Raw genomic sequence first — 115,343 nt, 5'->3', positions numbered from 1 at the left:
ACCTGATGCGGTTGCTTAAACTGATTGGTGGTATCTTTCAGCCAGCCATGCAATATATAGCTTAAAATTGAAAAGCTAAAAAAGAAAAGATTGATCAATACCAAGATTAAATTGAGCAGTTCATTCCATACTGAAAAATAGGCTAAAACTGCAATAATCAGGCTGGCAGGTGCATAGAGCAGACTGCTTCTATGCGCAATATCGACATAATAATGCGCGCGTGCCTGTGCTGACTGCCTGATTTGATAATATTTCCATATTCCGGTCAGCATCCCCACCCAAAGAAAAATACCGCTAAATAGCACTGCCCAAGCTACGGCCTGCGTTAAATTTTCCGCTTCCATTGATTTATATCCTTATTTTTAGACCGTTATTTTGACTTTAAAGTCATTCATTTTACAAGTTTCTTTTTAGAACTTAGCTACAGTAGTCATCATACCCACTTATCCTATATTCCCTCATATGAACACTTTTGAAGCATTAACAATTACCTGTAAAGATGGATATTCACTCAGCGCTCGCTTTTATACGGCCAGCGCTATGCAAAAAAAGAATTGTCCCGTCCTCATCTGTCCAGCAACCGGGATTACCCAAAATTTTTATCAAGCTTTTGCAGAATGGTTAACCACGCAAGGCTATGATGTTTTGATTTTCGACTTCCGCGGAATTGGCCGTTCTTTACATGGTCCGGTTAGCCAATCTGAAGCCAGTATTGTAGATTGGGGGCAACTGGATATTCCTGCTGCAATAGAAACCTTGTTATATAAAACTCAAGCAGATCAGGTCATTTTAGTGGGTCACAGTGCTGGCGGTCAGCTTTTGGGTATTGTGCCCAACCATGAAAAAGTAGCCAAAGTCGTCGCGGTTTCAGGTTCAACAGGACATGTTAAAGGCTTAAAAGGCCGCACCAGATTGCTCGCTCCTGTCATGTTTAATGTCATTTTTCCATTGGCACGTATCGCCAAAGGATATGGCCCAACCCAGGCTATCGGCATGGGCGAAAACTTGCCTAAAGATGTGGCACGTGAATGGGCACAGTTCTGTAGTAAACCAGGTTATATCATCAACGCGATTGGTAAAAAAATGGCATCCGCACATGATTATCATGCCCAGATCACCTGTCCGATTACTTCCATCTGGGCAACGGATGATGAGATCGCGACTCAAGCCAATGTGAAAGACCTGCTGCGTTTATATCCCAAAGCACAAACAGAAATGGTTGAACTGCAACCCGAGGAATACGGGCACAAAGGCATAGGTCATATGCTGATGTTTAGGAAGTCTCATCAAAACTTGTGGCCGGTGATTGAACAGCACCTGTCTGTCTAGTTTCCTTTTTCATTCTTCACCATGTGATCCGTCATCTGCTGCAATATTTTCTATTTTCGTCATTCAAAATGCATACGGCACCTGATGTATTGCTACACAGGTGCCGTATGCACACTCAAGGTTATTGACCCAAACAACCCTGAGTTGATGTGCTTATATTAGCAACCTTTGCACCAATAATTTTGCCTAATTTTCCAGGATTTTTCTTTTAAACAGCATACTCATGCTATAAATAACATTTATTCAGAAGAATCTTTTGCAGTTTGTGTTATGAAGGAAAATAATTACAGTTTGGACAAGGTTGACCGCCGTATTCTTGCTGAACTCCACCGTGATGGCCGTTTAACGGTGACGCAACTGGCTGAAAAAGTCGGTTTGTCTTCCTCTCCTTGCTGGACGCGTCTTAAGCGTCTGGAAAACCTGAAAGTCATTGATAGCTATACCGCCAATATCAATCCCAAGGCGATTGGTATTAATGAGCTGTTTTTTATTGAAATTACCCTGGAACGTCATGATGATGAAATTCTGGAACAGTTTAGTGATGCCCTAGCCAATATGCCGGAAGTGGTGGAAGCCCATTTGGTCACGGGGGATTATGATTATCTGGTCAAAGTTGCAGTAAAAAATTCGGAACACTATGAGCGTTTTCTGCGTAAAAATTTATATTGTATGAATGGAATCCGCCACACCCGTTCAATTTTTGCCTTAAGGCCTTTAAAACTGGCCAATACGGCCGATTTAATGATGATTGAATAATCTGAAAGATTAAGAATTTCAATCACACAAGCGGATGTATTTATGTTTTAATACGCGCAGTATGAGATGACCCTCTTACAGTATGTGCCTTGGATGTGCATACGACTAGCCCCTAACCATGGGGCTTTTTCATATCTAAAATAAAATATTTTAACTGCCTTTGCTTAAACTGCTTTCGTCTTTAAGGCATGCCATGAGCAATATCATTCCATCAAAGGATTCATTGCCATATCAACCACTGGCTCAAACATAACAGCGTTTACAAGGATATATTCTGAAGTAATCAAATTCAATTTATTTGACACATTTGAAATACCGCCACCCAATCTGTTTTATACATAATTGATATGGTTGACTATTTTCAAAATCATCAATTAATGACATTCCATCACCCACTTGTTGAATTGTGCAAGCTTTAAGGAACAATTGGAAGGAACAATGAGATAGCCAACTCACTGAGATTATTCAGCAGCTTTTTCAAAATTATTCAATAATCATCTCTACATTGAAATAAATTTAACTATAATCATCATGATAATAAAAAAGGATATACCTTGTGCGCCATTCATATCATCTTGAAAAACATTATATCGAACGTGCCGGATGGTTACGTGCAGCTGTGCTGGGGGCAAATGACGGCATTATCTCCGTCACCAGTCTGGTGGTCGGAATCGCGGCCAGTGGCGCATCTACCCATACTTTACTTGTGACCTGTGTCGCCGGATTAATCTCTGGGGCGGCATCAATGGCTGCCGGTGAATATATCTCGGTTAAATCACAACAGGACATAGAAAAGAATGATCTGGAGATGGAACAGCGCGAACTGCAACGCCATCCTGAGCCAGAATTGCAAGAGTTAAAGAACATTTATATACAACGCGGATTGCAACCCGCTTTAGCTGAAGAAGTTGCCCGCCAGCTGACTGTACACAATGCCTTAGATGCACATGCGCGTGATGAAATTGGTATTTCAGATCATACTTCTGCCCAGCCCTTTCGCGCGGCCTTCTCTTCAGCTGCTGCATTTACCATCGGCTCACTCTTTCCTTTAGTTTCAATTCTGCTGCTGCCCGAGCAATATTTAGAGAAAGGCGTGATGGTAATTGGGGTATTAAGTCTCGGCATTATGGGGGCATTAGCGAGTTATGCTGGTGGGGTCAGCATCTGGAGAGGCTCAATCCGGGTCATGCTTTGGGGGATTATCGCCATGTTATTCAGCGCCTGGATCGGATCATTATTTAATGTGAGTGTCGCATAAGACCGCTTTTGATATGTTTCCCAGTCTCTGCCCATGATGGACATAAATCCTCAGTCTATAGATAGAAATATGTGACATGCTTTATATTGATCAAGCATGTCATTTTTAGTTAAAAAACATCTTTATTTTAATGCATTCAGCTCCTGTGAAATCTTGCTCGCATCCCATCAGCATGATGCTTGCCCAAGCAAAGCTATCTTTACGGGTCACTTAGCGCTATTTAAAAATACTGATATTTACCTGCCGCCGGTTTTTTCTTGCATAATCATATAAATGCTCAGGTCATGGTATGAATCGTGTCTTTAAAGCGTTTCCAGGCCACATAGAAAAACAGCACTGCAATGCCAACCAGCCACAGAAACGACGGCCAAACGATATTCAGTCCGGCATTTCGATACAGAATGGCCTGGGCCAGTTCAACAAAATGCGTGGTCGGGGCAATCAGCATCAGATACTGCAATACCTCCGGCATACTTTCACGCGGTGTCATCCCGCCTGAGAGCATTTCCATCGGGATCAGAATCAGCATCATCAGCAAACCAAACTGCGGCATCGATTTCGACATGGTAGCCAGATAAATGCCCATCGAGGTGGTGGCAAACAGGGTCAATAATGCCCCAAAGAAGAACAGCAGCAGGTTCCCTTCAACCGGAACCTGCAAGGCTAGCTGTACCACCAGTTTCAGCCCGGTAAAAGCTGCAATCAATACCACCAGGCTCATGGACCAGACCTTAGACATCATAATTTCAAACACCGTAACCGGCATCACCATCAGGTGTTCTACCGTACCGTGCTCACGCTCGCGGATTAACGCTGCTCCGGTCAGAATGATGGACAGCATCGCCACGTTATTGATGATTTCCATGACACTGCCGAACCATTTCTGGTCCAGCAACGGGTTAAAGCGGGCACGCATCTCCAGTTCAACCGGCATGCTGCTCACTTCCCTGTTGTGCAACACATATTCACTGACTTCGGACTGAATAATCTGCTGAATATAGCCAGCCCCGGTCATCGCCTGAGACATGCGCGTGGCATCGACATTCACCTGAACCGCCGCTTCTTTTCCTGCAAGCACATCTTCCTGAAAATTCACCGGAATATTCAGGGCAAAGGTAAACTCACCGGCATCCATTCCCGCATCCATATAATTCAGCTCAGTGCTTTGTGGAATAAAATAAGGCGGATAAAATGCTGAAGTGATTCGCTCGGACAAGGTTGAATGATCTTCATCCACAATCGCAATCGGTGCCATGTTCAGGCTGTCGGTCATGGCTGTGGCTGCCGTATAAATCGCCACGGTAAAGGTGTAGATGATCAGGATCAGCATGACCGGGTCACGCCATAGACTCCACAATTCCTTGCAACCGAGCTGGTAGATATTCTGTATTTTCTGGCTGAACATCCTAGGACTCCTGTTTTTTTAGCGCAAGAATTGCCGCACACATAATGACCGGCACCGACAGCAGGATGACCCAAAGAGACTGATGCAAGTCCTGAAAACCTAAAGCCTTGTTAAACACGCCACGGCTGATGTTCACCATATGTGTAGCAGGATAAATCCCGCCAAACCAGCGACCAAAGCCTTCCAGTGAGGAAACCGGATTAATAATACCGGCAAACTGCATCACTGGAATCAGCGTGCCAAGCATGACCAGAAACATCGAGGCAATCTGGCTTTTGGTCAGAGCGGAGGCCAGTAAACCCGTACCCGTAGAAAAAATAATAAACAGGAATGAAGCCAAGGTCAGGGTCAGGAAACTGCCTTTGATCGGTACATCAAACATCAGCACAATAATCAGGCACATCAGGACATAGTTCAGCATGGCCAGCACCACGTAGGGAATCTGCTTGCCTATCAGGAATTCACTGCGGGTAACCGGAGTAACATACAGATTGACAATCGAACCTAGCTCTTTTTCCCGCACTACAGACAACGCCGTCAGCATGGCCGGAATCAGCAGGATGAGCAGCGGAAATAAGGCCGGTGCCATTGCCGGCAAGCTCTTGATATCCGGGTTATAGCGGAACCGGGTTTCCACATTGACCGTACTTGATATTTTATAGCCGCTTTGCTCCAGTGCCTGCTGCATCAACCAGTGTGCATGAATGCCCTGTACATAGCCCTGGACCGTTTCGGCACGCTGGGGCATGGCACCGTCAATCCAGGCGCCAATTTTGACATCTTCGCCCCGGGCCACATCCCGGGCAAAACCCGGCGGAATCTCGATAGCTAAAGCAATATCGCCGCTGCGCATACGCTGGTCCAGATCATCATAACTTTGCAAAGGTTCCTTTTCGACGAAATAAGGTGAACCGGCTATACTCATGTTGTAATTCTGGCTTAGCCCGGTCTGATCCCGATCCAGCACCGCAAAAGTCAGATCATCCACATCCATGGTGATGCCATAGCCCATCACGAACAGTAAGATAATGGATCCGACCAAAGCCATGGTGGCGCGAATCGGATCACGGGCCAGTTCCAGTGATTCCCGCCAGGCATAGCTGAGCAAACGTTGCAGGCTAAATCGGCTAGATTTTCTCTGCTGTGTCCCGGCTGGCTGAAGATCAGCTGAACTACTCCCCACCTCTTCTTCAGCAGGGGGCTGGCTGCCTGCACCGGCATCCAGCAGATAGCCAATAAATGCCTCTTCCAAAGACGCAGCCTGCCGATTCTGCATCAGTTGTGCCGGTGCAGCACTGTCCAGCACCCGACCGGCATGCATCAGCGACATACGGTCACAGCGCTCGGCTTCATTCATAAAGTGGGTAGAAATAAAGATGGTAACCCCATCTTTGCGCGACAGGGTGATCAGATCATGCCAGAATTTATCCCGGGCAATCGGGTCTACACCGGAGGTTGGTTCATCCAAAATCAAGATTTCCGGATTATGCACCAGTGCTACCGCCAGTGACAGACGCTGCCTGATCCCGAGCGGCAAATCGTCAGGCAATTTGTCTTTCAGTTCCATCAAATCGAAACGCTGTAGCATCTGCTCAACACGCGCATCAATCTGTTCTGCCGGCACATGAAACAGTTTGGCATGCAGTACCAGGTTCTGGATAATCGTCAGTTCACTGTAAAGTGAAAAGGATTGCGACATATACCCAACACGCCGACGGGTAGCAATATCACTCCCTTCCACCGGTTGCCCGAACAACCAGGCCTGCCCTTCCGAAGCCTCCAGCAATCCAGTCAAGACCTTCATCGTGGTCGATTTACCACAACCATTCGAGCCTAAGAATCCAAATATTTCCCCACGCCGGATTTGAAAATTGACATGATCCACTGCGGTAAAGTCACCAAATTTGACTGTCAGGTCTTTGGCTTCCAGCGCATAGCCATCCGAACCATCATCCGCTAAAGGCGGAATCACCACCGGCTCATAACCCTGTTTCTTTTCCACGGGCAAAAGCTTGATGTAGGCTTCTTCCAGACTGCGTCTGTCGGTCTGTGCCAACAGTTCCTCGGGACTACCAGTTTGCAGGATGCGACCTTCATCCATCATCGCCAGCCAGTCAAAACCCTGTGCTTCATCCATATAGGCAGTCGCCACAATCACACTCATCTGTGGGCGGACGCTACGGATACGGTTAATCAATTCCCAAAATTGTGCACGCGCCAAGGGGTCAACCCCGGTGGTGGGCTCATCTAGGATCAGAAAGTCGGGATCATGAATCAGGGAACAGCACAGGCCAAGTTTCTGCTTCATCCCGCCGGACAGTTTTCCGGCCGGACGATCGAGAAATTCATACAGTCCCGTACTTTTGGTCAGTGCATCAATACGTTTTCGGCTTTCAGCAGCATTATGTCCAAACAAACGGGCGACGAACTGCAGGTTTTCTTCAACCGAAAGGGTTTTAGACAAGTTCTTGCCCAAGCCCTGCGGCATATAGGCAATATGCGGACAGACTTTTCTGCGGTGCTTTCGGTCGGCAATATCTCCACCAAGCACCATCAAGCGGCCTTGCTGGACCACCTTGGCACCGGCCAGTAATGCCAGCAGGCTGGATTTTCCCACGCCATCCGGGCCGATCAGACCAATCATGCAACCCGCAGGCAATGCCAGGGAAATCTCCTTTAAGGCTTGGGTTTTGCCGTATTTGAGACTAACCTGCTGAATGTCGGCAACAATGGCGCCCTGTGCAGATGCTGCTGTCATGATTTAACCAGATTGCTTAGGAATGCAGGCCAAGGCGCATTCTCGTCAATTTTGATATAGGCCACACCCGGAAGACCAGTTTTGACTTGCTGGATGTATTTCTGCAACAACACTGGATCAATTTTTGCCTTAATACGGAACATCAGTTTCTGACGTTCACTTTCAGTTTCCACCGTCTTCGGCGTGAATTGCGCAGTATCCGCGACAAACGATACCTTGGCAGGAATCACCACATTTTTGGCCGCATCCAGCACGATACGGACTTCAGTACCTATCGCGATACGTCCAGCCACGGTTTCCGGCAGGAAGAAAGTCATATACACATCAGACAGATCGATCAGGTTCATGACCCGTCCACCTGCCGCAATCATTTCACCCGGCTGTGCGACCAGAAACTGGACACGTGCCTTCAAGGGTGCCTTGAGCTGGGCATCTTCAATATCGAAATTGATCCGCTCGATTGTGGCCTTAATGGCATCGACTTGCGAGTGTGCACTCGACACCTGGCTGCGCGCGGCTACAATCGCACTTTGTGCACTGTCCACTTGTGCTCTTGCCGCACTCAGCACGGCTGCAACACTTTTGACATCAGCACGCTCATCATCCAGCTGCTGTTTAGAGACTGCCCCATCTTTGGCCAAAATTTCGGTTCGTGCCAGACGATTTTTAGCAGCGACCAGTTCGGTTTCACGCTGCTCGACCATGGCTGCAGCTGCCGCTTTTTCACTGATACGCATAGCCACCTGGGCTTCTGCGGTCGCAATGCCATCCTGTGCCTGACGCTGCTGGGCCTGAATTTCACGCAGCTGTGCTTCCAGGGTAGAAACTTTAATCCGTGCCAAAACCTGACCAGCTTCGACAAAGTCACCTTCCTGCACAAGGATTTCTTCCAGCTGGCCAGACAATTTACTGGAGATATTGATTTCAGTCGCTTCAATCCGCCCATTGCCACTGACTAAAGCCTGTGTATCCGGCTGGTTCATGTTTTTCCAGACCAGATAGGCCACCAACCCCAGCATCACAATTGCACCGACAACAGAGAGTTTCTTTATATTCATGTGCCTGCTTACCCAAATTTTATTCTAAAGACATCTTTCAAAATTATTTTATAGGAATCATGTCACCCTCAATATGCAGCACAAGGTGACAGTTGAGCGGATAAAGCGACTTTTCGCTGTCAATCCACTGTGGTTTAATGCCCAGTCGCTTAAGTTGTGTATCAAATACCTTCAAGATAAATTAAACAGGGTCCATATGAGTGATGACATCAATCACCTGATGCTTCTTCATCACCCGATTTCTGGCATTCACTGAAATATCATGTCCTTGACGCACACTCAAATTACCATCGACCTCAATATGTGCATCCACAATAATCATATCGCCCATTTTGCGGGTCCGAATATTATGCACCCCCAGAATACCTTCAGTAGAGAGAAATGTCTGTTCGATTGCATTGATTTCATGTTCATCTGCCGCCCGGTCCATGAGATCACTTAATGCTTGCCAGGCAAATTCCCAACCCATTTTTATAATCATCAAACCAACCACCAAGGCAGCAATCGGATCAAGAATGGGATAGCCCAACAGGTTGCCGGCAATGCCGACCAGCACCACCAGAGATGAAGCAGCATCAGAACGGGCATGCCAGGCATTCGCGACCAGCATACTGGATTTGACTTTTTTGGCCACTTTCAGCATGTAACGGAACAATAATTCCTTCCCTACCAGCGCCAGCATTGCGATATACAAGGCCACTACCTGCACTTTTGGAATGTCTTCAGGGTTAAGAATTTTGTTCGTTGCCATAATCAGCATGCCGATACCGACTCCCAATAACAGCAGGCCGAGAATAAAAGAGGCTGCTGTCTCGAAACGGTGATGGCCAAAAGGATGATCTTCATCGGCTTCTTTTTTGCTGTGATGGTTCGCAAACAGGACAATAAAGTCCGCCACCAAATCGCTGAGGGTATGAATACCGTCCGCAATCAGGCCCTGGGACTTGGCAAAAATGCCGACCACAATCTGAAAGATGGATAAAAACAGGTTAACAAATACACTCACCCAAGTGGTTTTACTTGCTGCCTGTGCCCGGTGTTCTGGATGAATTAAATCATCTTCATGGGTATCATCATCGAAATGCTGTACAGACATCGCTGCTCCAGTCGCTCAGTTCACTTGATTGTAATCAATTATATATCAATATGATGGATTCTAAATTTTTTCGAGTGCCTATTCTTCTTTAATGAGACATTCCATAATATTTTCGGGTGTAAAAATATGAGTAAGCCCATTTGCCTCAACAACCGGAGTGGCCAATTCATTTGAATAATCAATCAAAATGTTTTAAATGTTGCTATATGGAGCCTCAAATAAGCTGGATTAGATAAGCTCAAAAAACTCAGTGTTCCTTACGGGTATGCCTTTCACAGGTCGCTTTTTGCTCAGTTCTATAGCATAAATCCCGAAAATTGCACCGATTCTCAGCTCCAATCTTTGACCTCTGCTTCAATACCCTACAAGTCTATTCAATATTTTGAGTGTATTGAATGCCTGCTTAATCATTCTATTTCTATTATTGATGGTTCGATTACAGGTTCTACTCCGCCGGATACAATTTACAGCGTGTTTTGACTGTGAAGGACAATATACTGTTGCAATGCAACTGCGTGAATACACTGTTTAGCCTTAAAGACAAAATTCTACTTTCAGCCCCAATGATGGTTAGGATTAAATTAGCATCGTTTAGGCGAGTGGTTTAAATTAAAGCCTGATTATCTATAAGACTTTCTGATAATTATGTGTGAAGGTTATCGTATTTTTGTTATATTATTTATGTGAGATTAATAATCAAACTTTAGCTCTGGTTTTACGTAATTTCGCTTGAGAATCTATCAAAAATGCGCCATACAACTCAAGGACGGTATGCTATATGAGTCAAACAGCGAGTTATTTAGATACTCAATCTATCTTTAATTTAATTGGGCAACATGCAGACTTAGCAATCATCTTTCAGACCGTCAGTGAATGGTTAGAGGCCCGGATACCTGATTCAATGGTCTCTATCATGTTGTACTCAGAAACAGAACAAACTTTAAAGTTAATTAGTGGTAGCCAGCATTTTTCCAACCGATATATAGAAACCGTTTCTGATTTAAAAATAGGTCCACATGTGGGAGCATGTGGTGCGGCAGCTTTTCACCGAAAACTGGTGATTTGTGAAAATTTAGCCACTGACCCCAACTGGGAAGCTTTCCATAGCCTGATTCAAGAAGAAAATCTGAACGCCTGCTGGTCAACACCTATTATCAATGCGCAGGGAACCCTCTATGGAACCTTTGCAACCTATTATCGTTCTCCTAAATGCCCCACCTCTACTCATATTAAGTTAATTTCTCATGCCGCATCTCTGGTTGCCCTGAGTATGGACCTGCATGCAGAACGGCAACAAAGACTGGCGCTCAATGATAAATACCGTTCGTTCTTCACCTACCATCCCGATGCGATTTTTGAACATAATCCTGAAGGCATCATTATTGATGTCAATCTCGCCTCTGAAGAGATCACTAAATTTAATCTTGAACAGACTCGGGGCTCACATTTCTCAAAATTTATTTGTGCTGACTTTCAGTCAGTAGCTCAAACTGCATTTGAACAGGCCTTGCAAGGCCACAGTCAACACCTGGAAATCCAGGCACAGAATGCCTTGGGGAAATGTTACTGGCTAGACCTCACTTATTTACCTATTCAACAAGCCCAACAGGTGGTCGGTGTATTTGGGATTGCCCATGATATTACCGAACGGCATGAAACCGAAGAAATGTTACGGCTACTGAAACGTAGTGTCGATGCCAATCCTCATGGCATCGTGTTGACTAAGGCCACCGCGGACCAGGCCATTGAATATGTGAATCCTGCTTTTGAAAGCCTGACGGGTTATAAAAAAGAAGAAATCACCGGTAAAAATTGTCGCTTTCTGCAAGGTCCCGAAACAGATCCAGAGGCAGTGTATAAAATCCACAATGCACTTCAAGAACAGCAAGAAATCCAGGTGACCTTAAAAAACTATCGTAAAGATGGCAGCTGGTTCTGGAACCAGCTCATATTAGGACCCGTTTTTGATGATAAAAATTTTTGCACGCACTTTATCGCGATTCAGCAAGATATTACCCAACAGCGGGCGAATAGCGAATATATTGCCCGTCAGCAAACCCATGACAGTTTAACCGGATTAATTAACCATCATACTTTTGAAAAAATACTGGATGTTGCCTTCCACCTTCAGCATGACAATCCTCGCTCCCTGATTGTGATGTATGTTGATTTAGATGGATTCCAGCCTTTAAATCAAAGTTTGGGGCACATCATTGGTGATCAACTTCTGATTGCTGTAGCAAATCGCCTGCGTCAGGTCATTCAAGAAGAAGATATCATTTCCCATTTTTCAGCAGATGAATTTGGCATACTTCTGAATAAATGCCATGATTTAAAACAGGTCGCTGTTATTGCAGAGCAAATATTAAAAAGCCTGTCAGCTCCATTTGAGCTTGATGGCCATAAAATTCATATGAGTGCGAGTATTGGCATTGCAGATGATGACCCTCAAATAGAAAAATCGACTCAATTACTTCATCATGCGATACATGCCATGAATGAAGCGAAAAAAGAAGGCGGAAATGCCTGGCATTGGTATGCGTTTAATTCTATCGGCACACCGAAAATCGATTACGTGCTGATGCGCCACGAATTAATGGTTGCCATGCAAGAAAAGCAGTTCAGGTTAGTCTATCAACCCGTTATTGATGCTCGCTCAGGCCAATTAAAAAGTGTCGAAGCCTTAATCCGTTGGCAGCATCCACAAAGAGGCTTTATCTCTCCGGTAGAATTCATTCCGTTTGCTGAAAAAACCGGCCAGATTGTCGTCATTGGCCAATGGGTGTTACAGCAAGCCTGTCAGGATATTGTAGCGTGGAACAAGAAAAACGGAGCTAACCTGAGTGTAGCTGTCAATCTTTCCCCTTTACAATTTAAGCGCACAGGCTTTTTGCATGAATTGCAGGAAACGCTTGCAGATACCCAGTTACAGCCCGAGTTATTAAAAATTGAAGTCACCGAGACCATGTTAATTGCGGGTGCTGACCGTTCTTTAGAAATTCTAAAAGCTGTTCGTGATTTGGGCATCAAGGTTTCTGTCGATGACTTTGGCACAGGATACTCGAGTCTGAGTTATTTACGGACTTTACCTGTGGATGAGATAAAACTTGATCGCAGTTTTATTGAACATTTACCTCAAAATGAAAAAGATGGCGCGATTGTCGCAGCCATTATTGTTATGGCTCATCAACTCGGATTGCACGTGGTTGCTGAAGGAATAGAAAATCAGGATCAAGCCCAGTTTCTAAAAAAATATGAATGTGATGATTTTCAGGGCTACTATTTTGCCAAACCAGCTGCTCTTAGGGAGCTTAAACTTAATTATAAGTAGATAGGATGAGTATGAAAATAAATACTGTTCCACTCTAATAACGAATACAGTTACGTCCGCTATTTTTAGCCTGATAAAGTTTATTATCCGCCATTTTAAAAACTTCGCTCACATCGGTTGAGCTTTTAGGCCAAAATGCGATTCCAATAGACAGGGTAATTGGGCCGATAGTATTGCTGTTGCTTGATTCCATTGTTTTTCTTAAGCGTTCCGCAGCATTGTAAGCAACCTTAGGGTCTGAAGTGGTCATTAATACAATAAACTCTTCGCCTCCTGTCCGACAACAGATGTCTTCGTCCCTGAAGTTATTTTTCATCAAACTGGCCAGGGTTTTTAAAACGGCATCGCCTTGATCATGACCATAGCTATCATTCACATTCTTAAAAAAATCGATATCAATTGCCAGCACAGCAAAACTTCTTCCTAAACTCACCAATTCTTTCAAGAAAATCTGCATACCGCGCCGATTATATAAACCCGTCAGTGGGTCAGTATTCACATGATGACGTAATTCAGTAATCTTTTCACTGAACGTTTGCGAGCTGAGTAACAATGACGTTCTAAACTTTAAAACTTCAAAATACCAGGGATCGACTTGTTTGATTTTATCTTGAATGTCTGGTTGATTAAGCATGCTGGCCATTTTTGCCAAACTGTTTAAAGGTGAAGAAATAAAGCGTGACATTCGCCAGACAATAAAAAAGATAAACAAATAAAAAATTAAAATTCCAACTGAAACTTTTAAAAGAATATCATTCGCCTGTTTGAACAACTCTTCCGTCGGTTGCTGGGAAACGATAATCCAGTTCACACTGGGAATATCTGCAAAACCTGCCAAATTTTCGACACCCCGACTATTGATTAACCGGACACTTCCCATTCGTGTACGTGTCATATAATCCAGGCCAGTATTATTAATAATTTTTTCTCCAATTCTGCTCGGATCAGGATGAAAAATAATTCGATTCTCCTGATCAATGACATACATATAACTTTTTTTAAAGTCATACTCGGTTGAAAGCATTTTCTGAATCAGATTATTTTTTTGTAAATAAATTGTGCCCCCCACCATACCCAGATAATTTTTATTCTGGTCATAAATAGGTTGAGACAGCAGCACAACAAGATTATGTCTAATTGACCAATAGGGAGGAGAAATATACGTGCTTTTATGCTTTAAAGATTCAACAATTCCCACTGATTTATATGAAATATGGGGGCTCAAATTTAAACTTTGCGGTGCAAAAGAGATGACTCTTCCCTGTTTATCAACAATTAATAAGCTATTAAATTTGTTGGACTGATTTTTAAGACGCTTTGCTTCTTGTTGTATTAATTGAGGATTAGAAAAATCCTGTCCTAACAGGTCAGCACTATACTTTAACTCTTTGAGCATATCATCGAAATGCTGATCTGCGCTGTTGGCAACTTTTGAAGCATATTTGACATTCACTAAAAGTGAATTCTGAATTAATTGGTCTTTAATGACATAATTGAGAATAAATACAGAAACAATAAACAAGCACGAAACACTGATAATAATTGAAATCAGGATCAGTTTGCGAAGATTTAATTTAAGTGCCAAGAGAATCTGTTTCAAAAACCTGATCCCGAACGAGTGTGACTTTATTTACATTCTATAACATATTTAATGATTAATTTAACAAATTTATTTGAAATAAACTAGATCATTTATGCTTTTAAGCTCTGGTCTTGAGTAACTGGAACCAGAGCTTAATGCGTAAATCACAGTATAAATTTAAAGCTGAAAAATTGAAAAACTAAATTATAAATTGGCTCAAAATTTACTATCAGCAGTCCATTTTACATTCGCATCAGCCCAAGGCTGCTATGAAAAAGCCATACCTAAAATCTCTGCATACGTTTGTTGTGGTGGATTGATATTTGACTTGGCTGTCGATGAATTCTGACTGTCGAAGTTTCCACCACATGTGGACAATAAAAATTCTGAAAGTACGGCTAATACCGCTTAGGATTCAAGGCTCAAATCATTTTTACGATATGAACATTTGTTTTAAAAAATATATTTACCGAATAATCTATTAGCTTGATTCGATGTCATACACCCAGTTTTTGGCTTGCTGGTCAGTGATACTTTCACAGACATAGTAGTCATGATCCCATGCATCTTGATGGAAGATTTCTTTTTTGCTGTAAGCCACCTGTTTACCATTTTCGACACAGACAAATCTGTCGCCTTGGTCTTTGACTTGGGTTCCGTTAAGGAAACCACCAATACAGAGGAAGCGGGATTGTTTGGGCATGTGCTTAGATCAACTTTTTAAATCACTACAACTTGCGTGATTAAACGATGTATTGCTACAACTGTAAAGTGTATCCAACAACATGAATATAGAAACTTTTAATCAGACCAAGTACATCTTGATCTGATAATTTAAAATCATATTCAATACATATGAATCCGAGTAAAAAATAATAGAAGATGTTGATTTTCTAGCTATCCTAAAAATTCATCCGCTGTTAAAGCATGCTTTTCAATAAATTGTGTGTATTCTCTTAGTCTTGCAATTGTCTGGTCAATATTAACTAAGCCTGTTTCCTTATTCTTCACAAGATATTTTGTAGTGAGGATAGTCATTGTTTCTCCCTTCCCAAATCTTGCTGGTTTTTCGAAACTTAAACCTTCCTGCTTAGCTTTATTTAAATAGTGTTTATAACAAATATCTCTAAATTTTTTATCATTTTCAGCTTTATTACTATTAATTTTTAAAACCAAATCATCTTGTTGGATTTGTAAATATTGTAGACAAAATTCATTTCTTTGAAATGCCCACCAATAACCCATAAATCCACCATTAGGGTTAGATACATACCCCCAATCTCCACGCTTTAAGTCTTGTTGAAGATATTTGAAAAATCCAATCCAATTTTTATTATTCCACTTTTCTTTAACCGCAAATGCATTTACTTCATTTTCAATAGATTTAATATAATCTTTGAAGTCATTAAAAATGTCGCTTGATACATCTTCAAAGTTATCTAAAACTGCAATCAGCTTATTTCTAGAAAAGATTTTAAATCCATCATTGATTTCTTTTTTATAATTTGATTGATCATGGGTTTTAAAGAAGATAGCTAATACATTTTCCTCTCCAACTTCAGAGGCTATTATATTTTTATATCTAGTTAATTGATCACCATGTGCTTTTGTACCAGTCTTATCCTCAATAATGATAGAAAATTCATTTATTTTAAGTAGGATATCAATATTTTTATATTGTTTAGAAAGACTGAAGTTTTCAAATTTCTCAGGCATTTCTTTATTTTCTAATTTAAAAAATTCTGAGATTAAACTTAAAGCACAATTTTTTAGATCTTGATTAACATGCATATATTTAGGATTTGCATGATCTAATAACCAAAAAATAAAAGCATCTTGCGATAATTCTTTTGTTGCATATTTAAAAATATTTGGCTTATCCATTTTTATACTCAAAAAATAAGGGCTGATAAATCAGCCCTTATTTTTAACTCATTTTATCTTAATTTTCAATCAATTAAGACAATTGAGCAGCAGCAATTTTCTTGGTATCGATGTCTTTAGCAGCATCTGTATACTCGCCCATCTTGTCGAAGTTCAAGTATTGGTAGATGTCAGCAGACATGCTGTCGATTTGAGCTGCATATTGTTGGTATTCTTCTGGAGTTGGTAATTTACCAAGTACAGCAGCAACAGATGCAAGTTCAGCAGAAGCCAAGTAAACGTTAGCGCCTTGACCTAAACGGTTCGGGAAGTTACGAGTAGAAGTCGATACACAAGTCGTGTTCGGAGCTACACGTGCCTGGTTACCCATACATAATGAACAGCCTGGCATTTCAGTACGCGCGCCAGCTTTACCATAAATGTTATAGAAACCTTCTTCCATCAATTGGTGCTCGTCCATACGAGTTGGAGGAGCCAACCATAAACGAGTAGACAATGAACCACCAGGTACTTTATCAAGTAATTTACCAGCAGCACGGAAGTGACCGATGTTTGTCATACATGAACCAACGAATACTTCGTCAATTTTCACGCCTTGAACGTCAGAAAGAAGTTTAGCGTCATCTGGGTCGTTCGGGCAGCAAAGGATAGGTTCTTTGATGTCTGCAAGGTCAATTTCATACACTTTAGTGTATTCAGCATCAGCATCAGCTTTAAGAAGTGATGGGTTCGCTAACCATTTTTCCATGTTCTCAACACGGCGAGCCATAGTACGCGCATCGCCATAACCTTCAGAAATCATCCACTTAAGCATGGTGATGTTTGAACGAAGGTATTCAGCAACTTTCTCTTCAGAAAGCGTGATTGAACAGCCAGCAGCAGAACGTTCAGCAGAAGCATCAGAAAGTTCGAACGCTTGCTCTACAGTGAGGTCAGTTTCCATTTCTGTTAAGTCGATTTCTAAGATACGACCAGAGAAGATGTTTTTCTTACCTTTCTTCTCTACAGTTAAGTCACCTTCTTTAATTGCGTAGTAAGGAATCGCATGTACAAGGTCACGTAAAGTGATACCAGGCTGCATTTTACCTTTGAACTTCACAAGTACAGACTCAGGCATGTCAAGTGGCATAACACCAGTTGCTGCAGCGAACGCTACAAGACCAGAACCCGCTGGGAATGAAATACCGATTGGGAAACGAGTATGCGAGTCACCACCAGTACCAACTGTATCTGGAAGAAGCATACGGTTTAACCAAGAGTGGATAATACCGTCACCTGGACGTAAAGACACACCGCCACGGTTCATGATGAAATCAGGAAGCGTGTGTTGCATTTGTACGTCAACTGGTTTTGGATACGCAGCTGTGTGACAGAAAGATTGCATAACGAGGTCAGCAGAGAAACCTAGGCAAGCCAAGTCTTTCAATTCGTCACGAGTCATTGGACCAGTTGTATCTTGAGAACCAACAGTCGTCATCTTAGGTTCGCAGTAAGTACCTGGACGAACACCTTGACCTTCTGGAAGACCACAAGCGCGACCTACCATTTTTTGAGCTTGAGTGAAGCCTTTACCAGTATTCTCAGGTTGAACCGGAGTACGGAATAAAGTTGAAGGTGCAAGACCTAAAGCTTCACGTGCTTTAGCTGTTAGACCACGACCAACGATCAGGTTGATACGGCCACCAGCACGCACTTCGTCTAGAAGCACTGGAGTTTTAAGTTCAGCTTCAGCGATTTGCTCGCCATTTTTAGAAGCAGTCACTTTTGCAGCGGCATGATCGATGTTAAGAACGATTTCGTCGCCCATGTTCATGTTAGCAACGTCGATCTCGATCGGTAATGCACCAGCATCTTCCATCGTGTTGAAGAAAATCGGAGCGATCTTAGAACCTAAGCAGTAACCACCGTCTTTTTTGTTCGGGATGTGAGCGATTTCATCACCGAAGAACCAAAGTACAGAGTTAGTTGCAGATTTACGAGAAGAACCTGTACCAACAACGTCACCTACATAAGCAACCTGGTTGCCTTTCGCGATGAGTTCTTTGATTTGGTTTAACGGACCAACTTCACCAGGAACTTCCGGGTTGATACCGTCACGTACGTTTTTCAACATCGCATTTGCATGTAATGGGATGTCTGGACGGCTCCAAGCGTCTTGAGCTGGAGACAAGTCATCAGTGTTGGTTTCACCAGTAACTTTGAATACTGTTAATTTGATTTCTTCTGGAACATCTTTACGGCTTGTGAACCATTCAGCATCAGCCCAAGATTGAAGCACAGCTTTTGCATTTGCGTTACCCGCTTTCGCTTTATCAGCTACGTCGTGGAATGCATCAAATACAAGAAGAGTTTTTTTCAGCGCTTCAGCAGCAAGCTCACCAAGAACAGCGTCATCAAGTAAAGCAACTAAAGGCGCAACGTTATAACCACCAAGCATAGTACCTAGTAAGTAAACCGCACGTTCTTTAGAAACTAATGGAGAAGTTGTTTCACCTTTTGCCACGGCAGCCAAGAAAGCAGCTTTAACATAAGCAGCTTGGTCAACACCTGCTGGAACACGGTTTTCAAGCAAGTCAACTAAAAATGCTTCTTCTCCAGCTGGGGGATTTTTTAATAGTTCAACCAAGTCAGCTGTTTGAGCATCGTCAAGTGGCTTCGGTGGGACTCCGAGTGCAGCACGTTCTGCAACGTGTTGGCGGTAAGCTTCTAGCACGGTGTTATTCCTCTTTTTTAAAAAATTATTTACGAATTCCAGCTTATTCAAAGCTTCGCAAATAATATGGACTGCTAAATTTTACTAAAATTCCAGTTAAAAGTTAATGCAAGTACAGTGTTTCTTTGTGATGCCCATTATTTTGTAGCTAAATGATGCGCATATCGATTACACAATAAGCAAATCCTTCACTTTTAAAGCTTTTTAATGATGAAAATTCACTTTTAATGGAACATTAAACATAAAAAAGACAACCCTATGTTGCCTTTTTTGCTTTTATAAAAATATTCAACCTTAGTGGACAGTGGTTGCTGTTAAATATTGAGCTAATTCCGCGCGATTCCCGGTAAATTTAACGGCACATTCATCTTCAAATAAGCCCTGATACTGATTACTGGCAAATGAAATATCAACCAGATAGCGTGGATAATGCTGATCTGCCAATTTTTTGCGCAGAAACACTTTATCTCCCACACTCAGGACATAATTTGCCCCACCAATAATCGCTACACCATGCTCATCTTCCAAGAGCAAATCTTCATGATGCAAGTAGCCAATCACATCCATATTTCTACTCCAGTCGTTATAATTCTTTATCTCATTATTCAATAACAAGATAAGCTTTTCTATATTTTTACTTAAGCAAATGTCACAATTTATTTTTTAATTTTGCTTAGGCTATTTTATAGATAGATATAAAAAAACCGTTCATTAGAACGGTTTGTAATTTGGCATCTTGTCATGCGGCGTGGCGATACATTTTTCGGTAATTTTCTGCTTGAATTGATTACGGCTGGCTTCCGGATCTTGAGTGATTTCCTGCAATGGAAATGCATAAACCTGTTCAATAATATCCAGAATAAAGGTTTTGGTGATTTGATCTTCAATCTTGTTGGCGTGTTCTATAGCTGCCTCTTTGGTAATGGTATTTTGACGGTCATACATAATATTGTTTGCCGCATTACCCATACTCGTACAATAGCCTTTCCACTGCTCTTCAGGTGTTAATGGCTTCTTTTCAGTACAGCCCACCAAAGCAACCAATGCCATCAAAGTGAATAACTTTTTCATCAATGTCTCTCCTGTTGCCTCCTATCATAATCAAAGTTAGGCAAAATACGAAATCATGGGAACCGGATATCCAGAAACATCATGAGCGAAATAAGATGAATGATACAAATAAGATAAACCCTATTTTAGGTTAAGGTATTCAATAAATACGTGGAATGGAACCTGCATATGTTTTAACTCACCCGCTTTAAATGATGCACTCCATTTCAAATAATCAGTCAGTTACAAATTTCAGTTATAAAAAAACAGCGATAGGTAGTCTATTCATTTGCATAAGCTCAAACATAGCTGTATGCTTAAGGATAACTAGAAAAATAGTTTGTTCTGGTAAATCTTCTTGTATTTCGCAGTTTTAGTCATAATCCTTCGTTTTTCAGATTTAAAGTTCCATTCTTCTTTTCAAGTTAAATTATCTGGCTTTTCAATAAGCTAAAAGCTAAAAACATTTTTATAGGATTGTATTATGTCTAACACTGTAAAAGGCACTGTTAAATGGTTTAACGAAACTAAAGGTTTCGGTTTTATTCAACAAGAAAATGGCCCGGACGTTTTCGCTCATTTCAGCGAAATCACAGGTTCTGGCTTCAAAACTTTAGCTGAAGGCCAACAAGTTGAATTCAGCATCGCTCAAGGTCAAAAAGGCCCGAATGCTGTAAACATCGTAGCACTATAATTTTAAAATCACGCTTGCCTGCTGCGAGCATGATTTTAAGAAGCGAGAGTCAAACTCTCGCTTTTTTTGTGCTCTATAAAACGCTTATGCGCTACATCATGGCGTTTTATTTAACAATTGATCTACCAGTTCATTAATTTTAGTTTCGGTACTCCGCCATTTATTTAATGCAAATCCCCCATTGCCTTTTAATCTGAAGGATGCTTCAGACACCTGGCGGCCATTCTGAATCAAGTTAAACCGTGCAGACACCATATATGGCGCAAGATCCCATGCTCTTAAAGCCGTATAATGCAGTGTAGTCTGACAGAAACTTAAATTATCGGTTTCTTTGTAGGTTTGTGCCTGAATGTTGTAGCGTGCAAAACTCTTCACAACCAATTGATCAAAATTATTAATGATGACTTTTGGATTATGAACAATACATACCTGCTTAATCGACTCCGGATGAAATCCAGTGCTGTTATTCACCTGAATAGCCGTACAACCGGTCAAGCCACTCGCCACCATTCCCACAATCAATAATTTTTTCATTCTAACCCTTCTTATAATTAATAATAAAACAGTAAAAACAATATTTTATATCATAAAAAACCGCCCGAAGGCGGTTAATGATGAAAAGAAGATCACAACGCTAAATTTAGAAACGCCAGTTATAGAACACGTCGATCGCACGTTCCAGCGATTGGCTCGCTTCCAGATATAAACGCTTGTTCATTTGATAACGCAGGGTCAATTTGTTGACCGGTGTAAATACCCCTACACCATAACGGATAAACAGGTCCGGCGTAATATAGCCTGTCACGCTGACCTGAGTATCATCTCCCGTTCCCTGTGCATCCAGCGCCAGACCGCTCAGACCAAAAGTACGTCCAATCTGGTTGGTGAGAGCACGTGTACCACCTAAGCCCATACTGATTCCGGCAGCCGCAATGGTATTGTTGACATCGGACCTAAAGCCCGCCTCCTGACTGATACCACTAGCCCCCTCATTAATACGGCCGGTAATAATGGCATTTAAGGCTTCCTGTTCAGACAATCCGGCATCGTTATAGACCTGAATATTCGGACTGGTTGCAGTACCTGTTACGCGCACCCCAACCAGGCTGCCCTGTACGGTCTTATTGGCATCGATATCCAAAGTCGGGTTATATAAAGGACCGTTAAAACGTGCAATCGCACGATTCAAATCCAGGCTTTGCCCATACGCTTCAATTTTTACCCGTTGGCTGACCCCTATTGCACCATTGGCACGCATAGCGGTTTCAAGTCCACGTTGTGACAGATACAAACGCCCTGCCAGTGGAATACGGCTATCAAAGCCCTGGAAAATCACCTGATTACCTAAGTTAACCATAACATCGGCACGGATATCCCAAGGTCGGGCTGCTCTTAATATGGCCAGCTGATCTTGTCCTTCACGCACGATTCGTACATCTGAAGAGACATTGATTACCGGTGCAGAAGCTTCAGGCATCGAGATTAAGGCACGTGGCACATCCACCTTACCGCTTAAGCTTAATTTCTTCTTAAACGGCAGCACATCTAAAGACAAATCCGGAGTAACCACAGCGGTGATTAACGGCGCCTGACGCATAAGCAGGTTTTCACCTTTTAAATGCAACTGAATGCGGGGATCATCTTTCCAGTTTACACTGCCGGTTAATGCGCCTGCACCTTGACCACTGTTAAATGCCCCGTTAATGGTGGCATGATCCTGGCGAATGGAAGAATAGACCTGAATATTGGTTAAATTCACCGGCAAGGAAATCATGCTGATGGCACCATCTTTCAGGCGCATTTCACCATTAAATAAAGGCTGCGTTAAGGTACCTCCAATCTTTCCGGCAAAAGACAGGTTGCCAGCCATTGAACGAACATCTTGAATAAAAGGCTTAAAGACTTTCAGTTGTACCTGATCGAAGGCGATCTCACCGCGCATCGGCATACTTTTTGTATAAGGATCTATAATGACATTGGCATAACCGGTACCGATTTCAGGGGTTTTTACATCTAAACGAAGCTGTAAACCCTCAGCGACACTTTTTGCCACCACTGCAATTTCATTATACTTCAGTGTAGAACCCACATCTTGGGGATCTTCAGCTGCCAGCCCGATCACGCCACTACGTGTCACCAGTCGTGCATCAATTTTTGGTTTAGCGCCTTTTACCCAGGCGGCTTTGGCATAGCCATTAACCTTACCGGTAATTTCCAGACCTTCCGGCATAAAGGCAGCAAAATCATTTAAATCGACATTTTGGGTAATGAATGAAACATTACCTCTGGTTTTACTGACCCGAATCGGTTGGTCAAAACACAACTGGCTTTGCTGACTCGACCAGCAATGTGCACCGACAAACAATTCGCTTTTGGCAGAACTATAAATCACAGAAGCATTTTGACGTTGGACCAAACGTGCACGTAAAGAATCAAAATCACCGTTCTGGATTTGCCCCAGCCAGTCATTTTTCGCATTAAAACCACCAGCCAATTGCACATAGAATTTGGAAATCCGGTTTTGCGCCTGTATTTTCAGAATGTGGGCTTTACGTGTGCCCGCCAGTGAAATTTCACCATGCTGAATCTCACGCGCACCGCTACGTAAGTTATCCATTTTCGCAGTCATCAACGTCGGGGTGAGCTCTGAAGTCGGCAATTCACCTTGTATCCGTAACTTTTTAACACTGAATAACTGGTTAAACCCAAAATCATCAACGGCCAGATTGGCCGTCGCCTGCAAGCGTGGCTGGGATTGCACATTCAAATAGCCATAGGCACGACCACGCAGACCGCTGTAAATTTCATACAAGGCCGGTGCATTGATTTTCAGTCTTAAGTTCTGTGCATTGCCTGTGGCCTGAACCTGATTTTTTGCGTAAGAAAGATATAAGTTATTGGCTTCAAACTGTTGTGGCAAAAAGCCTTTTTGATTTGAATTAATCACCATTGCCAAATTTCCTGTTCCGCGAACAGGTTTATTGTTGATAATACCGGCGATATTCAGTTTCTGGATATTAATACGTTTTAAGCTGTCCGACCAAACCCCTTCAGTTTTCACATTACCGGACAATTCACCGCGCACAGACGAGACAAAATAATGCGGTTTAAAACGTACCAGGGATGCATTGATATTCCAGCCCAAACCATTTTTAAGATGGAGCAGACCACTGGCATAAATTTTCCCAGCAATACCTGAATGTTTCAATTCATCGACTTTAACAAGTTCGGGCGTACCGGAGATTTTGAACTTGAGCATGCCTTCGCTGGCCGGAATCTGACTGGCATTGAGTGCACCATCATAATTGACGGCAAAACTTTTAAATGCGCCACCTGCCTTCTGATCCTTAAACAGAATCGCGACCGTACTACGTCCGGTTAAACGTACCGTTTCGTTATTATTTTGCTGCGCCAGACGCCCGGTTAAATTAATTCCGTTCAGATGGATAATCTGCTGATTCGGTTTGGCAAAACCATTGGCTTTGACCTGCCCATTGAGCAGATTCACCGGTGCAGCCGCTGCAACCGTTTGCGGATTAAAATCTTTGGCATTGAGAATGGCATTCCATTTCAATTGACGTTTTTTGGTCGGCAAATCTACTTTGGCACTGCCGCTTAAACTGCCTTTACCCGCCACATAACTAAAAGTCGGGATATTTAAATCATTATTTTTGAAATTGAGCTGTGCGGTATACAAGCCTTCAGGCAACCAGCCCTTATCATTTTTGCTCACCGCAGTGGCAACATGAATATTCTGCCTGCCTTCAACCAGCGCCAATTTTGCGTCGCCCGATTTACTGCTTAACCAGCCCACATAAGGCACGGCGCGATCAATATTTTGCCAAGCCACATTCAGCAGCATCGGATTGGGTTTTTTATCTTTTTGCTCGTCCTGATCGAGCTTTAAGTTCCAGGTTTCATAACGGTCAAAATCAACCAGTGCGGTTAAATGCAGGCCATTTTCCAGACGGCCTTTAGAGGCAATTTTGGCATCCAGACTAGGCGGAAAGAAATCCTGGATGATTTGCGGAATCAATTTGTCTTTGGGATTAATTTTATCGACACGGCCATTCATATCCCAGGTGACACGGTCTTTCCAGCTTACCACACCTGCAACATTCACCGCCCCATTCATCAGCTGGCCATTTATATTGCTAATGTCGAGCTGATGCACCAGGTCGGTATGCATGCTGCCGTTATATTGGCCTTGCGGAATGTTCTTGCCACTTAAGTCCGTAATCGCGTCGATATTTAAACGCTTAATGCCCCCATTAAATTTAGCCACGCCTTTCTTGGTATACAGTTTTTGTTCCGTCAGCAAAGGCCAATGGTAATTTTTAAACTTTAACTCGCCAAACATCGGCACATGTTTACGTACCGGATGCAGCACCACCCAACCGGTCAATAAATCTGGGGTATTGGTCGCCACGCCTGCCTGAATCGTATCTAAGGAACCTGTTGCCACCACCTTGATATCATGAATATTCAGGCTTTTATGCAGTGCAGGTATGTTCAGATCCCCTACGGCATCTAAAGGATATTTCCCTTCAAATTTCATGTTTCCGCTGGCATTTTTGACCGAAAGATAGCCCATATCCATCCGGGAATCTTCAAACTTCAATTCGGTACCGGACCATAGCGCATTATTCAGGTGGATATCGTGGAACTTTACACTGGAACTAGCAGTTTTAATCAACAGATGATCGACATCTGCCGTATCTAAACGCAAAACAAAGGGCAAACGGATTTCATTAAATTTAAATGGTTTATCACTCGGTGGATGTTTGCTGATAATTTGCAGATTGCGCACATCGGCACGATTCAGATGAATTTCTTTTTTCAGGATGGCACGCCAGCCCAGGGTGACATCTGCGCGGTCAATTTTAACGTCGACAGGTTTGAGCGTGACTAAAATATTTTTTAAGATGATGCCACTGAGCAGATTACCGCCTTCATATTCATAATGAATAATCTGCTGACGCTCTAAAACACGGTTCAGCAGGAATTTGCTGCCTTTATCGGTACTAAACATGACGGCGAAAGAAGCAATCAGCAACACAAACACGATAAGCAGCGTAAACAGTACACTCCTTAAAATACGACGCTTTTTCGGTCTAGGTGTTTCCGTTTCCGGTTGCTGTTCTACTTCAGCCATAATACTCTCTAAAAACTAAAATTTATAAAAACCAGCATTTATAATTGTGAACCAATAAAGAAATGCAGACGTATTGGATGATTGTCATCAGAAATACCTGAAGCCACATCTATACGGATAGGGCCAATTGGCGATGCCCAACGCAGCCCCAAGCCCACACTGTAGGCAGTTGGCGTATTAAAATCTTTATCGTAAGCATTGCCGACATCACTAAAAATGGCTGCACGCCAGCCTTCTTTAAATTGATAGTTATATTCAAGTGATCCCACAGCCAGGGCCTGACCACCGATTTTAAATCCATTTTCTTCCGGCGATAGACTTTTATAGTCAAAACCGCGTACTGTCTGGTCACCCCCGGTAAAATAACGCAGGTTATATGGCACCTTGCTAAAATCCTGGGTCAAGATATAACCTAAATCGCCACGCCCGACAAACTGGTGACTATCATTTTCACCCAATGAATAAATAAAACGCCAGCCTGCGTTGAGAATGGCCATATCGGCATCGGACAATAATGACTCGCTGCCAAGTTCCACTTTATAGGTCTGTTTAAAGCCCTTACCCGGGTTTACGCGTTTATCACTCGTGGTCAGTGATGCTTCATAACCCAACAATAAGGATTGCTGCTGGTCATTGGCATTGGCAATAAATGCATCCGGAATTTCATTGGCATTAATGGTTCCTTGCTGGGAAATCTGGTCCAAACGATAGCGAAGACCAAAAGTATGTTGCCAGCTACCACGCGGTCTTTTAATAATTCTGTCAGCACCTGCCACAGCAGATTCAATCATCAAGCCATTGCCCTGTGCCACGTCATCACGTTCTTCACGTTCATAACCACCCACGATACTGATATAGTCATTGATAGGATGGTGATAGGGAATATTATAACGTCCGTCTATAGACTGGCGAATTTGCGAAATTTCCATGTTGGCATCAAAAGAATGCCCACGACGGTTGACTATGGCACGGCGGTACTGAGCACGCAATCGTGCTCCGGTATCGGAACCATAACCCGCCCCCAGTTCTGCACTATTTAAACGGTCCGCATTCAAGGTCACGATTACCGGAATCTTTTTCTCTTCACGTGCCTGAACTTTTAAACGTTCTTCTTCAGATTGTTTGGTTTCCTGCTCTGCACGCATTTGACGCAGATTCTCGTCACCTTCAGTTTCATCTCTACCCGCAAACTGGGTTTCATCGGCTACAGATTGGGTCACTTCTCTGGCAGAAGCGACCTGTTTTTTATCCTGAACCGCAGCTTCACTTTCAGAGATTTTCTGCTGATCGACCAGAGCCTGAATATCGGGTGGCAGTTCCAGCGGTTTTTCAACTGGATCTGGCCGTATTGCATCCACCAAGGTGTAATTAAAATAACGCGAGTTGGTGAGGTTATTGGCTAAGCCATTGACACGCCAAAAGGTATAATCGGCACCATCTTCCCAGGAAACCATGCTTTGCAGAACATCCATGTCAATCGGAAATGGCTGTGACGGATCACTCATGCGGAATTCAACTGGACCTAACTTGTAGCGGTCTCCCGTTTCATAGCGCAGGTTCACATCGGCCGTATTTTGCGGCTGGGCTACTTTGACATCATGCAGGCGCCAATAGCTGTCAAAGTAACCATTATTGGTGGCAGCATCGCCAATGCGGGTTTTGGTTTCTTCATATAGACCATGATTGAAAATATCACCTACATCCTGATCGGGCAAAAGCCTAATCACCTGAAACTGGGGCTGATTTTGTCCTGCACCGCTAAATTCAATATTCTGTGCTTTAATTTGTACCGGTGCATTTGCCGTCACTCTGACCCGGACACGACTCTCACTGAGTTTCTCGAATTTAAATTCGGCATTGTAAAAGCCGACTGCTTGTGCAGCCTGATTCGACAGCGTTCTCAGCTGCGGCAATGCTGAAGGAAAATCACTGAAGGATTCCCGGGTAAAGCTGGAAAGTTTGGCCCTGATATTTTCTTTCAGATTTTCCATAGCCTGCGCATAAGCTTTGGCGGACACATCGCTACTATTGGGTGTAGGAACAATAATCACATCGGCACTGATACGATCCAGCTTGGCGGTGTTGAGTTGTCGCGGCGGACGTATTTTATACAACCAGCGTTTAAAGAAATTCGGTTCTTCAATTTCATCAGTGGGTGCCAGTTCAGGCAAGGTTTTACCGGCTGCATTGGCTTCAACCACAATCTGGCTATCGGCCTGAATATTCGACATCAGCTGATCAATATTTACCGGTGCCTGATTGATTTCAACCAGTTCCTGTTGCGTGGCATCTGAAACCACCGCTTCGGTGCCCTGACCTGCACGGTATTGCTGAGCTTCCTGTTTCGCCTCTTCAGCCACCCGAAAAATTTCATTTGCCATTTCTGCACTGACAGGAGTAATCGGCAGCTCTTCCAGATCCTCAAATTCAATCGGCTTGAATTCTTCCAGCGGCTGTGTTGCCTGCTCTTGCTGCTCCAGCATTTGCAGGCTGTCAGGTTCAGGCGGGTTTTGTTGAAGGTTTTCCAGTTTTTCCAGTTCTGCACTGCTGCTCATACCCTGCTGAACAGCTTCATTCTTGAGCTGTTGCTGAAATTCTGCTTCAGTGAGAGGAGGATTTGGCTGATTGACTTGTGCAAAACTGTGCTGAGCCAGTAACATGAATACCAGACTGAGTCCGAATCGTTTATGCTCATTGTTCCACTGTAAAATGGAATTGACACTTAAAGTAAGTGCCGACTTTTTAAAATTCGGTTTTGAAAGCATAAAAAACTCTAAACTCATATAATATTTGTAATGGAAACGTCCGATGAAAGCTTGCTAACAAACTCAAATCTATTGGAATTTTCCCAAAAGTATAGGTTGAAAACATCATACATGATTTTTATTGTGTTTTACCAAATGCTCACATTTCTTAATAAAACTTAATGAAGCCCAGAAACCATGGAAAAAAATGAACATCTCTTAGGCACACGTCGATTTTTACCGATGTTTGTTACTCAATTTTTCGGGGCCCTGAATGACAACGTCTATAAACAAGCCTTGTTACTGGTCATTACCTATGGTTGGATCAATCAGCAAGCGGCCAGTGTCAGTACCCTGAATAACCTCGCAGCCTTGTTGTTTATTTTACCCTATTTCATTTTCTCTGCCACAGCGGGACAGATTGCCGATAAATACGAACGCTCACAACTGGTACGGGGCATCAAGATTCTTGAAATCGTGATTATGCTGATTGGCTCTGCGGGCTTTCTACTGGGACATTTGTGGCTGTTATTGGTGGCTTTATTTTTAATGGGCACTCACTCGACCTTCTTCGGTCCAATCAAATATGCCATTTTGCCGGAGATTTTAAAGCCCAATGAACTGATGTCGGGCAATGCCTTATTTCAGTCGGGAACCTCGATTGCTATTTTGGTCGGGATGATTTTAGGCGGTGCAGTCATTTCCGCATCTGACGGTAATCTGATCTGGATTAGCCTCACCATCGTAACCATTGCCGTTTTAGGTTATCTCTCCAGCCGTTTTGTATTAAAGCAAAAAGTGACTGCACCCGATGTCCAGATAGACTGGAACTTTTTTAGAACCAGTTTTCAGACCCTGGGCTATGCCAAAAGTTTACCGGTGGTGTTTCTGATTTTATTGGGCAATTCCTGGTACTGGTTTTATGGCGCGACCTATCTCACCCAGATTCCGCAGCTGACTCAACAAAACCTGCATGCCTCTGAAAATGTGGTCAGCCTGCTATTAACCTTCTTTTCTGTCGGGATTGGCGTGGGTTCGTTATTGTGCCGCAGAATTGGCGGTACGGAAATCAATTTGAAGATGGTTCCCATTGGGGCAATTGGCCTGACTGTGTTTGCTTTTTATCTGGCAGCAAGTTTGGCTTTTGTTCCTGAACGTACAGGCGAGATGCTCGGCTTAAAAGATGTCTTTACCCAAGGCTGGAGTTATTATCATGTCATGCTTGCTGTGACATTGCTCGGCATCAGTGGCGGTTTTTATATCGTACCGCTTTATGCCATGATGCAGGCCTTTTCGCCACAATCACACCGTGCCCGGGTGGTTGCTGCAAACAACATTCTCAATGCCGTATTCATGGTATCCTCTGCAATATTCTCCATTATCATCTTAAGTATATTTAAGATTGATATTAAAATACTTTTTAGTATCACAGCGATTCTAAGCGCCATTTTCACTACATGGCTCCTGTTCAAGCTCAAGCCCATGCTTGCTGCACAGCAACAAGATGCTTTAGAGGATTAATTTTATGCGCCAATATACCGGTATCGACAAATTTATTCATTCGTTTGACCAGGCGCTACGCAGTCTGGTTCCCGGAACAACCTCTGCACATCGTGAAAATCCAGGCCATGATGCAGAAACCAAATTAGGGGTTAGCGAAGCACGCCATGTCGCAGGTTTAATGCGAGTCAATCATAGTGGTGAAGTGTGTGCCCAGGCGCTTTATCATGGTCAGGCACTCACTGCAAAACTTCCCAATGTACGCCGTGAAATGGAACAGGCAGCAATTGAAGAACAGGATCATCTGGCCTGGTGTGAAGACCGTTTAAAAGAACTGGATAGCCATACCAGTTTGCTCAATCCGGTTTGGTATGGTCTGTCTTTTGGCATGGGTGCAATTGCCGGTATTGCCGGTGACAAATACAGCCTGGGTTTTGTGGCAGAAACCGAACGTCAGGTCAGCTTGCATTTACAGCATCACATCAGCCAGTTGCCTGAACAGGATGAACGTTCACGTAAAATACTGGTGCAAATGAATGAAGATGAACTGCACCACAGAGATACGGCATTGAATGCTGGCGGTGTAGATTTGCCAGTACCGGTCCGGATTACCATGACAGCCATTTCCAAACTGATGACCAAGACCAGTTATTATATTTAATCTGTTTTGGCATGATTGAGCTCACTTGAATGTGGGCTTTTTTATGCCTATTTAATTGAATGTTTATGCTGAATGAGCAACGTATAAATCATCCGCGCCAGTAAAATACAGCCCACCACAGCCAGCACAATATAAATATCCTGATGATAAGGCAGTATTTTTGCCCAAAATGCATGTAACCAGTGACTGATCTGCAAACCTACACTCACAACAACAAAATCCCAGATAAAACAGGCCAGCAGGTTAACTAGGATATATTTCCCTAGCGGATAAGCTTTAATTCCAATAGAGATGGGTAAAATGGTTCTAAGTCCCCACGCGAATCGCATCAATAAAATAGTCAGCACGGGATAATTGTCGATGACACTGCTGGCCTGAGCAAATTTTTGCCCCAGTTGCGGCTTGCTTTGTATGATTTTCTGGCCATAACGCGCACCAATCTGATAGTAAAATTGATCGCCAACAAAACTACCCGCCATCGCGACCATTATAAGCAGCCAAAAATGGAAAATATGCTGATGCACCGCATAGGCACCGAGTATCAGGACGGTTTCACCTTCAAATAGGGTGCCAATAAAAATGGCGAGATAACCATAATGTTGCAGCAGATCAGCCCAGTTCATTTTTTTAATGTGCCTGATAACAATTTTACTATCATCGCCAGATCACTCTTCATTACAAAGATCAGTCTGGTTGCTTTATTAGGCATTTATATTTCATCAGTAAAATAAAGTGATTTCTTGATCGATCTCATCAAGATATGTTGCTTGTAGCTTAGTCATGGGCATGACATTACTTATAGATCTTATTTATCTTTAATAAACTGTTTTTAAAAAGCTTTTTCACCCAAAAAAAATGAATCTAAAAATATCCCCAATAGACCTGTTTTCTTGTAAGTTTTAACTTACAGCGCGTGTCTAAAATCTAAGTGGGATAAACAGGCTTTTATAGCGCCATTTAAAGCTTTTATTTTTGTAAAATTTATACAATACGATGACCAAAACATATAAAAAAATTCATCCGTATACTTTATAAAAATAAATACAAGCTGCACAAATAACAAAAAAACCAACAACAAAAATAATTTAAGGAGCAAGGTATGTCTACCCAGTTCAATTTTGTCTCTGTCAAAAAAAAATCTAACATCCATTTTGATGGTTGTTCTATCAGTCATGTGATTGAGTTGAAAGATGGAACCCAAAAGACCTTAGGTGTGATTCTTCCCACAGAACACCCTCTGGTTTTTGAAACGCTGGTTGCTGAACGCATAGAAATAGTTTCAGGCAAGTGCTTAGTTCAGATTGGCAACAATCAACAGAGCCAAACCTATTATGCGGGTGAATCTTTTTATGTGCCTAAAAAAACCCAATTTAAAATTATCACGGATGACATTATTGATTATGTTTGCCATCTGGAAGATCGTTAAATTTGGCCATGAATCAACCATAAAAAAGCCCGACATCCTGTCGGGCTTTTTCGTATGGGTTCGCTCGGTATAACTCCTGTCGTACCTTACAGTCCTTGTGCGTATCGTTATTCTTATTATTGTGTGGAACTTCCTGTTCCTGATGAATCCATCATAGGAAATTGCAGCCAGGTCGTATAGGCGCAAAGGACCGTAATTGTTGTGAGCATATGCGTACAAAGCCGATTAAAAACTGTCCCAGGTTTATCCGCAGAAATTGGGGATATTTTTCGCCCTGGAAGGGCTGAGGACATTGGAAAAATTCCGAAATTGAGCGTTTTTTAGCCGATTTTATTGGCTAAATATTACAGATTTGCTTAAAAAACACACGAGTTGTTAAAACGTGTGTTTTTTGATCTTTTTGGTTTTGATTTTATTTATATAAGTTTTTGATAAATAATAATATTTAAAAAATAATTTCGTATAACGGCCATTATATTAAATAACATGTGTTAGTCATATTTACATCTAGGTTATAAGAGATATTTTATAAAGGGAATAAGCGGTCAGAAATCACGCTTTTCATGATCATGGTGGTAGTAAGTTTTTTAACCCCGGGAAGAGCAGAAAGCTTCTCATCATATAATTTTTGAAAAGTACTAAGATCACTGGAAACTACATGTAATAGATAGTCAGGATCTCCAAATAAACGCTGTGCTTGAGTGATATTGGGGATATCAAGAATAGTTTCTTCAAACTTAGCAACGGTATTTTTATCACCATCTTTCATAGTCACAAATACAATAGTCGAAAAATTAAGTCCTATGCGACTAGGTTCGAGTTGAGCACAATAACCTTTTATTATTCCTGAGTCTTCTAAAGCCCGAAGTCTTCGATGACATGGTGAGAGACTTAAGCCTACTTTTTCTGCCAAATCTGTAATCGATAAACGCCCATCGGATTGTAATTCAGCAAGAATCTTTCTATCAATATTATCCATTTGGAAGAATCTTCTATTTTTGTTGAGTACTGAGCAAATATTTAGAAGCACATTTTAAATCTTAAGCTTTATTCTTTCCAGCACTATGTAATGCCTGACTTGTGAACTTATGGAATTTAATACGCTTATCGCCTTTTGGAGTATATCCATTCTTTTTGTTATCACTCCTGGTGCAGATTGGGGATATGCCATTTCAGCAGGTATTAAAGAAAAGGTATTACCTGCGATATTTGGCTTATTACTTGGTCATTTTATCGCAACACTCATTGTTGCTGCGGGAGTAGGAACACTTATTGCGAGACAACCCATAGCGCTGATGGTACTCACGATCATTGGATCACTTTATTTGTTATGGATCGGGATTAATTTATCACTTCATCCAGCAATTATCGCGAGTGAAAATGACTTCAATATAGATGCCAAGCAAGCATGGTGGTTCTGGGTGCTAAAGGGGTTTGGGGTCAGTGGGCTCAATCCTAAAGTCTTTTTGTTGTTTTTAGCATTATTACCTCAGTTTATTCATTCATCAGCATCTTGGTCTATTACTACGCAAATCATCTTCTTGGGATTAATCCATGTTCTGAGTTGTGCGGTTGTTTATCTATTTGTTGGTTTTGGCGCCCAAATCTTACTCAAAACCCGTCCACGTGCAGCAAAGACCATTAGTCGAATTTCAGGAGGACTAATGGTTTTAATCGCTATTATTTTACTTATAGATCAAGTTAAAAATTACCATTTTTAAAACTGCTAATTTTATTCAATCGATTGCATTCAAATCATATTTTTATAGTTAAATCTTTTATAAAAGGATCGATAAATGGAATTATATTTTGTTCCTCTTGCGACGATCGCCACCTTATTCTTTTTCGCTTGTGCCAGTCCCGGACCTGATTTTATTAATATTACAAGTTATTCTTTAGTCAGTAGAAAAGCTGGGTTTTCAGCTGCGGTAGGTGCTGTATTAGGTGTGCTTATTTTATCAAGTGTAATCGCAGTAGGACTATTAATAGCCTCAAATGGTTTTAGTTCATTCTATTACGTCTTAAGAATTGTAGGCGCAGCTTACTTAGCCTATTTAGGTTGTAGAGTAATTATAGGTGCTATGCGCGGAGGAGAGCCTCCATTACAAGCAACGAAGGCAATACCAATAAGCATTATTTTTATACGTGGTATAGCAACTAATTTATCAAACCCCAAAGCCGCATTCTTTATTGCGAGTATTTTCACAACTGCATTACCACATGGTGCGCCTACAATAGTTTATATTCTGGCTATTTTGACCGTTACATTAGTGTCAAGTGGTGTCTATACAGTTGTTGCAGTTACGTTCTCTCTAAATAAAGTCCAAAAACTTTACCGTCATATATGGAGGTGTGTAGATACGTTGTTAGGGGCTTGTTTTATAGGACTTGCAGCAAAGCTCATTTCTAATCAGTAAATTTTGAAACAAGGAAGTCGATGTAATACAAATTAATAATTTGAAGTTTTCCTAAAATTAACATAATACACCTTATACGAAACTGCTCTGTTAGAAACCATTTAAAATGTCTGTATTCTCACCAATAAAAATGTCTGGTTTATGATGGTTTTCACCATCATGGACTGGATATAAATATAGATGCTGATCACTATGTCTGATAAAGAAATTCAACGTCTTGCAGTTCTGCAAGACGTTCGAGATCATCGTATTACCCAAGTCCGTGCTGCTGAAATCCTGAATCTTTCCACCCGTCAAATTACCCGGTTATTGCAGAAGCTCAATCAAGATGGTGTTTCAGGCATGACGCATGCCAGTCGTGGTCAACCTGGCCATCATCGCCATGATGATTTATTAAAATCGCAATGTCTTTCCATTATTTCTGAACATCTGCTGGGCTTTGGACCCACCTTGGCCCATGAGAAGCTCAGTAGCATGTTTGACCTGAATATACCGGTAGAAACGGTTCGTCGCTGGATGATGGCCAATGAGCTCTGGATTCCGCGATCCAAACGCCTGAAACGTCCATATCAACCACGCTATAACCGTGATTGCTTCGGTGAACTGATTCAGATTGATGGCTCATATCACGACTGGTTTGAAGGACGAGCAGCCAAATGCTGCTTGTTGGTTTATATCGATGATGCCACTGGAAAGCTGTTGCATCTGCGCTTTTGTGAGGCTGAAACCACCTTTGACTATATGCTTTCCACCCGAGCCTACATTGAGCAATACGGTAAGCCGCTGGCCTTTTACAGCGACAAACATTCGGTATTCAGAGTGAACCAGAAATCCAGGCAGGACAGCCAGATCACGCAATTTGGCCGGATTCTGAATGAGTTAAACATTGATATTATCTTTGCCAACTCACCACACGCCAAAGGTCGTGTGGAACGTGCCAACAGGACACTTCAGGATCGTCTGATCAAGGAGATGCGTCTGGAAGGCATCAGTTCGATTGCCGAAGCCAATGCTTGGCTACCCTGCTTTATTGAACACTTCAATCAAAAGTTCGCCAAATGTGCGAGAAATACAAAGAATTTACATCGGCCATTAACGGAATCTCATCTTGAACTGGATGATATTTTTACCTGGCAAGAACCCCGTAAGGTCACCAAGAATCTGACCATCACTTATGACAAGTGTATTTATATGCTTGAGCCAACAGCACTGAATCATAAGCTGGTTGGGCAATACATTTCATTTCTGGAGTACCCAGATGGCACTGTGGCCATCTTACATGAAGGACGGAAGATCAACTATAGTGTCTTCAATAAACTGGCTGGACTACAGCAGAATGAAGTAGTTGAGAATAAACGATTAGGCTCGGTTCTAGCCCATATCCAGCAGCAACATGAGGAATTGGAGAAACAGAATAAACGTTCCCGTCTCAAGAAAAGTATGCCGAGTCGTAAAGCTCAGAAAGCCATCATTGAACAAAGGAATTTAAATCCTGTTCTTGACTCTTGCAGTTAAAAACTGGACATTTTAAATGGTTTATTACATAGACATTTTAATTGGTGAATAACATAAAATTTATTTTATATAAATCATTAATTTAATTCCAATCAAAAAGCTCAANATCATTGAACAAAGGAATTTAAATCCTGTTCTTGACTCTTGCAGTTAAAAACTGGACATTTTAAATGGTTTATTACATAGACATTTTAATTGGTGAATAACATAAAATTTATTTTATATAAATCATTAATTTAATTCCAATCAAAAAGCTCAATCCTTGCATATTAGGCTTTTTGATTGATTTTTCATGTTCCACGCCTAATATTTGATCATTTTTATAATCGCAATAACTCAAACCACAAGCATTCACCTTTCACTCAATTTTTATGGTCTGATTAAAAGAATTAAATAAACAGGTTAAGTCATATAGCTTAGGCTATTTTTAATGACTTAAATTCTCTTATATGTGAAAGATTGAATTTTAATTTTTCCACTTTACAACGGGAAACTGGTGTTCATCATGCTGAAAATCTGTACTTTGCCAAATATCTAGCATTGGAATTTTGACATCTAGAGCCAAAGGTAATTTTTTTGGATTAAACTGCATATGTTCTAAATCCTCTCCCCATGCAATTAAATCCACATCCAAAGAAATTTGATGTGAAGGGCGTACCCGCCCCGAATCTGTTTCCATTTTTTTTAAAATCGCGATGATGTCATCTGCCGACATGGCGGCTTTTAACAAACACGCTGCATTCCAGTAATCCGCTCCTACAGCATCGCGGCATGGAATCACATAAATTTTAGAAAATTGAACCTCTCCCAAACCGGAGATCTTTTTCATAGCGTTTTGAAAATGCTGTTGGGGATGACAATTACTCGCCAGAGCTAAGGCGAATATCGTTTCGGTGGCGTTCAAGACGAATTCCTACAGAATTTGCTTGCGCGATAATGGCAGGCTTACGGATGGTAATCATAATCGATTCTACTGCAGGAAAGGTAGTAAAAAGCGCATTGAGCACAAGTTTTGCTGCATGTTCGATCAGTTCTGGCTTGGCATCCTGAATAACTTTGGCAGAAATCTCGCAAATTTCAGCATAATTTAAAGTATGTTCCAGTTTGTCCGAATTGGAAGCCTGTTCCAGACTGGTCTGAATGGTCATATCCAGCATTAAAGGCTGCATGATTTGGCGTTCCCAGTTGAAACATCCCACTACGGTTTCAACCTTTAAACCTTCAATGATAATTGCATCCATTTGATCACTCGAGCATATGATATTTATAAATAATCTCCCTAAATCCCTCTTTATAAAAGAGGGACTTTTCATCGCTTATANTTGGCGTTCCCAGTTGAAACATCCCACTACGGTTTCAACCTTTAAACCTTCAATGATAATTGCATCCATTTGATCACTCGAGCATATGATATTTATAAATAATCTCCCTAAATCCCTCTTTATAAAAGAGGGACTTTTCATCGCTTATATTTTTCCAGCAATGAGACACTCCTCCCTTTATGAAAGCGAGTTAAGGAGGGATTAAATTAATGTTTTAACAACACATTTGGATCCAGAGTTTGCACCATTTGCAGGCGCTGGTCTGCATAAATATCGGTATATGGCGCGAGGATGCGCATAAAGCGATCGAAATACAGCATTTGCTTAAACAGCAAGGCAAAGTCACGCGGGAAACGAATGCCATGACGCTCGCCCACGCCCACCATATCCATCATGATGTCGTTTAAATCGGCCGGATTGGAAGTCAGTAATTCCTGAGGATCGGCCAAAAGTACCCCACTGAACAGACGTTCCAAATCGGCAGCAAGGACTTTGGTGTCAATTGCAACAGCAGTCATGCCCATTTTCAGCATGTTTTCTGCCATCAAGTTGTAGTCGGTTTTTTGCAGGGCATCCATAAAGGCGATACAGGCCGTCCAGACTTCAGGTTTCAGCTGACCAACGATGCCAAAATCGATAAAACCGACTCGGCCATCTTCAAGCAGCATCAGGTTTCCGGCATGCAGGTCTGCATGGAAGCTGTTACACATCATCAAGCTGCCAAACCAGGTATTCATGGCGGTAATGAGCACCTGAGACGGGTCTTTCGCCACCTTTTTCACTACATCAAAATCAGTCAATGGCACGCCATATAAGCGCTGCATGGTCAATACACGGCGGGTTGAATATTGATGATAAACCTTTGGTGCAGTGGCTTTCTGATTTTGCGTTATATTCAGGTAATTAACAAAATCATCGAGGTTTTGTGCTTCTTCAATAAAGTCGACTTCGCGGACCATACGGGTTTTAATTTCATCGACTATGTCAGCAAGTGAGGCAAATTTCACTTTCGGTACGGCTTTTTCTAAAACCTTGGTGGCCCAGTGCAAGACATTCAAGTCGGTATACAGGATGGTTTCCACACCCGGTTTTTGCACTTTAATCACCACATCTTCACCGCTCACCAGTTTGGCTGCGTGAACCTGTGCAATAGAGGCTGAAGCTAAAGGCTTTTCATCAATGGACGCAAAGATTTCATCTAGATTTCGGCCTGCAAATTCAGAGGCCAATACGCCTTGTACATAACTAAAAGGCAAAGATGGGGTCTGATCTAAACAGCCCTGAAATTCTTCAACATATTCACGTGGAAATAATGAAGGTGTGCTGGCAATAAACTGTCCGAGCTTGATATAAGTTGAACCGAGTGATTCAAAAGTTTCACGCATGAGCTTGGCGTTACTTGGTTTTTCTGTGGCGTATTTAATGCCGGCTTTAGCTGCAATTACAGCCGTTTCCCCAACACGGGCAACTGAACGCAGACCATCTAACCAGATATTGTTTTTCATAATGTCAGCTTAGAATTAAGTTGTAGTGAGTGTAGCAAAAAAATATGCGCTTGCAGGTTTATCTTGCCTGACAGATTGGACAATCTGTATCTTTTTCGAAAGCAAGCAAGCGCTGTTTCATGCTTAAGCCATCCCAAAGCATCAGTTTCTGCTTCAGTGGTGTTTTGCCCAGTCCCAAATAGAGTAAAGCATGATGGGCTTGCAAGCTGGCCATCACATTCGGGGTTGTGGCTAATACGCCAGAATCGGCGCAGCGCAGGTTTTCATTGGCATGCTGTTCTTTGGGAAACAGACATTCATAGCAGGCAGATTCGCCTTCTACCATAAACAGCTGTCCCTGAAAACCAATTGCGGAAGCACTGATTAAAGGTACATTGAATTGCTTGCAAACTTGGTTAACCAGGTAACGCGTGGTGAAATTATCGCAGCCATCCAAAACCAGATCTTGCGCTGCAATCAATTCTTCTGCATTGCCCTCATCCAGTTTTACTGTTTGAGATTCCACACGGATATGCGGATTGATCTGCTGTAATCGCTTAGCCAGTATTTCAGCTTTATAGAAACCAATATTTTCTTCTACATAGGCGATTTGCCGTTGCAGATTACTCATTTCAATAGTGTCGGCATCAACTAAAGTGATTTTCCCTACACCTGCCCGAGCAAGCAGTTCAGCTGTGGTACAGCCAATTCCACCACAACCCACAATCAGGACATTGGCAAGTTTCAGTTTTTCCTGTGCTTCAATATCCCAGCCCTCCAGCAAAATTTGACGGCTATAGAGATGCATTTCTTCATCAGTTAACTCTAGGTCCATATCTACATCAGTCACTTGCCAATCCCTATCCGCACAATCGCTTTATCTAAATTCAGCATGAATTATAGTTCAAAATAATGACTAAAAAAGACTAAATAAAAAAAGCACCCTTTCGGGTGCAAGAGCATGAAACTTTAAAAAACGAAAAAAGGTTTAACTGACTTTCTGAATTCCCTGCATGTTGGCAATTTCCTGCTGCTTGAGTAAATTGCGCTGAATTTTACCACTCGAGGTTTTAGGCAAGCCTTCGACAAATTCGATTTCTTTAGGATAGGCATGCTTCGATAAACGCGAACGGACATATTCCTGCAGTTTATGGCTTAACTCATCCGAAGCCGAAAATTGCGGTTTCAGCACCACAAAAGCTTTCACCACCTCGGTACGCTCCGGGTCTGGTTTGCCAATGACTGCAGACTCCAAGACCTCGGCACATTCCAGCAACGTGCTTTCCACATCGAAAGGACCCACACGATAGCCTGACGTTGTAATGACATCATCAGCACGCCCAATGAAATCTACACCTCCGAGTTCATTTAATTTTACCGTATCACCAGTTAAATAATAATGCCCAACGAATGATTTACGGTTATTGCCGCCATAACCTTTAAACCAGGTTAAAGGCGATTGGGAAAAGTCGATCGCCAAGGTGCCAATGCCGCCTTTTTCGACTTCTTCATGGTTTTGATTCAATACTGCAAAACGATGTCCCGGGTTGGCAAAACCTGCGGAACCGACTTTCTTTTCATGTTGCAAAGCATGATGGTTGGCAATCACCATGCCCAGCTCAGTCTGTCCATACTGATCATAAATATTGACATTCAGGTCATGATTGAACCAGTGAATCACTTCCGGGGTTAATGGCTCGCCGGCACTGCTGACCGCACGTAAATGCTCTTTAATGGAAGGATCAAATTTTTCCTTGAATCCAAAGAACATCCGGAAAGCAGTTGGTGAACCGGTCAAATTGCTGACTTTATATTTCTTAATGATCTGCACGGCGCTGTCTACACTAAAGGCACGTTCATCCATAATGATGCTGTGCCCCAGACTTAAAGGTCCGGTAATGCCGTAATACAAGCCATACGCCCAACCCGGATCGGCCAGATTCCAGAAAGAATCCTGTTCACGTAAATCCACCGCGTGGATCATATAGCCTTTAAATGCCAGCAGCGCCTTTAAAGGAACCTGCACCGATTTTGCCAAACCTGTGGTACCTGAAGTGAACATCATCAGGAAATCATCTGCAAAAGTCTGCATCACCGGTTCAAAAGATTCTGACTGCCCAGCCAGTTCTGTCCAGAAATCGGCGTCAAGATGGCTTGAAACATCGCGTGGATGGACTGTTAAAATATGCGGTACGGTCACACCGTTCAGTTTTGAGCGTTGTTCTGCATTGGTCACAATCAATTGGGTTTTGGCGGTATTGATCCGGTGCTCAATGGCTTTGGACTCAAAAGCAGTAAACAATGGCTGGTAAATTGCACCCATGCGCCAGGTGGCTAAAATGGTAATCAGCAGTTCAGGCGTACGCGGCAATAAACCGGCAATGCAATCCCCTGACTTTAAGCCAATCGAGCTGAAATAATTAGCCAGTTTTCCAGAGGCTTCTGCCAGCTGTTCAAATGTCCATTCCGCAGATTCGCCATTTTTGCCTTCCCAGATTAAAGCCGTTTTATTTAAACCGAGATAACGATCACAGCATTCCACATAGGCATTGACTGACTCGGCAGTACCGACCAGTTGCTCTGCAAGAAAATCATCAAAATTAAACTCTTGATATGCTTGTTGTAGTGTCTTCATGACGACAACCTCTCATCCGTTATTTTATAAGCAAAGCTCCTGCTTTGCTGATCCATTTTGCTTATTGTTCTCACTCTAAACATGCCGAACCTGATTCAGCATCTTTAAGCTTTTTTACTTCACATTTGACTTAGATAAACATGATTTCCAGGCTCCTGCAATTTCCTTATCCATCAGAAAATGTGCAGGATTTGAACACCGACTAAAGTCTAAAATTTAGCCATTTGAAGCTTTAGCCGGTTTAGATTTTAGTCACCTCGCGTGCAATGACCAGGCGTTGAATATCCGAAGCCCCTTCATAAATCTGGCTGACCCGTACATCGCGGTAAATCCGCTCTACCGGGAAATCCGACACATAGCCATAACCGCCATGAATCTGAATGGCATCGGAGCACACCCGCTCTGCTATGGTGGATGCGAACAGCTTGGCCATAGAGGCTTCTTTTAAACAAGGCAGCCCTGCATCTTTTAAGGTTGCCGCATGGAAAATCAGTTGCCGTGCCGCTTCAATCTGGGTGGCCATATCTGCCAGACGGAATGCGACCGCCTGATGCTGCACAATCTCTACCCCAAAAGCTTTGCGTTCATTGGCATATTCCACCGCAGCATCCAGTGCAGCACGCGCCATGCCGACGGATTGTGCTGCAATGCCGATACGACCGGATTCTAGGTTAGATAAAGCGATCTTGTAGCCTTCTCCTTCCTTGCCAAGTAGGTTTTCAGCAGGAATACGGCAATTTTCAAAAATGATGGTGGCGGTATCTGAGCAATGCTGTCCCATTTTTTCTTCCAGACGAGACACGATATAGCCTTCTGTGTCTGTAGGAACCAGGAAACAGGAAATGCCTTTTTTCCCGGCAACTTTATCGGTCACGGCAAAGACAATTGCCACTTGGGCATGTTTACCTGTGGTAATGAACTGTTTGGTACCATTCAATACCCATTCATCTCCGTCACGTTCTGCCTTGCATTCCAGTGCACCGGCATCGGAACCGGCTTGCGGTTCGGTTAAACAGAAGCAACCGAGCCATTCACCGGTGGCGAGTTTGCTGAGATATTTCTGTTTCTGCTCTTCTGTACCATAACGCTGGGTAATGCCACACGGCAATGAATTTTGTACGCTGACAATGGTTGAAATCGCGCCATCACCTGCGGCAATTTCTTCCAAGGCAACGACTAAGGACACATAATCCAGACCTGCACCGCCCCATTGTTCAGACACAGTCATGCCCAAAGCACCCAGCTCACCCAGTTCTTTCAGTTCTTGTGCGGGAAATTGCGCAGTTTTATCACGTTCTGCCGCAGTTAGTTTCAGTTTGTTTTGCGAATAATTGCGCAACATGTCCTGAACCATCTTTTGTTCGTCATTTAAAATCATTGAGCTTCCCTCTCATGTTTCACATTCAGTTTTTAAAATTCTTTATTTATAAAAATTTAAGAAATATTTGATACACGACAATCCCATTCGCAACCTGACATACATCTAAAAGATAATGTTTCTGCGAGACAAGGGACTGTAATTTTGATTAAACAGGTTTTGCGAATGGGGATGGTTTTGCCTACTTTTCCCGAAAGAAAAGTAGGTCGAACCGAAGGTTAAACAGAGTTTTATTACATATTGAAAAGACTCCATCATGCCGCCGCAATTATCAATAATTACTTAGGCTGCATACGAATCGCGCCATCCAGACGAATCACTTCACCATTCAAATACGTATTTTCAAAAATATGCCCAACCAGATGTGCAAACTCTTCCGGTTTCGCCAAACGCGATGGAAACGGCACCATTTGTCCCAAAGCATCCTGCACATTCTGCGGCATGGCTTTCAGCATCGGCGTTTCCATAATGCCTGGTGCAATAGTCATCACACGAATCGCCTCACGTGCCAGCTCACGTGCCAACGGTAAAGTCATAGATACCACAGCACCTTTAGAAGCAGCATAAGCCGCTTGCCCGAGCTGTCCTTCAAATGCAGCCACTGAAGCGGTATTAACAATGACACCGCGCTCTTCTTCACCTGCCTGCAATTGATATTTCGCCATCAAACTTGCCGCAAAACGGATCATGTTAAAGGTGCCACTGACATTAATATTCAGTACTTTCTGGAACATGCCCAAATCATGAATGCCATCACGACCCAGTACTTTGGCAGACGGTGCAATTCCTGCGCAGTTCACCAGGCCATTTAACTGACCATACTGCTGTTCAATATTTTCAAAGAAGACTTTGACTGCATGCTCATCGGTCACATCCAGTTTTACAAAGACCGAATGTTCGCCCAAACGCTGCTGCATTTCCTGACCCAGTTCCTGGTTCATATCCACCATAATCACCTGAGCACCCTGACCCACCAGATAAGTGGCTGTGGCTGCACCCAAACCCGATGCACCGCCTGTCACGACAAATACTTTTCCTTGAATTTTCATTTTCTGTTCCTGTTAATTCTTTGAATAAACACTCGACTTAAGATGCAGAGTAAATGCAGTTCAGCTAGAGTACAATTTCCAAACCTTGCATCCTTTATGATGGATTTGGACAATCCAGATCACGGCAGCAAAAATACGGAATACGGATATCTGTACATGAATGAACAAGAGCTAAATTACAGTAAAGGTACAATCTCGATCAGTCTGGTGCATGAAGCGCTTTTATCTGCCCAACATCAGGGATTAAACACACAAAACATCCTGATCAAATCCGGTATTCCTGTTGAGCTGCTGCACTCCAGTAAAGCCCGTGTATCTGTTTCTCAATATGCCCAGCTCTGGACCGAACTGGCCGATGCCATGAACGACGAATTTTTTGGGATGGACAGCCACCCCATGCGTCGCGGCAGTTTTAAACTGTTATCCCAATCGGTCATGCATGCCGAAACCCTGGAAAAAGCCCTACAGCAAATTTTGCAGTTTTTAAACCTGGTTCTGGATGATTTTATCAGTCAATTATTTGTGCAGGAAAACTATGCCTATATTGTGATTTATGAACAGAAACAGACCAAAAGAATGTTCAGCTATGCCACCTATTTAATGCTGATTCACGCTTTGATGTGCTGGCTTAGTGGACAAAGGGTCTTACTCAACCAGATTCAGCTCAAATGTGATGCACCACTGGATGATCAGGACTATAAAGTCCGGTTTTGTGAAAACATTCAATACAATAGCCATGAAAACTATATCCAGTTCGATGCCAACTATTTAAATATTCAGATCAAACGGGACAAATACTCATGGCATCAGTTTATTAAACAGACACCGCATAACCTGCTGGTACGCTTTAAAAATCCACATGCTATCAGCTCGCAAATCCGTAAACATTTAATGAATGTTCCACCTGCTGAATGGCTAGAACTGAATGAAATTGCCCAGCGATTAAATATGTCGGATGCCACCATGCAAAGACGTCTAAAAAGCGAAGGTGTCAGTTATCAGCAACTCAAAAATGATATCCGTCGAGATACGGCCATTGAATTTCTGACCAAAACAGAAAAAACCTTGCAGCAAATTAGCGATGAACTCAGCTTTCACGATCCCAGCGCCTTTCATCGCGCCTTCAAAAAATGGACCGGCGTCAGCCCTGGGGCTTATCGGCAAAATAAAGATCAATAAATTAAATGTCATCCATAAAAAATATGCTCTTTTCTAACAATAGAATAATTCTTTGCTTTTCATTAGCTTAAAAAAATGATGCATTTTTCGTCGGAATTTATTTGCAAAAAGTGACAAAATAGATTATTTTTCAACCAATTTAAAGGCATATCTTTATGCCATCTCTGCTGTACTCTCCCTGTTAAATCACCTTATATTAAAGGTTCTGACATGCTTAAGATGATTGATGTACTAGAGCAAAGCCTGGTGCAAAACTTTACTCATTCTCTCAACTCTCACACCAGTCAATTTGATGAGTTATTCAAGCAAGGCATTTTAAATACTTCTGATTCTGCACTTCAAAATGTAGTGGTCAATTTCTTCAATCGTGCAGATGCGATTGAAGCGGCGAAAGCACTGGATATCAGTGCTGAACGCATTGCCGCGCTGCAATCCGCTACAGCATTAAAGGATGATCAATATCTTGCAGATACGGCAAAAATTGTGGCGCTTTGTTTAGCCCTTGAAACCGATGCGCTGGCACAGGTGGAAGTTTCAGACTGCTTACAAGATTATCCGATGTAATCTTGCAGAATACAAAAAACGGCTTTTAGGAGCCGTTTTTTAATGCCTATTATTCCTCAATCTTTAACCCGAATGAATATTCATGCTTCAAGCTTAAACAACTTGCTGCGGTCCTGGGACTAATTCTGATCTTTTTTGTTTGTGCACCTGTTTAAGCTTTCCGGTGGAATATCTTCTTGAAAAAACAGAGCTCCATCATCGTTCAACCGCATTAAAATGTCAGGATCATTCACATCTCCAACGAGTCATCAATTTATCGGTATTTTATTATTTCAGATGTCTCCGCCTAGAACTATTTGTCATTACATTGAAATGACCATGCAATAACAAAAAGCTTTTGCACAGTTAAATTTTCTTTATTTCCTTTTATTCATGTTGATGTATGTTTTTTATATAAAATGAAAAAATAGAAACATTAAAAATAAATTTAATTAAATTTCAAAAACTTAATACGAATTCATCAGCATATCTGGAATTAAGATAATTTTATAAAAATTACTTTTTTGTCTTCTGTCTTCACTCACTGGCACTATTCGCCGCATCTCATTCAAATCATTTAATTGGGGCGTTTATGCAAAATTCCGGCTTTAAAACCAAAATACTCACAGCGATCGCATTCGGCTTGGTCAGTCAATATAGCCTGGCAGCCCTCCCGGATACACTGAAGCTCGATTATGCCTATTACGCTCCGACCAGTTTGGTCGTTAAAGAGCAGAAGTTATTGGAAAAGGCTTTACCCAATACCCAGATTAAATGGGTATTTAGCCAAGGCAGTAACCGTTCACTCGAGTATTTAAATAGCGGCAGTGTGGATTTTTCCTCTACGGCAGGTTTGGCTGCTGTCCTGAGCCGTGCCAATGGCAGTCCAATTAAAACCGTTTATATCCAGAGTCAGCCTGAATGGACAGCCTTATTGGTTGCAAAAAATTCTCCAATTAAAAGCCTAAAAGATTTAAAAGGGAAAAAAATTGCCGCCACCAAAGGTACAGACCCTTTCCTGTTCACTCTGCAAGCACTGGAAACTGCGGGTTTGAATAAAAAGGATGTTCAGCTTGTCCATCTGCAACATCCAGATGGTAAAACCGCACTTGAACGTGGACAAGTCGATGCTTGGGCCGGTTTAGATCCGCTGATGGCTTCTGCTCAAGTGCAGTCAGGTGCAAAATTGCTGTATCGAAATGTCGGTTTTAATAGTTACAGTGTATTAAGCACCAAGGAACAATTTGCCAGCCAAAGTCCGGAAGCGATTGAAGCGGTGATTAAAGCCTACGAACAGGCACGTAAATGGGCCAAAGCCAATCCGGCTAAACTAGCCGAATTGTTGGCACGTGAATCGAAACTGCCTATTGCTGTAGCCAAACTGCAACTCAGCCGTACCAATTTTGAGCAAAACATCCCGACTGTAAAACATATCAATGCCTTGAAAAAATCTGGAACCATTTTGACTGAAGAGGATTTGGTACGCAAAGGAACCAATGTCAATCAGGTGATTGATCAGCTGTTTGATGCCAAATATGCGAACAAGGTTGTGAAAAAATAATGCGTTCGTCTCTAACAACGAATAAATCACCGATTCAACCTGAAGTTGATAAAGTTCCAGCGCTTGGCTTGCTTAAGTTATTAAGCAAGCTGAAGGGCTTGGTCATCCCGGTTATTGCGTTAATTCTGTGTGAAGTATTGGTGAGAAACGGGGTGATTGAACCTTACCTGCTTCCTGCCCCAAGCAGCTTATGGCAGTCACTCCTGGAGCTGTCTTCAGGCGATTTGTGGCTACATATCTGGACCAGTACCTGGCGGGTATTTCTTGGTTTCTTTATCGGTAGCGGACTTGCACTGATTTTCGCAATTTTTGTAGGTTTAAATAAACAGGCGGAAGAATTCCTAGAACCTTCTTTTTCAGCAATTAAGTCGATTCCAAGCCTGGCCTGGATTCCCCTGTTACTGCTGTGGTTAGGCATTGATGAAGCCTCCAAAATTACCCTGATTGCCATCGGTGCATTTTTCCCGACCTATACCAATACCGTTGCTGCAATTCACGGCGTAGACCGCAAGCTGATTGAAGTGGCGCAAGTCTATCGTTTGAAATACTTTCAACAGATTAAGGAGATTGTACTTCCTGCGGCATCCCCGGGTATTTTAACCGGTCTACGCAACAGCCTGAGCTTGTCCTGGATGTTTATGATTGCGGCTGAACTGATTGCCGCAACCCAAGGGATCGGTTATTTGCTCAGTGATGGCCGGGAAACCTCCCGACCCGACATTGTGATTATTGCCATTATCTTACTGGCCATTTTAGGCAAAATGACCGATAGCTTAATGAAAATTGCTGAAAGCTGGCTGTTACGCTGGCGTGATGTAGTCAAAAAATAAAGCGCATGCTGCGCTTTATTTTTTTATCTTTTTTAAGATTAATGTGGCCATTGCCCCAAAGTCACACGGTCATTACCGCCATAGTCTTTTACGGTACGCACCTGCTTATAACCGGCTTGAGTAAAGATATGCCGTACCGCATCCCCCTGATCATAACCATGTTCCAGCACCACCCAGCCATTGACGGTTAAATGCTTTTTGCCTTGTACGATAATCTGCTCCAAATCTGCCAGACCTTGTTTGTCTGCCACCAAAGCACGCTCCGGTTCAGTCGCCAGATCCTGCATATGGATATCCTCCGCATCGATATACGGCGGATTGGAAACAATGACATCAAAGAACTCACGTCCCAAAGGTTTAAACCAGGAACCACAGACAAAGCGCACATGTTCAAGGTCATGCTTTTCGGCATTAAACTGAGCAACTTCTAGAGTCGGTGCATAAATATCGGTTGCCGTAATAGACCAATCTGGACGTTCGCTGGCAAGAGATAAAGCAATGGCTCCGGTTCCGGTGCCTAAATCGACAATTCGGGCATCTTCAGGCAAGTCGAGTTTCAGCACGGTTTCCACCAGGACTTCTGTGTCTGGACGGGGCACTAAAGTGTCTTTAGTGACTTTTAAATCCAGTGTCCAGAATGGCTGTGACCCCGTGACATAAGCCAGAGGTTCACCGGCTGCAATACGTGCCAGGCCATTACGATATGCCTGTTCTTGCTCTGCTGTTAATTCCAGAGTTTTTTTCAACGGCAAATCAAAAGCATCTATTTGGGTAATGTGCTCAAGCAACCAGGCATTTTCCTGGCGTTCATAACTTTCTGCATCACCACGTAAGGCCAAGGCCTGTGCAATATTCATTAGCCACCATTCTGCTGTGCAAGAAGTGCCAGCTGGTCAGCCTGATATTCACGATGCAAGCTGTCCAGCAATTCGGTCAGATCACCTTCCATAACGGCATCCAGCTTATATAAAGTCAGGTTGATACGATGATCGGTCATACGGCCTTGCGGATAGTTATAAGTACGGATACGTTCCGAACGGTCGCCTGAACCCACCAGGTCACGGCGCATTTCCGAGGTTGCCGCATCGGCTGCCGCACGTTTGGCATTTTCCAGGCGTGAAACCAGAAGTGCCATGGCTTTGGCCTTGTTCTTATGCTGTGAACGTTCATCCTGACATTCAACCACCGTACCGGTTGGAATGTGGGTAATACGGACTGCCGAATCGGTTTTGTTAATGTGCTGACCACCGGCACCGGATGCACGGTAAGTATCAATACGCAAGTCTGCGGGGTTAATCTCTACCGAAGTATCGACATCGACTTCAGGCAAAATGGCTACCGTACAGGCAGAAGTATGTACCCGACCTTGAGATTCGGTTGCAGGAACGCGCTGTACGCGGTGAGCACCACTTTCAAATTTCAGGCGACCATATACCCCTTCACCATTAATCAGGCAGATGACTTCTTTATAACCGCCATGCTCCCCTTCATTTTCAGACAGGATTTCTATGCGCCAGCCTTGGCTTTCTGCATATTTGCTATACATGCGGAATAAGTCACCCGAGAAAATTGCAGCTTCATCGCCACCGGTTCCGGCACGAATTTCCAGATAGGCAGAGTTGGCATCATTTGGATCTTTCGGAATCATCAGGATATTTAAGTCTGCTTCCAGTTGCTCCAGCAGTGCCTTATTGTCTTTTATTTCTTCCTGCGCCATTTCCTTAAAGTCAGGATCGCTCAACATGGCTTCAGCAGTTTGTATATCTTCTTCTGCCTGACGGAATTTGCTCCAGACTTCAGTAATTTCGGATAAATCACTATGCTCACGAGACAATTGGCGGAAGCGTTTGTTATCTGAAATCACTTCAACGTCGGCAAGTAATGCGTTTAATTCTTCGTGACGGTCAGAAAGTTGATCTAATCGTAAACGTAACGATTCTTTCATTTTGCTAAATATCTCAATACAAAGGCTATCTCCATGCCTTATAGGACATAGAGCAGCTCAAAAAAATTGTGCCTAGTGTAACGATTCTAAGGGTTAAATGACATAGATATTGTGGGGACAAAACCACATATAAAAAGGGATTGGTTCAAGATGAAGCATCAAATCACGTCGGTTTTACGCAGATTTGCCTAATAAACGTGCGTTTTATGAGCACTTTCCAACTTTGTTAAAGAAACTTTACAAAGCAGACACTAAACGCCACAACTCTAGTTGATCCTCTCCACATTGTTGGGAAAAATTTTTGTTACATTTGCCGACATCGAAAGAACTTACTTACAACGTTCACTTTTGGACATGGAGTTAACTATGAAACTTAATGCATTATTACTCAGCGCAACAATGGCAACTGCATCAATGTTTACCGTTTCTGCTCATGCCGACAACTCTACTCGTATTGCGGCAACCTCTGCATTAGGTAGCGTAGCAGGTACCGCAATTGGCAAACAAATGGGCGGCAATACCGGTGCAATGATTGGCTCTGCTATTGGTGGTGCGGGTGGTGCGGCAGTTTCTGCAGACCGACGCAATCGTACCGGTGCTGCCATCGGTGGCGGCTTAGGTGGTGTAGGCGGTTATACAGTCGGTAAAAACATGGGTGGAACGACGGGTGGTTATATCGGTTCTGCACTGGGTGCTGCAGGTGGTTCGGTACTGGGTAAAAAAGTATCGGAAGACCGTCGTGCTGACCAACGTAAATACAAAAAACATTCTAAAAAATATTATCGCAGCCATCGTTAATACACGAACTGCACATAGTAAAAAAGCGCCTTCGGGTGCTTTTTTACTTTTATTTGCCTTATCCGCTGTTAATTATGGATAAATTTGGCAGAAAAAAACACACACCTTTAAACACGCCATTCATCTTCAATGCCAGGCCTTGTTCTATTCTTATTTCAAGAGATAACAAAAGCTTTCCACTGGAGTCTACCATGAAATTCAATTCAGTTTTATTTGCTACAGTCATTGCCACTTCTGCTATTGCGACTACAAGCACTTATGCAGGCAATACGACCAATGTTGCTTTAACTTCCGCACTTGGTAGTGTTGTAGGAACAGCGGTAGGTAAACAAATGGGCGGTAACACTGGTGCAATGATTGGTTCTGTCATTGGTGGTGCGGGCGGTGCTGCGGTTTCAGCAAATAAACGTGACCGTACTGGCGCTGCAATTGGGGCTGGTTTAGGTGGTGTAGGCGGTTATACCCTCGGTAAAAACATGGGTGGTTCTACGGGTGGCTATATCGGTTCTGCCTTAGGTGCTGCAGGTGGCTCGGTACTGGGTAAAAAAGTTTCAGAAGACCGCCGTTATGATGACCGTTATGACCGCCGTTATAATAGCTATGACAACCGTCGTTACAGTCGCCGTTAATTTGCCATGAATGATCGGACTCTTTAAAGCACCTTCGGGTGCTTTTTATTATTCATCATGGTAATTCATATTAATTATGAACAAATCTGGAAGATGAAAAATACAAATAATCAACAACTCATCCATTTTCATTTCTAAATCTTTGCTTACATTTAACTCAAGAAATAACAAAAGCCTCCAAAAGGAGTTTTGCCATGAAATTTAATTCCATCATTCTTGCTGCTGTAGTGACTTCATCTGCTTTAACCATGACTACAGCCTATGCAGGCAATACAACAAATACAGCCTTAACTTCTGCCCTAGGCGGTGTCGTAGGTGCCGCAGTGGGTAAACAAATGGGTGGCACCACTGGCGCAATGATCGGTTCTGCAATCGGTGGTGGTGCAGGTGCAGGTGTTGCTGCCAACAAACGTGACCGTACGGGTGCCGTAATTGGCGGAGCTTTGGGCGGTGCTGGCGGTTATACCGTAGGTAAAAATATGGGTGGTACCAACGGCGGCTATATCGGTGCCGGATTAGGTTCTGCCGGTGGTGCAGTACTGGGTAAAAAAGTAAGCGAAGACCGTCGCTACGATGACCGTTATGATCGTGATGAGCGTCGTTATAATGATCGCTATGATCGCCGTTATGACAGCTACCGTTATGGTGACCGCCATGACAATGGCCGTCACTTAGGTTGGTACAAAAACGGTAAACGTTAATTCATCTCGATATCAAATGACATTAAAGCACCTTCGGGTGCTTTTTTCATACTTGTACTTCACCTAAACATATTTACGCAACATTTATATCGAAAAAAAACGATATACAAATCCGGTCAGGCAACGTATGCTTTTCTTTGCCTTGATATCAGAGAAAACAAATGCGTTCTTTAAAAGATACCCAATTTTCAATTCTCGAACTTGCTCCTGTTCGGGATGATAAAAGCATTCAATTTTCACTCCATCATGCATTGGCACTGGCACAGAAGGCGGAACAGTTAGGTTATCGCCGCTTGTGGCTGGCAGAACATCATAATATGGATGGTATTGCCAGTTCAGCCACAGCCGTATTACTGGGTTATATTCTCGCCAATACCCACACTTTAACGGTGGGTTCAGGCGGCATCATGTTACCGAACCACGCACCTCTGGTGGTTGCAGAACAATTTGGTACCTTGGCTACCCTTTATCCGAATCGTGTTGAACTCGGTCTGGGACGTGCGCCAGGTACCGACCAGGTCACCATGCGTGCCTTGCGTCGTGGTCGCCAGGAAACTGAAGACCAGTTTCCGCAAGATGTGCTGGAAATTCTGCAATATTTTAAAGCGCCTGTTCCACATCAACGTATCGTTGCCACGCCTGGACAGAATACGCATGTTCCGGTCTGGTTACTCGGTTCAAGCTTATTCAGTGCACAGCTGGCTGCAAAATTGGGACTTCCCTATTCTTTTGCGTCACATTTTGCACCGCGTATGCTGGATCAGGCCATCAAGCTTTATCGGGAAAACTTTGAACCCTCTGAATATCTGGATCGGCCTTATGTTTCAATGGGTGTTCCTACGGTGGTGGCCCAAACAGATGAAGAAGCTGAATATCTGGCAACCAGTGCCTACCAGCGTGTTTTGGGCTTAATGCGCGGCCAAAGCTTGAAACTGAAAGCACCGGTTAAAACCATGGAAGGACTTTGGTCACCCGCAGAAAAAATGTCGGTCGATAATTTCTATGCCATGGCACAAATTGGCTCTCCTGAAACGGTCAAAGCCGGTTTAGAAAAGCTGTTAGAGAAATATAATGTAGATGAATTTATCTTTACCTGTGACATCTATGACACAGATAAACGAATTGAAAACTTTGAATTATTGATGAATATTAAAAATTCTTAATACTTTCTTAGATGAGCATTTAAAATAGCATCTTATTGAGGTGCTATTTTTATCTCCACTGCCCATTCTGTTTATCATTTACTCGGCTTTTGCCGACAAGATAAAACTGCACTTACGCGCTTGGTTCGCATAGACATCATTATATAAAGACAATACATTTTAATGATAAGATCTGGCCCCTAATGATACGTCTTTATTTTTATTATCAAATAGTTGAACAAATTAACTCAATAAATCAGCAGCGTAAATAATTAACAAAAATGCTCATATTATTTTAAGCACTTAGGCAAATTACATTGCCAGTCTTTCTCATACACTTGTAGCGAAATAATGATTTTACAGGTGTGCAGGATGGCTTCAATCGACTTGGAAAAAATGCTGGATAAAGTCAAAAATACCCAATGGACTTTATCTGATATTGACTGGGATGCCCCAGGAAAGGAATTGATCACCGCTGAACAATGGCCAAATCTTAAAGAATTTATGGCCGATTTAATGTGGATTGAGCATGTCGGTGCACGCGCATTTGCAGCAATGTCAAAAAAGGCGCCCAATCTTGTATTGGCAGAAATGTATGCCATTTTTCATGCTGAAGAACAACGGCATGCCAACGCAGAAATGGCACTCATGAAACGCCGGGACATGCTCGAACATGACATACCCAAGCCCAATAAAAATCTGCGTCTGATTATTCAATGGCTAGATCGCTATGCAGATGATATGCCCTTCTATATCTTGGGTGCCGTCATTCCAATGCTGGAAGTTGCCCTGGATGGCGCTTTATGTACTTTTTTGCTGGACAGCGTCGATGATCCGGTTTGTCACCAGGCATTTAAATTGATCAATGGCGATGAAGCACGTCATCTTGGTGTGGGTTTTAGTGTCATGGAAGCCCAAGGCTATAATAAAACCTTGATTCAACTTGCCCAGATGGCTGCCCGAGCCATAGACCCTCGCATACTGCTCGGTATTTTGGCTTATTTACCGCTCATCAATAAAATGCGTGACAATGTGATCAAACTCGGGCTTGCAGAAGAAAAACTCTATGCCGCAATGAGCAAATTTTCCAGAATTGGCGGCCGAACTGCTGCGGGTCGCCGTAATCCCTGGTATCAGATTATCCAGTTCCATGCCTACAAGGTAATCGACCGCAAACAGAAATGGTTTCATATTCCTGTTGATGCCATGGTGACGATGACTGACAAGATTCCAGAAAAATCTTTACCTAAAGTTCCATCTTGGATATACCAGTTAACTACAGAACCAACTGCAACAAAGTAAAAAATAAGAAAGGATATAAAAATGGTTAACAAGAAAAAGAATCCACAGGATGGGTTCTTTCAGAATTCACCCGATTTTTTCCAGAAATTTCAGGGAAAAATCGTTGCTTCTGAAGATATTAAAAACTTTGATTTTACAGATTTAAATGTGGCTGTGGTTGGGGGCAATCAAATGACAGTCATGCACCTGGAACAGATCTGTAATACTGCAAAATTTGTAAAAGTATTTCAAATTACCCCGCTTTTTATCTTGCCTCAAACTGAAAAAGGCATTCACAAACTACTTTCGCATCCTTTGATTATCAAGAATCGTCGTTTATTTAATACCCGCATAAAATCATTACTGGCTATTCGCTATCTGGATTCCCAAGTTCAAGATACCTGGTTAAAACGCCAGCTAATGCCCAATTCGGCATCTGGAAACAAGGTTTTTCTCAAATCGGATCGTTATTACACTGCGCTGCAACGGGAAAATTGCAAGCTGATTACCTGGCCTGTGGTAAAAATCACTGAACATGCTGTACAAAGCATGGAAGGTGTTGAACATCTAGTGGATGTCATCATTACTACCTATTGAGGGTGGCAATATAAAAAGAGGCATATCAGCCACTGCTGTCCCATAGTTGAATTCCAGGTATTAGATTTGTGAGTGTGGCAAGGATGCCACACATTCCCCATCCTTGCGCTGCGTTTTAAAGCAGTGCTTAAAAATGGCTCAGGATGTCGTGTATGGGAAAAAAAGGTTTTTGTCTACTTTTGACCTTTCAAAAGTAGAGAGATTGCCTACGAGAAGGTAAAAAATTAAATCAATTAAATATGAGGCCGTGCTGATTTAAAATATCTAATATTGAACATTTTTTGACTTATGAAAGAGATCTAATATAAAAAGAAGTATATCAGCCTCTTTTCATTCTGTTTATTTTACTATGCCGATATATTGATAATGATTTTTAGTCTTTTGATAACGTAAATAACTGGATGTTAATTCACCAGATGGCTTGATGACTAAAATATCAATATTTTTAAGATCATTCGCAACACGAATATAGTGCCGATTCATATCGAAAGGCTGAATATGCTTCGGATAATAATTGCAGTCATAATCGACATCGATATGGTTCATGGTTTGAGTTCTGGTTTTAAACACATCGGCAGCTTGATATTTCGCATTTCTAATTTGTGCCGCCTGAATATCGTATGCGCCTACACAACTGCTGCCAATATAGGTACTTGATATAAAATAAGTGGGGACTTTATTCAGCTCGGTTTGCTGAATGAATCGTATAAATCCCCCATCATTCACCGCCTGAGTAACGACTTTATTGCCCTGTTTAAACTGCACATAGGATTCAAATTCACGCATCGTACCGCCAGATGAAATATCAAATGTATAAAATTTCAGCTTTCGGTCAGGGCTATAATTCACAAAAACCATGTTTTTGCTGGTTAATTTTTTAAAATCATAAGCAAAACTTTGCGGATTCTGTTCAATAAATGCAGCAATTTTCGAAGCCACTTCCTGATTCACAGCCTCCATTTCATAGCGATCAGTTAAACGGATTTGAGCATATCGCTTGACCATTTGAGTTTCAAAATCAGTCAGCGGTTCTGCCAAAGCATGCGTACCTATCAGACTAAATCCAACAAAACCAAGAGCAATTTCATTTATTTTTAATAGTTTATTCATATAATTAAGCTCTTTATTTTCGATTATAAAAAATGGAGTTAAATTGGTATTTAACTCCATTTTCAAATTAGCCAATACGACGTTTTAAACCTGTCATCTGTAAGACACGGGTTGAAATTTCTTCAATCGACATTTCAGAAACGTTCAGATATTTAATCCCTTCTGAAATATAAATGCCTTCTACGGCACGCAGTTCCATCTGGCATTGATTAAAACTTGCATAACGGCTATTGGCTTTACGTTCGCTCCGAATCGCTACAAGTCGGTCTGCATCAATCATCAAGCCAAACAGCTTATGCTTGTGTGCCTTTAATACTGCAGGTAAACGGTTATCATCCAGGTCTTCTTCGGTCAGCGGATAATTTGCCACACGAATTCCAAACTGTAATGACAGATAAATTGAAGTCGGTGTTTTACCAGAACGGGAAACCCCAATCAGGATCAGATCGGCCTTGTCATAATGACGCGTGCGTGCGCCATCATCGTTATCCAAGGCAAAATGTACCGCATCAATACGTGCTTTATAAGACTCAGAATCGGTCACGGCATGGGTTTGTCCGACTAAAGTCGTAGGCGCAGTACCCAAAACTTCCGACAATTTACCAATAAGACCTTCAAAAACATCAAGATTTACTGCATTTGCGGTATTAATAATATCACGCACATACGGGTCTACTAGGGTATCAAACACCAAAGGTTGTTGCCCGTCCTGATCGGCACGCTGGTTGATTTCAGCCACCACATTCATCGCAGCTTCTTCTGAGGTGATATAAGGAATAATATGAATGTCAAAATCTACATGAGGAAACTGTGCTAACAGTGAATGTCCAAGGGTTTCAGCAGTAATTGCAGTCCCATCGGAGATAAAAAACACACTGCGCTTAATCTGTTTACCTTCTGACATTAAAATTCTCCTTAAATATTTGTCTAAGTGCTGTAAAATCTTTATAGTAAACCGATCTTACATGAGTGTCGCCGAGTAAATCAAAAAGCTGGGCGATTTGTTATAATTTCATGCCAAGATAGTGATTAATACTGCATAAGTGGAGTAACAACTTTGGAAGCGCGCGTAATTGGTCTAGAAAAATTAGGGAAACACGACGTTGAACTCGTTGGTGGGAAAAACTCATCACTGGGTGAAATGATCAGCCATTTGTCTAATGCTGGTGTATCAGTACCGGGTGGTTTTGCAACCACAGCTGCTGCGTATCGTGAATTCCTCGAGCAAAGTGGCCTAAACGCTAAAATCAACGCCGAGCTTGCAGCGCTTAATGTTGATGACGTAAAAGCTCTGGCAGAAACAGGCGCAAAAATCCGTCAATGGATTGTCGAAACTCCGCTTACAGCAGAACTTGAAAAGGAAATTCGCGAATCTTTCGCTGCTCTTTCAAACGGCAACCCTGACATCGCGGTTGCCGTTCGTTCATCTGCAACAGCAGAAGACTTGCCAGATGCATCATTTGCAGGACAACAAGAAACCTTCCTGAACATCCGTGGCATCGACAACGTTCTTGTAGCCATTAAGGAAGTATTTGCTTCACTTTATAACGATCGCGCAATTTCTTACCGTGTACACCAAAACTTTGCTCACGACATCGTAGCGTTGTCGGCTGGCGTGCAACGTATGGTCCGCTCTGAAACTGGTGCTGCTGGTGTAATGTTCACACTGGATACAGAATCTGGTTTCCGTGATGCAGTATTTATTACCGCTTCTTATGGCTTGGGTGAAATGGTCGTTCAAGGTGCAGTTAACCCTGACGAATTTTATATTTCTAAACCACTTCTTAAAAATGGCAAGCATTCTATCCTGCGTCGTAACCTGGGCTCTAAACACCAAAAAATGATTTATGGTGAAGAAGGTGCAGCAGGTAAATCTGTCGTTGTCGTCGACGTTGAGAAACAAGAGCGTCAACAATTTTCCTTAAATGATCATGAGCTGCAAGAACTTGCAAAACAAGCCTTGATCATTGAAGAACATTACGGCGCCCCAATGGACATCGAATGGGCCAAAGATGGTGATGACGGTCAGCTTTATATCGTTCAGGCACGTCCAGAAACCGTAAAAAGCCGTGAAAATGTCGGCACCATGGAACGCTACCTGCTTAAACAAAAAGGTACTGTGGTTTGTGAAGGCCGTTCAATTGGTCAACGTATCGGTTCTGGTAAAGTCCGCATCGTCACTTCGATTAAAGAGATGGATAAAGTACAAGACGGTGACGTACTCGTATCTGACATGACTGACCCGGATTGGGAACCAGTGATGAAACGTGCTGCTGCTATTGTCACCAACCGTGGTGGCCGTACTTGTCACGCTGCCATCATTGCACGTGAACTTGGTGTTCCAGCGATTGTAGGTTGTGGTAACGCAACTGAAGTTCTGACCGATGGTCAAGAAGTAACTGTTTCTTGTGCTGAAGGTGACACAGGCTTTATCTATGAAGGTGCTTTAGATTTCGAAGTTCAACGTAACTCTATCGAATCTATGCCTGCGCTTCCATTTAAAGTCATGATGAACGTAGGTAACCCTGACCGTGCATTTGACTTCGCACAAATTCCAAACGCAGGTATTGGTCTGGCACGTCTTGAATTCATCATCAACCGTATGATTGGCGTGCATCCTAAAGCATTGCTCAACATTGACAGCCTTCCACGCGAAACTCGCGCTGCTGTAATGGCACGTACTGCAGGTTACGCTTCTCCAATCGAGTTCTATGTAGAGAAACTGGTTGAAGGTATTTCTACCCTTGCTGCTGCATTCGCTGACAAACCAGTGATCGTGCGTATGTCTGACTTTAAGTCAAACGAATATGCCAACCTGATCGGTGGTAAGTTATACGAACCAGAAGAAGAAAACCCAATGCTTGGTTTCCGTGGTGCAAGCCGCTACGTTTCTGACAACTTCCGTGATTGCTTCGAACTTGAATGCCGTGCATTGAAAAAAGTTCGTGACGAAATGGGCTTAACCAACATTCAAATCATGATTCCATTCGTACGTACAGTAAACGAAGCGAAACGTGTCATTGAATTATTGGCATTGAATGGTCTGAAACGTGGCGAGAATGGTCTGAAAGTGATCATGATGTGTGAATTACCAACCAACGCATTGTTAGCTGAACAGTTCCTTGAGCACTTCGATGGTTTCTCTATCGGTTCTAACGACCTGACTCAGTTAACGCTTGGTTTAGACCGTGACTCTGGTATCGTTTCTCACCTGTTTGATGAACGTGACCCAGCGGTTAAAGCACTTCTCTCTATGGCAATCCATGCATGCCGTAAAGCAGGCAAATATGTAGGTATTTGTGGTCAAGGCCCTTCTGATCACCCTGACCTGGCTAAATGGTTGATGGAACAAGGTATTGAGTCTGTTTCTTTAAACCCGGACTCCGTTTTAGACACTTGGTTCTTCCTTGCAGAAGAAAAAGCTCAACAAGCGTAATAAAACATGTTAAAAAAGACCCATTCGTGGGTCTTTTTTTTCTTCTGCGATTTTTTGTATTTTAGATTTATTTTGAGAATTGAGTTTTATGCAAATTTACTTGGCGAGAAATAATCAACAAGCCGGTCCTTACACCTTAGAGCAGCTTAATCAAATGCTCGCTAGCCAACAAGTGCTGCTAACAGATTTGGCCTGGCATCAAGGTATGACCGAATGGAAGGCTTTAGGTGAATTAACCCAAGGTAAACTTGTATATACACCTGAAGGCTATATCGCACCTGCGGCTTTTCCAGAACCTAGCCCTGTACAGAATTCAGCTATTCGTAAAGTTCAGGTGGAAAAAAAAGCAACTGCCCGACAGGAGTTGGCTGCAATTCCAACCCGTATTTTGGCAAAAATCATTGACTTGCTACTCTGGCTACCTGCAGCCGCAATTCCGTCATTTTTCCTAAAACCGGAGCAATTTAACCAGTTATCCGAGATTCAGCAAAAAATGCAATCGGCCGAGACTTCCACTCAAGCCATGCAATTGCAACAGGAATTATTTACCCTTATACCTTCTGAAGCCTGGCAGACCATGTTTATTTACCTCATTATTATGCTAGGTATACAGGCATTTATGTTGGCAAAATCCGGGCAAAGCATCGGTAAAAAACTGACCAAAATTAAAATTGTAGATGCCGATAATGGTGAAAAAGTCAGCCTGATGCGTGCTTTCACTTTACGCAGCTTTATTTTTATCGTTTTAAATTTGCTCTTTATGCCATTTATTACAATTATTGATCATGTTTTTGCACTTGGCGAAAAGCGCCAAACCCTGCATGATAAATTAGCTAAAACCAAAGTGGTCAAACAGTAACCACTCAATTCAACAGGGATTGTTTTATATCCCTGTTTTTCCCCATAATATTGATATTAAAATAAAATTCATATAATTAAAGTTCAATTCCGACTAAAAAAATCAGTTTTTATAACAGGTATTTAAAGCCACTTTACATATAGCTTAGTTTCTCGATATCAGGCATAATGCCCTACAACGTAGCGGTGTCTCATGATTGGGAAGGATTTTCTATGTTTAGAATGTCTAAGCGAAAATAAAACATTTCCAATCATGCGACACTTTAATCGCTATCCCATATTAAATTAGGGAATGGGACTCTTCACCGAGGTTGTAAAATGAGACAAACAATTTTAGCTGTATTGTCTTTATCTGCGATGACTGCACTCTTGACTGGGTGTGGTGGTGATATGGTACTTCTGAACTCTAAAGGTCCAGTTGCTGAAGGTCAATCAAACCTCATGTTGACTGCGATTTACTTAATGCTATTGGTGGTTATTCCATCAGCGATTATGGCATTATGGTTCGGATGGAAATATCGCGCGTCGAATAAAGATGCAGACTATAAACCTACATGGGCACACTCTACTGCAATTGAAATTGTAGTCTGGGGTATTCCTGTTATTATTATTGGTATTTTAGCTTGGTTAACTTGGTGGGGTTCCCACAAGTATGACCCATACCGTCCGCTAGAATCAGATAAAGCACCTTTAACTGTTCAGGTTATTGCTGAACAATTCAAATGGATTTTTATCTATCCAGAACAAAACATTGCGACTGTTAACGAAATTCGTTTCCCAGAAAAAACTCCGGTTAGCCTGCGTTTAACTTCTAACTTCACAATGAACTCGTTCTTTATCCCTGCATTGTCTGGTCAGATTTATGCTATGGCGGGTATGCAAACTCACCTGAACTTCTTGGCAAATGAAACCAGTCCTGCTGAAGGCTACCGCGGTTTCTCTTCTAACTATTCAGGTTATGGTTTCTCGCAAATGCGTTTCCGTGCACACTCTGTGACTGATGCTCAGTTTGCTGAATGGGTGGCTGCAGTTAAAGCTGGTAATGGTAATACCATTAATCCTCAAGCTGTTCAAAAAACAGTTTTAGACCAGGCTGAATTTGCAACCCTACGTGACGGTAACCGTTCTAAGTACCAAATCGAAGCAATCGTTGCGAATGCCCAAACTCCTGAAGAGAAGGCTGCTGCTGAAGCGTTGAAGCCTTATCCGACTAAGCCACATCCAGTGACTTATTATTCTTCAGTAGAACCTAAACTGTTCGAATCTGTGATTAACAAATACATGAGTAATTACCACGGTGCTGATCACTCGGCAACTGCTGGTCATGAAGCTGCTGCTTCTGAAGCTCATGCAAATGTTGAACATGCGACTGCTTCTGTAGAGGAATAAGACATGAGCTTCTTAGGTAAGTTAGGTCCGGATGCAATCCCTCACGATCCAATCGTGTTGGTGACAGTTGCCATGATGGTCCTAGGCGGTCTTGCAATGGTTGCAGGTATCACCTATTTCAAAAAATGGGGCTATTTGTGGAACGAATGGTTCACATCTGTAGACCATAAAAAAATTGGTATCATGTATATCCTCGTGTCGATTGTCATGCTTGTGCGTGGCTTTGCCGATGCGATCATGATGCGTCTTCAGCAGTTCCTTGCAAAAGGTGGTGGTGAAGGTTACTTGCACCCTGAACATTACGATCAGATCTTTACTGCGCATGGCGTAATCATGATCTTCTTCGTAGCGATGGGTCTTGTCGTTGGCTTAATGAACATTTCTGTACCACTTCAAATTGGTGCACGTGACGTTGCCTTCCCGTTATTAAACTCTTTAAGTTTCTGGCTGTTTGCCGGTGCTGCGGGTCTAATGATGGTATCTCTTGCTTTAGGTGAGTTCGCTGCAACAGGCTGGATGGCTTATCCTCCTCTTTCAGGTATCGAATATTCTCCTGGCGTAGGTGTAGACTACTACATTTGGGCACTTCAGGTTTCAGGTCTGGGTACGCTTTTAACAGGTGTTAACTTCTTCGTTACCATCATTAAAATGCGTGCGCCTGGCATGACCCTTATGGATATGCCTATTTTCACCTGGACATCTTTGGTCACTGTTGTACTTATCATTGCGACTTTCCCAGTATTGACTGCGACTCTTGCAATGTTGACACTTGACCGTTACTTCGACTTCCACTTCTTTACAAATGACTTGGGTGGTAGCCCAATGTTATATGTAAACTTGATCTGGACTTGGGGTCACCCGGAAGTATACATCCTGGTATTACCAGCTTTTGGTATTTACTCGGAAGTTACTGCCGTATTCTGCCGCAAAGCTTTGTTCGGTTACAAATCAATGGTGTACGCTACTGTAGCAATTGGTGTTTTATCACTTGTTGTTTGGGTTCACCACTTCTTTACCATGGGTGCAGGTGCCAACGTTAACGCGTTCTTCGGTATCATGACCATGATTATTGCGATCCCGACTGGTGTGAAAATCTTCTCTTGGTTATTCACCATGTACAAGGGCCGCATTACCTATACAACCCCAATGCTTTGGACACTTGGCTTCCTTGTGACTTTCGGTATCGGTGGTTTGACAGGCGTATTAATGGCAGTTCCACCAGCGGACTTCCTGGTACACAACTCTTTATTCCTTATCGCTCACTTCCATAACGTAATTATTGGTGGTGTAGTATTTGCGATGTTCGCAGGTATCATTTTCTACTGGCCTAAAATGTTTGGCTGGCAGTTAAATGAAGCTTGGGGTAAAGCAGCGTTCTGGTTCTGGTTCATCGGTTTCTATTTTGCGTTCATGCCACTTTATATCCTTGGTTTCATGGGTATGACTCGTCGTTTGAATACATTTGACAACCCTGAATGGGATCCATATGTAAATATTGCTATGTTCGGTGCGGTTCTGATTGCACTTGGTATTGCATGTTTCGTTATGCAAATCGTAGTTGGTTTCTTGCAACGCGAGAAAAACATGGACGTTACTGGCGATATCTGGGATGGCCGTACGCTTGAATGGTCTACTTCATCTCCTGCTCCGTTCTATAACTTTGCTTATATTCCAAAGATCAATGGTATTGATACTTTCTGGACTGACAAAGAAAACGGTATTGCATACGCTAAACCAACCAAGTATGAAGACATTCATATGCCAACCAACCGTGCGGCTGGTTTTGTTATCGCAATGTTCATTACTACCATGGGCTTTGCTTTAATCTGGCACATCTGGTGGTTAGTAGCGATTACATTCGTTTCTGCGATCATTAGCTTCATCGTGTCTTCTTTCACGAAGAAAGTGGACTACTATGTCCCTGCTGCTGAAGTTGAACGCATCGAAAACGAACGTTATGCACAACTTGAAAAACACTTGAAGAAGGACTAAGACTATGGCTGAAGTACTTCATCACGATAACCACGGACACGATGAACATCATCATCACGATGATACTGACATCACGGTCTTTGGTTTCTGGTCTTACTTGATGAGTGACTTGATCCTATTCGGTACACTCTTCATCGCGTTTGCTGTATTAAGCAGTCACGTTCCAGTTGGTACTCCAAGTGCACGAGATCTTTTTGGTGAATCTCTCGGTTTCGTATTAACTGAAACATTCGCTCTCTTGATTTCGTCTGTAACGTTCGGCTTTGCTGTTCTTGCTGCCTACAAGAAAGACGTATCTAAAGTTCTGACTTGGCTTGCAATTACTTGGGTATTTGGTGCTGCCTTCATCGGCATGGAATTATATGAGTTCAATCATTTAGTTCATGCTGGTCACGGTCCTAGCACAAGTGCATTCTTATCTGCGTTCTTTACGCTGGTAGGTACACACGGTATTCACGTAACTTCTGGTTTGGTATGGATGATCGTGTTAATGGTTCAAATCAAGAAATATGGTTTGACACTTCCAAACACTCGTCGTCTTGCATGCTTAAGCTTGTTCTGGCACTTCCTTGACATCGTTTGGATCTGTGTATTCAGCGTAGTTTACTTGATGGGAGTTCTCTAATGAGTCACGATCACAATTCAGCTGGTGCAGCACACGGTAACGTTAAGCAATATACTGTTGGCTTTATCCTATCTATCATCCTGACCATCATTCCTTTCGGAATGGTGATGGCTGGTGGTTTTGGCCGCGGTATCTTGATTACCGTGATTGCGATTACTGCAGTTGCTCAGATTCTTGTACAGTTAATTTATTTCCTGCACATGAACTCTTCTTCAGAGCAACGCTGGAACGTTATTGCATTCGTTTATACGATTCTGACCATTGCCATCCTTCTGGTTGGTTCTGTATGGATCATGAACTACCTTCACTACAACATGATGATCTAAACTGGTTGTCATGCTGAAAAAGTATTTATTCCTGACTAAACCAGGAATTCTCTTTGGTAACTTCGTTACCACTTTGGGTGGCTACTTTGTAGCTGCCCAAGGTTCTGTAGATTTCCTTCTTCTTCTCATTACCCTTCTCGGTACCACTTTAGTAGTGGCATCAGGTTGTGTGGTCAATAACGTCATTGACCAGGACATCGACCAAAAGATGCAACGTACGCAAAATCGTGCGATGGTAAAAAAATCAGTTTCCGTTCCTGTTGCCTTGGTTTATTCCCTGGTACTCGGAGTCACCGGTTTTAGCATCTTGTGGTTTTGGGTCAATGCGTACGCTTTTTTATTCGCTGTCATTGGTTTTGTCGTATACGTTGGTTTCTACAGCTTATGGACAAAACGGACAACCATTCACCAAACCATTGTCGGTAGTATTTCTGGTGCGGCTCCACCTGTGATTGGTTATACCGCTGTTGCAAACCAGTTTGACATGGGTGCCTTACTTATTTTTCTTGGGTATGCACTTTGGCAAATGCCTCACTCTTGGGGAATTGCAGTTTACCGCTTTGAAGATTACAAAAATGCAGGGATTCCAATTTTACCTGTAGCACGTTCAATTCATCGTACCAAGATCGAGTCGCTCATCTACGTTGTATTGTTCTGTATCACCATGAATGGATTATTTGTTTATGGTTATACAAATTGGATTTATGTGGTCGTACTGAACCTTTTGTGTCTGTACTGGATGTATTTGAGTATTCAAGGCTTTAAAGCTGAAAATGATCAGTTATGGGCAAAGCAATATTTCATGTTCTCTGTCAAATTAATCACCGTCATCAGCCTGTTATTTAGTTTCACTTCAACAGCACCACAACTACCCATCATATTTTTTTAAAAGATAGAGTCCTGCTCTATCTTTTAATTAGATATGCCATCCGCTTTTTCATTTTCCTTGTTATGCTTCGCTTACTTCCTTATTTTCATAAACAAACTTTAGTAAGTGAATGTCTTTTAGTTCTTCATGACCAGCAAAATCTAGTCCAGCACTATTTTCAGTATTTTTGCTTTTTGCTCTTCCCAAACCTTGTATTTAACATGCAAAGGCTCTAAAATTCACGCTTCGCAATTTATGCGACACAACTTTGGTTGTGACTCCTTGCCTCTGCTTTTATTGGCAGAGGCTGTATAAACCGTAAGGAGCTGACAATGCGTCACTACGAAATCGTACTTTTGGTACATCCAGACCAAAGCGATCAAGTTGTGGGTATGGTAGAACGTTACCTAACTCACATCAAAGAAGCTGAAGGTCAAATTCACCGTTTAGAAGATTGGGGCCGTCGTCAATTGGCTTACCCAATTAACAAAATTCACAAAGCTCACTACATTTTAATGAACGTTGAATGTGGTCAAGCTACGCTTAATGAATTAGAAGAATTGTTCCGTTATAACGACGCAATCCTTCGTAATGTTATTATTCGTCGTGAAAACGCAATCACTGAAGAGTCTTTACTTGCTAAGAGTGCTGAAGAAAAACGTGCGCGTAAAGCTCAACGTGAAGAAGCACAACAAGCTCAAGACTCTGCTGAAGCATAAGGAGAACATCAATGGCACGTTTTTACCGTCGTCGCAAGTTCTGCCGCTTTACAGCTGAGAACGTTACGTACATCGACTACAAAGATATCGATACTTTGAAACAGTACATCACTGAAAACGGCAAGATTGTTCCTAGCCGTATTACAGGTACTAAAGCTCGTTACCAACGTCAATTGGCGCTTGCTATCAAACAAGCTCGCTACTTAGCGTTGATCCCTTACACTGACAATCATAAGTGAGGTTGAGCTGTGGATATTATCTTATTACAACGCATTAAAAACCTTGGTAAATTAGGCGATAAAGTATCAGTTAAAGCTGGTTACGGCCGTAACTTCCTTATCCCTCAAGGTAAAGCAGTTGCAGCAACCGAAGCAAACACTGCTGCTTTTGAAGCTCGTCGTGCTGAACTTGAGAAAGCTGAAGCTGACGTTTTAGCTGCTGCTCAAGCACGTGCTGACCAATTGAACGAAGTGAATATCGTAATCACTGCGAAAGCTGGTGACGAAGGTAAACTATTCGGTTCTATCGGTACTCGTGACATCGCTGACGCTTTAACCAATGCTGGTCTTACTGTTGACCGTGCAGAAGTTCGTTTACCAAATGGTGCGCTTCGTAACACTGGTGAATTCAACATCGCAATCCAATTGCATCATGATGTTGTTGCTGAAGTTCTCGTTACTATCGTATCTGAGTAATTTTCTGCAAGAAAAAGGGCATGCTTTTGCATGCTCTTTTTTTATCTCTAAAAACAGTCAAAATAGTTGAATTTACGTATATAGACCTTGTTCAGTTCATTTATTTTGACTGTTTTTAATGACTTAAATAAATGAAATTTTCGATTCGCATTTTTTTTAAGAGCGCGTATCATCTGCTTATACGAAGATAATACCTTTTTTATTCTTCGGCACTTTTTTCAAATTACTCATTTATTGCATTTAAAATTAGGGTTTTATATGTCACAGGCGAATGCCAGCGCTATGCTTAACTCAGCGAAAGTAGATAATAAAGCAAATGAGTCAGGCCAACTTAAAGAGTTTCGTACTCCTCCGCACAACTTGGCAATTGAACAAGCCGTTCTTGCCGCGCTGATGACGGTCGCCGAATCTTTTGAGCAAGTCGGTGATGTATTAAATGAAAATGATTTCTATGCCACACGTCATAAATATATTTTCCGTGCCATTGAAAAACTAGCCCAGGAAAACTCGCCTTATGATGCAGTTTTGGTCAATGACTGGCTGATCAAACAGAATCTGCTCGAGGCTGTGGGTGGCGAAGAATATTTGATGCAGCTGATGGCAGACTCCCCTTCCAGTTTTTATAACCTGGAAACCTACGGCAATAAAATTAAAGAATTTTCAACCTTACGCAGCATGATCAAGGTGAGTTCTGAAATTCTACAGAACGCGTATGACACCAAGGGCCGTACGGTCAGTGAAATTCTGGATTTAGCTGAAACCAATATCTTCTCCATTGCTGAACAGCATAACAACAATGCCAAAGCGCAAGGTCCAAAACCAATCAATGCGGTAGTCGCCGATGTTTTTGACAAGTTGAATGAACTTTCCCAAATGGAAGGCAACATTACCGGTTTAACATCAGGTTTCGTGGAACTGGATAACAAAACTTCAGGCATGCAAGCCGGAGATTTGATTATTGTGGCTGCACGTCCATCCATGGGTAAAACCACCTTCGCCATGAACCTGGTCGAAAGTGTGCTGTTTAACTGTGACTTGCCTGCCCTGGTTTTCTCTATGGAGATGCCCGCAGATTCGATTGCCATGCGTCTGATTTCTGCTTACGGTAAAGTCCATCAGGGTCATCTGCGTGCCGGCAAACTGGATGGTGATGAATGGTCCAAAGTCACTGGCACCATTTTACAGCTGCAGGAAAAGCATCTGTACATTGATGACTCTTCCGCTCTTCCACCAACCGAAGTCCGGGCACGGGCACGTCGTATTGCCAAACAGCATGGAGGGAAAATTGGCTGTATCATGGTCGACTATTTGCAGCTGATGAAAGTACCGGGCATGGGCGATAACCGTGTTGGCGAGATTTCGGAAATTTCCCGCAGCTTAAAAGCCTTGGCTAAAGAGATGAACTGCCCTGTGATTGCACTTTCCCAGCTGAACCGCTCGCTGGAAAACCGTCCAAACAAGCGTCCGGTGATGTCCGATTTGCGTGAATCCGGTGCGATCGAGCAGGATGCCGATTTGATTATGTTTATTTACCGTGATGAGGTTTATAACAAGGAATCAAAAGAAGCCGGTACTGCCGAGATTATTATCGGCAAGCAGCGTAACGGGCCAATCGGTACCGTGCGTCTGGCTTTCGAAGGCCAATACACGCGCTTTAGCAATCTCTCGCCTGAGTTCTATGCCCAGTACGATGATGAAGAATAAGCCATAAAAAACGAGGTGCTGACCTCGTTTTTTACTCTTTGCCCTGTACTCCCACCGCATTTTTTAAAGTTCACTTAATCGCGCTATTGCTTTAATTCATCACCGCTCAATATTACATAAATTTTTTCTGTTTAATATTTGGTGAAAAATACACTTTAACTTAGTGTTTATTTTCAGTCAGAGGACTACAATATCACTCTCCATTTTGCTTAAGTTCCTCATTTTCAAGTCTGAGAAAATAAGCATATCTATAATATTCTTACGTAGCTTATAAGCAATTTGATCTCATAAATTGCTGTAATGTTTTATTGTAACCCCAAGGAGTAACGAGGGTGCGCCAAGCAACAGTTTATATTGATAGAGAAGCCCTTCAATATAATTTAAACCGTGTCAAACAACTTGCACCGACTGCCCAAATTGTCAGTATGGTTAAAGCCAATGCTTATGGACATGGAGTCAAAGACTGTTTAGCAGCCTTAGGTGAAACGGACGCTTTTGGTGTCGCCTGCCTGGAAGAAGCCTTAGAAATTCGTGAACTTGGCTATCAACAACCGATTACCCTGATTGAAGGCATTTTTTCGGAAGATGAAATGCAAGTGGTAATAGAGAACAATATTGAATGTGTAGTCCATCATCAGCAACAGTTAGACTGGTTACGTGCACACAAAGCAGCATACATTGGCAAAAACTTAAAAGTTTGGGTCAAACTCAACAGCGGCATGAACCGCTTGGGTTTTAAGGTACCTGAAATCATTGAAGTGATTAATTCGCTTAAAGCTGAAGGTTTTAGCTGTGTACTGGCCATGCACTTTGCCAATGCCGATGCCGAACATCCTTTAAATGAACAGCAAAAAAATCAGTTCCTGCAAGTAAAACAAGCCTGCGCCCCCGTGATGGGTTCTTGCTGCAATTCGGCTGCCATTTATAAATGGCCTGAATTGAATTTTGATTTTGTCCGTCCAGGAATCATGCTTTATGGTGCGTCGCCATTTGCAGATCAATCTGTCCATGATTTAGACCTTAAACCTGTGATGACTTTTACGGCCGAGATTATTGCCCTAAACCATATTCAGGCAGGCGAACATGTCGGTTATGGATCAACCTTTACCGCTGAACAAGACATGGACCTCGCTATCGTTTCAATTGGTTATGGAGATGGCTACCCTCGCGCCTTCCCTAAACAAAATTATGTGGCAATTAACGGTCAAGCGACCCGTGTGATTGGCCGCGTCGCCATGGACATGATTGCCATTGATGTGACCGGTATCGATGCGCCACTTGGAACTGAAGTTGAGCTATGGGGTAAAAACCGCCTGGTGGATGACGTTGCCGAAGCCAATGGCACCATTGGCTATGAACTACTATGTCGTTTAAGTGCACGTCCTATAAGAAAGTAAGATTTAAAATCCGAATAAAAAAACCCAAGCTTGTGCTTGGGTTTTTACAATCTCATAACTGTTTATTACTCTAGATAATCATCAGTCGGGATGGGCAATTCTTGCAAGCCACGGCGCAAAGTATCTGACCACTGTTTACTGAGCTTCCAGAAATAGGGATCTTCTTCATAAATTCGTTTGCCATTTGGAATATGTAAAGAATCTTTTTTATACACCACCGTATCAAGCGGCATCCCCACAGAAACATTGGAACGCAAAGTAGAATCAAAAGAAATTAAACAGCAGCGCACAGCTTCATCCAGAGGCATTTCATAAATTAAGGCCCGGTCGAGTATGGGTTTGCCATATTTACTTTCGCCAATCTGAAAATAAGGGGTATCTTCTGTAGCACAAATAAAATTACCTTGCGGATAAATATTATACAGTTGCATTTCTGCCCCCTGAATTTGCCCGCCCAGCAAAATGCTGCAGTAATAATTACTTTGTTCATGCGTGTGAGCATCTTCCACTACATCGGCAATCACTTTTTTCAGGGTATGCCCCACCAGTTCGGCCATTTCAAACATGGTGTTGACACTATATAGGTTCGGTTCCTGCTTAAGTTCCAGATGGTTGTTTAAATGACCAATGACTGCTTGGGTTGTGGCTAAATTCCCTGATGTCTGGATCGTTAAAAACCGTTCGCCTTCTATACCAAAAATATAAAGCTTGCGAAATACCGATATGTGATCCACCCCGGCATTGGTACGGGTATCACTGACAAAAACCAGGCCGTCTTTTAACCGTAGCGCACAACAATAAGTCATGAGAAACTCCTTATGACTTTAAAATTTTCAGCAAGCGAGCACTTGAACGATAGAATTCATGGATTCAACACCTCCACGCTCCCGTATCCCTCGCACTGGCGCAACATCCCAGTAATCACGTCCTATGGCGACATATATATGTGTATTAGGCGTAAATAACTGGTTGCTGGTATCAAAACAATACCACGAATTTTCAAAAAAAACCTCTGCCCAAGCGTGACTGGCAAGATGAGAGGTATGGGGTACAAATAAATACCCGGATACATAACGTGCCGGCAGGCCTAAATATTTACACATGGCAATGAAGACATGGCTATGGTCCTGGCATACCCCTTGCCGGCATTGAAAAGCCTCCATTGCAGAGGTGTGTACCGAAGTACGGTCAGGTGTATAGGGAATATAATTCAGGATGGCCTCGGACAGTACTATCAGGTTAGCCCGATTGATACGGGGAACATAGCAATCTGCAAAACTTTTCATCTCTGCATTGCACAGCGTACTTGATGTCGGTTGCAAAAATATTTGTGGATTGAGCTCCGTACCAATTCCAAATTGCGTATCAGGGTTAATCTCGACAATGCCCTGCGCCATGATGGTCATTTGGCTGTAGGGCTGTCGCTGCGAACTGGTAATCCAGATGTTGTTAAAGGCATCGTTTTTTGTTTGCTTAAGCCCGGGCACACTGACATCCCAACAATGCACATGCTGATGAGCATTGCTGCCTGGCGTCATTTTAATGTACTGGATACTGTTGCAAGCCGGATCACTATATTGATAATGCGTTTGGTGATTGATCATCAACTTCATACATCCACCTCAAACAGGTTTTGAATATGATCACTAAAGTGATAAAAATTCATACTATCCGGGCTTAATTTAAGCTGCTGCCAAGCTTTATCCAGCTTATCCCAGCCAATCTGCGCCAGCAGGTCAACAATTTGATCCATATTGTCCAAAGTCGTGCGCTGGTCCTGTTTTAGACGGATTTGCCGGTCCAGCTGCTCAATATTCTGTCCCAGGCTAAAAAACAGGAACACATCTTCCGATTCAGCCTCGAAAACATCATGACAATCTGCCGCCACATCACAAATATAACTCGCATTCGCATGGGCATTTTTAATCAGCTGATTTAATTCTGCATAGGCTTTTGCTGAAAGTACGCCACGCAAGTCCTGTATGTTGTCTTTGGCATGTTGAAATTGTTGATGAAAAGACGACGGTTGTTCAATATCCAGCAATAATGCATTGAGTGAGCTTGCATCAAAAGCAGGCAAGCAAAAAGCATGGGCATATTGCAATGCATCCTGATCTTCCACAAATGGAAACTGGCTACAGGTATATTGAATCCGGGTTAAATACCGACCTAACCAAAAAATATGCTGAGCATTGCTATTTAATAAAATCATAATTTCCTTCCCATGGTTAGATATTTATGAATGCAGGTTATCGACAACCCAGGTGTCTTTAACGCCACCCCCTTGTGAAGAATTCACTACCAGCGACCCGGCCTGCATGGCGACCCGTGTCAAACCACCCGGAACAATCTCGGTGCGGGATGGTGAGCTGAGGACAAAAGGCCGTAAATCGATATGACGCTCTGCCACGCCAAAATCAGTCAAGGTCGGGCAAACCGATAAATCCAGCGTCGGCTGTGCAATATACAAATGCGGAGCCGCACTAATTTTGTCTCTAAAAGCTTCAATCTGGCGGCTTGAGGCCTGCGGACCAATCAACATGCCATAACCGCCTGAGCCTTGGGCTTCTTTCACCACCAGTTGTTCCAGATTGGCCAGGACGTATTCCAGATCTTCACTTTCCCGGCACAGATAAGTCGGCACATTTTTTAAGATGGCCTGCTCGCCCAGATAAAAATGAATCATTTTATCCACATACGGATAGATTGATTTATCATCAGCCACTCCGGTGCCCGGCGCGTTGGCAATCACCACATTGTGATTTAAATAAGCTGACATTAAGCCGGGTACACCCAAGGTGCTATCCGGCAAAAAGCATAAAGGATCGAGATATGCATCATCGACTCGACGATAAATTACATCAACCCGCTGTCTGCCACGAATCGTTTTGACATAAACCTTATCGTTCTCTACAAAAAGGTCACGTGATGTCACTAAAGGCACATCCATCTCCCTTGCCAGGAAGGAATGTTCATAATATGCGCTGTTGTAGCGACCTGGCGTCAGAACCACAATAAAAGGCTTATCGACATAGGCATTTTCAGCCAGAATCTCTTTGAGTAACTGAGGATATTGCTCGATACCCAAAACGTTATTTTGCTGGAACAGCTGTGGCATTAATTTCTGGCTAATTTTCCGGCTTTCCAGCATATAAGACACACCGGATGGTGTTCTTAAATTATCTTCCAGCACATAAAATTCACCATGACGGTCACGGATAATATCGATCCCACTGATTTGGCTGTAAATTTTTCCTTTCAGGTCATGTGCATACATATGTGGCTGATAAGCTTCATGCGCCAATACCTGCAACTCAGGCACAATATTGGCCTTCAAAATGTCCTGTTGATGATAAATATCGTGTAAAAATAAATTCAGTGCACGCACCCTTTGCGCACAGCCAAGCGACACCTTGTTCCATTGCTTTTTCTCCATCACCCGTGGAATCAGGTCATAGGGAATGGTTCGCTCAATTCCTTCAGACTCACCATAAACAGCAAAGGTAATACCGTCATATAAAAAATGTTCCTTGGCCGTCTGGTTGAGCGACTTCAACTCTTCCAAAGTATGTTGTGATAACCAGTGTTCTAGCTTTTGGCAGGTTTCACCCGTCATCCCCTGTTCATCAACCAATTCATTAAAAAAATGTGATTTAAATTGTTGAAATAAAGAATTCAATTTAGTTTGAGGTCTAAATGAGGTTGTTAAAGACTCATTGCCCTTCTCTGCCACTTCATTGTGGGAAAACGTCTCCATTGACGCTATCGAATTTGTATCTTGATTTTCTTTAAGCATACAAACCTCGTAAGTATTTTCTATTGTCAACAGACTAAAGCAACAAGCATGCCAATTATTCTTTAGGTTCCTGATTTATTGTGATTTTATTCATTTTAAGGAATTTCCGGATAAATCCAGGTCAAAATATGCACAGTTTTGAGCAACCATGCTTGCGAAAATAATTCAGTTTTTTTATTGTGTTCATCATTTAATGGATATATAAACACTCTACCCGATCTTTAATTTTAGTTATGTCTTCACAAGAAAAAGAAACGTCAAATAGCCTGTATCGTCAGTGGCAAATTTTATCTCGTCTTTCTACCGGGAAATGGATGGGTACCCGTGAATTGCAGGAAATTTTGCAGCGTGAAGGGATTGATATCAGCCTGCGTACCATTCAACGTGATTTAAATCAGATCTCGCTACGTTTTCCGATTGAAAGCAGTAAAACCGTGCCTCAGGGCTGGCGCTGGCGTTTAGATGCACCTATTCAAAGTTTGCCGCATATGACCAGCTCACAGGCGGTCACCTTTATGATGGTCGAGGAACATTTAAAACACCTGTTGCCGCCTAGCCTGATTGAAGAGATGAATCCGTGGTTCGATCTGGCGCGTCGCAGCTTGTCGACCCAAAACAATGTACGCCAATGGATTAACCGCGTGCGGATTGTCCCGGCGACTCAACCGCTGATTCCCCCTGTCGTCGACAAACTGGCGCAGCAGTCCATTTATGAAGGTTTGCTGCAAGACAAACAGCTGGAATGTGTCTATCAGGGACGCAGCTATTCTGGTGAAGAAAAAACCTATATTTTGAATCCCTTAGCATTGGTACAAAAAGGTGCAATTATTTATCTCATTTGTACCCGCCATGATAAAACCGATATTCAGACCTTTGCCCTGCATCGTTTTAAATCGGCTGTGGTGCTCAATTCGCGCGCAATGCACCCGGTGAACTTTGATATTGATGCCTATATTGAATCCGGTGCCTTAGGCTTTAGGGTCGACTACAACAAACCGACCCATAATGTGGCCTTAAAACTGACTATGACAGAAGAAGATGCACATTATTTTGATGAAAGCCAGCTCAGCACTGACCAGGTGATTGAAAAATTAGAAAACGGTTTGGCCCAAGTCACTGCAAGCGTGCCTTTTACTTCACAACTAGCATGGTGGCTAAGGAGTTTTGGCAACAAGATTCAGCACATCGAACCGCTTGAAGTTTCCAATGCAGTTCGCCAAATCGCAGATGAATAAAAGCCCTGAAAATAAACAATAAAAAAGTCCCAATCTTTGGGACTATAGAATATTTCTGCTTGGATCTATTTTTAGTATGGTCTGGTGGGCTTCTAGAACATCAAGCTTTATTTTCTCACCCCGACACAAAGCTTGATAGTGACTGATTTTACACATGGAGAAAAACCTATTGTGCTTTAGCACGCCAGTTCTCCACTATTATAGCGAATGGATTTCATGGTCATATCAATTACCTCTTGTGGCTTGGATAAAACCAATCTAATCTATAATCTCTGCTTTGTGAAAGCATAAGATCTGAAGTTTTAAGCTGATTATTTATTAAGCATTTATTCTGAATTTCTATTTCCCTGTGTTTATATGCCGCTCATCTGTAGTGCGCATTCCAACTTTGATTAAATTCAAGGATCATTAAAATCAATAATGCCTGCACTCAACCTTAAGCCGAGATTTACCCTTACTTCCCCTTAGCGGTTTTACAAATCAGAACTTGTACCGTGTATATAAAATAGGCAAATTCATGTTATGAACCATTTGATGGAAAACATGAAAATGCCAGTTCCAGCCCAAGCCATCAGACATAGATTTTTAAATACTTTTTTCTCACGATATTCGGTCTGGTTTAGCTGTATTTTCATTACCTTAACTATTAGCTGGTTTCGGATTATCTATGAACCCCAATCTATTCATTATTTTCTTTCCGATCCCTTTCTGAATTCTTTATGGCTGATCTCAGGAATCCTGACGCTGGTTGGCGTATATGATATCTTGCAAAATCAGCATTCAATCCTGAAAAATTATCCCCTCATTGGACATTTTCGCTTTATTTTTGAAGAGTTTCGTCCTGAAGTCCGGCAATATTTTATTGAAAATGATCAGGATGCCCTGCCATTTTCACGGATGCAACGCAGTCTGGTTTACCGACGTGCCAAGAATAAAAATGCCGATAAACCGTTTGGTTCCCTGATTGATGTCTACCAGCAAGATTACCGTTTTATCACCCATTCCATTACGCCATGCAAACCTGCCGATCCTGAAAGCTTCCGTATTCAAATCGGCAATGTTCAATGCAGGCACCCTTATAGCGCCTCCATTATGAATATCTCCGCCCTGAGTTTTGGCAGCCTGAGCGCCAATGCGATTCGGGCGTTGAATCTGGGGGCGAAAATGGGCAATTTTTATCATGATACCGGTGAAGGCAGTATCAGTCCTTACCATTTGGAAAATGGCGGAGATATTGTCTGGGAACTCGGCAGCGCCTACTTTGGCTGCCGCACCCTGGAAGGTCAGTTCGATCCGGAAAAATTTTCCCGGCAAGCCCGATTACCGCAAATCAAGATGATAGAAATCAAGCTGTCTCAAGGCGCAAAACCCGGTCATGGCGGAATTTTGCCTAAAAGCAAAATTTCAGAAGAGATTGCTCAGATACGCGGAGTGAGCCGCGAACATGATTGTGTTTCTCCGGCCCAACACTCTACATTTAGCACCCCAATTGAAATGATGCATTTCATCCAGCAACTACGTGAACTGTCTGACGGTAAACCGGTGGGCTTTAAACTCTGTATTGGTCAGCCCTGGCAATTCATGAGTATTGTCAAAGCCATGCTTGAAACTCACATTGTGCCGGACTTTATTGTAGTGGATGGTTCTGAAGGCGGTAGTGGTGCTGCCCCGATTGAACTGATTGACCACGTAGGTACACCTTTACGGGAAGGTCTACTGTTTGTCCATAACACCCTGGTCGGTGCAGGTTTAAGAGATCAAATCAAGATCGGAGCAAGCGGCAAAATTATCAGTGCTTTTGACATTGCCAGCACCATGGCGATTGGGGCGGACTGGGTCAATTCGGCGCGTGGCTTTATGTTTGCCATCGGCTGTATTCAGGCGCAAAGTTGTCATACCAACCAATGTCCGGTGGGTGTTACCACTCAAGATCAGGAACGGCAAAAAGCCCTGCATGTTCCCAGCAAGGCCGTTCGTGTCTTGAATTTTCAAAAAAATACCCTGCGTGCCTTATCTGAAATGATTGCAGTCGCAGGCTTGAAACATCCGGCAGATATCAAGCCACATCATTTAGCCCAGCGCATTAATGATCGGGAAATCAAGAATTATGCCCAGTTACACTTCTGGTTAAAAGAAGGTGAATTACTCAACTGCAAAGCGGGAGATGATGAAAACTTCTATTATCGCATCTGGAATTTAGCCCATGCGGATAGATTTTAATCGCGGCACAAATTCAGAGTAAAATACATTAAAAAGAATCAAAAAAGAGGCTACATGGGCCAGCACTGTCTCATAATTTGAATTTTATTTTCAGCACCGAATCAATATGGTGATATTTTATGTTTAATTAACTGATATTTATTTATATTTAACTTTTCACAGCCTTGTCTTTTCTTTAAAAGTTTAAGTTGCTTTGTGTAGGCTGAACCCTACTTTTGACAGACCAAAAGTAGGCAAAAGTCTTTATTCCCCATACATGACGTCCTGTCATGATGGGGAATGTGTGGCATCCTTGCCACACTCACAAATCTAACACCTGGAATTCAACTATGGGACAGCAGTACCATATGGCCTCTTTTAAGTGTGGATGCAATAGAGAATATCAATAATAACCAGACGAGCTTTGGGCATGTAAAAAAGCCGGAATCAAACCAGTTAAGGCTGCACGGATATCGGCACGTTCGTTAATCAACTGGTGTGATCCTTCTTCCAGCATCAATAATGTCTGCAAACGGAACTTGCGACGAATAAACTCGATATTATAACGCCAGTCCACAGTCTGATCCTGCGCTCCCTGTGCCAGCCAGACAGGAATGCGGCAAGCAGGACGCGCTTCCATTTCCTGCATCCATTTTGACATGGCCAGAATCCAGTCCATTCCCATCATACGGGGCTGTAACGGATCTTTTAAACGAACAAAACGCAGAAATTCAGGATTGTGGTTATTGCGTCTAAAATGCCGTGGTACCTGACGCTTAATACGCCGGATAATACCCAGACCGACCGAATTATGCCACCACGCCGTCTTGGCCGGTCGAATCAGGGGTGAAAGCAATAAAACACGGTCTACATAGGGATTTTCACGACGTTGGGCAAATTCCAGCAAATGATGCATCCAGATGGCACCACCCGTACTCTGCCCGATGCCTAACCAAGGTTTCGGCAATTGTTCAGCATTTTTAATGTAGTGATAAACCGCATGCAATACCTGCTGGTAATGGTCAAAATTCTTGATGTTTGCCGGAGAACCATCACTGAGGCCATGACCGGGCAAATCATAAGTAATGACACTAAACCCCTGTTCCAGCAATTCACGAATAATCGGCTGGTAAATTCCGCTATGTTCCAGATAGCCATGCAGTAAAAATACCGTACCGCGTATTTTCGGCAAGGCAATTTTTTCCAGATGTGGTTGAAACACCTGTACATGCAATTTAAACAAAGGCATTTGTACATAGCCTTGCCAATGCTCACAATCCAGCAGATGCAAACCATATAACTGACGATAAGCCTGAATTTCGACTGAAGGCTGATAAGGCTTGTTCAGATTTAATGCTTCAAGTAACTGAGGTGTGGTTTCACGGCTTGGAACGGGTAAATCCAGCTGTTTTAAAATGGCAGGATTTAAGAATGGAATATCGGGCATTAAGGTACCTCTCGGCAATCACTGGAACCAAACCAGATATCACGAATAGTGGCTAACATTTCATAATTGGCACGGCGACTATGGTCATAATTCTGTTCACTTGGACGCCACTTGGTCAATTGAGTCGGCATGGGTGCTTCTACGGGTACAGTTTCAATACCATTCAAGGCAAATAAACGACGGGTACGCGGCATATGATAACGGTCAGTAATCAAAATCACCCGTGGAGCTCCACCTTTTTTCTGCAATAATAATGAGCTAAAACGCGAATTTTCACAGGTATTCATACTGCGGTCTTCCAGCAGTTTCGCATCGACATTATATGCCTTTAACCAGCGCTGCATATAAGGTGCTTCTACACCACTCAGCACAATCGGTAAGCGATACTGCTGTTCTATGGCTAAGGTTTTTTCCAGGCGCAGACGGGTATATTTGTTTACTACTATATCCTTTCTGTTTTTATCCAGTGTTAGCCCGCCACCCAGAACCACAATCGCATAGGGTTTAGAACTTTGTGGCTGTGATTGTTCATTTTGCTCCTGAATCAGGGCAATATCCTGATAGATGGTTTCATCGACAGCTTCGCTGGCCACCTTTTCCTTTTCTATTTCATGCTTGCGCAGAAAATCCAGATATTTTTCCATTAAGGCCTGATTTTCAGTACTGTTTAAATCCAGCAAGTCTTTAACCGTTTGAGCTGGATCTTCTGCTTCAGATGCAGCCTCGACCGGCTTTGCCAGCAGCGGAACCTGCGGTTTGTCCTGTTGTTGTTCTTCCTGAATCTGGGCATCTTCAATGGTTTGCTGCAAGGCCTTGTAACGCGCCTGAATCAGAATTAAATCCTGTGAATTTTGCGACTGGATCGCCTCTTCCATCAATTTCAGGTAGGCTTGACGGGCAATCCAGACTCTGGAACCTGGCTCCAGATTTTCATGTTCACTCAAGGCTGCCATTTGCTGGCTTTTTGCTGCCACCTGATTCACTTCTACAGGCACAAAACTGTTCAGCGCACTCACGACCCAACCAGAATAAAAGGGTGAATAAAGCAAAACCATGAAACAGCCGAACAGTACAAATAGCACTGAAGCTATTTGTACCAGTCGTACCATCCAATGCGATTTCGCCATCATTTTTATTCCATGTGTGAACGAATTAAACCGGTTTCATCAAACAGCACCGGTTCAGGCTCTAACAAAATATCAAATTTTTGCTGTACATCATGCTGTACAGCCTGGTAGGTGGCTTGAACATCTGCCAGATTGGCCTGATCATAATTCACCAGCACCAAGGCTTGCTTATGAAACATGCCCACCATGCCCAGTTTTTTACCCTTCCAGCCCGATTGATCGATCAACCAGCCTGCTGCAATTTTAACGCCACCTTTGGCCTGAGGATAATGGGGTAATTGTGGAAATGTCTGTGCTAAATGGTCAAAAAGCTGTTCAGAAATAATCGGATTTTTAAAGAAACTTCCCACATTAGGATATTCTTTTGGATCTGGCAATTTGCTTTGACGAATCTGAATCACTTGTTTTTGCAGGTTTTCAGCCGTCTGATCTTCACCTACCGCCTGCTTAAGATCACCATAATTCAGCATTAAATGTGCTTGCTTAAGCAATTTAAAAGTCACATGAGTAATCACAAAACGATTTGGATCGTCTTTAAAAATACTATACCGATAGGAAAAGTGACAATCTTGAGCCAGAATGGTGCTGAATTGTTCCAGCTGACGATCATAGACTTGAACCGACTCGATAAACTCGCCCACTTCTACTCCATAAGCACCAATATTCTGTACCGGAGACGCACCCACCAGACCTGGAATGAGCGCCAGATTTTGCAGGCCATATAAATGATTTTCTGTGGTCCATAGCACAAAGTCATGCCAGACTTGCCCAGCCCCGACACGAATGGTCTTGCTGTCATCATCTTCGGCAATATCTTCAATACCCTGAATGTCCATATGCATCACAAGCGCATGGATTTTTTCAGGCAATAGCATGTTGCTGCCACCCGACAAAATCAAAACATTTAACTGCTGTTGCTTGGCATAATTTAAGGCATCTACCAATTCAGCGGTAGATTGTACTTTGCAGTAATGCGATGCGGTTGCATCAAGACTCAAGGTATTAAAAGGCTTAAGTTGAATTTGAGTTTGAATATTCATGTGCTTAAACCTTTATTTCACATCAATCTGTTGTTTGAACTGCTGTTCAAAAATAGCCACCCACGCCAAGCTGCTCGATTCACACTGATCGAGTACACGCTCAAAGCCATCCGCCCCGCCATAATATGGATCCGGCAAGGCCTGTTTGGGATAATTCTGATCGTATTCACTCATCAATGCAATTTTTGCCCGAATTTGACTGGCAGCATAGGCCTTTTCAGCCTGTTGTAGAAGCGCTTGAATATTGAATAAATTTTCATGATCCATCGCCAGAATAAGATCAAATTCAAGAAAATCTTGCGCTTTTAACTGGCGCGCCCGTAACGATGATAAATCATAACCGCGCTTTAAGGCATGTTTCTGGCTACGCTCATCTGGTGCTTTTCCAGGATGGTAATTACTGGTTCCTGCGGAGTCGATCATAATATTCAGTTGCTGTTTATCACAAAAATGCCTAAGAACAACTTCTGCCGTGGGAGAGCGGCAAATATTTCCTAAACATACACATAACACCTTATAGGGCGTTTTGGATGACATAACAACCTCAATTACTGCTTTATTTTCAGGTGTCTTATGTTAAGTTATTTAGAGGATGAATCCTATAGAACACTAAAACAATAATCTTGAATTTGATATCAAAAAGGAAGCAATAGATGAGCCATTTTCAATTTCAAACCGTCTCGAATATTATTTCTGGACTGGGCTCGATCTATGAGTTAAAGCCATTATTACAACAACACGCTTATAAAAAACTGCTGCTGGTCACCGATGCTGGCATCATTCAGCAGCAACTGCATATGCCGATTATAGAAATTTTAGAATCGATTCGACTGCCCTATGCGATTTATTCCAACGTTCAGGCCGATCCCCCTGAACAGATTGTATTGGACGCTGTAAACTTCGCTAAAAATGAACAAGCGGACATCATATTGGGGTTCGGGGGTGGCAGTTCACTGGATGTTGCCAAAGTAATTGCAGTTTTGGCTCATCCGCAGCAACAACAGCGCTTGCAGGATTTATATGGCATCAATAATGCCAAACACCCCAGATTACCGCTGTTTCTGGTTCCGACCACGGCAGGTACAGGTTCCGAAGTTACCCCCATCTCGATTGTCACTACAGGTGAAACCAGCAAAACCGGTATTGTTGCTCCAGTTTTATTTGCCGATGTCGCCATTTTAGATGCAACCTTTACACAGAACCTGCCTGCGCATATTACAGCGGCAACCGGCATCGATGCGATGGTGCATGCGATTGAAGCCTATACTTCAAAAATCAAAAAGAATCCCTATGCCGACATGTTAGCCAAACAGGCGTTAAGATTACTCAATAAAAATCTAAGTTTGGTCCTGGCAGATGGGCAGAATTTAGAAGCACGGCAAAATATGCTGGTCGGCTCCATGCTCGCCGGACAGGCCTTTGCCAATGCTCCAGTGGCAGCAGTCCATGCGCTGGCTTATCCCTTAGGCGGACATTTTCATATTTCACATGGGCATAGCAATGCTCTGGTGTTGACCGAAGTGTTAAAGTTCAACGCCCCGAATGCTAAACAGTACTATGCCGAGCTGATGTGCTGGCTTGACCCGAAAAGCAACGGCAGTACAGACGGTCTATGTGATTTATTTATTGACCACATGCAGAATCATCTGGACAAAAGCGGCCTGATTTTAAGGTTGAAAGATTTGAATGTGCCTGAAAATATGCTGGAACAACTGGCCAATGATGCGATGCTACAAACCCGGCTGTTGCAAAATAACCCGCGTGATCTCAACCAACATGACGCACGGGAAATTTATCAAGCTATTTATGCTTAAATCAAACTTATACTGCTAATAAAAATAAAGATTTAAGTAATATCCAAATTGCTTTTACAGTTATTACAGGTCATCCAGTTTTATTGAGATGAGCTATTTTTAACTTGTATTTTCATAGGCTTCCCAGAAAAAAATGAAATCATTAAAGTGACTATAGCAATGAAACAGATTCCTAAACATCGTGCCGATTTTTCATACTTTTTACCGATTCAAACCCGCTGGTCGGATAATGATATTTATGGACACGTCAACAATGTGACTTATTACAGTTATTTTGATACCGCTGCCAATGCCCTGCTGATCGAAAAAGCAGACTTTGACATTCGCTATTCGCCAGTCATTGGCCTGGTGGTCGATTCGTCATGCAGTTTTTTTCAGGAACTGTCTTATCCTGAAATCATTGATGTCGGCGTAGCAATTTCGAAACTGGGCAATTCATCCGTACAATACGATTTGGCCATTTTTAAACAGGGTCATGAGGTGGCTTCTGCACAAGGTCATTTCGTGCATGTATTTGTAGACCGGCAAACACGAAAAAGCACCCCGATTCCAATTAAAATACGGGATGCGCTATACCAATATAGTGTGAATGAATAAGCTTATTTGAGCTGAATATTCTGTATTTCACCGTCAAAGTTTTGCAGAAGCTCCTTGACTGCTGGTTCTGCATGCAGCAGCTCTGCCGCACGTGCATAGGCTTTTTCTTTACGCTCACTTTGCATGCTATACGGCGTTGTGGTTTCTACATCTGCATAATGAACCTGAAAATGTGTACCCGGCCATTCGGTTTTTAATGCCTGCTCCAAGGCATGCTGCAACTGGGTCAACAACGCTTCATATTGCTTTGGAATATGGAAAATCGTTTCACCATTGATTTGCCCCGTCATTACACCCTGTTGTGCCAATTCTTGAACTGCCGGTGACAGATGACTGTTACGGAACCAGTACTCCCACTTATCCACCGTCCATTCGCCTTCAAGAACCTGAGGCTTTAGTTTTAAAATATCTTGTGGCATCAATTTCGATGAAGCATCGGTCAGATTGCCTTGTAGATCTTCAGGTGCCGGAACAGCCGGCTCAGCTGCCAAATCAAATAATGAATCTTGGGCTGTTTCCTCTACTGCTTGCTGAGCTTGCTCCGGAACTTCAGCTTGAGATTCGGTCGGTGTGGCTTCACCGGTTGCTAAAGGTGCTATTTCATCAAACAGGAAATCATCGCTGCTGCCTTCATCAGCTGTAGTGCTTACTGCTTCAGGCTCATCGTCAAAGCCAAATAATGCATCGTCACTGGAGGGATCAAAGACAATTTTTTCCGACTGTGCTTGAGCCGGATTCAATGGCGTATTTGATGCTGGAGATACAACTTCATCTTCTACCGTGTCCTGTTCCAGGAAATCATCCGAACTGGGTTCATCTATAGAAGATTGAGCTGCAACTTCATTAAATGGGTCATCATCATACTGAGACTCATCAAAATCATCATATACAGCTGTTGATTCAACAGGGTCCGGCTCTACCGCTACATGCTGCGATGCTTGCTGCTGTAAAATTTCTGAATGAACCGGCTGTGGTACGACGGACTGAACGTTTTCTGTAACGACCGATGCTTGTGATAGCGGAATTTCATTGGGCTGTAATGGACGGAACGCCAATAAGCGCAATACGCACATTTCAAAGCCCTGCTCTTGCGTCACGGCAAGTTGCAGGTCAGCACGGCCTTTACAAGCCACCTGATAATACAACTGTAAATCTTGTGCTGAAATGCGTTGCGACAACTGCATAATCTTTTGATTGATTTCAGCACTGTATTTCAAGCTCAGCTCAGGCAGATATTGCAACAATGCCAGCTCATGCAGGGTTGAAATCAACTGATCCAGAACCAGTGAAACATCCAGCGCCTGCTGGCGGAATTGCATCAGCAATTCACTGACACGGGCTTTCTGGTTTTGGTGAATAGCTAAAATCAGATCATAAATGATGGTGCGGTCAATCAGGCCCAACATGTCTTTGACATCTTGATACTGAATTTCACCCTGACCATAGGCAATGGCCTGATCGGTTAATGATAGCGCATCACGAAGTGAACCCTGGGCAGATTCGGCAATTTGCCAGATCGCATCCTGTTCGGCCTGAATCTGTTCCTGCTTGAGAATATTGCTCAGATGTTCGGTAATTTCATCAACTGCCAGCGGACGCAAAGTAAATTGCAGGCAGCGTGAAATCACGGTAATCGGTAATTTTTGTGGATCGGTTGTAGCGAACAGGAATTTCACATGTTCTGGCGGTTCTTCTAATGTTTTGAGTAAGGCATTGAAGGAATGCGTCGAGAGCATATGCACTTCATCGATCAGATAAACCTTAAAACGACCTTGTGTAGGTGCATAGGGAACATTATCCAACAATTCACGTGTATCTTCTACTTTTGTACGTGATGCTGCATCAATTTCGATTAAATCGATAAAACGACCTTCATTCACTGCCTTACAGGTTGGGCATACTTCACACGGTGTTGAGGTCACACCAGTTTCACAGTTCAGACATTTTGCCAAAATACGGGCAATGGTGGTTTTACCTACTCCGCGAGTCCCGGTAAACAAATACGCATGATGTAACCGACCACGTTCCAAGGCACTCGTTAATGCGCGTGACACATGGTTTTGCCCCACCAATTCCTTAAAATTACGTGGACGGTATTTTCGTGCAAGTACTTGATACATGTATGCTCCTTTTTACAGGTCTAAGCATACTGTTTTTTTATAAAATAGTGAAATAAATGGCAGCATTTGCGCAATAAAAATCCTGTATTTATCCGGCTTAAGTACAGGATTTAAAATTGTCTGAATAAGCGAATTAAGCCAACTTACCTAAAAGAAAATCACTTTGCATCTGATAAGGTTTTGCCGTCTTGTCTACACGAATTTCGAGGACTTTTTCATCCAAATCCACATAAAGCAAATTACGTGTAGGCACATTGATCAGCTCAATTTTGTTCTCATCTTTGGCATCGAAACGCAGCTGACCAGTCAGGGTTTCCAATTCGTTATGGCCACTCAAACTTTCACGGGTTAAGGTATAGGTTTGATCCTCATGCAATGCCAAACTCACAGCCATGCCCGGACAATCATCACAACGTGAAAGACAGCCCATGCATGGCGTTGTCCCTTCATATTTTCCTGCCCATGCTGCCTGTTGCTTTTGCGATTCTATCGATGCCTTGGCTTGCGTATCCGATTGGTTAGCATCCTGACATCCCAATAACGCAGCACTTGCCAATAAAGGAATTAACACGACATTTTTCATAAAATATCAACAGCAGCTAGAATCGCTGGCAAAGTAGCATATTTTCCCGTTATTTTCCCAAGCAAAATGTTGCAAATTAAAACCAGCCTTTACGACCATATAAAATCCGATCTGTACAGCGCAATGCTTCCTGCGTTAAGCCCCATAATCGGTAATCTCCTGTAATCGAGGCGACAGGGAAATTATGGGTATAGGCAAAACTTAAACCACGCTCCGGATCGCACCACGCACCAGAGCCATTAAAGCCCATATGACCAAATCCTGAGGATGATTTTCCTAAGGTTAAAACCCGGTGATAACCCAAACGCCAATGCATCGGTAATGGCATGATCCGGTCACGCCGGGTATATTGTATTTGACTTAATTGCTGAAAGACTTCAGGCTGAATCAACTGCTGCCCTTGCCACTCCCCAGCATTGGCAAGCATTGCGTAAATACGTGCCAGGCTGTTGGCGCTAAACACACCCGTTGCCGCAGGAATAATGGCCTGTAGTCCTGCATCGCTAAAGAAGCTGAAATTTTTCATCCCTTTGGGAATCATGGCATCCTGAAAATCTTGAGGGTTTTGACCGGAAAGTTCTAACAGTTTATCCAAGGGAGATGCTTTGCGTGCCTGTTGATGTTTGACTTTAGCCTTGGCCTTTTGCGGTTTATCTGTTGAATTTTTTTGCTGAGGCACAATCCGGGCAACGTCAGCCAGTTTCTCTTCCGGTACACCAAAATAGGCAGCATCTAATTGCAATGGATCAATCAGATAGTGTTGCATCAGTTCTGCCAATGTCTTCCCTGTAGCATTTTCCAATACCCCGCCCACTTGCCAGCCAAAAGTTAAGGGCTGATATGCGGCATCTGTCGCGACTTCAAAGCGTGGCTTCGCCTGGGCAATAACGTCCAGCATGTGCGGCCAATCCGCCATTTCCGAAGCATCAGCAACAAGATGGCGAATATCATATAAACCGCTTTGGTGACTCAGCATATGCCTTAAGCTAATTTTATCTTTACCCTGTTGGGCAAATTCAGGCCAGTACCGTGCTACTGGAATGTCATAGTCAAGAAAACCTTCACTGACCAAAATATGCGCCAAGGTAGATAAAACCCCTTTACCGGTGGAATAGCAGAGCGACAAGGTATCCGCTTGCCAGCTTTCGGTTTCAGACTTTTTCCCGGTCCAGATATCAACAACCTTGCGTCCCTGAAAATAAACCACCAGAGCAGCGCCACCTAAATTCGTCCGCGCATCCTGCATCCGGCTGAATTGTGTAGCAAGGTCCATAAATCGTTCATCGACATGACCTTGATAATTTGCTGTATTGGCGAAGAGATATGCTTTGATTTCTTTCATTCAACTGTGCTTTCCATAGACCAGTAAGACATTCTATCGAGCTTAAAACAAAAAAGCCTAAATCTACAGTGACTTAGGCTTTGGTCTTAAAGTTCTTTCACACTTCCCGTAACATGTGGCTTTTTATTTTTACTGTTCCGGATGACAAACTCGGTATCCTTTCCTTCCTGAGCAGTCAAGAACTCCACTTTTGAAGGGAGATACATCGGCAGTTTAAACCACACGTCAGCGTCATAAGCATCTGGCAAAGTTAAGCTGGCCAATGCTTTCGCCTTGCTCCACATCCCATGGGCAATCGCCTGTTTAAAACCGAAGGCTTTTGCCGTGATGGCATGGATATGAATCAGGTTAAAGTCACCAGACGTTAAAGCATAACGACGCCCGATATTTTCAGAGACATTCCATTCTGCATTCAATTCATAGGCTGGCGTTTTATTGTCGACCAGTTTAGGCGCAGCCTTGACACTGGTTTTTTGACGGGCCAAATAGGTAGTTGTCCCTTCCATTACCACTTCATTGCCCACTTTCGCCGTGGTAATGAAATCAAATTGCACGCCCTTGTCATGCGGTTGCAACTCACCAAACTTGCAGGACAAGGTTAATGGCTCATTGGTCCCCACTTTGCGGCTTTGTTTAATCTGGTTGCGAATATGTACCAGACCTAAAATTGCAAACGGGAAAGCTTCCGTCGTCATCATATGCATTTGCAGGCTTTGCGATAGCACCGCCAGATAAATGGCAGGAATATAACCATTATTCTTGAAGCCACAGACTTCGTTATAAGCTTTAAGATGCTTTTGATCAACCTTGAATGAATCCACCACATATTCCACTTGCGGCAGCACTTTTTCACCTTTAGGCTTTTTAAAAATCAAGCCTTGAATCACTTTAGGATAGGCTAAATAAGGTTTTGGAAGTTGGCTAAAATGGCGAGTATTCATACAGAACCTTTGAGAAGTTTTTCTAATTTATTTAATGGAGTTCTCTCTCCCTTTGGGAGAGAGCTAGAGAGAGGGTTAATAATATATCCCCTTATCTCCCTCTCCTAAATCCTCTCCCCAAGGGAGAGGACTTTAATGTGTTAAGCCCCTAGCAAGCTTTGACCACACACACGAACCACGTTGCCATTTAAACCTGTAGACGCTGAAGATGCAAATAATGCAATCGTTTCAGCAACATCGACAGGTAAACCACCTTGACTCATTGAATTCATACGGCGGCCTGCTTCACGAATTGCAAATGGAATCGCTGCGGTCATTTGAGTTTCAATGAAGCCCGGTGCAACCGCATTAATGGTCACGCCATTTTTCAAAATCGGTGCCGTGAATTTCACTACACCAATCACGCCTGCTTTAGACGCCGCATAGTTGGTTTGTCCCAAATTGCCTGCAATACCTGAAATTGAAGACACACACACAATGCGGCCATTCGCATTGAAGCCATCATTTTCCAGCAAGTAATCATTTACTCGTTCTATTGCAGACAGATTAATGTTGATCACCAGATCCCAAAGCTCGGGCTTCATATTGGCCAAAGTTTTGTCACGGGTAATTCCGGCGTTGTGCACGATAATATCCAGACCGCCCTGCGCCGCTGCAGCCGCCTTGATTTTTTCACCCGCATCCGCAGCAGTGATATCAATCGCAAGCGTAGAACCGCCAATTTCACCGGCAACACGGTCCAGATCTGCCTGCTGTTGTGGAACGTCCAGGCAAATGACATGTGCGCCATCACGTGACAGTACATGTGCAATCGCTTCACCAATACCACGGCTGGCACCGGTGACTACAGCAGTTTTACCCGCCAGTGGTTTGGCCCAGTCTACATCGACAACCTCTGCCTTGGAAACACGAATGACTTGACCAGACACATAAGCAGAACGTGGAGAAAGTGCGAAACGTAATGTAGATTCAAGGTTTGCTTCTGCACCTTCATCGACATAAACCAGTTGTGCTGCAATCCCTTTCTTGAATTCTTTACCTACGGATTTTACAAAACCTTCAAGCGCACGCTGTGCAATGGCCTGTTTTACTGTTTTTGCAGTTTCAGGGCTAATACCTACTACCACAACACGGCCTGAAGCCTGAATTTGACGCGCAATTGGGTTAAAGAAGTTATAAAGTTCTTTCAGTTGTTCAGAGTCTTGAATGCCGGACGCATCAAAAATCACCGCTTTAAATTTTGACTCTTTGTCACCTTCATTAAATGCACCCAGGTTTAAACCTGCTTTTGCTGCAGCCTGTTGCAATTCTGAATTGTTACCCGCATAGCCATTGGCATGAATATTGGCCAGAACTTGTGCAATTGCACCCGATAATGTACTGGATGATGCAGCACCAAATAACACCGCACCTTTTACTACAGGTGAAGCTGACTCGAAACGCTCTAAAGGAGTTGGGGACGGCAAACCTAAATTTTTGATGACAAATTTACCAATAGGAGATTTTGCAAAGATTTGGTATTGATCAGTCATGTTTATTATCTCTCTTACAAATTAATTTTTGATGGTTTTGAACATATCCTTTTAACTTCAATATGATGTCAGGCACTTATATTTCAATACATCCATCAGTTTCCATAGAATCATACTTGAGTTAAACCATGGATGTCTTGACCTGAATGCTTTGCCTAATGTCATTTTAGTCAATTCAGCTGTTTTTAGATTGTGGTAATGTACACCCCAAGAATACTGTAAAATGCTTGGAAAAGCCTGATGAGCAAAACAACTCAAGAAAATCCAGCAGTCGAAAATTCTGCTACGGAAACCGTGTCAAAACCATCAAAAAGTACTGCGCGTACAAATAAAACTTCTGGCACAACAGCCAAGCCAGCAAACAATACGACTAAAACGACCCGCACTCGTTCGACTTCACCACGTAGTAAAACTACTGCATCAACTACCCAAACAGATAAATCTCCAACACCAACGTCTGTTCAACAGGATAAAACCATGAGCCAAAACACAGTTCGCCGCGTTGCTATTATCGGTGGTAACCGTATTCCTTTTGCCCGTTCAAACGGTGCTTACTTTACTGCGTCTAACAGCGACATGTTTACTGCAGCATTAAATGGCCTAGTTGAGCGTTTCAATTTACAAGGCCAACGTTTAGGCGAAGTTGTTGCTGGCGCAGTTTTAAAACACAGCCGTGACTTTAACATGACCCGTGAGTGCGTGTTAAATACTGAACTTGCTCCAGAAACACCCGCTTACGATATTCAGCAAGCATGTGGTACGGGTTTACAGGCTGCTTTCCTGGTGGCCAACAAAATTGCGCTGGGTCAAATTGAAGTGGGTATTGCCGGTGGTGTAGATACGACTTCTGATGCGCCAATCGCTTTCGGTGATGGTTTACGTAAAGCGTTACTGGAGCTTAACATCGCAAAAACTGCGAAAGACCGTTTAAAAGCGTTAACCAAAATCAATCTGAAAGACTTGATGGATGCCCCTAAAAATGGTGAGCCGCGTACCGGTCTGTCTATGGGTGACCATCAGGCGATTACCACACTTGAATGGGGCATTTCACGCGAAGCCCAAGATGAACTGGCTGCATCGTCACATCAAAAAATGGCGGCTGCGTACGAAGAAGGTTTCTTCGATGACCTGATCACGCCATTCCTCGGTTTAGAACGTGACAACAACTTACGTGCTGATTCATCTGTAGAAAAACTTGCAAAACTTAAACCGGCATTTGGTAAAGGCGATGCACGTACCATGACTGCGGGTAACTCTACTCCGCTGACTGATGGTGCATCTTGTGTACTGTTAGCTTCTGAAGAATGGGCTAAAGCCAATGGTCACGAAGTTCTCGCTTACCTGACTTTCCAGGAAACTGCAGCAGTAGATTTTGTAGAGAAAAAAGAAGGCTTGTTGATGGCACCTGCTTATGCAGTTCCACGTATGCTTGAACGTGCTGGACTTAAACTTCAAGATTTCGACTACTATGAAATTCACGAAGCATTCGCATCACAAGTTCTTTCTACCTTGAAAGCCTGGGAAGATCCTAAATTCTGTAAAGAGCGTTTAGGCCTGGATGCTCCACTGGGTTCAATTGACCGTAGTAAATTGAACGTTAAAGGTTCGTCTTTAGCAGCTGGTCACCCATTTGCAGCTACTGGCGGCCGTATCATTGCAACTGCTGCCAAACTGCTTAACCAGAAAGGTTCAGGCCGTGTGCTTGTATCGATCTGTGCTGCGGGTGGTCAAGGTGTAACAGCGATTATTGAAAAATAATCTGGCTGCTTTCACTTTGTAGACAAAGAACCCTCAGAAAGTTTAACTTCTGAGGGTTCTTTAATTTTTTTGATTGATGAAACTTTAAATTTTATCGCGTAGCACGATCCCAAGCTTCTTTAACTGCAATTCTCGCCTCACTCCAGGTTAAACGCGACAATCCTTTGTCATGATCCCATTTAATTTTTAGCTCACTTTCCACATCTTCAAAACGTGTGCTTGCGTCATAGTGAGGACGGTTTTCATAACCAATTCTATAGGCATTTTCATAATCGCGCTCATAGTCAAGGTCTGAATAGGTGGTAAGTGTTTCTGTATAATACGGTGTGCTAGGTGCGGTTTCTCGCCAATAGGCTTCTTCTTCTGTCGGATTTACTGCTTCAGCAGCACCTTTACCTGCCAAACCACCGACTACAGCACCTACCGCACCCCCCACCAAGGCTCCAACTGGACCACCGATTGCTCCAACCGCTGCCCCTGCTGTTGCACCACCTACTGCACCTACACCTGTTCCAACCGGATGTGCGCCAGGTTCACCTGTAATTGGATCTGCATTTAAATCATCTCGAGCATCTTTAGGAAGGTTTTTTACAACGTCACGATCAAAATTATCATTCATATTGGTCTTATCCTTTTATCATGCTTTTAAAATCAGGTTTAAAACAGCGGGTAAAAATTATGCACTTTTCACATATTTAAGCAGTGCAGATTTTAATATAAAGGAGATCAAGCCATCGTAATTGCAGTAAACTGTCAGTTTTAGGTTAAGGAATGTACGTTGAAAGATAAAAATCTTTTCTTAAAAAAGAAATCAAAATATTAATTGATTTTTAACTCATGCTTGATAGGTACGATTTATCTCTAAATGATTTTCTATAGCGTCATAACACCATTGGAAAATAAAGGTGTATATCAAAATACACAAGGTCATGCTGAAATCCGTCAAAATCGCTTGCCAAATTGACATCTCCAAGGCATAAGCTACCATGGGAATGGTCGCCAGCATCAAGCCACCTTCAAAACCAATGGCATGTAGAATACGCACCCCAACTGTTCTTTTCAGTTGACGTTTGGCTTCAAACTTTTCAAAAAAATGATTAAAAACCATATTCCAAATCACTGAAGTCACGGCCATTGCAATGCCTAGCGTACCGGTCACTTCCATAGGCATATCAAAAATAAAGCTCAACGCAATCGCAATGATCACCAGCAGGATTATTTCATAACTCAATGCATGGATTATCCTTCTTTTGGACATCAACATTTTAAAACTCGTTCATTTAGATGAAAGCATTTTATTTTGATAATATTGATCAATCGAATTAGATTCTTTCAAAAGTTTTGATAAATGAATATTAATCAGGAACAGCTGATCATTTTTAAGACCGTGATTGAAAGCGGCTCATTTTCTGCCGCGGCCAGAAAGCTCGGCAAAGTTCCTTCGGCGGTCAGCATGTCGATTGCCAATCTGGAAATTGACCTCAATTTATCGCTTTTTACACGTATTGGTCGTGAGCCAGTTCCCACACCCCAAGCCCTGACCTTATATGAAAAAACCGAACAACTCTTGATTGAAATTAACCAGTGGAAACAGCAGGCTTTTGCCCTGAGTCAAGGTCTGGAATCTGCCTTAAATATTGTGGTGGTTTCTGAACTGCTGCATACACAATGGATTGACTATATTTCACTGCTGGAAAAACAGTTTCCTGAACTGCAAATCAACATTTTTTCCGCGCCACAGGAAGATGCATTAAAAATGCTGCTCAACCAGACTGCGCAATTGGCACTCATGTTTGAACGTGAACAGCTGGAAGCGCGTGAACAGTTTGTCGAACTCAAACGTGAGGCCTTGGTGCCTGTTGCAGCGATCAACTCTCCATTAGCCAGATTTGAACAGCTGAGCTATGAGCAAATTTTGCAAAGCCGGCAAATTGTGGTGGCAAGTCGCGACCGCAGCATCAAACCGGAACTGTTATTTTCAAAAAGCTACTGGCGTACAGATAACCATTTATCTGCTTGTGCCATGATTCAGCAAGGTCTGGGATGGGGTGTTTTACCTTTAGAAATGTTAAATCAAAATCCACATATTCAACAGCAACTTAAAATTCTTAATTTTCTGGATTTCACTCCGAAATTTGAATATTTTGTCGACCTGGTCTGGAGTCGCGAAAGCCAGCTCGGCGCAGCTGCTCATTTTTTGATTAATCACATCCGAAATTCAAGAAAAAACATAAAATAGACAGGCCTTATACGCGCTTTTTACTTTGGATAACAGTAGATTGTGATATAACAAATAAACGGGAAATAACTTTAAGAACCACACGACAATGACTCAATCAGCTTTAGATCAATTAAAAAACCTCACCACCATTGTTGCCGACAGTAGCGATTTTTCCGCGATCGAAAAATTTCGCCCGCTTGATGCAACCACCAATCCTTCGCTGATTACAGCTGCGGCAAATCAGCCCGAAAATAAGGAACTGATTGAAGCTGCCTATGAACAGGCGAAATCTGAAGGTTATAACGGCGATCTTCTGGTCGAGCGTACCATCGATATCCTGACGGTCAAGTTTGGTGTGGAAATTCTAAAACTGATTCAAGGACGTGTTTCTACTGAAGTGGATGCAGCCCTGTCTTACGATACTGAAGCCACCATTGCCAAAGCCAAAGAGCTGCTGGAATTATATAAAACCTACGGTATCGATCAGAACCGTATCCTGATTAAAATTGCTTCTACCTGGGAAGGCATTCAGGCAGCAAAAGCCCTCGAGGCTGAAGGGATTCATTGCAACTTGACACTGTTATTCGGCTTGCATCAGGCCCAAGCCTGTGCGGATGCCAACGTCACCCTTATTTCCCCTTTTGTTGGCCGTATTCTGGACTGGTACAAAAAAGCAGAAAATGTCGATCATTATCCGATTGAGAAAGACCCGGGTGTACTTTCAGTCAAACAGATTTATCATTTCTATAAACAGCATTGCATTAAAACAGAAGTGATGGGTGCAAGTTTCCGCAGTATCGATCAGGTACTGGGATTGGCGGGTTGTGACCTGCTTACCGTTTCTCCAAACCTTTTGGCAGAACTGGAACAGGACCAGCGTGAAGTGGTGGCCCAGCTTTCCAGCGATCATGCTCAGGCGCATTGCCAGCATCAGGTTGAGCCTTTAAGTAAAGAAAGCTTTAAAGCCCAAATTGAAAAAGACTTAATGTCTTCACAACTCTTACAAAGCGGCATTGACGGATTTATTAAGGCACGTGAGCAGTTAAGTACTTTATTGCGCCAGTCTTTTGGCCTGGATGCTGAAATTAAAGCTTAATTGACTCATATCTTCCCCTAAAAAAAGCCGATTTTGTTATAGTGAACAGGTCGGCTTTTTTTATGATTTGAGAGTTTATTTTGTTCGGCATAACCGATCTTAGCACCTATATTATTGGCACCACCCTAATTGTATTGTTACCCGGCCCAAATTCACTGTATGTGATGTCCATCGCTTCGCGTTTCGGAATAAAAGCCGGCTATAAAAGTGCTTTCGGTGTCTATACCGGCGACCTGATTTTAATTCTACTGACGGCATTGGGTGCAGCCTCATTACTACATGCTTTCCCCTGGGTATTTACCTTACTGAAGATTATCGGTGCAATTTATTTAAGTTATTTAGGCATAAAATTACTGATTGCTGCCTATCACAGCTGGAATGCACTGCCTTCAAATGCCCAGATAGCAACAGTAAAAGAAAATATTGAACAGCTACAACCCTTTAAAACTGCGCTGACCATCAGTATTTTAAACCCCAAAGCCATTCTCTTTTATTTGTCTTTTTTTGTGCAGTTTGTCGATCCGGCTTATGCTTATCCGGCAGTTACCTTTACTGCACTTGCAGTGATCTTGCAGATCATTAGCATGAGCTATTTAACCATTCTGATTTTTTCTGGTGTAAAACTGGCGTCTTATTTTACTTCCCGTTATAAAGTGACAGCCTCATGTGTAGCAGCTGTGGGGCTGTTATTTTGTGGTTTTGGTATTAAGCTTGCCACCTCAACCTTGTAATTTTTAGGCGCATCAAAGCAAATTAAACTTATCAACAGCATATAAATTATGGCGATGATGGCTTTTCGGCTAAAAATGAAAGGCGTATGATTAGTACACTTTTCATCATTATAAGATGATCACAGCAAAGGATTTATGCAAAAATTTCTAGAAGACTTTTCCGTCCCTGCGGTATTTGCAGGTTTTATTACTTTTCTGGTTGGGATCAGTGTTTCATCGGTATTGGTGATTCAATCGGCCCAATTACTGGGCGCATCTACTGAACAAATCACATCTTGGTTCTGGGCATTGGGCTTAGGAATTGGGCTGTCAGGTTTGATTCTCTCCTGGAAATTTAAATATCCGGTTGCCACCTCATGGTCTACTGCTGGACTGGCGCTTATTTTAGCCACCGGCAGTGGTTATAGCTTGCAGGAAGCCATCGGCGCATTTCTGGTTTGCGGTTTGCTCAGTGCCATATTAGGTTTTTCTGGTATTTTTCAGCGCGTTTTATCCTATATTCCCCAGAGCTTAACCAGTGCCATGTTAGCGGGCGTGCTGCTCAAATTCGGCATTGCACTTTTTGCCAGCATGCAAAATGATTGGGGATTCATCCTTTCATTATTAACCGTCTATATTCTGTCTAAACGCCTGTCACCGCGTTACAGCATCGTCATTACGGTGATTGCCGGACTGCTGCTGTGCCCCATATTCATGCAGTTCCATCCAGCAAACATTCAATTTAGTTTAGCCCAGCCGGTATGGACAACGCCTGAATTTAGCTGGTCAGCCACTTTGGGTTTAGCCCTGCCTTTATTCGTCATTAATATGGCATCCCAATATTTACCGGGTCTTGCCATGATCAAGAGTTATGGCTATGAGCCAAATATCAACCAGCTGATTGGCTGGACAGGTACGGCGCAAAGTGTTTTGGCACCGTTCGGATGCTTTTCCGTAAATATTGCCGCAATCAGTGCTGCAATCAGCCTGGATGATCAGGCACACCCCGACAAGAAAAAGCGCTACATTGCCGGAATAAGCTGCGGCTTTTTTTATATTCTGATGGGTTTGTTTGCGGCAACGCTGACCAGTCTTTTAATGTCATTCCCTGGCGTGTTTATCACCGCACTAGCAGGTATTGCTTTATTCGGGACCATTGGACACAACATTGCGCTTGCTTTTCATCAGCCTGCTGAACGCGAAGCTGCATTATTAACTTTTTTATTCAGCGCTTCTGGAATCCAGTTCTTTGGCATAGGTTCAGCATTCTGGGGGTTAATTTTTGGTATTGCCGTATCTATCATATTCAAGTTTAAAGTCGCAAAATCCTGAAAATAACCCGCTACTGGACAATTCATAATCCAGCACAGGGTTATGCAGGATAGTGATTTTTTTAATATTTCTGCTTAAGCTATGCCTGATGGCATAGGCAATTCCTAAAGGAATGGTTTTAAGTACTTGCAATAATAAATAGAATGAAATGACATCAAACACAAATACCAGCAAATCCGGTCCCAGTTTGCCAAAGCCTTCGGGCTGGACCAGAAAAGTTGCACCGGTTACTTCTGAAGGAATAGCCAAACCCAATAAGATATAAGCCTATAAAATAGCATTCATCTCATCTCTTCCTCAATCTGTCTTTATAAGGCTATCTTACCTAGATTAAGTCTTTTCCAGTCTTTGAAATATTGAATGATCTAGAAATTAGACAATAAAGCAGAAGCACTATATTTTTGTATAAACTGGATTGTTTGCTGAAAGGTCTGCTGACTGGCCTTTTTACCCATCATAAACTGATACTCATGCACTAGAAACTCTTTAGATTCCGGATAAAAAACCTCGGTTACCGGTATTTTCTGGCGAAGCAAAGCATTTACAAAAGGTACCGACTGGGTCTGGGTCAAAAAGTCTTTATTTCCTCCACTAATGAATACCGGAGGATAATTCACGGTTAAATATTGAATGGGAGAAATACTTTTTAAAAAATCCGCATCATCCTTTTTATTGCCCGTATAAGCCTGGACCAGATTAACGATGCCCCATTCGATGAGTTTCACTTTATCCGGAGCAGTATTAATGAAGGCATTCAGATCATAAATACCACAATGCAGGATCAAGCCTTTAATTTGCTCCCGTTGAATAAACGGTGTCATGGCAGACTGCCGGGAAAAATCTGGATTACTGATTAAAGCGGCATAATGGCTGGCTAAATTGGCGCCTGCCGAATCGCCCGCCAAATACATGCGCCGGGCATCAATATGGTAAATCTTGGCATGCTCGCTAATAAATTTTAATGCCTGATTAATTTGCAAGAGCTGCTCAGGATAAATCATTTGCGGCGCAAATTGGTATTCGACTGAAACCACGTTATAACCTTGGTCAGCCAATCGTTTAAAGTAGCCTCGAGCATGTTCTTTAGAGCCTGAAATTCAGCCACCGCCATGAATCCACACCACTGTAGGCCGAATTCCCAACGCTGCAATATCATGCGGTTGGTAAATATCCAGATGCAGTGCCGGATTTTGCAGATAGGCAATGTTGGTTTGCACCAACACTTCAGGAGCATGCCGGTCAATAAACTTTTTTTGCACATTGGTCGATGCATTAAACACACTGGCAATGACCTTGCTATTGCTTTGTATATTCTGGCAAGCACTACTGGAGAGTGCAGCAATGAAACATAAACTTAGACTAAAGGATTTGGAATACACAGTTTGCCCTATCAACTTCCCCTCAGAATCTAAAAGGAATCATTATATTTTCAAGCATTTTAAAGATTGTTTAAACATTTGAAAATACTGGTTTTAATATCGAGTTTTTGAGTCGGTTTTAAATGCAAAGCAGAACACACTTATATTTATGATTTTTATATAATTTAATGAATTTTAAAACATTTTTCACAGAGTAAATTGATCAATCCGACACAATATGCTATCTATAAATAATAGCTACATAATAAACTCTAAGGAATCATTCTTATGTCTTATCAAAATATTTTAGTTCCTGTTGATGGTTCTGAGATTTCTTTCTCTGCGGTTAAAAATGCAGCTCAAATTGCCAAAGCGTTTTCCAGTCAATTAACACTGATCAGCCTGGTTACTGAAGACCCATTTTCTGAAGCAGATTTCTATTATCCATCTCCTATCATGAAAGAATATTTTGTTCAGGCTTATGCCAATGCCGAAAAAGCATTGGAAAAAGCCAAAGCGATTGCCGCTGAGTATGGAGTGATTGCAACCCCTCAAATCATTAAAGGCAACATCTCGGAAGAAGGCATTCTTGAAACGGCTGAAAAATTGAAAACCGACCTGATTGTGATGGGTTCTCATGGGCGTAAAGGTTTTCAAAAATTCCTCATGGGCAGCTTTGCTCAGGATGTTTTAAAAACCACCAAGCTTCCTGTTTTAGTGGTAAAAGAATAAGTTTAAAAAAAATGAGCCCTTAAAAATCCAGGGCTCATTTTGGTTTCCTGTTTTCATGACATGATTATCCAAACTGGCTATATCATTCGTACTTTTATCTATTCAGCTACATTCATAAGGAAATTTCATGACTTATAAACATATTTTGGTTCCAGTAGATGAATCCCCTATTTCTTATGCAGCTGTTGAACAGGCACTGGCTTTAGCCAAGCCTTTAAATTGCCAGGTCACCATTACCAGCGTGATTGCTGTTGATCCTTTTGTTGGTGTTGATTTTTATAAGGTCGCACCGGCAATTACCGATTACTTTATCGAAGCTGAAAAAAATGCACAGTTAAACCTGGCAGAAATCAAGCAATCTTTCATTCGCGATGGCATTACAGTCGATACCAAAATCGTTCGCGGTGTATCACCTGCTGAAGGTATTATGCAGGTTGCCGATGAAGTGGGTGCCGATTTGATTATTATGGGCTCACATGGTCGTACCGGATTTAAAAAATTAGTGCTGGGAAGTGTGGCTCAAGAAGTCTTGACCCAGTCTCCAATTCCCGTACTGATTATGAAAGTCTGAACCATAAAAAAGTCCCTGTAATCAGGGACTTTTTATATAGGCATGTCTATCATTGGCTTCTGCTGACCTCCATGTACTTGATCTCAAGCTAGTGAACGGTCTGGGTCATATTTGCCAAAGAAGCGATCTTGAATCAACATTAAATATAGCCACAACAAAATTTATGTTTTGGAAATATGCTGATGCAAGTTTTGCAGATAAATTTCTGCTTCAAGTTTGCTGGTAAAGTTTTTTTGATAACTCCCCATTGCCTGAATATTGTTCGGTGTATATTCAATCAGCACCACAAAGTTTCCGTCAGCCGCATTTTTTGAAACCCGAATTGCAATGATATGCTGAGAATTTAGGTAAAAACCATCTTCAATTTTAACTAACAAAACCAATCTCCAGTCTATTTAGTAAAATGACAGGCTAATGCAATCACAGTCTGTTAAATGATAAAAGCTCACCTGAAGATGAGCTTTGACCTAGCTATTTTAAGCCATAACAGTGATTTATTCGACACTTTTAAAATAATTATACAATATGAATTATGTCTTACTCTGACAGGATTGAATTAAGTCAATCTAAACATAAGCAGTATTTTCAGCCCTTAAAATGTTTGAAATATCAACAAAAAAGCCTTTTCCCAGTTTGCACCAAGAAAAGGCTTTTCATGATTCAATCAATGCTCGGTTAGATACTCAACATACTGTTTAAAGTTTCAGAAACGTTTTTCGATTTCACTTGTGGTTTTAAGGCCTCAAGTGCTGTTTTGACTTCACTGCGCTGTGGTTCAGCCAAGGTATACCAGCGAGAAAGCACTTGTAATAAACGTGAACCGACAATTGGGTTTTTCTCATCCAGATATTTGGCCAAATCAATGTAGTGCTGAACACCAAAACTCCAGGTATTGACCGGATTGGCATTTAAGCCGCCACTGACCGAACGAATACGGTTAGGATTGCCCAAATCGTAGTCAGGATGTGAAGTCAGGTATTTGATGGTTTCTGCATTGGCTTTTGGATGCGCTGCCTGAACCATAAACCATTGATCTAGCGACAAGGCTTCATCTTCAAAGCGACTGTAGAAGTCTGCCAAGACTTCCTCGGCTTGTGGTGCATCATTCCAGACCAGAACTTTAAGCGCGCCCAAACGTTCCGACATGTTACCAGTATGATACTGCTCATAAGCGAGGTCAAAGGCATAGGCATCGCCCTGACGCGCCATCATACCCAGCATGATATTTCTGAGTGCACGTACACCCATTGCCTGAGAGAATTCACGTTGATTATCTGGGTCTAGGTCCAGATAAGTCTCTTTGCAGAATGCACCCAATTCACGTGCCAATGTGTCCAGCAAAGCATTACGCTGTTCCTGAATTTTGGCAGGTTGATAATCGGCATCAATACGGCTACCCAAATAGCCTTCGGTCGGTACATCAAGCAAACGTGAAGCCAATAATGGATCTTTTTCAATGACTTCAGGCAAAGTATTTTTCATGGCCTGAATATAAATGCCAGCATCATGACCTTCCAGCAAAATACGTTCCAGCAGGGTTTGAGTGGCCTGCCACTGGTTGAAACCATTGGTTTCATATTGCATCAAGAAAGCCAGTTCTTCGTCTGAATAGTTGAATTCAAGATTGACCGGTGCCGAGAAATTACGCAGCAATGAAACCACGGGTTTTGCCGTTAGGCCGCTAAATTCAATAGTTGCCTCATTTTGATCAAATAAATACACGCCATCTTTTACGCCATTTTCAAACAATGCTTCAGATTGCAGTGTATATTGCTCACCTGTTTCCGCATTAAACAGTGCTAATGCGACCGGAATAGGAACTGCTTTCAGGTTTGGATATTTTGCATTCGCTTTTAAACTTTGTTTAAAGCTTAAGCGATAGGTTTGAGTTGCAGCATCGTACTCGCCTGTGGCTTGCAGTTTTGGTGTACCCGGCTGGTTATACCAGATCAGGAATGCAGATAAATCGACACCTGAACCGACTGTCAATGCAGACACCCAGTCTTCAACCGTTACCGCCTGGCCGTCATGACGGCGGAAGTATTCGTCTGTGCCTTGACGGAATTTTTCCTTGCCAAGTAGCGTCGACATCATGCGGTTAATTTCCGCACCTTTTTCGTACACAGTTGCGGTATAGAAGTTGTTAATTTCTACAAAGTGATCTGGACGTGGCGGATGCGATAACGGACCGGAATCTTCAGGGAACTGGTGGGCTTTGAGTACAGCAACGTCATCAATACGTTGTACTGCCGCGGACTGTAAATCTTCCGAGAAAGACTGGTCACGGAATACGGTTAAACCTTCTTTCAGGCATAGCTGGAACCAGTCACGGCAAGTAATCCGGTTACCGGTCCAGTTGTGGAAATATTCATGCGCAATCACCGACTGTACCCGCATAATTGCTGCATCAGTCGTGTATTCCTCATCGGCAAGCACGCATGAAGTATTGAAGATATTCAGACCTTTATTTTCCATGGCACCCATGTTAAATGCACTGGTTGCCACAATCATGTAATTGTCCAGGTCATAGGGACGACCATAATGTTCCTCATCCCATTGCATGGAATGTTTCAGTGCTTCCATGGCAATGTGACATTTTGGAATGTCTTTTTCTTCGGCATAAATTTCCAGCGAAACATTGCGGCCTTCAGAGGTCACATAGGAATCTTTCAGTACCGCCAAATCACCAATCACGCAGGCAAACAGATAGCTTGGTTTTTTGGTCGGATCCTGCCAGATGGTATAGTGACGGCCTTCACCAGCCTCGCCCGCTTCCATCAGGTTACCGTTGGCTAACAGTACCGGAAATTTTTTATCGGCTTCGACACGTGTGGTAAATACAGACAGCACATCCGGACGGTCTGGATAGAAGGTAATTTTACGGAAACCTTCAGGCTCGTTTTGCGTTACAAACAAGTCATCACCTGCCTGATACAGACCTTCCAGCTGGGTATTGCTTTCCGGGTGAATAACCACTTCCGTTTCCAGAATGACTTGATCTGGTGCATTGGCAATCACCAGTTGTTCTGAATCGAGGCTGTAATCCGATGCAGTCAGCAGCTTGCCGTTTAAGCTAATGGATTTTAATTCCAGATCACGGCCCAGCAGCACCAAATCTCCGGCAGTCTGGCGTTTCATCACCAGGTTTGCATTGACCTGGGTATGATCGCTATATACCTGAATATCCAGATTGATTGAATCCACCAAAAAAGAAGGTTTTTGATAGTCTTTTAAATAAACTGTTTGGTCTGCTTCAACCACCGGGTTTGCCGCGATATTCATATAATGTCCTAATCCTGTCGTTCTTAAGCCAAGACTTTGTTGTTGTGAAATGCTTCGATCATACGACAACTTTCGCAATCTGTCTGTGCCATTGATTTAAGTCATATATGGGCATGTTCCTTTCAATTTTCAATTCAAATTGCGCACATTGGTACGATTAATGTCCTTATTGATGACTTAAGGTGCATAAATGAAGCGCATGCTACACATCAACATTGTGTATACCCTTAATTTCCAGCTATACCTTCGACGGCCAAGATAGTGCTTTTTGCATATATATTTGTATAACTTTAAATTTTTCAGATTAGATAAAAAGACTTAACCCAAATTGACACTAATTTTCAAGATGACTACATTTTGAGCACGTTTTTTGCTTGTATTCATCTGTGTAAAGCGCACTATAAAATTAAAGCAAAACCTGAAGAGGTGTATTATGTATTTAAAAGACCATATTGTTCGCGTCGAAAATATCAAAACCATGCAAAACCTTGATGCTGCCGGAATTGATCACAAAGTAATTGCCATGTTTCTGAGCTGTGAAGGTATTCCGATGCAATCGGCGGATATTTGCGCAATTTTAAACAATTACGATGCCCTAGGAAGCAGAAAAATTCCGTCCAAAAAAGTTCAGGCCTTGATTAATGCAAAGCAGCTAGGAGAGGAGGATGAGTCCCTGCCTTGCCCTGCCTCTTATTAACCGGAAAATGACCTTCTGATTCAATTCCCATCCTTCAGACTTCCTTTTATCCTTTCTTGTGGAGATGAAAGATTAGGTCTTCATTTCCACATTTCTCAATGCATTGTAAAACTTAGGCTATTTTTTTCAGCTCCATACTGTGTGGCTCGCTGTGCCTAGCGAATTATTTTCCATTCAGCACTATTCCATCACGTCACGGCAAAAGACAGGTGTATAATCGGTGCAATGATTAACCCGACTTGTGATCGATTCCTTCCATGCTTCTTCAAATTCTGCAAAAACAGCTCGATGAAAGTACATCATGTCCTTTATGTCAGGCATCCATGTTCTGGATAGAAGCTGAGCAGTACGATCAGGCAATGAATTTTCATGAATGCAGTCACTGCCATCACCGTCTGTTTCAGGACGGTCGCGGCAACTGCCACTGCGACACCTGTCTGGCCAAGCGTAAAAAAATGCTGGCTGAAACACGCCTTCAGGAACAACGTCAACTCAAGTCCAAAGAAAAAGATGCTGTTGAATACCGTCTGGATCAAATCAGCTTTTTAAATAAATTGTTTTTGCTCAGTATTCTGGATAATCAGGTGCAGGAATATACTACGCATCATGAATATATAGACTGGGAAAATATTAAATATCATTCCCTTACACCGAATTACCTGTTCCAGAATTATTTGATCAAGCAACTGGTAAAAGAACAGATCCTGATTGCCAAAGATTTTGCCTCCGAAGCCAGTCAGTACTATGTCAATGTGCGTTTGGACGGTTATTCGGAACCGAGTCTGTTTAGCATTACCCAGCAACTCAGAAACTGGTTTTATGAAAATCTAAGCTTGGGCGTACCCTTCAAGAATGCCGATGAAGTCAAAAATGCACTATACCTGGTACTGTATCAGGAAATTATTCAGTTCGCCCAGTTTTACTGTCGTACCTGGGGCATTCAGATTGCCGGGAATAACAGCTTTCAAACGTTCTGCTATCGCCTGATGGATTCTCTGGCGGTGGGTCAGATCTACTATCTGGTACAAACTGCTTTAGAATATTTGCATCAGCAAAAAGCCTTGCAACCACGCAATGAAAATTTTATTAATACCAATTTGTTAAAGAAAACCTTACAGCAATATCGTGAACGGTCCGTGACTGAAAAATGGGAAACCTCCACCCTGCCTCGTCCACACAATATTCCTTTTAGCAAGATGAGCGAAATCCTGTTGTTCCGCTTTCTGGGCTATGATGAAAGTATTTTCTTTCAGCCCATCTGGAAGTTATGGAAAAAAATTGAACCCAGATTAAGCTTTTATTCACAAAAACGCTGTATGTATTGTGGTTCCAGCGAACTTAGCGTGGATTATGATGCTGAAAATTATGTAACACTCTGCTGTCGAACCTGTAAGCATCAAGACCACTATTTTACCCAATAGAATTTCACCCGCTAAACGGTGATCGATATGTCCAGTTTCTCCGACTCCACCCTGTACAATTTAAGGAATAATCCCATGCATCAAACTTCAACATTGGTCGAGCAGATTGTTGAAGCCTGGACACAACTGCAAAGCCAGCAGCCTTTGGTGCAATGCATGACCAACAGTGTTGCAGCGAATTATGCAGCCAATGTATTGCTGGCTGCAGGTGCCTCGCCAGCCATGATTGACAATCCGTTCGAAGCCGAAAGCTTTACCACGATTGCCGCTGCACTGAGCATTAATTTGGGTACCCCAACTCAGGAACAGATGCAGGCCATGCAAATTTCTGCACAAACGGCGCAGCGTACCCATACTCCGTGGGTACTCGACCCAGTTGGTTATGGTCCCATTCTAAAATGGCGCTCGGACATGGTGGATGAATTACTGCAATACCATCCCACGGTCATTCGCGGTAATGCTTCTGAAATCAGTACCCTTGCCGGCAACCAGGTAGAGTCCAAAGGTGTGGATAGCACTTTGGACAGTGCCGATGTCTATCATCAGGCCAAAGTGTTATTAGCACATGCGGACTGTATTGCCATTTCAGGTGAATCTGATTTTATTTTGACTAAAGAGCTAAATGCCGTAATTCAGATCAATGGCGGTTCTCATTTACAGCCCAAAGTCACCGCGACCGGTTGTGCCCTGGGTGCTTTAATTGCGGCTTATTGCGCTATCACTTCTCCAATGATCGCGACGATTGCAGCCCATACCCATTTTGCTATTGCGGGAAAATTGGCATTTGATCAAGCTCAAACGATCGGACATTTTAATGTGGCCTTTATGGATCACATCCACAGTTTAAATCCGGACTTCATCCGGCAATATGCGGATCTTAAAATTCTTGCACTTTAAGTTGAGTCTTCGTTCCTGTTACTAAGGTTGACCTGGCTCAGATTGTAATGACCGGATCTGGGCTTATATCCATGCCAGTATTGGTATAAAAAGAGAATGGTGACGGAAATTTAATAGACTTTCCGGTCTATAAATAAATTAAATAGAGTTTCCAAAATCGTTTGCAAATCCAATTTGCAGATACAGAGCAAACCCATGCCATCAAAATAGTCAGGGACATGCTGCATAAAAAAATTGCTATGCGGGGTGGCTTTATTTCTGAGACGTTGAATATGTTCGGGTGTCGTTTGGGGCATGACATGAGGATAGACAAAAATATCTTCTCGACGTTTTTGCACTTCAGATTTACGCTGCTGAATCTTTTGCAGAACTGTTAAATATTGTTGAGGAGTTTCTTTGCCTGTACGCGGAAAGAAATTTTGTGAGCGGGATGCAAAATAAGTATAAATTTTAGGCTGTATGATGGTCGGCACAAACCATAATGGAATGGCGGAATGTCGAATCCGGTGATTGATTGCAACTCGGATTGCTGTTTTAAGGGTTCTGTTGCCTTTACGATAAGCCGGTAAAATACTCGCCCGGTAACTCACCACAAAGATAGGCTGTCCCTCCAGAGAAAGCTTAAGCACAGGAATAATATTTTGCCCCACCCGTGTATCTTTATGATAATAATGAACCACCAGAACAGAAACGGCATCCTAATCATAGACAAAATTGTAAATTTCTTCCTCGCACGAATCCGGAAAAATTTGCCGATCAAATTCACAGATCACTTTAAAAAAACGATGCTTTTCTTCAGATGCAAGTTTTGCAAAATCGACAATCGTTTCTGTAATACCCATCAAATTGATCCAATTTTTTGATATTTATGAATTATTACTGATTTCAGCTGACTTAAATATCACTAGAAATGGTGATTTAAACCCAATTCATCCATTTTTTCACTCGGTTGCCGCATGACTGCACCCTCCTTAGATATAACAGTAAAGCACAATAAAAAAGCCCAACAGATCGAGTCTGTCAGGCTTTTCCGATAGGTCAAAAGAGTGGATTAAAAGATATCAATCTCTGGTTTAAATCTTAAATCATCCACTTTATTCAACGCGATTTACTCATACTCTCTAAGGATAGCTAATAAGCACGGACTTAATCCGGTTCTCTTCCAGTTCAGTCACTTCAAAGTAAATGCCACGATATTCCAGTTTAGCTCCCAGACTGACTTTACCGTGAGTTTTTTCCAGAATCAGACCGGCAAGGCTGATATAACCTGCCTCTTCTTCAACCAAATCCAGCATACCCAGCTCCAGTTCCAGCTGATACACATCAAGCATGCCAGAAGCTTTCCAGGTATGGTCATCAATTTTCACCAGATCAAGCTGCTCATCGGCATCCGGAAACTCGCCAGCAATCGCCTCAAATACATCCAGAGGAGAAATCAGGCCTTGCACATTACCAAATTCGTCACTCACCAATACCAATGAACCTTTCGAGCTACGCAAGGTATTAATGGCATCGATGACTTTCATTTTTTCAAAAATATAAATTGGACGATGGCGTTTGATTAAAGCCTTGAGCTGTTCTGGATCTTCCAGTACATCAAGGAGCTCTTTAGCCCGAACCACGCTCAGAACCTTATCCAGGTTGCCCCGGCATACTGGAAACAGGCTATGCGGTACAGCAAGTACCTGTTCACGAATCTGTTCAGCGCTGTCATCCAGATTCACCCAGGAAATCTGGCTTCGAGGTGTCATAATCGAGGCAACTGATCTTTCTGCTAGGGTTAATACTCCCCCAATCATGTAACGCTCTTCATCAGCAAAGGTTTCTTGTGCTTCAAAGTGTTGTGCACTATCAGCCATGGTTTCCACTTTACCACCCATCAATTTCAGGATGGAATCTGCGGTACGATGCCGTAATGGAATTTTGGATTCATGCTTTGTAGCATTGCGTTTTGAAAACTGGTTAAAGGCTTCAATAAGAATAGCCACACCAATACCTGAATAGATATAACCTTTAGGAATGTGGAAACCAAAACCTTCGGCAATCAGGCTGATCCCGATCAGTAATAAGAAACTTAAACACAGGATGACGACAGTCGGATGGCGGTTCACGAATGCAGTCAATGGCTTAGAGGCAATCAACATGACAATCACGGCAATAGTCACAGCAGCCATCATTACGTAAATATTATCCACCATCCCTACTGCGGTAATGACAGAATCCAGGGAGAAGACCGCATCCAAGACAATAATTTGTGCTACTACCGCCCAAAAACCGGCATAAACAACCGAAGATGTCGATTGAACTTCAATCTTGCCTTCCATTTTTTCATGCAGTTCGGTCACGGCTTTATAGACCAGGAATAATCCACCAAAGAGTAAAATCAAATCCCGACCTGAGAAGGATAGACCTGCAATTTCAATAATGGGTTTTGTGAGTGTCACTAGCCAAGAAATAACGGACAGAAGCCCTAAACGCATAATTAATGCGAGAGAAAGGCCAATAATACGTGCTTTATCACGTTGTTCAGGAGGAAGTTTTTCTGCCAAAATGGCAATAAAGACAAGGTTATCAATACCTAAAACAATTTCTAAAATAATAAGGGTTAGTAAACCCACCCAAATTCCCGGATCTAACAAAAACTCCATTAGTTCACATCTCCGTTTTCACGAATTGGGTTAAAAACAAATTTAAACCGGCACGGCGAGGGATCCATATAAGTGACCTTTTCAACAATAGATAAATTTATTATGCACAATCTGTTAAATTTGTAATTAAATTTTTGTATTGTTAGCGCTTTAATCTTAGCCAGATATACAATTCGGCCTATTTTGACGCTTTTACTTCATCTCTTCATCTGATTTTTGGCTTGAGAAAATATCAGTTTCTCTCATTAACAAGATCAGCCTCCGAAGCTTTTTTCACCCGAATATAAAGATAACCAGGATGATTGAATTGAATCAATGAAAGCTAAATTCAACCAAACAGGCTTCCACTCCAGGCAACACATTTACAGCACGTGTTACTCTAACCAATGAAAAGTATTGACCGTATAGATAATTTCCAAAATGTGCCCTCATACCAGTAATCAAGGGGTAGCTTAATTTAGATTTCTTATTTAATTTATGTCAGGTGCGGTCGATGAGCGTTCGTAATTGCCAAAAGTTTAAAATGTCCTGGCTGCTCACTCCCAATATGGCATCCTTACAGCAAGGTTATTTTCAGAACTTATCCAAATCCTCAGGTCCAGGTAGAAGTGTAAATTTTGCTCAACTCAGGATATTGCAGGGTATTGCCAGATTTCATCAAGATAAAGCCTGCTGCAGCATATCCGGACTCAACGATCCGGCTTAATTTTATTTTTTGTAAGGAAACTTATAATAATAAGTTTGCTTATTGCAATATAAAAAACTTGATATATATTAATATCAATAAAAAATGTGTGTTGTTTGGCAAAATTCGATTTAAATAAGACGCTTTTCAACAAATTAAAATTACAACAATCTTAGGGAGGCTTTTCTCCATGACTAAAAAGTACAGCAAATTCCTACCTTCCATTGCTGAAGATTTCTCTTTGGAAAATTTTCCTTATTATTGGGTCACTCAAGTGCATGCCCAATACATACAAAATGTAGATCACGCTTTGAAAAAATATGGTCTGGACAATTCACGTCGTCGTATTTTACTGTCGCTAAAATCCAAACCGCATGCCAGCGTGTCAGACCTCTCAGAAATGGTCATTTCCAAAATGTCGACCACCACCAAAATCGTCTATCGCTTAAAAGATGAAGGACTGGTGGATACGTATTCATGTGAAGATGACGCCCGTATTACCCGAGTGGTTTTAACGGATAAAGGGCAACAAATGACCAATAAGATTAATGACCTGACCAATGTGGTTCTGGAACAATCTTTTGAAGGCCTCACTCCCCTGCAAATTGAAAAGATGATGGAAAGTTTAAAATATATTTTTAGAAATTTAGCCCATTAAGTTGGGTTGAATTCACAAATCAACAAAATTATTTTTTAGTTTTACTTTACAATATTGTAAAATATATTGTTTTCTCTTTAAATTCATTAAAAATAAGTTACAATAATAAAATACAATTACAACAATTTCTGGGGAGAAAATACAGATGACAAAAAAATACAGTAAATTTTTACCATCTGCAGATAATTTCGATTTGGAAAATTTTCCCTATTACTGGGTAAGCCAAGTCCATGCTCAATACGTACAAAATGTTGATCATGCACTAAAAAAATATGGTCTGGACAATTCACGTCGTCGTATTTTACTCGCTTTAAAATCTAGACCGCATGCCAGCGTGTCAGATCTCTCCGAAATGGTGGTGTCCAAAATGTCGACCACCACCAAAATCGTCTATCGCTTAAAAGATGAAGGTCTAGTTGATACTTATTCTTGTGAAGATGATGCACGCATAACCCGCGTAGTGTTAACCGAGAAAGGAGATCAAATGACGCAGAAAATTAATGACCTGACCAATGTGGTTCTGGAACAGTCCTTTGACGGTTTAACCCCTTTACAAATTGAAAAAATGATGGAAAGTCTGCAACATATTTTTAAAAATTTATCACGATAGTTTAATTTTAAATTTTAGTTAAATACTGACTTTTTCTATTTTAGACTCCGAAAAAATACAAAATTAATACATTTTATTCTATTTTTTTAACGAAAATATTACGGTAATAAATTAAAAGTTGAATTTAAAACAACGGGGAAAATAAGAAAATGACCAAGAAATATAGTAAATTTTTACTTTTATCCAGTGAAAATTTTGATTTAGAAGAATTTCCCTACTACTGGATTACTCAGGTTCATGCGCAAGGTGTAAAAAAACTAGACCATGCCCTGAAAAAATATGGCCTGGACAATTCGCGTCGCCGTATTTTACTGTCGCTAAAATCCAAGCCGCATGCCAGCGTATCAGATCTCTCCGAAATGGTGGTGTCCAAAATGTCGACCACCACCAAAATCGTCTATCGCCTAAAAGATGAAGGGCTGGTTGAAACGTATTCATGTGAAAATGATGCCCGTATTACCCGAGTAGTCTTAACAGATAAAGGACAACAAATGACCCTGAAAATTAAGGATCTGAGTAATATTATTCTGGAACAATCCTACGAGGGTCTAACTCCTTTACAAATTGAAAAAATGATGGAAACCCTTAAACAGATTTTTAAAAATCTATCGTAATAATCGAGGCTTAATCGAAAAAATTCAGCTGGGGGCTCATTTTTTCAATTTTTGCTTTTGGAACATGTGAGCATTCAAACTCAACCTCTGGAAACCCTTCTACAAAACAACGAATATCTGGGGAGTTCCAGCTTAGCCATTCATCTAAACGCTCATGAGGAATAATAATCACCGAGCGTTTCACATTTCCAGGTTCATGAAAATCTTTCATCATGGGGTGATCAATCGCATCCATCGTAATCATGGTTGCTGAACGAATAATTTCCTCTCCGATTCGGCAAATCTCATAGAGCGCTGCAATATAAAAAGCCTGTCCATCCTTTCGCCGTACTCCCCAGCGTTGCGGCTTGTTCTCAATATATTTCGACTCATAAAATTCACTCACTGGAATCACGCCAAATTTGCATTTTGAAGCAGCATTGATAAAAGTCGGTTTTTGGAGCAATGTTTCATTTCGAGCATTATATGTTTTCAGGGCAATGCTTTTGTCTTCCGCCCATTTCGGTACCATGCCAAACCTAACCTTACGCCACTCCAAACCTTGGGCTGATTTAAACAGCAAAGGCAACTCATAATTTGGATAGACCTCATCTGGATAGTCAAATGGAAAATCAGGAAGATTCAAATCACGGAGCTGCTTTAAATTAAGCGGTTTAAAATTAGCGCACATAAAACCAGATATAAATTGAAACTTACTCTATTATAGCTTGTATGAGATACTTTTTACTTTGCTGTACTATGCGGTAGCGTTAACCAATGTGTACGGCTAAACTCTTCCAATATCCACTGTCCATTAAAGCGCCCCAAGCCTGAATTTTTCTCCCCGCCAAAGGGTGCATTCGGTTGATCTGCCACGGTGATGGCATTGATATGCGTCATACCTGCATCAATCTGCATTGCAAAACGGGTTCCGTGTTCTAAATCAGAAGTACATACTGCGCTGGATAGCCCATAGGCTGTGTCATTGACCAAACGCAAAGCCTCGGCTTCATCTTGTGCCTTAATAACCGGCAAGACAGGCCCAAAACTTTCTTCTTGGGCTAAGCAGGACTCTGGATTTACATCAATAAAAATATGAGGTGGAACCACATTATCTTGAATACCCCCTCGCACAATGAGTTTAGTTCCCTCTTGTAGTGCCTGAGCAATAATCTGTTTGATTTTTTCAACTTGCGCGACATTAATCATCGGGCCAATCAGGGTATCTTCTTGCTGGGGATCACCATAGGCAATATTCTTAGCCCGAATGACCAGTTTTTCAACAAAAGCATCATAAATTTTAGCATCGACAATCACCCGATTGGTACTCATGCAAATTTGTCCCTGATGCAAAAAACGCCCTATCACAGCCAGCTCCACCGCCAGATCCAGATCAGCATCATCAAGCACCACTAAAGGTGCATTACCGCCCAATTCCAGCGCAATACGTTTGAGATGATTGCCAGCAATAGCCAGTTGCCCGACGCGTTTTCCTACCAAAGTTGAACCTGTAAATGAAATCAGTTTCGGTGTATCGTGCTCAACAAAGTAATCCCCTATTTCACTGCCTAAACCCGCAACTATGCTGAATACACCTTGAGGGAGACCTGCTTCTTCAAAAATCTTGGCCAGCAACAATCCCCCTGTAATAGGCGTATCACTTGCGGGCTTTAACACCACGCAATTTCCTATCGCAATAGCTGTAATCACAGAACGCATACTGAGGTGAAAGGGAAAGTTCCAGGGACTAATTACCGCAATGACACCCAAAGGTTTCCGGATTACATAACTTCTGCGACCAGGATCGGTCGATTGCAATTCCTGGGTGTTCATTCTTTCAGGAAATGTTATGGCTTCATTGATAATACCCAATGCTGCATCTACTTCAATATTGGCTTTGAAACGTGTACTGCCGGATTCCTGAATGAGCCAGTGGATGATTTCTTCACGTCTATTTTTGATTATATCCAGAACCCGGAGGATGAAGCTTTTACGCTCGGACGCTGACGTTTGCGACCATGTATTAAAACTCCCTTCCGCTGCTGAATAAGCACTATCCACATCGACAAGGCTTGCAGCCTGCAATTTCAAAATAAGTGCTTGAGTATAAGGATTGATATTATTCAGCGTATGCGTTGAAGTTCCTTTCAGCCAATGACCAGCAATAAATTGCTGATCGGAAAATTGATAAGCTTGCATACCTCATCCTTTTTATCATTCTGGTTTTATATTTAATGTAAAACCTAATACCCCAAAGTGCCAGTGTAAAAAGAATTTCGTAACTTTTAGACAATAAAAAAGCCTCCGAAGAGGCTTTTTTACTACACAGGATTAGTCACCTGTATAACCTTTTAACTTCAAACGTGCTGCATGAAGTAGCGGTTCGGTATAACCAGAAGGCTGTTCACCACCTTTGAATACCAGGTCATAAGCTGCCTGGTAAGCATAGCCATTGAATGCTGGAGCCATTGGCGTATAAAGCGGATCGTTTGCATTTTGCTCGTCCACAATTTTCGCCATACGCTTGAATACTTCTTCAACTTGCTCTTTGGTTACGATACCGTGACGTAACCAGTTTGCAACGTGTTGAGAAGAAATACGTAATGTTGCACGGTCTTCCATCAAGCCCACATCGTTGATATCGGGAACTTTAGAACAACCCACACCCAAGTCAACCCAACGAACCACATAACCCAAGATACCTTGAAGGTTATTTTCAAGTTCTTTGGTTTTCTCTTCTTCAGACCAGTTGGTATCTGTTGCCAAAGGCGGTGTTAACAAGTCATCTAATGATAACGGCTGAGTGTTCAACAATTCTTTTTGACGCTCAGACACGTTGCATTGATGGTAATGGATCGCGTGAATCACCGCACCAGATGGAGACGGTACCCATGCACAGCTTGCGCCCGCTTCCGGATGCTCAATCTTGGTTTTGTACATGTCGGCAAGCATATCTGGTTTAGGCCACATGCCTTTACCAATCTGTGCTTTACCACGTAGACCCGCTTGAAGACCGATCATCACGTTACGGTTTTCATATGCCGGGAACCAGATTTGTGACTTCACTTCACCTTTACGAACGAATGGACCAGCTTCCATGAAGGTATGGATTTCATCGCCTGTACGGTCCATGAAGCCCGTGTTAATGAAAATGGTGCGGTCTTTCGCCTGAGCGATACAGTTTTTCAAGTTCACAGATGTACGGCGTTCTTCATCCATGATCCCGATTTTTAACGTTTTAGCTGGTAAGCCAAGCGCCTGTTCAGCACGTTCAAATAGCTCAACTGCAAATGCAACTTCTTCTGGGCCGTGCATTTTTGGCTTCACGATATACATCGAACCTTTACGCGAGTTCTTGATCGTGTTTTCACCTTTGATGTCTGCAAAAGTCAGCAATGGAGTGATTAACGCATCCATGATGCCTTCGTAGATCTCTTGACCATCTACCAGGATGGCAGGGTTTGTCATTAAATGACCCACGTTACGAAGCAGCATGAGTGAACGGCCGTGAAGCGTCGTTTCACCACCAATCAGGTTTTTGTGGGTACGGTCCTGGTTCAATGTACGAGTCACGGTTTTACCGTTTTTCTCGATTGATTCAGACAGTGTACCTTTCATTAAGCCTAACCAGTTACGGTAGCCTTCAACTTTCTCTTCAGCATCTACAGCTGCAATAGAGTCTTCCAAGTCCTGAATGGTTGTTACAGCAGCTTCAAGCACAAGGTCTTTTACGCCAGCAGCGTCAGTTTGACCAATCGGGCTGGTTGCATCAATTT

The 115,343-nt window shown here is 42.4% G+C and carries 102 protein-coding genes and 1 pseudogene (2 of these 103 cut by a window edge); 51 read left to right on the top strand and 52 right to left on the bottom strand.

The annotated features are described in order from the left end of the window. Positions 1 to 344, bottom strand: the 5' portion of a protein-coding gene (locus tag H4I94_RS03420) for a hypothetical protein (RefSeq protein WP_261181476.1). The gene continues 127 nt to the left of window position 1, outside the view; the window shows 344 of its 471 coding nt (coding positions 1-344); its start codon is at positions 342 to 344; the stop codon falls past the left edge of the window. 118 nt (positions 345 to 462) lie between these two features. Between H4I94_RS03420 and H4I94_RS03415 the strand changes: the two genes are divergently transcribed. The 3 genes from H4I94_RS03415 to H4I94_RS03405 all read left to right on the top strand — a co-directional run bounded on the left by H4I94_RS03415 (position 463) and on the right by H4I94_RS03405 (position 3,343). Beyond that, entirely contained in the window at positions 463 to 1,329 is an 867-nt protein-coding gene (locus H4I94_RS03415; protein WP_261181475.1) for an alpha/beta fold hydrolase, read from the top strand. Positions 1,330 to 1,599: 270 nt separating this feature from the next. Beyond that, entirely contained in the window at positions 1,600 to 2,085 is a 486-nt protein-coding gene (locus H4I94_RS03410) for an Lrp/AsnC family transcriptional regulator (RefSeq protein ID WP_261181474.1), read from the top strand. 556 nt (positions 2,086 to 2,641) lie between these two features. After that, positions 2,642 to 3,343 (top strand): VIT family protein, encoded by a 702-nt coding sequence (locus tag H4I94_RS03405; protein WP_092818240.1) that lies wholly within the window; start codon positions 2,642 to 2,644, stop codon positions 3,341 to 3,343. A 277-nt stretch (positions 3,344 to 3,620) separates the two neighbouring features. Here the strand turns inward: H4I94_RS03405 and H4I94_RS03400 are convergent, their stop codons facing one another. The 4 genes from H4I94_RS03400 to H4I94_RS03385 form a co-directional block, all read right to left on the bottom strand. Further along, positions 3,621 to 4,748, bottom strand: coding sequence for an ABC transporter permease (locus H4I94_RS03400; protein WP_261181473.1), 1,128 nt, complete (start codon positions 4,746 to 4,748; stop codon positions 3,621 to 3,623). Position 4,749: 1 nt separating this feature from the next. Next, positions 4,750 to 7,506 (bottom strand): ribosome-associated ATPase/putative transporter RbbA, encoded by a 2,757-nt coding sequence (rbbA, locus tag H4I94_RS03395; RefSeq protein ID WP_261181472.1) that lies wholly within the window; start codon positions 7,504 to 7,506, stop codon positions 4,750 to 4,752. Further along, positions 7,503 to 8,564 (bottom strand): HlyD family secretion protein, encoded by a 1,062-nt coding sequence (locus H4I94_RS03390; RefSeq protein ID WP_261181471.1) that lies wholly within the window; start codon positions 8,562 to 8,564, stop codon positions 7,503 to 7,505. Before H4I94_RS03390 ends, rbbA begins: the two co-directional genes overlap by 4 nt. A 181-nt stretch (positions 8,565 to 8,745) precedes the next feature. Further along, positions 8,746 to 9,660 (bottom strand): cation diffusion facilitator family transporter, encoded by a 915-nt coding sequence (locus tag H4I94_RS03385; protein ID WP_261181470.1) that lies wholly within the window; start codon positions 9,658 to 9,660, stop codon positions 8,746 to 8,748. Positions 9,661 to 10,438: 778 nt separating this feature from the next. Between H4I94_RS03385 and H4I94_RS03380 the strand changes: the two genes are divergently transcribed. Beyond that, complete coding sequence (locus tag H4I94_RS03380) at positions 10,439 to 12,991, top strand: EAL domain-containing protein (RefSeq protein ID WP_261181469.1); 2,553 nt, start codon at positions 10,439 to 10,441, stop codon at positions 12,989 to 12,991. 34 nt (positions 12,992 to 13,025) lie between these two features. On the opposite strand, the gene H4I94_RS03375 is transcribed toward H4I94_RS03380, so the two are convergent. From H4I94_RS03375 to H4I94_RS03350, 6 genes are all read right to left on the bottom strand, one after another. Continuing rightward, positions 13,026 to 14,591 carry a sensor domain-containing diguanylate cyclase gene (locus tag H4I94_RS03375; protein ID WP_131274424.1) on the bottom strand — a complete coding sequence of 522 codons (1,566 nt, stop codon included), beginning with the start codon at positions 14,589 to 14,591 and terminating at the stop codon, positions 13,026 to 13,028. Between the two features lie 463 nt (positions 14,592 to 15,054). Beyond that, complete coding sequence (locus tag H4I94_RS03370; RefSeq protein ID WP_261181468.1) at positions 15,055 to 15,276, bottom strand: hypothetical protein; 222 nt, start codon at positions 15,274 to 15,276, stop codon at positions 15,055 to 15,057. 194 nt (positions 15,277 to 15,470) lie between these two features. Further along, the gene (locus tag H4I94_RS03365) at positions 15,471 to 16,457 is read right to left on the bottom strand and encodes a PD-(D/E)XK nuclease family protein (protein ID WP_092818253.1); all 987 of its coding nucleotides are present in this window, start codon (positions 16,455 to 16,457) and stop codon (positions 15,471 to 15,473) included. Between the two features lie 73 nt (positions 16,458 to 16,530). Continuing rightward, complete coding sequence (locus tag H4I94_RS03360) at positions 16,531 to 19,170, bottom strand: bifunctional aconitate hydratase 2/2-methylisocitrate dehydratase (protein ID WP_131274426.1); 2,640 nt, start codon at positions 19,168 to 19,170, stop codon at positions 16,531 to 16,533. A gap of 294 nt (positions 19,171 to 19,464) precedes the next feature. After that, complete coding sequence (locus H4I94_RS03355) at positions 19,465 to 19,737, bottom strand: hypothetical protein (protein WP_131274427.1); 273 nt, start codon at positions 19,735 to 19,737, stop codon at positions 19,465 to 19,467. A gap of 144 nt (positions 19,738 to 19,881) precedes the next feature. Then, positions 19,882 to 20,241, bottom strand: coding sequence for a hypothetical protein (locus H4I94_RS03350; RefSeq protein WP_261181467.1), 360 nt, complete (start codon positions 20,239 to 20,241; stop codon positions 19,882 to 19,884). 463 nt (positions 20,242 to 20,704) lie between these two features. On the opposite strand from H4I94_RS03350, the gene H4I94_RS03345 reads away from it, so the two are divergent. Next, entirely contained in the window at positions 20,705 to 20,914 is a 210-nt protein-coding gene (locus tag H4I94_RS03345; protein WP_092818258.1) for a cold-shock protein, read from the top strand. 96 nt (positions 20,915 to 21,010) lie between these two features. Here H4I94_RS03345 and H4I94_RS03340 read toward each other — a convergent pair whose 3' ends face one another. From H4I94_RS03340 to H4I94_RS03330, 3 genes are all read right to left on the bottom strand, one after another. Further along, positions 21,011 to 21,448 (bottom strand): Sbal_3080 family lipoprotein, encoded by a 438-nt coding sequence (locus H4I94_RS03340; RefSeq protein ID WP_092818259.1) that lies wholly within the window; start codon positions 21,446 to 21,448, stop codon positions 21,011 to 21,013. A gap of 106 nt (positions 21,449 to 21,554) precedes the next feature. Continuing rightward, entirely contained in the window at positions 21,555 to 26,069 is a 4,515-nt protein-coding gene (locus H4I94_RS03335; protein WP_261181466.1) for a translocation/assembly module TamB domain-containing protein, read from the bottom strand. Positions 26,070 to 26,107: 38 nt separating this feature from the next. Beyond that, a complete protein-coding gene (locus H4I94_RS03330) occupies positions 26,108 to 28,834 on the bottom strand; it encodes an autotransporter assembly complex protein TamA (RefSeq protein ID WP_261181465.1) in 2,727 nt (908 codons plus the stop codon). A 177-nt stretch (positions 28,835 to 29,011) separates the two neighbouring features. On the opposite strand from H4I94_RS03330, the gene H4I94_RS03325 reads away from it, so the two are divergent. Continuing rightward, positions 29,012 to 30,334 (top strand): MFS transporter, encoded by a 1,323-nt coding sequence (locus H4I94_RS03325; RefSeq protein WP_261181464.1) that lies wholly within the window; start codon positions 29,012 to 29,014, stop codon positions 30,332 to 30,334. A gap of 4 nt (positions 30,335 to 30,338) precedes the next feature. After that, entirely contained in the window at positions 30,339 to 30,974 is a 636-nt protein-coding gene (gene coq7, locus H4I94_RS03320; protein WP_092818263.1) for a 2-polyprenyl-3-methyl-6-methoxy-1,4-benzoquinone monooxygenase, read from the top strand. Positions 30,975 to 31,021: 47 nt separating this feature from the next. Here the strand turns inward: coq7 and H4I94_RS03315 are convergent, their stop codons facing one another. Further along, positions 31,022 to 31,597: a DedA family protein gene (locus H4I94_RS03315; RefSeq protein ID WP_261181463.1), complete on the bottom strand. Its 576-nt coding sequence runs from the start codon at positions 31,595 to 31,597 to the stop codon at positions 31,022 to 31,024. Between the two features lie 476 nt (positions 31,598 to 32,073). Between H4I94_RS03315 and H4I94_RS03310 the strand changes: the two genes are divergently transcribed. Beyond that, positions 32,074 to 32,400, top strand: coding sequence for a pyrimidine/purine nucleoside phosphorylase (locus tag H4I94_RS03310; RefSeq protein WP_131274485.1), 327 nt, complete (start codon positions 32,074 to 32,076; stop codon positions 32,398 to 32,400). Between the two features lie 526 nt (positions 32,401 to 32,926). On the opposite strand, the gene H4I94_RS03305 is transcribed toward H4I94_RS03310, so the two are convergent. After that, positions 32,927 to 33,379, bottom strand: coding sequence for an Lrp/AsnC family transcriptional regulator (locus H4I94_RS03305; protein WP_261181462.1), 453 nt, complete (start codon positions 33,377 to 33,379; stop codon positions 32,927 to 32,929). A 109-nt stretch (positions 33,380 to 33,488) separates the two neighbouring features. Here H4I94_RS03305 and H4I94_RS03300 point away from each other — a divergent pair, with 109 nt between their 5' ends. From H4I94_RS03300 to H4I94_RS03290, 3 genes are all read left to right on the top strand, one after another. Beyond that, entirely contained in the window at positions 33,489 to 34,121 is a 633-nt protein-coding gene (locus H4I94_RS03300) for a LysE family translocator (protein WP_261181461.1), read from the top strand. A 75-nt stretch (positions 34,122 to 34,196) separates the two neighbouring features. Continuing rightward, positions 34,197 to 34,817 (top strand): LysE family translocator, encoded by a 621-nt coding sequence (locus H4I94_RS03295; RefSeq protein WP_261181460.1) that lies wholly within the window; start codon positions 34,197 to 34,199, stop codon positions 34,815 to 34,817. A gap of 180 nt (positions 34,818 to 34,997) precedes the next feature. After that, on the top strand, positions 34,998 to 36,332 hold the full coding sequence (locus tag H4I94_RS03290; protein ID WP_261181459.1) for an ISNCY family transposase: 1,335 nt from the start codon (positions 34,998 to 35,000) through the stop codon (positions 36,330 to 36,332). 466 nt (positions 36,333 to 36,798) lie between these two features. Here the strand turns inward: H4I94_RS03290 and H4I94_RS03285 are convergent, their stop codons facing one another. The 7 genes from H4I94_RS03285 to H4I94_RS03250 all read right to left on the bottom strand — a co-directional run bounded on the left by H4I94_RS03285 (position 36,799) and on the right by H4I94_RS03250 (position 44,200). Next, complete coding sequence (locus H4I94_RS03285) at positions 36,799 to 37,236, bottom strand: 2-amino-4-hydroxy-6-hydroxymethyldihydropteridine diphosphokinase (protein WP_261181458.1); 438 nt, start codon at positions 37,234 to 37,236, stop codon at positions 36,799 to 36,801. Beyond that, positions 37,193 to 37,573: a dihydroneopterin aldolase gene (gene folB, locus H4I94_RS03280; RefSeq protein ID WP_092818280.1), complete on the bottom strand. Its 381-nt coding sequence runs from the start codon at positions 37,571 to 37,573 to the stop codon at positions 37,193 to 37,195. Before folB ends, H4I94_RS03285 begins: the two co-directional genes overlap by 44 nt. Before the next feature lie 287 nt (positions 37,574 to 37,860). After that, positions 37,861 to 39,159, bottom strand: coding sequence for an ABC1 kinase family protein (locus tag H4I94_RS03270; RefSeq protein ID WP_261181457.1), 1,299 nt, complete (start codon positions 39,157 to 39,159; stop codon positions 37,861 to 37,863). A gap of 58 nt (positions 39,160 to 39,217) precedes the next feature. Further along, the gene (locus tag H4I94_RS03265; protein ID WP_261181988.1) at positions 39,218 to 39,973 is read right to left on the bottom strand and encodes a HesA/MoeB/ThiF family protein; all 756 of its coding nucleotides are present in this window, start codon (positions 39,971 to 39,973) and stop codon (positions 39,218 to 39,220) included. Between the two features lie 153 nt (positions 39,974 to 40,126). Next, positions 40,127 to 41,773: an AMP-binding protein gene (locus tag H4I94_RS03260; protein WP_261181456.1), complete on the bottom strand. Its 1,647-nt coding sequence runs from the start codon at positions 41,771 to 41,773 to the stop codon at positions 40,127 to 40,129. Positions 41,774 to 42,014: 241 nt separating this feature from the next. Continuing rightward, positions 42,015 to 43,151, bottom strand: a complete 1,137-nt coding sequence (locus tag H4I94_RS03255; RefSeq protein WP_261181455.1) for an acyl-CoA dehydrogenase family protein — start codon at positions 43,149 to 43,151, stop codon at positions 42,015 to 42,017. A 278-nt stretch (positions 43,152 to 43,429) separates the two neighbouring features. After that, positions 43,430 to 44,200 carry a 3-hydroxyacyl-CoA dehydrogenase gene (locus H4I94_RS03250; protein ID WP_092818284.1) on the bottom strand — a complete coding sequence of 257 codons (771 nt, stop codon included), beginning with the start codon at positions 44,198 to 44,200 and terminating at the stop codon, positions 43,430 to 43,432. Between the two features lie 156 nt (positions 44,201 to 44,356). Here H4I94_RS03250 and H4I94_RS03245 point away from each other — a divergent pair, with 156 nt between their 5' ends. The 4 genes from H4I94_RS03245 (at position 44,357) to H4I94_RS03230 (ending at position 48,313) form a co-directional block, all read left to right on the top strand. Next, positions 44,357 to 45,379: an AraC family transcriptional regulator gene (locus tag H4I94_RS03245; RefSeq protein ID WP_261181454.1), complete on the top strand. Its 1,023-nt coding sequence runs from the start codon at positions 44,357 to 44,359 to the stop codon at positions 45,377 to 45,379. Positions 45,380 to 45,589: 210 nt separating this feature from the next. Continuing rightward, the gene (locus tag H4I94_RS03240; protein WP_261181453.1) at positions 45,590 to 45,943 is read left to right on the top strand and encodes a hypothetical protein; all 354 of its coding nucleotides are present in this window, start codon (positions 45,590 to 45,592) and stop codon (positions 45,941 to 45,943) included. Positions 45,944 to 46,514: 571 nt separating this feature from the next. Further along, positions 46,515 to 47,483, top strand: a complete 969-nt coding sequence (locus H4I94_RS03235; protein ID WP_261181452.1) for an aliphatic sulfonate ABC transporter substrate-binding protein — start codon at positions 46,515 to 46,517, stop codon at positions 47,481 to 47,483. Then, the gene (locus tag H4I94_RS03230; protein WP_261181451.1) at positions 47,483 to 48,313 is read left to right on the top strand and encodes an ABC transporter permease; all 831 of its coding nucleotides are present in this window, start codon (positions 47,483 to 47,485) and stop codon (positions 48,311 to 48,313) included. The genes H4I94_RS03235 and H4I94_RS03230 overlap by 1 nt, the downstream gene beginning before the upstream one ends. 38 nt (positions 48,314 to 48,351) lie before the next feature. On the opposite strand, the gene prmC is transcribed toward H4I94_RS03230, so the two are convergent. Both prmC and prfA read right to left on the bottom strand, forming a co-directional pair. After that, complete coding sequence (gene prmC, locus H4I94_RS03225; RefSeq protein WP_092818288.1) at positions 48,352 to 49,170, bottom strand: peptide chain release factor N(5)-glutamine methyltransferase; 819 nt, start codon at positions 49,168 to 49,170, stop codon at positions 48,352 to 48,354. Continuing rightward, positions 49,170 to 50,258: a peptide chain release factor 1 gene (gene prfA, locus H4I94_RS03220; RefSeq protein WP_092818289.1), complete on the bottom strand. Its 1,089-nt coding sequence runs from the start codon at positions 50,256 to 50,258 to the stop codon at positions 49,170 to 49,172. The genes prmC and prfA overlap by 1 nt, the downstream gene beginning before the upstream one ends. Positions 50,259 to 50,624: 366 nt before the next feature. On the opposite strand from prfA, the gene H4I94_RS03215 reads away from it, so the two are divergent. From H4I94_RS03215 to H4I94_RS03190, 6 genes are all read left to right on the top strand, one after another. After that, positions 50,625 to 51,056: a hypothetical protein gene (locus H4I94_RS03215; protein WP_261181450.1), complete on the top strand. Its 432-nt coding sequence runs from the start codon at positions 50,625 to 50,627 to the stop codon at positions 51,054 to 51,056. A 191-nt stretch (positions 51,057 to 51,247) separates the two neighbouring features. Then, positions 51,248 to 51,685 carry a hypothetical protein gene (locus tag H4I94_RS03210; RefSeq protein ID WP_092818291.1) on the top strand — a complete coding sequence of 146 codons (438 nt, stop codon included), beginning with the start codon at positions 51,248 to 51,250 and terminating at the stop codon, positions 51,683 to 51,685. 194 nt (positions 51,686 to 51,879) lie between these two features. Continuing rightward, complete coding sequence (locus tag H4I94_RS03205) at positions 51,880 to 52,386, top strand: hypothetical protein (RefSeq protein ID WP_261181449.1); 507 nt, start codon at positions 51,880 to 51,882, stop codon at positions 52,384 to 52,386. Positions 52,387 to 52,547: 161 nt separating this feature from the next. After that, positions 52,548 to 53,549 carry an LLM class flavin-dependent oxidoreductase gene (locus H4I94_RS03200; protein WP_131274765.1) on the top strand — a complete coding sequence of 334 codons (1,002 nt, stop codon included), beginning with the start codon at positions 52,548 to 52,550 and terminating at the stop codon, positions 53,547 to 53,549. Positions 53,550 to 53,900: 351 nt separating this feature from the next. Then, a complete protein-coding gene (locus H4I94_RS03195; protein WP_131274767.1) occupies positions 53,901 to 54,830 on the top strand; it encodes a ferritin-like domain-containing protein in 930 nt (309 codons plus the stop codon). 21 nt (positions 54,831 to 54,851) lie between these two features. Continuing rightward, the gene (locus H4I94_RS03190; protein ID WP_261181448.1) at positions 54,852 to 55,406 is read left to right on the top strand and encodes a flavoprotein; all 555 of its coding nucleotides are present in this window, start codon (positions 54,852 to 54,854) and stop codon (positions 55,404 to 55,406) included. Between the two features lie 339 nt (positions 55,407 to 55,745). On the opposite strand, the gene H4I94_RS03185 is transcribed toward H4I94_RS03190, so the two are convergent. Continuing rightward, positions 55,746 to 56,516, bottom strand: coding sequence for a hypothetical protein (locus tag H4I94_RS03185; RefSeq protein ID WP_143002176.1), 771 nt, complete (start codon positions 56,514 to 56,516; stop codon positions 55,746 to 55,748). A gap of 67 nt (positions 56,517 to 56,583) precedes the next feature. Continuing rightward, positions 56,584 to 57,420, bottom strand: a complete 837-nt coding sequence (locus H4I94_RS03180) for a pyruvate, water dikinase regulatory protein (RefSeq protein WP_092818297.1) — start codon at positions 57,418 to 57,420, stop codon at positions 56,584 to 56,586. A 153-nt stretch (positions 57,421 to 57,573) separates the two neighbouring features. On the opposite strand from H4I94_RS03180, the gene ppsA reads away from it, so the two are divergent. The 12 genes from ppsA to alr all read left to right on the top strand — a co-directional run bounded on the left by ppsA (position 57,574) and on the right by alr (position 70,525). Next, positions 57,574 to 59,952: a phosphoenolpyruvate synthase gene (ppsA, locus tag H4I94_RS03175; RefSeq protein ID WP_180176116.1), complete on the top strand. Its 2,379-nt coding sequence runs from the start codon at positions 57,574 to 57,576 to the stop codon at positions 59,950 to 59,952. 88 nt (positions 59,953 to 60,040) lie between these two features. After that, a complete protein-coding gene (locus H4I94_RS03170; RefSeq protein WP_131274772.1) occupies positions 60,041 to 60,811 on the top strand; it encodes an RDD family protein in 771 nt (256 codons plus the stop codon). 317 nt (positions 60,812 to 61,128) lie between these two features. Beyond that, on the top strand, positions 61,129 to 62,199 hold the full coding sequence (gene cyoA, locus H4I94_RS03165; RefSeq protein ID WP_261181447.1) for a ubiquinol oxidase subunit II: 1,071 nt from the start codon (positions 61,129 to 61,131) through the stop codon (positions 62,197 to 62,199). 3 nt (positions 62,200 to 62,202) lie between these two features. Next, on the top strand, positions 62,203 to 64,191 hold the full coding sequence (gene cyoB / locus H4I94_RS03160; RefSeq protein ID WP_092818300.1) for a cytochrome o ubiquinol oxidase subunit I: 1,989 nt from the start codon (positions 62,203 to 62,205) through the stop codon (positions 64,189 to 64,191). A 4-nt stretch (positions 64,192 to 64,195) separates the two neighbouring features. After that, on the top strand, positions 64,196 to 64,816 hold the full coding sequence (gene cyoC / locus H4I94_RS03155; protein WP_092818301.1) for a cytochrome o ubiquinol oxidase subunit III: 621 nt from the start codon (positions 64,196 to 64,198) through the stop codon (positions 64,814 to 64,816). After that, positions 64,816 to 65,142 (top strand): cytochrome o ubiquinol oxidase subunit IV, encoded by a 327-nt coding sequence (locus H4I94_RS03150; RefSeq protein WP_086197269.1) that lies wholly within the window; start codon positions 64,816 to 64,818, stop codon positions 65,140 to 65,142. Before cyoC ends, H4I94_RS03150 begins: the two co-directional genes overlap by 1 nt. Before the next feature lie 10 nt (positions 65,143 to 65,152). Next, the gene (gene cyoE / locus H4I94_RS03145) at positions 65,153 to 66,031 is read left to right on the top strand and encodes a heme o synthase (RefSeq protein WP_261181446.1); all 879 of its coding nucleotides are present in this window, start codon (positions 65,153 to 65,155) and stop codon (positions 66,029 to 66,031) included. Positions 66,032 to 66,342: 311 nt separating this feature from the next. Then, positions 66,343 to 66,729, top strand: coding sequence for a 30S ribosomal protein S6 (gene rpsF / locus H4I94_RS03140; protein ID WP_092818303.1), 387 nt, complete (start codon positions 66,343 to 66,345; stop codon positions 66,727 to 66,729). A gap of 11 nt (positions 66,730 to 66,740) precedes the next feature. Next, complete coding sequence (gene rpsR / locus H4I94_RS03135) at positions 66,741 to 66,968, top strand: 30S ribosomal protein S18 (protein WP_004719336.1); 228 nt, start codon at positions 66,741 to 66,743, stop codon at positions 66,966 to 66,968. A gap of 9 nt (positions 66,969 to 66,977) precedes the next feature. Next, positions 66,978 to 67,424: a 50S ribosomal protein L9 gene (gene rplI / locus H4I94_RS03130; RefSeq protein WP_086200293.1), complete on the top strand. Its 447-nt coding sequence runs from the start codon at positions 66,978 to 66,980 to the stop codon at positions 67,422 to 67,424. Between the two features lie 258 nt (positions 67,425 to 67,682). After that, positions 67,683 to 69,128 carry a replicative DNA helicase gene (gene dnaB / locus H4I94_RS03125; RefSeq protein ID WP_092818304.1) on the top strand — a complete coding sequence of 482 codons (1,446 nt, stop codon included), beginning with the start codon at positions 67,683 to 67,685 and terminating at the stop codon, positions 69,126 to 69,128. Positions 69,129 to 69,460: 332 nt separating this feature from the next. After that, positions 69,461 to 70,525 carry an alanine racemase gene (gene alr, locus H4I94_RS03120; protein ID WP_261181445.1) on the top strand — a complete coding sequence of 355 codons (1,065 nt, stop codon included), beginning with the start codon at positions 69,461 to 69,463 and terminating at the stop codon, positions 70,523 to 70,525. A 65-nt stretch (positions 70,526 to 70,590) separates the two neighbouring features. Here alr and H4I94_RS03115 read toward each other — a convergent pair whose 3' ends face one another. The 4 genes from H4I94_RS03115 to H4I94_RS03100 are packed head-to-tail and all read right to left on the bottom strand — an operon-like array spanning position 70,591 to position 74,282. After that, positions 70,591 to 71,331 (bottom strand): proteasome-type protease, encoded by a 741-nt coding sequence (locus tag H4I94_RS03115; RefSeq protein ID WP_092818306.1) that lies wholly within the window; start codon positions 71,329 to 71,331, stop codon positions 70,591 to 70,593. Positions 71,332 to 71,358: 27 nt separating this feature from the next. Then, positions 71,359 to 72,138, bottom strand: a complete 780-nt coding sequence (locus H4I94_RS03110; protein ID WP_261181444.1) for a transglutaminase family protein — start codon at positions 72,136 to 72,138, stop codon at positions 71,359 to 71,361. Next, positions 72,135 to 72,737 carry an alpha-E domain-containing protein gene (locus H4I94_RS03105; RefSeq protein ID WP_261181443.1) on the bottom strand — a complete coding sequence of 201 codons (603 nt, stop codon included), beginning with the start codon at positions 72,735 to 72,737 and terminating at the stop codon, positions 72,135 to 72,137. Before H4I94_RS03105 ends, H4I94_RS03110 begins: the two co-directional genes overlap by 4 nt. A 24-nt stretch (positions 72,738 to 72,761) precedes the next feature. Further along, entirely contained in the window at positions 72,762 to 74,282 is a 1,521-nt protein-coding gene (locus tag H4I94_RS03100; protein ID WP_261181442.1) for a circularly permuted type 2 ATP-grasp protein, read from the bottom strand. 272 nt (positions 74,283 to 74,554) lie between these two features. Here H4I94_RS03100 and H4I94_RS03095 point away from each other — a divergent pair, with 272 nt between their 5' ends. Together H4I94_RS03095 and H4I94_RS03090 are read left to right on the top strand one after the other, a co-directional pair. Then, a complete protein-coding gene (locus H4I94_RS03095; RefSeq protein WP_261181441.1) occupies positions 74,555 to 75,556 on the top strand; it encodes a helix-turn-helix transcriptional regulator in 1,002 nt (333 codons plus the stop codon). 549 nt (positions 75,557 to 76,105) lie between these two features. Beyond that, positions 76,106 to 77,776, top strand: a complete 1,671-nt coding sequence (locus H4I94_RS03090; RefSeq protein ID WP_261181440.1) for an FMN-binding glutamate synthase family protein — start codon at positions 76,106 to 76,108, stop codon at positions 77,774 to 77,776. Positions 77,777 to 78,158: 382 nt separating this feature from the next. On the opposite strand, the gene H4I94_RS03085 is transcribed toward H4I94_RS03090, so the two are convergent. From H4I94_RS03085 to H4I94_RS03070, 4 genes are read right to left on the bottom strand one after another with little or no spacing between them, the layout of a single operon-like run. Beyond that, a complete protein-coding gene (locus H4I94_RS03085; RefSeq protein ID WP_131274543.1) occupies positions 78,159 to 79,202 on the bottom strand; it encodes an alpha/beta hydrolase in 1,044 nt (347 codons plus the stop codon). Next, positions 79,202 to 80,329, bottom strand: a complete 1,128-nt coding sequence (locus tag H4I94_RS03080) for a YdcF family protein (RefSeq protein WP_261181439.1) — start codon at positions 80,327 to 80,329, stop codon at positions 79,202 to 79,204. The genes H4I94_RS03085 and H4I94_RS03080 overlap by 1 nt, the downstream gene beginning before the upstream one ends. 5 nt (positions 80,330 to 80,334) lie before the next feature. Further along, entirely contained in the window at positions 80,335 to 81,369 is a 1,035-nt protein-coding gene (murB, locus tag H4I94_RS03075) for a UDP-N-acetylmuramate dehydrogenase (RefSeq protein WP_261181438.1), read from the bottom strand. Positions 81,370 to 81,381: 12 nt separating this feature from the next. After that, positions 81,382 to 81,906: a low molecular weight protein-tyrosine-phosphatase gene (locus H4I94_RS03070; protein WP_092818313.1), complete on the bottom strand. Its 525-nt coding sequence runs from the start codon at positions 81,904 to 81,906 to the stop codon at positions 81,382 to 81,384. Between the two features lie 116 nt (positions 81,907 to 82,022). Between H4I94_RS03070 and H4I94_RS03065 the strand changes: the two genes are divergently transcribed. Then, the gene (locus tag H4I94_RS03065; RefSeq protein ID WP_261181437.1) at positions 82,023 to 83,183 is read left to right on the top strand and encodes an iron-containing alcohol dehydrogenase; all 1,161 of its coding nucleotides are present in this window, start codon (positions 82,023 to 82,025) and stop codon (positions 83,181 to 83,183) included. Positions 83,184 to 83,342: 159 nt separating this feature from the next. Then, positions 83,343 to 83,780: an acyl-CoA thioesterase gene (locus tag H4I94_RS03060; protein WP_261181436.1), complete on the top strand. Its 438-nt coding sequence runs from the start codon at positions 83,343 to 83,345 to the stop codon at positions 83,778 to 83,780. Positions 83,781 to 83,782: 2 nt separating this feature from the next. On the opposite strand, the gene dnaX is transcribed toward H4I94_RS03060, so the two are convergent. The 5 genes from dnaX to H4I94_RS03035 form a co-directional block, all read right to left on the bottom strand. Beyond that, on the bottom strand, positions 83,783 to 85,900 hold the full coding sequence (gene dnaX, locus H4I94_RS03055) for a DNA polymerase III subunit gamma/tau (protein WP_261181435.1): 2,118 nt from the start codon (positions 85,898 to 85,900) through the stop codon (positions 83,783 to 83,785). A 133-nt stretch (positions 85,901 to 86,033) separates the two neighbouring features. Continuing rightward, positions 86,034 to 86,483 (bottom strand): copper resistance protein NlpE N-terminal domain-containing protein, encoded by a 450-nt coding sequence (locus tag H4I94_RS03050; RefSeq protein WP_261181434.1) that lies wholly within the window; start codon positions 86,481 to 86,483, stop codon positions 86,034 to 86,036. Between the two features lie 76 nt (positions 86,484 to 86,559). Then, positions 86,560 to 87,825 carry a serine hydrolase domain-containing protein gene (locus H4I94_RS03045; RefSeq protein WP_261181433.1) on the bottom strand — a complete coding sequence of 422 codons (1,266 nt, stop codon included), beginning with the start codon at positions 87,823 to 87,825 and terminating at the stop codon, positions 86,560 to 86,562. An 86-nt stretch (positions 87,826 to 87,911) separates the two neighbouring features. Further along, positions 87,912 to 88,766 carry a MaoC/PaaZ C-terminal domain-containing protein gene (locus H4I94_RS03040; RefSeq protein ID WP_092818319.1) on the bottom strand — a complete coding sequence of 285 codons (855 nt, stop codon included), beginning with the start codon at positions 88,764 to 88,766 and terminating at the stop codon, positions 87,912 to 87,914. A 140-nt stretch (positions 88,767 to 88,906) separates the two neighbouring features. After that, the gene (locus tag H4I94_RS03035; RefSeq protein WP_131274553.1) at positions 88,907 to 90,298 is read right to left on the bottom strand and encodes a 3-oxoacyl-ACP reductase; all 1,392 of its coding nucleotides are present in this window, start codon (positions 90,296 to 90,298) and stop codon (positions 88,907 to 88,909) included. 240 nt (positions 90,299 to 90,538) lie between these two features. Here H4I94_RS03035 and H4I94_RS03030 point away from each other — a divergent pair, with 240 nt between their 5' ends. After that, positions 90,539 to 92,056, top strand: a complete 1,518-nt coding sequence (locus tag H4I94_RS03030) for an acetyl-CoA C-acetyltransferase (protein ID WP_261181432.1) — start codon at positions 90,539 to 90,541, stop codon at positions 92,054 to 92,056. A 91-nt stretch (positions 92,057 to 92,147) separates the two neighbouring features. On the opposite strand, the gene H4I94_RS03025 is transcribed toward H4I94_RS03030, so the two are convergent. Both H4I94_RS03025 and aceI read right to left on the bottom strand, forming a co-directional pair. Beyond that, positions 92,148 to 92,675 carry a hypothetical protein gene (locus H4I94_RS03025; protein WP_261181431.1) on the bottom strand — a complete coding sequence of 176 codons (528 nt, stop codon included), beginning with the start codon at positions 92,673 to 92,675 and terminating at the stop codon, positions 92,148 to 92,150. Positions 92,676 to 92,891: 216 nt separating this feature from the next. Further along, positions 92,892 to 93,320, bottom strand: a complete 429-nt coding sequence (aceI, locus tag H4I94_RS03020; RefSeq protein WP_261181430.1) for a chlorhexidine efflux PACE transporter AceI — start codon at positions 93,318 to 93,320, stop codon at positions 92,892 to 92,894. An 84-nt stretch (positions 93,321 to 93,404) separates the two neighbouring features. Here aceI and H4I94_RS03015 point away from each other — a divergent pair, with 84 nt between their 5' ends. From H4I94_RS03015 to H4I94_RS03000, 4 genes are all read left to right on the top strand, one after another. Further along, the gene (locus tag H4I94_RS03015; RefSeq protein ID WP_261181429.1) at positions 93,405 to 94,295 is read left to right on the top strand and encodes a LysR family transcriptional regulator; all 891 of its coding nucleotides are present in this window, start codon (positions 93,405 to 93,407) and stop codon (positions 94,293 to 94,295) included. An 88-nt stretch (positions 94,296 to 94,383) separates the two neighbouring features. Beyond that, positions 94,384 to 95,373, top strand: coding sequence for a transaldolase (gene tal / locus H4I94_RS03010; RefSeq protein WP_131274558.1), 990 nt, complete (start codon positions 94,384 to 94,386; stop codon positions 95,371 to 95,373). Between the two features lie 80 nt (positions 95,374 to 95,453). Next, positions 95,454 to 96,104, top strand: a complete 651-nt coding sequence (gene leuE / locus H4I94_RS03005) for a leucine efflux protein LeuE (RefSeq protein ID WP_092818326.1) — start codon at positions 95,454 to 95,456, stop codon at positions 96,102 to 96,104. A gap of 135 nt (positions 96,105 to 96,239) precedes the next feature. Further along, a complete protein-coding gene (locus tag H4I94_RS03000) occupies positions 96,240 to 97,415 on the top strand; it encodes a benzoate/H(+) symporter BenE family transporter (protein WP_261181428.1) in 1,176 nt (391 codons plus the stop codon). On the opposite strand, the gene H4I94_RS02995 is transcribed toward H4I94_RS03000, so the two are convergent. Both H4I94_RS02995 and H4I94_RS02990 read right to left on the bottom strand, forming a co-directional pair. After that, positions 97,359 to 97,676, bottom strand: coding sequence for a DMT family transporter (locus H4I94_RS02995; protein WP_261181986.1), 318 nt, complete (start codon positions 97,674 to 97,676; stop codon positions 97,359 to 97,361). The two genes, H4I94_RS03000 and H4I94_RS02995, sit on opposite strands and share 57 nt — an antisense overlap. A 104-nt stretch (positions 97,677 to 97,780) precedes the next feature. After that, a pseudogene (locus H4I94_RS02990) lies at positions 97,781 to 98,794 on the bottom strand (alpha/beta hydrolase). Positions 98,795 to 99,061: 267 nt separating this feature from the next. On the opposite strand from H4I94_RS02990, the gene H4I94_RS02985 reads away from it, so the two are divergent. Both H4I94_RS02985 and H4I94_RS02980 read left to right on the top strand, forming a co-directional pair. Continuing rightward, a complete protein-coding gene (locus H4I94_RS02985; protein ID WP_092818329.1) occupies positions 99,062 to 99,505 on the top strand; it encodes a universal stress protein in 444 nt (147 codons plus the stop codon). A 127-nt stretch (positions 99,506 to 99,632) separates the two neighbouring features. Then, the gene (locus H4I94_RS02980; protein ID WP_092818330.1) at positions 99,633 to 100,076 is read left to right on the top strand and encodes a universal stress protein; all 444 of its coding nucleotides are present in this window, start codon (positions 99,633 to 99,635) and stop codon (positions 100,074 to 100,076) included. A gap of 161 nt (positions 100,077 to 100,237) precedes the next feature. Here H4I94_RS02980 and H4I94_RS02975 read toward each other — a convergent pair whose 3' ends face one another. Together H4I94_RS02975 and pepN are read right to left on the bottom strand one after the other, a co-directional pair. Then, positions 100,238 to 100,453 (bottom strand): hypothetical protein, encoded by a 216-nt coding sequence (locus H4I94_RS02975; protein ID WP_131274562.1) that lies wholly within the window; start codon positions 100,451 to 100,453, stop codon positions 100,238 to 100,240. A 298-nt stretch (positions 100,454 to 100,751) separates the two neighbouring features. Continuing rightward, on the bottom strand, positions 100,752 to 103,358 hold the full coding sequence (pepN, locus tag H4I94_RS02970; protein WP_261181427.1) for an aminopeptidase N: 2,607 nt from the start codon (positions 103,356 to 103,358) through the stop codon (positions 100,752 to 100,754). A 433-nt stretch (positions 103,359 to 103,791) separates the two neighbouring features. On the opposite strand from pepN, the gene H4I94_RS02965 reads away from it, so the two are divergent. The 3 genes from H4I94_RS02965 to thiM all read left to right on the top strand — a co-directional run bounded on the left by H4I94_RS02965 (position 103,792) and on the right by thiM (position 106,373). After that, positions 103,792 to 104,055 (top strand): hypothetical protein, encoded by a 264-nt coding sequence (locus H4I94_RS02965; RefSeq protein ID WP_092818333.1) that lies wholly within the window; start codon positions 103,792 to 103,794, stop codon positions 104,053 to 104,055. A gap of 257 nt (positions 104,056 to 104,312) precedes the next feature. Next, a complete protein-coding gene (locus tag H4I94_RS02960) occupies positions 104,313 to 105,476 on the top strand; it encodes a hypothetical protein (RefSeq protein WP_261181426.1) in 1,164 nt (387 codons plus the stop codon). 75 nt (positions 105,477 to 105,551) lie between these two features. Continuing rightward, positions 105,552 to 106,373 (top strand): hydroxyethylthiazole kinase, encoded by an 822-nt coding sequence (gene thiM, locus H4I94_RS02955; RefSeq protein ID WP_261181425.1) that lies wholly within the window; start codon positions 105,552 to 105,554, stop codon positions 106,371 to 106,373. 110 nt (positions 106,374 to 106,483) lie between these two features. On the opposite strand, the gene H4I94_RS02950 is transcribed toward thiM, so the two are convergent. From H4I94_RS02950 to H4I94_RS02940, 3 genes are all read right to left on the bottom strand, one after another. Then, on the bottom strand, positions 106,484 to 107,023 hold the full coding sequence (locus tag H4I94_RS02950) for a hypothetical protein (RefSeq protein ID WP_261181424.1): 540 nt from the start codon (positions 107,021 to 107,023) through the stop codon (positions 106,484 to 106,486). A gap of 48 nt (positions 107,024 to 107,071) precedes the next feature. After that, entirely contained in the window at positions 107,072 to 107,215 is a 144-nt protein-coding gene (locus tag H4I94_RS02945) for a hypothetical protein (protein ID WP_261181423.1), read from the bottom strand. Between the two features lie 279 nt (positions 107,216 to 107,494). After that, positions 107,495 to 109,021: a TerC family protein gene (locus tag H4I94_RS02940; RefSeq protein WP_092818337.1), complete on the bottom strand. Its 1,527-nt coding sequence runs from the start codon at positions 109,019 to 109,021 to the stop codon at positions 107,495 to 107,497. Between the two features lie 493 nt (positions 109,022 to 109,514). Between H4I94_RS02940 and H4I94_RS02935 the strand changes: the two genes are divergently transcribed. The 4 genes from H4I94_RS02935 to H4I94_RS02920 all read left to right on the top strand — a co-directional run bounded on the left by H4I94_RS02935 (position 109,515) and on the right by H4I94_RS02920 (position 111,588). Beyond that, on the top strand, positions 109,515 to 109,727 hold the full coding sequence (locus H4I94_RS02935; protein WP_261181422.1) for a hypothetical protein: 213 nt from the start codon (positions 109,515 to 109,517) through the stop codon (positions 109,725 to 109,727). Positions 109,728 to 109,896: 169 nt separating this feature from the next. Next, a complete protein-coding gene (locus H4I94_RS02930) occupies positions 109,897 to 110,364 on the top strand; it encodes a MarR family winged helix-turn-helix transcriptional regulator (RefSeq protein WP_131274568.1) in 468 nt (155 codons plus the stop codon). 145 nt (positions 110,365 to 110,509) lie between these two features. Further along, a complete protein-coding gene (locus tag H4I94_RS02925; RefSeq protein ID WP_261181421.1) occupies positions 110,510 to 110,974 on the top strand; it encodes a MarR family winged helix-turn-helix transcriptional regulator in 465 nt (154 codons plus the stop codon). Positions 110,975 to 111,123: 149 nt separating this feature from the next. Then, the gene (locus H4I94_RS02920; RefSeq protein ID WP_092818340.1) at positions 111,124 to 111,588 is read left to right on the top strand and encodes a MarR family winged helix-turn-helix transcriptional regulator; all 465 of its coding nucleotides are present in this window, start codon (positions 111,124 to 111,126) and stop codon (positions 111,586 to 111,588) included. Positions 111,589 to 111,598: 10 nt separating this feature from the next. On the opposite strand, the gene H4I94_RS02915 is transcribed toward H4I94_RS02920, so the two are convergent. From H4I94_RS02915 to H4I94_RS02905, 3 genes are all read right to left on the bottom strand, one after another. Continuing rightward, positions 111,599 to 112,258: an SOS response-associated peptidase gene (locus H4I94_RS02915; protein WP_261181420.1), complete on the bottom strand. Its 660-nt coding sequence runs from the start codon at positions 112,256 to 112,258 to the stop codon at positions 111,599 to 111,601. Positions 112,259 to 112,311: 53 nt separating this feature from the next. Then, a complete protein-coding gene (locus H4I94_RS02910; RefSeq protein WP_261181419.1) occupies positions 112,312 to 113,766 on the bottom strand; it encodes an aldehyde dehydrogenase family protein in 1,455 nt (484 codons plus the stop codon). Between the two features lie 132 nt (positions 113,767 to 113,898). Then, positions 113,899 to 115,343: the 3' portion of a malate synthase G gene (locus H4I94_RS02905; protein ID WP_261181418.1), read on the bottom strand. 718 nt of this gene lie beyond the right edge of the window; only the last 1,445 of its 2,163 coding nucleotides appear in the window; its start codon lies off the right edge, out of view; it ends in the stop codon at positions 113,899 to 113,901.

The sequence above is a fragment of the Acinetobacter sp. T_3_1 genome, from assembly GCF_025377055.1.
In the GTDB taxonomy this organism is placed as follows: Bacteria; Pseudomonadota; Gammaproteobacteria; order Pseudomonadales; family Moraxellaceae; genus Acinetobacter; species Acinetobacter kookii.
The sequence above is the reverse complement of the archived record's forward strand: the minus strand, read 5'-3'. Positions and strand labels throughout refer to the sequence as shown.

What these genes read in the sequence shown, in the direction of transcription:
- H4I94_RS03415 (WP_261181475.1), top strand. Translation starts at nt 463, where the DNA reads ATGAACACTTTTGAAGCATTAACAATTACCTGTAAAGATGGATATTCA.
- H4I94_RS03410 (WP_261181474.1), top strand. Translation starts at nt 1,600, where the DNA reads ATGAAGGAAAATAATTACAGTTTGGACAAGGTTGACCGCCGTATTCTT.
- H4I94_RS03400 (WP_261181473.1), bottom strand. Translation starts at nt 4,748, where the DNA reads ATGTTCAGCCAGAAAATACAGAATATCTACCAGCTCGGTTGCAAGGAA.
- rbbA (WP_261181472.1), bottom strand. Translation starts at nt 7,506, where the DNA reads ATGACAGCAGCATCTGCACAGGGCGCCATTGTTGCCGACATTCAGCAG.
- H4I94_RS03390 (WP_261181471.1), bottom strand. Translation starts at nt 8,564, where the DNA reads ATGAATATAAAGAAACTCTCTGTTGTCGGTGCAATTGTGATGCTGGGG.
- H4I94_RS03385 (WP_261181470.1), bottom strand. Translation starts at nt 9,660, where the DNA reads ATGTCTGTACAGCATTTCGATGATGATACCCATGAAGATGATTTAATT.
- H4I94_RS03380 (WP_261181469.1), top strand. Translation starts at nt 10,439, where the DNA reads ATGAGTCAAACAGCGAGTTATTTAGATACTCAATCTATCTTTAATTTA.
- H4I94_RS03370 (WP_261181468.1), bottom strand. Translation starts at nt 15,276, where the DNA reads ATGCCCAAACAATCCCGCTTCCTCTGTATTGGTGGTTTCCTTAACGGA.
- H4I94_RS03365 (WP_092818253.1), bottom strand. Translation starts at nt 16,457, where the DNA reads ATGGATAAGCCAAATATTTTTAAATATGCAACAAAAGAATTATCGCAA.
- H4I94_RS03355 (WP_131274427.1), bottom strand. Translation starts at nt 19,737, where the DNA reads ATGGATGTGATTGGCTACTTGCATCATGAAGATTTGCTCTTGGAAGAT.
- H4I94_RS03350 (WP_261181467.1), bottom strand. Translation starts at nt 20,241, where the DNA reads ATGAAAAAGTTATTCACTTTGATGGCATTGGTTGCTTTGGTGGGCTGT.
- H4I94_RS03345 (WP_092818258.1), top strand. Translation starts at nt 20,705, where the DNA reads ATGTCTAACACTGTAAAAGGCACTGTTAAATGGTTTAACGAAACTAAA.
- H4I94_RS03340 (WP_092818259.1), bottom strand. Translation starts at nt 21,448, where the DNA reads ATGAAAAAATTATTGATTGTGGGAATGGTGGCGAGTGGCTTGACCGGT.
- H4I94_RS03335 (WP_261181466.1), bottom strand. Translation starts at nt 26,069, where the DNA reads ATGGCTGAAGTAGAACAGCAACCGGAAACGGAAACACCTAGACCGAAA.
- H4I94_RS03330 (WP_261181465.1), bottom strand. Translation starts at nt 28,834, where the DNA reads ATGCTTTCAAAACCGAATTTTAAAAAGTCGGCACTTACTTTAAGTGTC.
- H4I94_RS03325 (WP_261181464.1), top strand. Translation starts at nt 29,012, where the DNA reads ATGGAAAAAAATGAACATCTCTTAGGCACACGTCGATTTTTACCGATG.
- coq7 (WP_092818263.1), top strand. Translation starts at nt 30,339, where the DNA reads ATGCGCCAATATACCGGTATCGACAAATTTATTCATTCGTTTGACCAG.
- H4I94_RS03315 (WP_261181463.1), bottom strand. Translation starts at nt 31,597, where the DNA reads ATGAACTGGGCTGATCTGCTGCAACATTATGGTTATCTCGCCATTTTT.
- H4I94_RS03310 (WP_131274485.1), top strand. Translation starts at nt 32,074, where the DNA reads ATGTCTACCCAGTTCAATTTTGTCTCTGTCAAAAAAAAATCTAACATC.
- H4I94_RS03305 (WP_261181462.1), bottom strand. Translation starts at nt 33,379, where the DNA reads ATGGATAATATTGATAGAAAGATTCTTGCTGAATTACAATCCGATGGG.
- H4I94_RS03300 (WP_261181461.1), top strand. Translation starts at nt 33,489, where the DNA reads ATGGAATTTAATACGCTTATCGCCTTTTGGAGTATATCCATTCTTTTT.
- H4I94_RS03295 (WP_261181460.1), top strand. Translation starts at nt 34,197, where the DNA reads ATGGAATTATATTTTGTTCCTCTTGCGACGATCGCCACCTTATTCTTT.
- H4I94_RS03290 (WP_261181459.1), top strand. Translation starts at nt 34,998, where the DNA reads ATGCTGATCACTATGTCTGATAAAGAAATTCAACGTCTTGCAGTTCTG.
- folB (WP_092818280.1), bottom strand. Translation starts at nt 37,573, where the DNA reads ATGGATGCAATTATCATTGAAGGTTTAAAGGTTGAAACCGTAGTGGGA.
- H4I94_RS03270 (WP_261181457.1), bottom strand. Translation starts at nt 39,159, where the DNA reads ATGAAAAACAATATCTGGTTAGATGGTCTGCGTTCAGTTGCCCGTGTT.
- H4I94_RS03265 (WP_261181988.1), bottom strand. Translation starts at nt 39,973, where the DNA reads ATGGACCTAGAGTTAACTGATGAAGAAATGCATCTCTATAGCCGTCAA.
- H4I94_RS03260 (WP_261181456.1), bottom strand. Translation starts at nt 41,773, where the DNA reads ATGAAGACACTACAACAAGCATATCAAGAGTTTAATTTTGATGATTTT.
- H4I94_RS03255 (WP_261181455.1), bottom strand. Translation starts at nt 43,151, where the DNA reads ATGATTTTAAATGACGAACAAAAGATGGTTCAGGACATGTTGCGCAAT.
- H4I94_RS03250 (WP_092818284.1), bottom strand. Translation starts at nt 44,200, where the DNA reads ATGAAAATTCAAGGAAAAGTATTTGTCGTGACAGGCGGTGCATCGGGT.
- H4I94_RS03245 (WP_261181454.1), top strand. Translation starts at nt 44,357, where the DNA reads ATGAATGAACAAGAGCTAAATTACAGTAAAGGTACAATCTCGATCAGT.
- H4I94_RS03240 (WP_261181453.1), top strand. Translation starts at nt 45,590, where the DNA reads ATGCTTAAGATGATTGATGTACTAGAGCAAAGCCTGGTGCAAAACTTT.
- H4I94_RS03235 (WP_261181452.1), top strand. Translation starts at nt 46,515, where the DNA reads ATGCAAAATTCCGGCTTTAAAACCAAAATACTCACAGCGATCGCATTC.
- H4I94_RS03230 (WP_261181451.1), top strand. Translation starts at nt 47,483, where the DNA reads ATGCGTTCGTCTCTAACAACGAATAAATCACCGATTCAACCTGAAGTT.
- prmC (WP_092818288.1), bottom strand. Translation starts at nt 49,170, where the DNA reads ATGAATATTGCACAGGCCTTGGCCTTACGTGGTGATGCAGAAAGTTAT.
- prfA (WP_092818289.1), bottom strand. Translation starts at nt 50,258, where the DNA reads ATGAAAGAATCGTTACGTTTACGATTAGATCAACTTTCTGACCGTCAC.
- H4I94_RS03215 (WP_261181450.1), top strand. Translation starts at nt 50,625, where the DNA reads ATGAAACTTAATGCATTATTACTCAGCGCAACAATGGCAACTGCATCA.
- H4I94_RS03210 (WP_092818291.1), top strand. Translation starts at nt 51,248, where the DNA reads ATGAAATTCAATTCAGTTTTATTTGCTACAGTCATTGCCACTTCTGCT.
- H4I94_RS03205 (WP_261181449.1), top strand. Translation starts at nt 51,880, where the DNA reads ATGAAATTTAATTCCATCATTCTTGCTGCTGTAGTGACTTCATCTGCT.
- H4I94_RS03200 (WP_131274765.1), top strand. Translation starts at nt 52,548, where the DNA reads ATGCGTTCTTTAAAAGATACCCAATTTTCAATTCTCGAACTTGCTCCT.
- H4I94_RS03195 (WP_131274767.1), top strand. Translation starts at nt 53,901, where the DNA reads ATGGCTTCAATCGACTTGGAAAAAATGCTGGATAAAGTCAAAAATACC.
- H4I94_RS03190 (WP_261181448.1), top strand. Translation starts at nt 54,852, where the DNA reads ATGGTTAACAAGAAAAAGAATCCACAGGATGGGTTCTTTCAGAATTCA.
- H4I94_RS03185 (WP_143002176.1), bottom strand. Translation starts at nt 56,516, where the DNA reads ATGAATAAACTATTAAAAATAAATGAAATTGCTCTTGGTTTTGTTGGA.
- H4I94_RS03180 (WP_092818297.1), bottom strand. Translation starts at nt 57,420, where the DNA reads ATGTCAGAAGGTAAACAGATTAAGCGCAGTGTGTTTTTTATCTCCGAT.
- H4I94_RS03170 (WP_131274772.1), top strand. Translation starts at nt 60,041, where the DNA reads ATGCAAATTTACTTGGCGAGAAATAATCAACAAGCCGGTCCTTACACC.
- cyoA (WP_261181447.1), top strand. Translation starts at nt 61,129, where the DNA reads ATGAGACAAACAATTTTAGCTGTATTGTCTTTATCTGCGATGACTGCA.
- cyoB (WP_092818300.1), top strand. Translation starts at nt 62,203, where the DNA reads ATGAGCTTCTTAGGTAAGTTAGGTCCGGATGCAATCCCTCACGATCCA.
- cyoC (WP_092818301.1), top strand. Translation starts at nt 64,196, where the DNA reads ATGGCTGAAGTACTTCATCACGATAACCACGGACACGATGAACATCAT.
- H4I94_RS03150 (WP_086197269.1), top strand. Translation starts at nt 64,816, where the DNA reads ATGAGTCACGATCACAATTCAGCTGGTGCAGCACACGGTAACGTTAAG.
- cyoE (WP_261181446.1), top strand. Translation starts at nt 65,153, where the DNA reads ATGCTGAAAAAGTATTTATTCCTGACTAAACCAGGAATTCTCTTTGGT.
- rpsF (WP_092818303.1), top strand. Translation starts at nt 66,343, where the DNA reads ATGCGTCACTACGAAATCGTACTTTTGGTACATCCAGACCAAAGCGAT.
- rpsR (WP_004719336.1), top strand. Translation starts at nt 66,741, where the DNA reads ATGGCACGTTTTTACCGTCGTCGCAAGTTCTGCCGCTTTACAGCTGAG.
- dnaB (WP_092818304.1), top strand. Translation starts at nt 67,683, where the DNA reads ATGTCACAGGCGAATGCCAGCGCTATGCTTAACTCAGCGAAAGTAGAT.
- H4I94_RS03115 (WP_092818306.1), bottom strand. Translation starts at nt 71,331, where the DNA reads ATGACTTATTGTTGTGCGCTACGGTTAAAAGACGGCCTGGTTTTTGTC.
- H4I94_RS03110 (WP_261181444.1), bottom strand. Translation starts at nt 72,138, where the DNA reads ATGAAGTTGATGATCAATCACCAAACGCATTATCAATATAGTGATCCG.
- H4I94_RS03105 (WP_261181443.1), bottom strand. Translation starts at nt 72,737, where the DNA reads ATGATTTTATTAAATAGCAATGCTCAGCATATTTTTTGGTTAGGTCGG.
- H4I94_RS03100 (WP_261181442.1), bottom strand. Translation starts at nt 74,282, where the DNA reads ATGGAGACGTTTTCCCACAATGAAGTGGCAGAGAAGGGCAATGAGTCT.
- H4I94_RS03095 (WP_261181441.1), top strand. Translation starts at nt 74,555, where the DNA reads ATGTCTTCACAAGAAAAAGAAACGTCAAATAGCCTGTATCGTCAGTGG.
- H4I94_RS03090 (WP_261181440.1), top strand. Translation starts at nt 76,106, where the DNA reads ATGCCAGTTCCAGCCCAAGCCATCAGACATAGATTTTTAAATACTTTT.
- H4I94_RS03085 (WP_131274543.1), bottom strand. Translation starts at nt 79,202, where the DNA reads ATGCCCGATATTCCATTCTTAAATCCTGCCATTTTAAAACAGCTGGAT.
- H4I94_RS03080 (WP_261181439.1), bottom strand. Translation starts at nt 80,329, where the DNA reads ATGGCGAAATCGCATTGGATGGTACGACTGGTACAAATAGCTTCAGTG.
- murB (WP_261181438.1), bottom strand. Translation starts at nt 81,369, where the DNA reads ATGAATATTCAAACTCAAATTCAACTTAAGCCTTTTAATACCTTGAGT.
- H4I94_RS03070 (WP_092818313.1), bottom strand. Translation starts at nt 81,906, where the DNA reads ATGTCATCCAAAACGCCCTATAAGGTGTTATGTGTATGTTTAGGAAAT.
- H4I94_RS03065 (WP_261181437.1), top strand. Translation starts at nt 82,023, where the DNA reads ATGAGCCATTTTCAATTTCAAACCGTCTCGAATATTATTTCTGGACTG.
- H4I94_RS03060 (WP_261181436.1), top strand. Translation starts at nt 83,343, where the DNA reads ATGAAACAGATTCCTAAACATCGTGCCGATTTTTCATACTTTTTACCG.
- dnaX (WP_261181435.1), bottom strand. Translation starts at nt 85,900, where the DNA reads ATGTATCAAGTACTTGCACGAAAATACCGTCCACGTAATTTTAAGGAA.
- H4I94_RS03050 (WP_261181434.1), bottom strand. Translation starts at nt 86,483, where the DNA reads ATGAAAAATGTCGTGTTAATTCCTTTATTGGCAAGTGCTGCGTTATTG.
- H4I94_RS03045 (WP_261181433.1), bottom strand. Translation starts at nt 87,825, where the DNA reads ATGAAAGAAATCAAAGCATATCTCTTCGCCAATACAGCAAATTATCAA.
- H4I94_RS03040 (WP_092818319.1), bottom strand. Translation starts at nt 88,766, where the DNA reads ATGAATACTCGCCATTTTAGCCAACTTCCAAAACCTTATTTAGCCTAT.
- H4I94_RS03035 (WP_131274553.1), bottom strand. Translation starts at nt 90,298, where the DNA reads ATGACTGATCAATACCAAATCTTTGCAAAATCTCCTATTGGTAAATTT.
- H4I94_RS03030 (WP_261181432.1), top strand. Translation starts at nt 90,539, where the DNA reads ATGAGCAAAACAACTCAAGAAAATCCAGCAGTCGAAAATTCTGCTACG.
- H4I94_RS03025 (WP_261181431.1), bottom strand. Translation starts at nt 92,675, where the DNA reads ATGAATGATAATTTTGATCGTGACGTTGTAAAAAACCTTCCTAAAGAT.
- aceI (WP_261181430.1), bottom strand. Translation starts at nt 93,320, where the DNA reads ATGTTGATGTCCAAAAGAAGGATAATCCATGCATTGAGTTATGAAATA.
- H4I94_RS03015 (WP_261181429.1), top strand. Translation starts at nt 93,405, where the DNA reads ATGAATATTAATCAGGAACAGCTGATCATTTTTAAGACCGTGATTGAA.
- tal (WP_131274558.1), top strand. Translation starts at nt 94,384, where the DNA reads ATGACTCAATCAGCTTTAGATCAATTAAAAAACCTCACCACCATTGTT.
- H4I94_RS03000 (WP_261181428.1), top strand. Translation starts at nt 96,240, where the DNA reads ATGCAAAAATTTCTAGAAGACTTTTCCGTCCCTGCGGTATTTGCAGGT.
- H4I94_RS02985 (WP_092818329.1), top strand. Translation starts at nt 99,062, where the DNA reads ATGTCTTATCAAAATATTTTAGTTCCTGTTGATGGTTCTGAGATTTCT.
- H4I94_RS02980 (WP_092818330.1), top strand. Translation starts at nt 99,633, where the DNA reads ATGACTTATAAACATATTTTGGTTCCAGTAGATGAATCCCCTATTTCT.
- pepN (WP_261181427.1), bottom strand. Translation starts at nt 103,358, where the DNA reads ATGAATATCGCGGCAAACCCGGTGGTTGAAGCAGACCAAACAGTTTAT.
- H4I94_RS02965 (WP_092818333.1), top strand. Translation starts at nt 103,792, where the DNA reads ATGTATTTAAAAGACCATATTGTTCGCGTCGAAAATATCAAAACCATG.
- H4I94_RS02960 (WP_261181426.1), top strand. Translation starts at nt 104,313, where the DNA reads ATGCTTCTTCAAATTCTGCAAAAACAGCTCGATGAAAGTACATCATGT.
- thiM (WP_261181425.1), top strand. Translation starts at nt 105,552, where the DNA reads ATGCATCAAACTTCAACATTGGTCGAGCAGATTGTTGAAGCCTGGACA.
- H4I94_RS02945 (WP_261181423.1), bottom strand. Translation starts at nt 107,215, where the DNA reads ATGGGTATTACAGAAACGATTGTCGATTTTGCAAAACTTGCATCTGAA.
- H4I94_RS02940 (WP_092818337.1), bottom strand. Translation starts at nt 109,021, where the DNA reads ATGGAGTTTTTGTTAGATCCGGGAATTTGGGTGGGTTTACTAACCCTT.
- H4I94_RS02935 (WP_261181422.1), top strand. Translation starts at nt 109,515, where the DNA reads ATGAGCGTTCGTAATTGCCAAAAGTTTAAAATGTCCTGGCTGCTCACT.
- H4I94_RS02930 (WP_131274568.1), top strand. Translation starts at nt 109,897, where the DNA reads ATGACTAAAAAGTACAGCAAATTCCTACCTTCCATTGCTGAAGATTTC.
- H4I94_RS02925 (WP_261181421.1), top strand. Translation starts at nt 110,510, where the DNA reads ATGACAAAAAAATACAGTAAATTTTTACCATCTGCAGATAATTTCGAT.
- H4I94_RS02920 (WP_092818340.1), top strand. Translation starts at nt 111,124, where the DNA reads ATGACCAAGAAATATAGTAAATTTTTACTTTTATCCAGTGAAAATTTT.
- H4I94_RS02915 (WP_261181420.1), bottom strand. Translation starts at nt 112,258, where the DNA reads ATGTGCGCTAATTTTAAACCGCTTAATTTAAAGCAGCTCCGTGATTTG.
- H4I94_RS02910 (WP_261181419.1), bottom strand. Translation starts at nt 113,766, where the DNA reads ATGCAAGCTTATCAATTTTCCGATCAGCAATTTATTGCTGGTCATTGG.